This window comes from Sphaerisporangium sp. NPDC005289 (genome assembly GCF_040607455.1).
GTDB classification, from domain to species: Bacteria; Actinomycetota; Actinomycetes; order Streptosporangiales; family Streptosporangiaceae; genus Sphaerisporangium; species Sphaerisporangium rhizosphaerae.
On the sequence record NZ_JBEXGS010000001.1, the window covers coordinates 159,727 to 275,069 of the forward strand.

Here is a 115,343-nt window from a genome sequence, read left to right on the forward strand (position 1 = left end):
GCACCCTCACACCTGACCGGCACCCTCACACCTGACCGGCACCCTCACACCTGACCGGCACCCTCACACCTGACCGGCACCCTCACACCTGACCGGCACCCTCACACCTGACCGGCACGCCGCGGCCGCAGGCCCGCCCGGGGTCTCGTCCGCCCGTCGAGAGGCTCCCCATGCCCTTCACCCGTCCCCGTGGAGCCGCCTTGCGTGGCCTCCTGCTCGGATGCTGCGCGGCCACCGCCACCGCGGCCGTTCTCGCCGCCGGCCCGCTGCCCGCCTCAGGCGCCTCCCTCGGCGCGGGTCCGCGGGCCGCGTCGGGCGCCGTCCTCGGCTCCGGCCGACTCCCCGCCTCGGGGGCCGTCCTCGGCTCGGCGCGGACCGGCGTGGTCGCCGCCGACACGACTCCGCCCGGCGAGCCCGGCGCGCCCTCCCCCCGTAACGTGTACCTGAACGGGGTGGCGGGCCTGACCTGGGCGCCGTCGAGCGACGACGTCGGGGTCACCGGGTACCAGGTGTACGCCTGGGCCTACGGAACCCCGGCGAACGTCCCCTTCACCCTGGCCCGTGCGCGCATCACCACCGCCTCCTCGACCACTCCGGTCTACGCCGAGGTGTCCGACCTCATCCCGGGCCGGGACTACCTGTTCTACGTGGTCGCCGTGGACGCCGCCGGCAACAGGAGCGTGCCGAGCCTGCTGACCAAGGCCACGGCCATGGTCGAGCCGCCGACCCCGGGCCCGTCCCCCGCGCCGGCGATCCCGCACACGCCCACGAACCTGCGCATCGGGTCCGGGCTCGGCACGGGCAACGTCACGCTGACGTGGTCCACCGAGGACGCCGGCAACTCGGTGGCCTTCATCGCCTTCCGCCGCTCCTCCGCCGAGTGGAGCTACTCCATAGACAGCGTGATCCCGCGCACCCTGGCGAGCATCGGCGCCGAGCCCTCCTACACCTTCCAGGTGATCGCCCGCAACACGGCCGGCACCCTGCTCAGCCCTCCGTCCGACCCGGCCACCTACACCGCCCCCTCACCCACACCGTCCGCGACGCCCACCGCGACACCGACCGCGACACCGACGCCCTCCGTGGCGTGCGCGGTCACCTACGACGCCACAACGTGGGCGACCGGCTTCCTCGCCGTGGTCAACGTCAAGAACACCGGCAGCACGCCGATCGACGGATGGCGGCTGGCGTTCGACTTCCCCCTCACCACCCAGCGCCTGACCTCAGGCTGGTCCGCCGTCTGGGCCCAGTCCGGCACGACCGTCTCCGCGACCGACCAGTCCTGGAGCAAGATCATCCAACCCGGCCAGGTCCTGTGGCTCGGCTTCAACGGCGTCTACTCCGGCAGCAACCCCTCCCCCACCGCCTTCACCCTGAACGGCGCCACCTGCGCCTCAGGCTGACCGTCCTGGGGCGGCCGCGCGTCCGGGCGGCGGACTCGGGGACGGAGCCCCGGGTCAGGCGGCGAAGCCTCCGTCGACGCTGATGGCGGACCCGGTGATGTAGCGGCCTCCCTCGCCGGCCAGGTGCGCGACGGTGGAGGCGATGTCGTCGACGGCGCCGTAGCGGCCCAGCGCGGTCGCGCCGCTGAATCCGGCCGCCTGCGGCCCGCCGGCCGGATTCGCGTGGGTGTCGATCGGGCCGGGATGGACCAGGACGGCGGTGATGCCCCGCGGACCGAGATCACGGGCCAGCCCCTTGGTGAGGCCCGCGAGCGCGGACTTGCTCATCGCGAACAGGGTCATTCCCGGCCCCGGGACGCGTTCGGTCACACAGGTGCCGACGTTGATGAGGCGGCCGTCCGCGCCCATGTGCCGGGCCGCCGCCTGGCAGGCCAGGAAGACCGACCGCACGTTCACCGCCAGCACCCGGTCGACCTCCTGAGGCGTGATCTGTCCCAGCTCCGCGGCGACGAACGCCGCCGCGTTGTTGACCAGGACGTCGATCCGGCCCCACTCCCTCGCGGTCCGCTCGACCGCCGCGACGGCCGCGTCCGGGTCGGCGAAGTCCGCCTCGATCACCAGTGCCCGGCCGCCGCCGGTCTCGATGCGCCGGGCCACCGCCTCGGCCTCCTCGGCGGCGTGGGCGTAGGTGATGGCCACGTCCATCCCGTCCTGCGCCAGTCGCAGGGCGATCGCCGCGCCGATGCCGCGGCCGCCCCCCGTCACCAACGCCACCTTGCCGGTCAGTTCGGTCACGTCTCCCCATTTCTTTGTCGATCAGCAAAGAAATAGGTACCAGGATGCGCCCGAGCCGGTCAAGGGATATATTGGTCAATCGACAAAGAAAGGTGGCGGGCGTGGCGGAACGCGGCAGGCCGCGTGGCTTCGATCGAGACCTGGCGCTCCGCCAGGCGATGCTGACGTTCTGGGAGCACGGGTACGAGAGCACCTCGATGGCCGACCTCACCGCCGCCATGGGCATCGCCTCCGCCAGCATCTATGCCTGCTTCGGGTCGAAGGAGCACCTGTTCCGGGAGGCCGTCGAGCTGTACGGGGCGACACAGGGCGCCGAGCCGCTGCGGTGCCTGGAGGCGTCGGCGACCGCCCGGGAGGGCATCGCGCGCGCCCTTCGGGTCAACGCCGAAAGGTTCGCCGACCCGGCCACGCCGCCGGGTTGCATGGTGGTGCTGTCGGCTCTGACCGGCACGACCGCGAACGCCGGGCTGCGCGACTTCCTCGCCGAACGCCGCGCGCTCGTGCCGTGGTCCTTCCGGCGGCGGCTGGAACGGGGGATCGAGGAGGGCGACGTCACCCCCGGCACGGACATCGACGCCGTCGCCGCCTTCTACGCCACCGTCCTGCAAGGCATGGCCGTCCAATCCCGCGACGGAGCCGGCAGGGCACACCTGGAGACGATCATCGACTGCGCGCTGGCGGCGTGGACCACCCTCACCTCCCCCCGAACCGCCTCGCCGGCGACCGCGCCGCAGGAGTAGGTGACGGTGAAGTCCCTCCGGAGTGCGTCGAAGCCTCAGGTTGCGGACGGGGCGCCGGTCGGCCAGGAGGGACACACCACGCACATGTGATCACCAGGACATCGCCACCCGGTAGAACCCCGCGAGCGCGCCGTCGATGGGGTGGGGCCGCGGCTTCCCCGAGGAGTCGAGTTCGTTCCACCTCTGCAGGTTGACCGCGACCGACATCCGCCGCCCGCCGTCGGCACGGGTCATGGACATCGCTCCGCCGCCCCAGACCGTGCCGCCATGGCCCCAGAAGGTGCCGCCGCCGGGGACCTCCATCGGGTGCAGGCCGAGGCCGTAGTCGATCACCTTCCCCTCCTGGGAGACGACCGGGACGGTGCGGCGCATCTGCGCCAGTGACGACCGGTCCACGATCTCCCCGGCGAGCAGCATGCCGAAGAAGCGGTTGAGATCCGCGACGGTCGAGATCAGCGAGGCCGCCGGGCCGACCCACGACATGTCGTACACGCTGTAGTCGCGCGGCGGTTCGATCATGCCGAACCACGCCTCGTACATGCGCGGGTGCGGCCCGTCGACCTGCGGTCCGGCCGGGAAACCGGTGCCGGTGAGCCCGGCGCGCTCGATGACATCCTGGGTGACGCACCTCTCCGCCGTGGTGCCGCTCACCTGTTCCAGCAGCCTGCCGAGGAGCAGGTAGTTGGTGTTGGAGTACACCCCCGGAGTGCCGCCCGGCGCACCGACGGCGGGCGCCCCGACTCCCATCGCGATGAGATCGGCCGGGTCGAACCGCGTGAGCCGGTTGTCGTCCAGGCTGTCGGGCCGGGTGTCGGCCACGGAGGGGAACGCCTTGAGGGACGGGTAGGCGTGCGGGAGGTACTCGGCGAGGCCGCTGGTGTGGTTGAGCAGCATCCGGACGGTGATGGCGTCACCGCGGTCTCCAGGGACCAGGCGCGGCAGGTAGTGGCCGATCGACGTGTCGAGCCCGATCCGACCGCCCTCCACCTGCCGCATCACCGCGGCGGCGGTGAAGGTCTTGGTGATGCTGCCGACGCGGTGCCGCATCCCGGCCGTGACGGGACGGCCGGTGGCGACATCGGCGACCCCGGCGGCGCCACGCCAGACGTGGCCGCCGTCGCACACCTCGGCGAACACTCCGGGCACCCCTGCGCGGTGGACCTTCTCCATGGCGGCTTCGAGCGCCGCGACATCCAGTGGGTTCTCCATGCCTCCATTATGCACGCGGTGCGTGCAACAGTGAGTGCATAGATAGGGTTGGATCTGGCGAGAGGGGTGACATGGCGGGCCGCAGGCGTTGGTCGACCGAGGAGATACTGGACACGGCGGAGCGGCTGCTGCGCACGAGCGACGCCGACTCCTTCAGTGTGCGCCGGCTGGCCGCGGCGCTCGGCACCGATTCCTCCAGCCTCTACCGGCACTTCCGCAACAAGACCGAGCTGTTGCGCGCGGTCACCGACCGCATCCTCATCGCCGCCATGGACGGCTACCGTCCCGAGGGCGACTGGAAACAGTGCATCACCACCGTCGCCATGCGGGTGAAAGAGGCCTTCGGCCGGCATCCCCAGGTCGCCGCGATCTGGGGACGCTACGCGTCGGGCGGCGCCGGCTCCCGGCTGGTCATAGAGGAGGTGCTGCGGGCCCTACGGGCATCGGGACTGCCCGACGAGGAGATCCCGGCGCACTACCACCGGCTCGCGATCCTCTTCGCCGCGTTGATCTCCTCCGAGGGGGCGGTGGAGAGCGTCACTCCCGAAGAGCGCGAACAGGGCCTGGAGTCGTTCCGCGTCGCGGTGCTGGGCGCCGACCCCGAACGCTTCCCCGCACTGGCCCACTTCGGCCGCGACATCCGCCCTCTCCACGAAAACCGCCACGCCGTGTTCGAGGCGATCCTCGCCGCCCAGCTCACCCAGATCGAGGCCCGGATCCCCCGGCCCGCCCCTCCGGCCGGCGTCTGAAGTCGCCAAAGGGCGGACCGGTCCACCGGTACGACGCGGCGCGGCGCGGCGCGGCCAGCCGAGCACGCCGTCCGCCTTCCGCGCAGGGCATGGCCGGGCGCGGACCAGGCGGCCGGCGGCACAGGTCCGACCAGCGGCACAGGTTCAACCGGCGGAGTCGCCGGCGAGGAGGGCCGAGCCCAGCGGGGTCAGGGTGTGCAGGACGGCGCTGCCCATCCGGGTGGTCGAGACCAGCCCCGCGTCGCGCAGCACGGTGGTGTGCTCACTGGCGGACGCCCTCGAGATCGCGAGCCGGTCGGCGAGCGCGCTCGTCGTGGCCGGGTGCCGCAGCGTGGCCAGGACCGCGGCTCGCGTCCGGCCGAGCAGCGGGCCGAGCGCGTCCGCCGCGGCGGACGGGCGGCCCCCGGCGTACATCGGGTACACCAGCACGGTGGCACGACCAGGCCGGTACATCATCATCGGCCCGGCGGCGAAGTACGACGGGACCAGCAGCAGCCCGTTCCCGCACAACTGGACGTCGTACTCGCCCGCCACCTGGACCTGCAGGACCGGCGGCTCCCAGCGGCAGTGCAGGCTCAACGTCGCCAGCAGGGCGTCGGTGCCGCCGCGCAGCAGCGTCTCGGCGCGCAGCGCGCGGTCCGCGGCGGCCGTGTCGCGGATCCGCGGCCACAAGGGCGCCAGCGAGGAGGAGAAGTAGTCGTACAGGTCGCCGGTGAGCGTCCGCCACGCGACGGCGTCGCCTTCGGCCAGCTCACGCCGCCACGACCCGCCCGCGGCCGGCGGGGGAAGCAGACTCAGGTCGGCCATGACCTGCTCCACGGGAGTGCTCTTCGCCAGTTCCACCGCCGCGGCCAGGTCGTCGGCCTCCGGCTGGAGCAGCAGGTCCGGCATGAAGCTCTGTTTGGGCACCATGTCCGCCAGCACTCCCGCGCGGTCGATCGAACCGTCGCCCACCGAGCGGCGCCACTCCGTGACCTCGGGGCGCGACCAGGTGGCGCAGGATGGCGGGCGGACGCTCAGAGCGCTCTCCAGCAGCGCGTTCGGGGCCGGCGCGAAGGTGATGAGACGAAGGTCGGCGGCGGTGAAGTGCAGACGCATCATTCGCCCGATCTTCCCGCACCGACGATCTTCACTCGCCTCCGCCCCGGTGGCGGCACAGCGCAAACGGTGTTTCGGCGAGGACCGAAAGGCTTTGTGGATTCCCCTGGGCCTCGACAGGCTCGTGACCAAGGTCGACTTCGGTCGTCCGGAACCACGGTCCGGTCATCGCAACCACAGGAGGAATGCCATGCGCACCGCTACTCGCCGACGGCTCACGGGAGCGGCCGCCGCCGCGGCGGCTCTCACGGCCACCGCTCTGTTCGTCGCGCCCACGCCGGTGTCGGCCTCCACCGCGTCGGCGGCGCGGACGAGTTCGACGGCACGGATCCAGGCCAACTCGTGCAACCTGCCGACCTCTGCTCGGCCGAACAGCAGCTTCATCCAATCCTTCTGGGACTGCAACGAGTGCAAGAAGACCGCGGCGTACGACCACAACACGTTCGGCGGCACCTTCTACTGCACCTACAACCCCAGTAACCGCGCGACCGACGAGCACCGCCAGTACTGACCTTCCCTTCGCGCCGGGCCCGGCTCCCATCAGCGGAGGCCGGGCTCGGCCGCGTGTCCCCAGTCGGCCGCGTGTCCCCAGTCGGCCGCGTGTCCCCAGTCGGCCGCGTGTCCCCAGTCGGCCGCGTTTCTCAGTCGGCCGCGTTCTCCCGGGACGCCGCGACGGCCCGGCCGCGTGCAGATCGCCCGTCCGAGCACCTTGGGGTCATCGCCGAACGTGGTCGCGGCGCCCTTGCCCCGTACCGGTCAAGGGCCGCAGAGAACCGGACGGCTTCATGAGTAGGTGAGACCGAGTAGGAAACTTTCATCGTCCCGGCGGCGCGTACCGCCTCTGACCTGCCCCGGTGTGCCCAGCACCGACCGGACGATGGACCAAGCCCTCGGTGCGGGCGCAGGATCGTGACGGACGGCGTGATCCGCCGTCCCGCTCGGGGGAGTCGATGCGACGACCGGCCGTCAGGCGCACGCCTGCTCACGGAGCCGATCCGATGTCCCGACGGCCGACGGCCCACCGGCGTCGCCCGCGCGTCCGACGGCACCACTCGCTCCTGACCGGTATGTCGCGGTCAGGCTCGCTCGGTCCTGACCGGCACACCGCGGCCAGGTCCGCGCCGGTCCTGTCCGCCCGACGAGAGGCTCGCCATGCCCTTCTCCCGTCCTCGTGGGCCCGCTCTCCGCGGTCTTCTGATCGGATGCGTCGCGGCCGCCGCCACGGCGGCCGTGCTCGGCGCGGGCCCGATGCCCGCCTCCGGCGCCGTCCCCGGCACGCGGGCAGGCGCGGTCGCCGCCGACACCACCCCGCCCAGCACACCCGGCGGGCTCGCCTCACGGCCCGTCTACCTCAGCGGCGTGGTCGGCCTCACCTGGACGCCGTCGACCGATGACGTCGCGGTCACCGGGTACGAGGTCTACGCCTGGTCCTACAGCAATCCGACGGTCGGGACCTTCAGCCGCGCCTCGTCGCGTGTCACCTCCTCCTCGGCCACCGAGGTCGCCGCCCAGGTGTACGACCTCACCCCGGGGCGCGACTACCTGTTCTACGTCGTCGCCGTGGACGCCGCCGGCAACAAGAGCGTGCCGAGCCTGCTGGCCAAGGGCACGGCCATGACCGAACCGCCGCCGGGCCCGACCCCGAGCCCATGGCCGACGATCCCGCCCACGCCCTACGACCTGCGCGTGCTGCCCGGGCCCGATGCGGCCAACGTGATGCTGACATGGGCCACCTCGGGGGGCACGCCCCAGGAGCTCGTCAACGCGTTCCGCCGGTCGTCCACCGAATGGACGTACGCGGGATACAGCAGGCTTCCGCGCACCTTGGTGCGCCTCGGCAGCGAGCCCACCGTCACCTTCCAGGTCGTGGTCGTCGGCGAGGCCGGAAACCTGAGCGACCCGTCCAACGCCGCCACCTATCCCCCGTCCTCCTCACCGAGCCCCTCGGTGACACCTTCCGTCACGCCCTCCGTCACCCCCTCGTCGACGCCGACGGTGACGCCCGTGGGCTGCCAGATCACCTACACGCCGAGAAGCTGGCAGACCGGCTTCACCACCGACGTCGCCATCAAGAACACCGGCAGCACCCCGATCGACGGCTGGCGGCTGACGTTCGGCTTCACCCTCACCGCCCAGCATCTGACCTCGGGCTGGTCGGCCACCTGGGTCCAGTCCGGCATGGCCGTCTCGGCGACCAACCTCGCCTGGAACAAGACCATCCAGCCCGGCCAGACCCTGCGGATCGGCTTCAACGGCACCCACGCCGGCGACAACCCGCCTCCCCTGGAATTCAGACTGAACGGAAGCCTCTGCACAACAGGGTGACACCCGCAAGCCGCCCCGGCGTCTCCACGTTCCAGACGTACCGGCGCTCCGGCGTTCCCGTGTTCCGGACGTTACGGACGTTACGGCGTCCGGAACGTCCGGCGTTCTGGACGTGTCCCGGTGTTCCGGCGTCCCTACGTGCCGTTCCGACGTTCTGACCCGTTGGACCGATGGTCTGAGGTGCTGTTCCGCCGTTCCTGGCGGAGGACCGGCCACCCGGCCGCCTCCGCCAGGGGCGGTGAGGGCCTGGCGACGACGCGCCATAGCCCGCAGTGGCAGAACTGGTAGTACACCGAACCTTCGCTGGTGTGGTGATGAGAACGGGTCCGCCACGTGTGCTCGCCATGGTCGTTCATGAGACCAGCGTGATGTAATGGCATTGTGCATCTCAACCCTTACGGGCAGGACGCCGTGTGCCTCATGGCCGACCTGGCCAACCTCCCGCCCGGCTCCCTCGACGAACTGGTCGAACGATGCCTGGACGCCGGTCTCGTGGTGGACATGCCGACGGACGAGAAAGACCTCACCCGCACGCTGGACCTCATCGAGCAGTGGACGGAGATCGTCGACGCCGTCGACGACCGGCGGCGAGCGGAGCTGGTGAACCGCCTGCTCGCGACGGCGACCGCGCACCCCCGCCTGACCGACCACGGCGGGAGCGGCTGGCACCTGCACTACCGCGACAACGGCCTGCCGCTCGGAGAAGTGCTCCAGGCCCTGGTCGCCGTGGGGACCGCCCTCCACCTGACCGGCCGGGGAATGTCCAGGCTCGGCCGCTGCGCCCGGGAAGGCTGCGACCGGGTGTATGTGGACGTGTCCAGAGGCGGCGCTCAGCGTTACTGCTCCCCCCGCTGCTCCAACCGCGACGCCGTCCGCCGCCACCGAGCCCGCCGATCCTGAGATGGACGCCGCGAACGGTCTAAAGGCCGCAGCGCGGGCGGTCGCAGGTGAGGATGTGGTATTCGCCCGCCGCGCCCCAGACGATGCGCGGCAGCCGGTCGGGTCCGATCGCGAGTTCCAGCGGGCCGAGCTCGGCCGCCCGCAGGAGCGGAGCCTCGCGTACGTCGTCGCATCCGTCGTCCGCGCAGGCGAGAAGGGTGACCCGGTCGTCGTCGCGGGAGTAGCCGGCGATCAACGGCCGGTCGCGGTCGTCCAGCGCGAACCCGAACCCCCGCAGCGGCGCCAGGCGCCGCAGCTCCGTGACCTTCGGCGTCCCGGCACAGGTAGCCGTCGCGCAGGTCAGTATCCGCGCAGCGCCGGACTCCGCATCGTTGTACACGAGCACCGGCCGGCCGTCACGCCTGACCGCGAGGGCCAGCCGGACGTAGTCGTATGAGACAGCCCAGTCGTCGGGCAGTGGGCCCAACGTCTGGACCGTGTGGTCGGCGCAGGACACCGACCCGCAGACCGCCACGGTGATCAGCCCGCGTTCCCTGTCGAAGTGAGCGACCACGGCCCGGCCTGTGGTCCCCACGGCCACAGCCAACGGACGGTCGTGGTAGACGATGTCGGCGACCGCCCGGAACATGTCGACCGTTCGCGGCGAGGCGCATGCCGGGCTCTCGCACAAAGTGAGCTGGACCGTCGACGAGTCGTCCTTCTTCTGGACCCACGACAGAAAGACGTGATCGCGACCCGCCTCGCCCGAGGAGGCATGTTCGTCCCGAGTCGCGCCAGGAGACGGCCGAGCGCCGTCCCGTCGCCCGTCAGCCTGAGACAGGGCCAAGGAGGGAGACGGAGACGCGGACGCCGAGTCGCGGAGCGCCTTCAACGACTTCTCGGCATCGGGCGACGGGCCCCCTGTCCCCTTGAGCCGGACCACCGATGCGATCACCGGCGCGGGGGAACCGGCGGCCACGGCGCTGTAAGCGGAAATCCCTTCGTACGACGCCGAGGCGAGGCGCCGCCCCTGGAGCAGATCGCCGCAACGAGGGCGAGGGCAAGGAACCAGCCGGAGGGTCATGTCCGTCCCGTCGCCGACCCACGGGACGATGCGGACGATGCCGTCACTTCCGGGCACCACATTGGTGCCACGCAGGTCCACAAGCCGCCGCTTCTCGTCGATTCCGACCGTATGCCAAGCTCCGCATCGCACATCCTCACAGGCCAGCGGCTCGACCCCGGCGATGACCGGGGCCCCATCCGCGCCGAAGACCACGCGCGGCGGCGCCGGCTCCGCCCGCCCGGCCGGCGCGGCCACGAGTGTGGCCGCCGGGACGCCCAGCGGATCGCCGAGCAGCAGGACACCGTAGAGCGCCCCCGGCACCAGCGCCCCCACCACCGTCACGACGGCGGCCGCTTTGCCGTGGCGACGTGGCGTCACCCGCTCGGGCACCGGCATCTGCAACGCCTCCTGACCGGCACGCCGGCACAGATGGGTGTAGCAGCCCGCGAGCAACGCCGCCTGCACCGGTGCCAGCAGCGTCCCCAGGACGACGGCCGCCACGTTGCCCGCGACCACCGCCGGACCACCGGCGAACAGCGAGCGGACCGTCCAGGACGGCAGCCACGCCAGCGCCGAGACCACCGGCACCATCCCCAGATGCACGACGGTCGCGAGGTGATCCGCACGGGCGAGCCGCACCGCCCGCACCGTGGCCGCCACCGCCCCGACCGGGCGCGCCCCCAGGACGGGGATCGCGAGCAGCACCCGGCAGACCAGCAGGAACGGCCCCACCCCCACCAGCACACCTACGGCGGTACCGGCGTACACCCCTGTCACCGCGAAAGGGACCACGACGAGCGCCATCGCCACGAACAGGATCGCCGACAGAAGCAGCAGCGCGCCGGCCCGCCGGACCACCCCGCGCAGTGCCCACGCGACCGACACCGGCTGTCCTTCGATCCCCGCGACCACCAGGCGGCAACCCGCGATCATGGACGCCACCCCCGCGACCACCGTCCCGGCGACGGCCAGCCCGAGCAGTACCGGCGTCGCGGCCGAGCCACCGCCGGGAACGGGCACCCCGTTGACCACCGATCCGCCCGGCACGGTGACCCACGCCAGCACGGCCACGTCCACGAGCCCGGCCAGCCCCGCGGTGACCACCGAGACGAACAGCAGAGGCACGTACAACCGCCCCGCCATCCGGCACGCCCGCCACACGCCGCCCCCGACCTCCGGCGGCACTCCGGCGGGCTGACCTTCCCCACTCTCGGACGCGGACGGCACGCCCGTCTCACCTCTTCTCCGGTTCTGCGGGTTTCTCCGGTTCTCTGCGCGATCGCCTGCTGAATGGCATCGTGCGCCCGCCCACGCTCTGAGCGATCCGCTCCCGATTCTGACGGAAGCCACGCCCCTCGGCGCCCCGTACCGATGAGCCGGTGCACTCGCCTTACCGGGCAGCCGGCGCGTTCGTCGTACCGAAGAGCCCGCGCATTCGCCTTACCCAATAGCCGGCGCTCTCGCCCTACCGGTGGACTTGTACGCCCCCTACCGGCGGTCTTGTACCCGCCTTACCGGTGGGCGGTATATCCGCCTTACCGTGCGGCCCCGTGACCGGAGGTACACACTTCCGGCGAACGGCGTGAACAGGACCGTGGTGCCGCGCCGGGGCAAGTGACAGCACAGTGAGCCCCTCGCCGATGAGCCTGGTCAGTTCAGGGTGAAGGCGCGACCGTCTACACCGATCTCCGCCAGCAGTGCAGGAGTTTCGCCTGCCCGAGTGGTGACGGTCGCCCCCAGTGCGGCCAGCGCCGGCCGGATCGTCTCTGGCGCGGGATGGATGATCGCCAGCGACCGCAGCGGCACGACCGGCAGCCCGACGGAGGGATGGACGGTGGTCCCCCAATCGATGAGGAAGGGCAGCGGTCCGCTCCGCAGCGGGGTGAGCCGCCAGGCGAGCAGGGTGCCGTCCGGCCTGCGCCGCGACATGGCGGCAGGCTCGCCCGGGTCGTACCCCGCCCGCCTCGCCTTCGCCACCCGCTCGTCCAGTCCACCGGGCTCAACCCCGAGGGCCCACCCGACCAGCGCCGGTGCGGTCAGCTCATCGATCCCGAACGGACGAGGCCGCTCGGGAGCCGGCCGACCGGTATCGGGACCGATGATCTCCAGGTAGGCCCGGCCGCCGAGCCCGAGCAGGAAGTTGCGCGTGCCGAGTCCCGGATGCGGCCCACCTTCGACCGGCCGCACCCCCGTCACCTCCGCGACCCGCGCCACCGCCGCCGCGAGGTCCGGACCCGCATAAACAAGATGATCCAAAGCCGGATCAATCATCACGGCCTCCCCGCCCAACCCGAGCCACGAGCTACACGACACAACGGGTCGTCGACACGACTTCCATGGAGAGCGATCCCCTCCAGTCTCAGCGACCACCACGTCGGCGTCAGCGCCTTGGTCACCCACTGCCGCCGATCATCTATATCAGCCGACAGTCTGGGCCAAGCCATTCGCCGGTTCACCACTTACCCGCAGGGAAGCTTGCCACGACTCTTGCTTACATGATTACATCACTGTGCCCTCGCCGTGCGAGAGGTACGAGAGCGCCGGCCTCATGAGCGGTCACCCCGATGACTATCGGCAGGCGAATGGAGACGCAGCACCTACCCTCTCACCGACGTCGCCGGCCCCGGCAAGGCCGCGGGACAGGAGCAGCCGTGACCGAGCAGCACGTGAACGAGCCCGCGCCCGGCGTGCCCACCATCTACCAATGGATGGGCGGCGAGGAGGCCCTGAACCGCCTCACCGAGGTCTTCTATGGTCACGTCATGAAGGACCCGCTCCTCGCCCCCCTCTTCGCCGGCATGGACGAGCACCACCCGCGGCACGTCGCCATGTGGCTCGCCGAGGTCTTCGGCGGCCCCTCGACCTACTCCGCCGAGCGCGGCGGCCACCCGCACATGGCGCGCATGCACCTGGGCCGCGGCATCACCGAGGAACAGCGCCGCCGCTGGGTCGACCTTTTGCAGGACACCGCCGACGAGGTCGGCCTGCCAACCGACCCGGAGTTCCGCGCGGTGTTCACCTACTACATCGAGTGGGGCACGCGCATGGCCTTGATCTACTCGGGCGAGAATCCGCCTCCCGTGAACGCGGCCGACGTCCCCCACTGGCACTGGGGCCAGACCCCACCCTGGCAACCGAACAGCTGACCCCCGCGCGCCAAGGCCGCGGCCTCACTCGACCCGCGCCGGCCACCGATGACCTGCGACACACTCCCGACTCGCCCTACCACTCCCTCGACCTTGATCCACTGGACTCTGCGGCGCGTCACGGAAGCAGCTCAGATCGACACCGCCATCACCATCTGTCAATTCATCATGACCGTAAGCACCTAGGCTGGTTGAATCGAGACGGTTCCGTTTCGGCGGTAATCGGCTTGCCGATCGCTGTACCTCCCGGTCCTGCCCTCGCTCGCTGACGACGTGCTCGACCGTACCCAAGGGAGGACCGGCCGATGGGTGAGCTGATCGCCACCGGGGCAGGCGACGCCTATCATGTGACCGAGGACTGCTGGGGGCTACAGGCAGGCCGGTCCGGCGGCGAGGCGCAGGGCTACGCCCTGCACGACGTGCTCCGCTTTCCGACTCGGGGGCAGGCCGAGGCGGCCGGTTTCCGGCCATGCGGCATCTGCTTCCCGGCCTATGGCACCCCTCAGCAGCCGTGAGAGGCGGCGCCGCCCGTTCAGCAGGTCGATCCGGAGGATATCCGGAGAGCCGGCGAAGCCCGGACGGCCGATGTCCCTCGGCGGCCCGGGCCCCGCTCACGCGGTTCAGCTCGTTGCGATGACGCCGGGGAAGCCGTAGTAGGCCTCATAGATGTCAGTGAAGTAGTGCCTGCACGGGTCGAGTGCGCCGCCCCAGTTGTCGGAGCCGCCACCGCCGGAGCCGCTGTTGACCCCCTTGGCGACGACCTTGCCGGCCGAGTTCACCGTGTAGACCGGGCCGCCGGAGTCGCCCTTGATGATGCACTGGCCCTGCTTGGTGCCGCGGATCAGGTTCCTGGCGTAGGTGCCGCTGCTGTAGCGCACATTGATCTTGACGGCGTTGACCTTCCAGCCGCACAGTTCGCCCGCGGCCTTGCCACCTGTGCAGTACTGGTCCCCGTTACCGGCCCGTCGCGACCACATTCCCGCCACCGCACGGCTGGAGGAGGAACTCTTCGAGCCGACGTAGATACGTGCGGCGCTCGTCTTGCTGCCGCTCAGCTTGATCAGGGACACGTCGCCGTGGTAGGTGCTCTGCCCGTCGATGAATACGGTGCCGGAACTGTTGGCCCAGGTGTCCTTCACCACCGTGCCCATGTACTCGGCGGGTGTGTAGACCGATCCGTTCAGCGAGGTGCAGTGTCCCGCGGTGAGCATGGCCTGGTAGCCGCTGTAGCGCCAGGAGAAGGCGTTCGTGCAGTTCTCGATGCTGGCGCCGCCGTAGAATCCGCCCACGCTCGTGTCGTTCAGTCGGCCACTGGGCTCGTCGGGGCCCGGGTCGGCGACGAGCCGGACGGCGACGGCGTCGGTGCCGTAGCGGCTCGCCAGAGCAGTACGGAACTCCAGAGATGCCTGGGTGGCCTCCACCACGACCCGGTCCTGTTCCACTTGGACGTAGGTGTTGGTCACCTGGTCGACCCCGGGCAGGTCGGCGGAGGGCAGCGCGATGATCTCATCCTTGATCGCTTCGAGCCGGTTCGCGCTGTAGCCGACCATCTTCACCTTGGGGTAGACGAGCCACGGGTCGCCGACGACCGCCTGCGGGGCCGCCGCCTCCGCCTTCTTCTGCGCGACCGTCGCATCGGCTCCGCTCGCCGTGGTTCGCGCCGCGGGGGCCGCGGCCGGGACGCTCTCCTTGTCCTGCGGCGGGGGGACCGATCCCAGGTCCGCCGTGCCGTCGTCCGGCGGGGTGAGCTGAGGCGGCAGGACCAGCGGCCGGCCGGCCTCCTGCACCACGTCCGCCGTGGTCACGGGGGCGATGACCACGCCGGCGCTGACGTAAGGGGTGGCGTAGGCATCGGGGTTGGCCTGAGCTCGGGTCAGGGCCTGGTTCAGGGCGTAGCTCAACTTGTAGTCGGGAGGGGTGGCGTTCGCGTACGGGTCATCGGTGAAGACCGGGACGGGAGTCACCAGAGCGGCGTCTGCGGGGAAGAATGAACCGGCCAGGAACGACAGCGCGAGTACGGGACTCACAAGGGCGGCACGTCTGACGAGCGGGAGGCGCATGGGGGGGGCTCCACAGCAAGGAGGGCCTGAATGGCTAATTGCCGCCCAAGTGAATCACAGTGCCCATAGGTGGTTTTATTACGAAAGTCGTAATTATAGGGTTTTGCGGCGTATCGCATCTTTTTTCAAGATTGCCAAGATTCCAGAGGGGCTTTGTGTGATCTTGGTATGTATGCTGGTGCGGATGCGACGAAGGGCGGACGTGGGGTGGAACACCCGAATACACGTGGTCACGTGAATCGCCTCCCAAGGTCACCCACCTCTCACCGGGCCGCTCCCGCGCTCTTGGCGGGACTCATCGGCGTGGCTCTCGGGAGTCTCGCGGGACTGCTGCACCAGCGCTCCGGGGACCTCCCCCCGGTGTACCTTGGCGCGGAGTCCTTCTTCTTTCGTTTCGCCTACTTCGCAGCGGCCGTCGCCTGCGGGCGGGTCACCCCCGGGATCCGTCAGGCAATGGCGGCGGGACCGCTCCTGGCGCTAGGCGCCTCCGTCGCCATGACCGTGGTCGACCTGGTGAGGGACATCCCCCCTCCGTACCCGCCCCCCGGCGACGCCTCCGGGATCACCTTCTACCTGCTGTGGTCCCTGGTGCTCCCGTCGGCCGGGGTGGTGCTGGCCCACCTCACCCGCCGTGACGGACTCGGCGGAGACCTGGCCATGTCAGCGCTCGTCCAGGGGCAGATGGTCCCCGCCGTGCTGTCCCTGTGGTGGGACTCGGCAGACGGCGAGTGCTGTGTGGCGGTCGAGTGGGGTTATCCATGGCAGGACTGGGCCGGCCTCGCGCTTGCTCTCATCCTGGTGATCTTCCTGCGCCCGTCCCTCGGCGCACGCCTCCGCACCCTCGCCACGACCATCCTGCTCACCACGCTCGTGTGCGGCCTGTCGCTGAACCTGATGTGATCGCACCCGACCGCCGACCGGCGGGCTTTCACCGGTCATCCATCCGGCCACCACTTCACGCCAGGGCGTCCAGGTGGCTGAGGTGTTCGTGGAGGCCGTTCGTCGTCGCATAGACGCGAAGGTCGGCGACGGAAGGGGGCTTCACCTCCAGCCGGTCCGCCAGTACCCCGATGCGCTCGATGAGATCATTCTGGGTGCGCACCTCGCTCAGGCGTGCCATGCCGAGGGCTCGTTCGGCGACGGCCCGGCCGCGCAGATCCTGGTCGTCGCACCACAACTGCAGGAAGTGGTACTTGCGCAACTGGAAGGAGCCGACGCTGCTGAGCGAGAGCTTGCGGGCGCGCCGCGATTCTTCGTCGGGTGAACCCACACCTGGACGACGGCGCCCAGCGCTCAGAAGTCGATGTGCGCGGGTTCCCAGATCGAGCAGTCGTGGGCGAAGAGTACGCGGCGCGGGTCGAAGTCGGCGAGGCGTTCCAGCCAGGACCGATACGAAGGCAGCGGGTCCGCCGCACCGTGGAGTGCCGCCTGGCGGGCCAGGTGGTCGGACGCGAAATGGGACGCGAAGTCGTGGGCCTGGCCGGCGAGGACCACGCTCCCGTCAGGACGCTGGAGGACGAGTGACTGGTGACCCTCGGTGTGCCCCGGGGTGGGGATGATCCAGACGCCGGGCCAGACCTCGGTCTCCCCCGCGAGCTCCTCGTAGGTCGCGCCGGCGAAGTCGACTAGTGCGTCCACGGTGTAGTCGCCGCGGCGGGCCGTGGCCAGTTCGGAGTCCTGGACCAGGATGGGCGTGCCGCTCAGCATGGGGTTGCCGCCGCAGTGGTCGAAGTGCAGATGGCAGTTCGCGACCAGCGCGATGTCATCGGCGCTCACCCCGGCGTCCCCCAGCGCGTCCCGCAACGGGCGCCGCCGCGGGCGATAGTGCGCCTCGGTCCCGGCGTCCGCCGCGCCGATGCCGGTGTCGAACAGGATCACCCCGTTGTCGTGGCGCACCAGATAGGCGAGCACCGGCTCCACCCGCGGCCCCGCCCCGCCGGTCTCCGACTCAGGCCGGATGAAGTACCCCAGGTCGAGCCGCCGCACGCTGATCTCCCCGCTCATCCCGTCATCGTGCCAGGCCAGGACGCCGCCGACAGCCGGTCCGCCCATAGCGGAACAGCACGCCGTTCCCAGACCGCGTGGCCGGAAAAACCGGGGTCTCGCCCAGTGAACAAGGCCCACGCCCACCCATCGAGATGGCCGTGGCGACTGTAGATCGGTCCCCTGGGTACCTGTCAGCTCAATCTTCGCGATCTCGACGGGTGCCGGGCGTCGCGTCGGCCCGCCACGGCATGGGCGACGGACAACACCGAGCAGAACGTCCTGCTCGGGCAGGTCCTCCCCAGCAGGGACACCTGCCCTTGCCATCGGGAATCAGCGGAGTGTGTGCTTGTCGGCCCAGTCGGCGATGGCGGCGGCGATCAGGTGGGGGTGGTCTTCCGGGGTGTGGTGTCCGGCGACCACGTCGTGGTGCCGGATCTCCAGGCCGGCCATGTTGGCCGCGCACCAGTCGTACATCGCCGGGGTCATCATGTGGCCGGGGCCGGGGTTGAAGGTGAGCAGCAGCTTGGGCACGTCGGGGCTGGTCGCCAGCCACCGGTCGTAGGCCTCGACCCTGGCCACGACGTCGGCGGGTTCTCCGCCGAGCGGCATGGAGCGTGCCCATCGCAGCAGGGGCAGGCGGCTCTCCCGCGTGGGATAGGGCCTGCGGTAGGCGTCGAGGTCCTCCTGGCCGAGGGTGGTGGCGACGCTGCCCGGCAGCCCCTGCTCGAGGAAGAGGTTGTCGTCGAGCATCATCGCCTCGCCCACGCCGCTGGTCTTGATCGCCTGGAACAGCTCTCGGCCACCTTCGGGGAACTCCTCCCAGGACATCGGCTTGACGATCGCCTCGGTGAACGCGATGCCGCGGACGCGCCCTGGGTGGCGGGCGGCCCAGTCGAAGGCGAGGAAACTGCCCCAGTCATGGCCGATCAGCACCACGTCGTCGAGGCCGAGGGCGTCGAACCAGGCGTCCAGGTAGCGGACGTGGTCGGCGAAGGTGTAGTCGATGGGCGGTTTGCCGGACCTGCCCATGCCGATCAGGTCGGGAGCCAGGCGGCGGCCGGGCTCGCCGACGGCGGGCATGACGTGCCGCCACAGGTGCGAGGAAGTCGGGTTGCCGTGCAGGAAGACCATCGGGGCGCCGTCGCCGAGGTTCTCGTAGTACATGGTCGAGTCGAGTACGGGCTGGATGGGCATGGTGTCCCTTTCAGACGAGGTTGAGTTTCATCACTTGGTCGATCGCATCTCGATCACGACCTGGCCGGGCGGCGGGTCGCGTGGTGCGGACCGGTTGGCGTTCGGCGTCACGACGTGCCCCCTCGGCGACGCGCAGCGGTCCGCCAAGGTGATGAGGCGGCTTCGGGGGGATCGGAAATTCGTCGCCGGACGGTCGCCGGAAGGCGTCATCGGACGGTCGCCGTCGGCGTGGTCATCGGAAAGCCGCGATGTTGCGTGCCGCCCAGTCGGCGAAGGTGCGCGGCGCGCGGCCGAGGATCCGCTCGACGTCGGGGCTCACCTGCTGCTCGTCGCCCGACGGCTCGCCCAGGATGGCGAGGGTGCCGTCGACGACCGGTTCGGGCATGAACCGCAGCATCTGGGCGCGGGCTTCTTCGCGGGTCTGCTCGACGAACCGGACGGGAGTACCCAGCGCCACACCGATCGCCGCGACCCGTTCCCGCGGGGTGACCGGCTCCGGACCGGTGAGCTCGTACGCGCGGCCGGTGTGGCCGTCCTGGGTCAGGGTCGCGGCCGCGACCTCGGCGATGTCCGCCGGGTCGATGACCGGCAGCCCGACGTCGCCGAACGGCGCGGCGGCCGTCTGCTGCGACCGGATCTGATCGGCCCACGCGAAGGCGTTGGAGTCGAAACCGCCGGGCCGCAGGATCGTCCAGGCCAGACCGGAGCCTCGCACGGCTTCCTCGAACGCGGCGGGGTGACGGTAGAACTCGGGTCGCGTCCTGGCTCCCTGAGAGGAGAGCAGCACCACCCGCCGAATTCCGGCCGCCTTGGCCAGGTCCAGGATGCCCCGCGGGTCGTCACCGGCGACGAGCAGGAACAGCGTGTCGGCCCCCTCCAGCGCGGGCTTCAGGCTGACAGGCTCGGCGAGGTCGCCTCGCATGCGTCGTACGCCGGGCGGCAACTGCGAGGGCTGCACGGGCTGCCGGGAGACCGCCGTCACCTGCTCGCCGGCCGCGGCGAGGATCCGCACGACGTTCCGTCCGACGTTCCCGGTCGCACCTGTTACCACGATCATGGAAAACCATCCCCTAAGTAAGTTAGCTGACTAACTAGCTCAGGACCATAGTCGATCAGATCGCCACGCGTCTATAGTCAGTCAGGTGACTGACTCAGCGAAAGTGCGCCAGAAGCCGGGCAAGCGGGAGCGGCTGGCCACGGCCGCGGCCCGCGTCCTGCACGAACAGGGTGCCGAGAAGACGACGCTCGCCGACATCGCCCGAGCGGCCGACGTGCCCGTGGGCAACGTCTACTACTACTTCAAGACCAAGGACCAGCTCGTCGAGGCCGCCATCGACGCGCACGGGCAGAACCTGCGGACGATCATCGCCGCGCTCGACACGCTGCCCACTCCCCAGGACCGGCTGAAGGCGCTCGTGGGCGGGTGGATCGATCAGCGCGAGCTCGCGGCCCGGTACGGCTGCCCCACCGGAACGCTGGCCGCAGAGCTCGACAAACGCGAAGACGGCCTGGACCGCCAGATCGCCAAGATCATGCAAATCCTGCTCGACTGGACCGAGCAGCAGTTCCAGGCGATGGGCCGGCCGGACTCCCGCGAGCTCGCCGTAGCCCTAATCGCCGCCTACCAGGGAATCTCCCTGCTGACCAACACCTTCCGCGACCCCGAACTCATGGCCACCGAAGGCCGCCGCCTAGAACGCTGGATCGACTCCCTGACCTGACCAGAGATGGCAACGGTGCCACCGCCAATGTCAGTGGGAACGGTCGCAGCCTGCCTGGAGTCCGAGCCGGTCGTGCTCGACACGGCACCCGTACAGTGCGGTGCGTAACAAGACGATCACACTTGCGCCGTCCGTCCGTGTGCCTTCACTCCTGATGCCATCGTCCGAGTGAGTCGTGGGCGCTGAGGAGGGCAAGCAGATGGCGAGCGGTCCGGCCGGTTACGCGGTGATCGACGTGGAGACCACAGGGTTGCGGCCCTCGTGGCACGATCGGATCATCGAGATCGGTGTCGTGCACACCGACCTGGACGGACAGGTGACGGGTGAATGGAGCACGCTGGTCAATCCGGAACGCGACCTCGGGCTCCAGCGCATTCACGGCATCAGCGCGGCCGACGTCCGGCACGCGCCCACGTTCAAAGAGATCACGGGCACGATGACGACCCTGCTGCGAGGGCGAGTGCCGGTCGCCCACAATCTCCGGTTCGACACCGGTTTCCTGGAGGCCGAGTTCTCCCGTGTCGGGGTGGCGGCCCCTCCCCTGGCCGGCATCGGGGTGTGCACGATGGCGGAGGCCGGGCGGTTCCTGCCGCACGCGCCGCGCAATCTGGCCGGGTGCTGCGCCGTGGCCGACATACCCCTCGACGGGCACCATGACGCGCTCATCGACGCCCGCGCCGCCGCGAGCCTGCTACGGCACTATCTCGACCTGGCCCGGCCGGAGTCCCCCTGGCCTCAGGCGCTGCGCTCCTCGGCCGCCGCGGAATGGCCGGTGTTCCACGGCGGCGACGCACCCTGGGTACGTAGAGGGGTCTCGGCAGAACGGCAACGGCACTTCCTCGCGCGCATCCTCGATCGAGTGCCGCAGACGGCGCAGCCCGTGCAGGCCGGGCCGTATCTCGCCCTGCTGGACCAGGCGCTGCTGGACCATCACATCTCAGCGGCTGAGGCGGACGCCCTGGTCGAACTCGCGACCGGGCTGGGGCTGTGCCGGGCGGACCTGGACCGGCTGCACCGGGACTATCTCGTCGCGCTCGCACACGGAGCCTTGTCCGACGGAGTGGTCACGGACGCCGAGCGGCACGAGCTCGACCAGATCGCCGTCCTGTTGCACCTACCCGCCACGGCGACCGGGGACGCCCTTGACCAGGCCGCCACGCGAGCGTCCGTGCCGTTGGCTCGGTTCGCCCTGCAGCAGGGGGACCTCGTCGTCTTCACCGGCGAGATGGCCGAGGATCGCGAGACTTGGGAGCGGCGCGCCCGCCAGGCCGGGTACGTACCGCACCAGAACGTGACCAAGAAGGTCGGCCTCCTGGTCGCCGCCGACCCGGACTCCCTGTCCGGCAAGGCGCGAAAGGCCCGCGCGTACGGCATCCCCATCATCACGCCCGACGCCTTCGCGCGGATGCTCGCCTGATACGCGTGAACATTGCGCACATCGTTCACCTCGCCCCGCCTCGACCGAGGGCCGGCAGGCTTGGCGTTTCCGCCCGACCGGCGCCTCGTGCACAGACCGGAGCCGGAGGCTGCGGCTAACGCCGGCGGGCGGGGGTGCGCAAGACCTGGCGGTGGTGCCAGTCGATGTTGGCCGACTCCATGGAAGGAAGACCCGGCTGCGGCGACCGGACGGGACGCTCCGCGAGGTCGAGGACCATGGTCTCCGAGGTCGGTGACCTGCCGGCGAACTTGGCGGAGACGGTGATCCTCCGGTCGGAGGTGAGCCCGAGGACGCCCTTGTCGAACAGCTTGTGATGCATGGCGCACAGGCACAGCCCGTTTACCAACGGCCGAGGGCGGGGAGCAGCAGGAGCGGTTCGTGCGGGGCCGGCTTCCCATTCCGCGCCCACCGCCGAATGCCTGCGACCCGCTCAACCCAGTCTATGACGGACCATCCTAGACTCGGCGAATACTAAGGTGCAGTGCACCCGATGGCTATCTCTTCGAGGGAGAGACAGGGAGAGAAGCCGGTTTTTTTGTCGTATTCGCGTCGAGTTGCGTCTTGGCCCAGTCCAGGTGCCCCTTCAGCGACCGCCGGGCCTGGTCGGCACGTGGACCTTTGACCTTGCCAAGGACACTACATGCGGCGCCACACAGGCCGAGCACACGGTCCATCCTCTTTCGCTTTCTCGCCTCACCGATCTCTTCCAGCAATCGAGCCAGGCGGGCGTCCGGACTTTGGGGCGAGGCCGGCGAATCAGATCGAGTAGCGGGAACAGAATTCACGCGCGGAGAGGAATCGGCTGTACGAGAACGGGGGGTCGGCTGACGCTTCGTTGATAACCTCCCTGTGCGGCGACCACGTGTACGCGTCTCCTGCGACACTCCGCCATAGAGCTCTTCTTTGAGAGCTTGACGGAACTCACGGTGGTCGTCGCGAGCACGCGGATCACCGCCGAAACCGGAATGACCGAGAAGGGCCGCGTCCTGGAGAGCGGCCTCCTCAAGTCTCTGCTCGGTGGCGGCAGCAGCCATCATGATCTCCCGCCTGGACCTGTCCCAGTTCAACGCGGCCAAGGATTCCTCCCAGCATTGCACGTTCAACATGACGAATGCACGAGACACGGCGCGTTCATCGATTCCACCGCTCGCAGGTGGACGCTTCGCGCATCCACCTCTTATACGCACCGCAGCTGACCAGCGTAGCGGGCACGCACACACTTCACAACAGCCTCATGGGACGTCCGGACACTTTCAGTTTTCTAACAGAGTGATCCCTTCGACGTCCACAGACGTGTGATTCATCGCTCATTGCACTTCCGCAATGAAAATATTGGTTTACGAAACAGCAGCAGACTTCGCTCCACCGTGTACCGATCGGTAACGATCACACGCGACGAGTCCCCGATATAGATGACGGGGCGGCATTCATCACGGAGATGAGATGGGAGCTCGCCGCTCGTGTCGCACGCTTCCCAACAGCTGGTTCATTCGATATTTGATTGGGATCCGCTCGCCGCTCGTGAACCAGGTCTCCCAGGGCGCGTGTCTGTCAGTGGTAGCCGAATTGGGTGAGGCGATGGTGGGCGATCTCGATCTCCGCGGGGGTGAAGAGGTCGGCGTAGTGGGGCTGGATGACCAGGGCTTCGACGGTGAGGTCCAGGCGGCCTCGCTCCCACAGGGCCGCGAAACCGTCGCTCACCGCGGGGGCGTGCAGGAGTTTGCGGGCGGTGGCCAGGCTGCCGTGCTCGGCCAGCATGCTGAGGAAGTAGCCGGCGTGGTAGTTGGCCTCGCGCCGGGCCCGGTCGTAGATCGAGCGCATGGCCTTGTCGAAGTCCCCGTCGATGCCCGCGACCGGAGTGGCAACCTCGGGAGCCACCTCCGCCTGCGCTACAACGGCAGGGATTCCGGCCGCCGACTCGTTGCGCCGGGCCGCGTACCCGAGCAGCGCGTCGACCGAGGTGAAGACCTCGTATCCCAGCTCCTCCAGCCGCGGCAGGTCGGCGGCCTCCGGGTCGAGCTCCAGGATCACGGGCTTGCCCTGTCCCTGCTGCAGCCCGTCGGGCCAGAACGCTTCGGCCACCGCCAGGGCACGGCCGCTGGCGGGGTCGGCGATCTCACTGTCGAGGGCGGGTTCGGCGTACCCGAGCCGCACCAGTTCCTCGGCCATGGCCTTGACCTGGGCGACGCGTACGTCGTCGCGTTCGTCGGCGATGACGGTGATCGGGGCGAGTTCCTCGGCCTGGGGCGCCGCGCCGTTGCGCAGTTCGGCGAGGAAGGACTGCACGGCCTGGGCCAGCAGCTCGCGCCGCGCGGCGAGGAAGTCGAGGTACCGGTCGACCCTCCACAGGTCGCGGTCGGCCGGTATCCACTGTGAGGCAAGCGCACCGGGGTGCTTGTCCTCGACTTCGGTGAAGTACTCCTCCGGGGTGCGCTTGCCGATGACGAGGTTGGTGTCCTGGGTGAGGAAGCAGAAGTTGGCGATGGCGTTCACCTGCCCCCGGTCGTACCCGGCCTTGTGCAGCACGGCCTTGGGGAAGATGTGGTGGACCTGGAGCGAGGCGAGCTTGCCGAGCATCTCGGCACGCAGCGGCAGTCCGCTGCCGAAGTCGCGGGCTCCCTTGGCCCGGGTGAGCAGGTAGAGCAGAGGGTAGAAACGCGACCCCTTGGTGGAGCCTTCGAAGTCGTGAGCCTGGATCTCCAGGTTGCCGCCACGCCAGCGTTCGAGCGAGGAGATGAGCCCGTCGATGCCGGCGTCCTTGGCCACCTCGTAGTCCTTGGCCAGAACCGTCTCGGTCGATCCGGCGAAGCGTCCCCACAGCGCGGAGTGCACGTACCAGAACAGCACCTTGTCACGGTGAGTGGCGTCCGCGAAGCGACCGCCGGGGCTGAGGTGCAGCAGGCGCGAGATGACCGGGACGGCGTAGCGCCCCATGAGCACCTGGTCGTGGTCCAGCCCGAGGCGTCCGGACGCGGCCTCCAGGAAGTTCCCGACGTATCCGACCGACTTGGCCAGGGCGACCTCGAACTCGCCGGCGGAGACGGTGTCGAGCGCGGTGAACACCGCGCGTCCGGTCGCCACGGCCGCGGTGTTGCGCAGCAACCAGTCGAGTGAGAAGTCGAACCCTTTGACCTGCCACGTCTTGAGGTGATCACGCATGACCTGGCGGGCCGACGGCCAGTGGGCGCAGATCTTGGCCAGTGCCAGATCACCCTTCGACAGCGCGGTGCCCCCGGAGTTGACCCGGTTGAAGATATCGACGACGACCTCGACGTCCTTGTCCGGGCCGGTGATCTTCTCCTCGTGGAACTCTCGCTGGAGGAGCTGGTACAGCCGGTTCAGGCGTTCAAGATAGAGGGAGAAATTCTCCGGCATGGTGCTGAAGTCCTTGAAGAAGGGCTGCAGACCTTCGGTGTACAGGCGGGTGACGTCGACCCATCGCGGGTCGTCGCGCATCTTCGCCGGCGCGTGGAACTCGAAGCTCTCGTCCTCCACGTTGAAGCGCAGGCCGGTGAACGCCGCGGCGTCTCCCTCGAAGAAGGCGGGCGCGTGGCCGCGGATCACACCGTACAGCGAGGTGATGCGCTGCTGGCCGTCGAGCAGCAGCGAGCGCACCCCACCGTCCGTAGAGCCGCCGCGTACGGCCGTCTGCTCCGGCTCGGTCTCCCAGATCAGCAGTCCGCCGACCGGATAGCCGCGGTACAGCGAGCGCATCAGCCCGCGCACCTGGTCGCGGTTCCAGACGTACCCGCGCTGGAACTCCGGGAGCAGCACCGTGCCGTTGTCGATCTGGTGGAGAAGTACCGAGAGCTTGGCCATGACCCGCCTTCATGTGAACCGATAGATGCCGGAGATGGTCGTCGTACGCTCAGCGAGCGAGCGGACGATGACCGTTGGTCACTCGACGAAACCGTCCAGGAATGGACTCGGATTGCCGTGCCAGGAGACGTACAGCCGTTCGCGGGCTCTGGTGCAGGCGACGAACAACAGGCACCGTTCCCGTTGCAGGTCCTGTGCATGGGTCACCGCGTCCTCCTCGGCCGGGGTGACGGCGCTCGACGAGGGCACGGCGTGCTCCCCCACCCCGATGACCGCGACGCACCGGAACTCCAGCCCTTTCATGCGGTGCATGGTCCCGGCGCGTACCACGTCCTCCGGGCCCGCCTTGGCGAGCGACCGCGCCGGGACGCCGGCCGCGTTGAGGACGGTGACGGCGGAGTCGGCGAGGACGTTGGACCGCGCGGCTATGCCGATCTCCTCCGGCTGGACGCCCATCTCCCGCCATTCGACGACCTTGCGGGCGAGCGCGTCGAGTTCCTCTTTCTGCGTACGGAACCCGTGCGGCTCTGGCGGAGGGCCGTGTACCTGAGAGCGGTAACCGGCCACGGTGTCCAGACCGCCGTTCATGTCGTCGATGGCCTCACCGCGCAGCATGCCGAGGCTCCAGCCGAGAATCTCGGCCGTGGTCCGGTAGTTCACGGTGAGCCGGGAGGAGCGGCCCGCGACGTTGACACCGACCTCGCGGAGCGAGACGCGGCTGCTGTAGATCCGCTGGTGGGTGTCCCCGGCGATGAACATGTCGTCGAGGCCCTGCGCGACGGCCGCGCGCAGGAAGCGCCACTGGACCGGGTGGAGGTCCTGGGCCTCGTCGACGATGACGTGCCGGTACGGCTTGTCCGCGCGCTCGTCGAGCAGCCTGGTCGCCTCGGCGCAAATGGTCTCGTGCGTCCAGTACCGCCGCCGCTTCAGCTCTTCCTCGAACTCCCAGATCACCTGCCACAACTGGGCACGCTGGCGGGTGCCGAGCCCGCGTCCGCGTCCGTCGCGCTTGGCTGCCAGGTATCCGGCGGCGTCGGTCACCCGCTGGGCGAGCACCACGTGCCGCCACTCCTCGGCCAGGAAGGTCTCGGTGAACGGCGCGTCGAGCCGTTTGACGATGCGACGCCAGATCTCCTTCTCCTCCTTGTCCCGCAGGATCGCCGGGCGGCCGTGCCGCTCGGCGAAGATCTGGTGGGAGAGCTGGTCGACGTGGCGGACCTCGACCCGGTCGAGCACCGCCGATGAGTCGGCGAGCAGGCGCAACCCGGCCTCAAGGGAGGTGGAGAGGGTCGAGGTGAAGGTGGTCAGTAGTACCTGGCCCGCGCCGGATCGGGCCAGATGGTGGGCACGGTGCAGGGCGACGACGGTCTTGCCGGTGCCCGGCCCGCCGGTGATCCGCGCGGGCCCGCTGAACGTGGCGTTGGCCACCTGGTATTGGGTGGGATGCAGGTAGATCCGCCACAGCGCGAAGGGGTGCCGGAAGACCTCCATGAGTTCTCGGGGGCCGTCCACCAGCACCACCTGCTCGGGCGTGCGTTCCACGGCCGCGGACAGGTCCTCGGTGTCGTATGGCTCCCGCGCGGGCGCGGCGCCGAGCTCGGCCCACACCTGTTCGGGGGTGAGCCCGGCCGCCAGCCCGTACAGGACCTGCCACTGGTTATGCGGCAGGAACGCCTCCGCGGCCTCCAGCTGGCTGACGTGGGTGAGTGCCCGCGCGAAGGCCATCGTCTGTTCGTCCACACCCAGGCCGGACAGGTCGGCGTCGCGGACGTCCTCGAACAGCAGCGTGGTGGCGGTCTCGGTGTGGCGCACCAGCTCGGGCAGGGTGGCGTCGATCGCGGCCACGTCACGGATCTCGATGCGCCCGGTCGCGGCGTTGACCGAGGCGCGCCGCCGTTCGGCCCACGCGGTGGCCTCGTCGTGCGGGAGCACTTTCAGCAGGGTGAAGGTGTCACCGGTGTCGGGGGCGAGGACGACGCCGCGCCAGAACAGGTCGATGCGGATGGTGCGGAAGCGGTGGTCGTGCGCGTTGTGCAGTTTCTCCAGGTGCAGACCCGCGTGTGTGGCGTGCTCGAACTTGGTGAAGACCTCGGTGACCCGGTCCTGTACGGACCGTTCCAGTCTGCCGAAATCCTTCAGGAAGTCCTTGTCGATCCCGAGCTTCGCCACGCCACTCCTCATTGAGAACTTCACCGTGCACGCACATGCCCATCGCCTCTCGGGCGAGCGCCGTTAGCGTGTGTCCGGAAATCTTTGTCATCACTCCGCACCGAGGTTCCGCAACGTCTCCCGGACCTTGGCCACGTTGGGGTGATGTGGGCCGTATCGCGACTCCAGGTCGGGCAGCAGGCCGGTCAGCGTGCGCCGCGCCGCGGCTCTGTTCCCCGTCCCCAGTTCGAGCAGGCCGATCTGCCGCCGCAGTTCAAGGACGCGCTCCTCGTCGACCCCGAGCTCCCTCTCGTCGTCCAGCAGTCGCCGGAACTGGGCGAGCGCCAGGTCCGTCTCGCCGACCACGGCGTGGCAGTGCCCCTCCATCAGCCTGCAGCGGAGCACGAGGTCGTCCGACGGGCCCTTGGCCGCGGTGAGGTCGGCGGCGAGTTCGCGGAACAGCGGGACCGCGCGGCGGTAGTCGCCACCGAGGAACAGCACGTCGGCGAGCTCGATGCGGATCTCGATCATCACGAGGTGCCGCGGGCCGAGCGTGGCGGCGCCGGCCTGGAGCAGCTCCGACAGCACCTCGGCCGCCTCACCGAACCGGGACGCGGCCTTGAGCTTCTCGGCGCGCTTCCTGGCATCCGCGATCTCTTCGGGTGCCGGGGACCGCGCCGTGCCTCCACGCTCTGCCGCCGAGGCCGGGCCGGGCGGCTCGACCCTGCCGACGATCTTGGCGTACATGCGGGTGGGATAGGCCGTGGCCAGGTCCACATAACCCGGGAACGGCGGCGGCTCGGCGCAGAATTCGAGAAGCCCGGCGTACACCTCGTCGGCGGACGCGGGTCGCTCTTCGGGGTTCTTGGCGAGCATCCGCAGGACGAGGCGTTCCAGGCCCTCGGGTACTTCGGGTCGCCGGCCGCGCAGGGGCCGCGGCGCGCGGTCGGTGTGGTTGCGCATCGAGGCGAGCGCGGTGTCGCCCTTGAACTGGTTGTGCTTGGCGAGCATCTCGTCCAGGACGACGGCCAGCGAGTACAGGTCGGTGCGGGGTTCGACGGTCCCCGCGGCGGCCTGTTCTGGCGCCATGTACTCGGGGGTGCCGAGGGCCATGCCGGTGCGCGTGAGCCTGGTCTCGGTGGACGACAGTGCCGCGGCCACGCCGAAGTCGAGCACCTTGACGGTGCCGTCGCGGCAGAGCATGAGGTTTCCCGGTTTGAGGTCGCGGTGCACCAGCGACCGGGCGTGGGCGGCGGACAGCACCGAGCACACCTGCGCGGCGATGGCGGCGGCCCACGCGATGGGGATCTCGCCGTCCTCGCGGATCTCGTCGAGCAGGTCCGCCAGGGAGCAGCCGTCGATGAGCTGCATGACCATGTACAGGTCATCGCCGAAGGAACCGCAGTCGTAGACGGTGGGGACGCCGGGGTGCTCCAGCGCGGCGGTGATGCGGGACTCGCGGACGAACCGTTTGGTCAACTCTTCGTCGGGCCTGCCGTCCGGCATCCGATCGACCCGGATGAACTTGACCGCGACCGGCCGGTCGAGCCGTTTGTCGCGGCCGAACCAGATCTCCCCCATGCCGCCGGATCGGCGCGAGAGCGGGTCCAGTTCGTACCGTTCGGCGATAGTCGTCCGGCGGTTCGGAACGGCCCGCCTTTCCTCTATGGCCATAAAGGAAAAAAGTACACGATCAATGCGCGGGTCAGAGGCGACATCCGGCACTCGCGTCGCCCGGCGGCCGATCCGTATCATTTCCGCTGTGTCTGCCAGTCCCGGCCCCGCCGCTCGTCACCACGACGCGGACATGCGCATTCCGGACCGCCGGTCCTGGCGGGGTCTTCCGTTAAGCGTAATTTGGGCGCTTACGCCGCTTTTCACGTGCGGGTTCGGCACGTGTTTCATCATCACCCATGCCGCGATCCGGACAAAACGCCGTGACCTGATCTTCTCCGCGTCCGGCTACGGGGTGCTGTTCCTTTTGTTCCTCGCCACCTCGTCCTATCTCAACGCGCTTCCCGACCACGACTGGCGCAACACGGTGGCCGGGTTCGTGTGGGTGCCGGGGGTCTGGTTCGGCGGCACCGTGCACGCGTTCATCATCCGGCGCGCCGTGTTCCGCCCTCGCGTGGCGCCGTTCCGGCCGCCCGCGGGTCCCCCGGTCACCTACGCGCACCCGGCACCGGACGTGCCGCCGCACGCTCCCCAGTGGACGGCCCGGCCGTCGTGGCAGCAGGCCTCGCATCACCATCCGCCGCCCGTCAGGGACCCGTGGGGAACGGTGCCCGGCGCCGCTCGCCCTGCCACGAACGAGCTCGGTCCGCTCGGCCCCTACCGCCTGCTGTCCCGCCTCGGCGAGGGCGGCCAGGGAACGGTGTACCTGGCGCAGGCCCCGGATGGACGCGAGGTGGCGGTCAAGGTGCTGCACGCCCGCCTCCACGAGGCGCACGGCGAGCGCGACCGCTTCATGCGCGAGGTACTGACCGCGCGGCGAGTGCCGCCCTATGCGACCGCGCGCGTCATCGACGTGGGCGTCGCCGACGACCGGGCGTACGTGGTCAGCGAGTACGTGCCCGGCCCGTCGCTGGACGCGCTCGTGCGCCGCCAGGGCCGCCCGCTCGACAGTGACGGCCTCATCCGGCTGGCCATCGCCACCTCCGCCGCCCTGGCCGGCATCCACGCGGCCGGCGTCGTCCACCGCGACTTCAAACCGGCGAACGTCCTGCTCGGGCCGGACGGCCCGCGGGTCATCGACTTCGGAGTGGCGCGGGCGCTGGACCACGTCACCACCTCCGGCGGCATGAAGGGAACGCCCGCCTACATGTCGCCCGAGCAGGTCTCCGGACGGCCGGCCGGCCTGGAGTCCGATCTGTTCAGCTGGGGCGCGACGATGTTCTACGGCGCGACCGGCGCGGGCCCGTTCCGTGGTGACACGCCCTACCAGCTCTTCTCGGCGATCCTGTCCTACCACCCCAACATCTCGGTGCTGCCGCCGATGCTGGTGGGCCCGGTCGCCGCCTGCCTGGATAAGGAACCGCACAACCGGCCCACGGCCGCCGAACTGATGCTGGCGATCGTCCAATAGCGTCGGGAATCAGCGGAGTGCGTACTTGTCGGCCCAGACGGCGATGGCGGCGGCGATCAGGTGGGGTGGTCTTCCGAAGGTGTGGTGCCCGGCGATCACGTCGGCGACCATGGTCGGTAAGACGATCATCTCGATGGGCAGGCGCTGACACCTGTGCCCGCCAGGCACATCTTCCAGGTCGGAGTCCCGCACCGGGCGCCGCCGCCGGACTCGGGGGACCGATCAGCGCAGCCGTTCCAGGATTCCTTTGGCGCGCAGCTCGGTCACGTGCTCGGCGGCTCGCAGCGGGGCCGTCCCTCCCCGGACCAGGACACCCGATTCGATGTTCTTGGCCACACCCGACTGGGTGAGGTTGGCGCTGGACACCAGTAACACTCGCCGGTCGGCCACCGCCAGCTTGGCGTGCATCTTGGCCCCTGGCTCACCGCGCCTGTCCGCCGGCCAGTGCCACACCTCCACCCCTGCGACCGACGCGAAGGCCGAGGCCGGTTCCGAACCGGCCAGCGCGCTTCCCGCGCCCTGCAGCGTCTCGACCACCACCATGACCGGCACGCGGCGGGCCACCGCGCCGGCCAGGGCGTCCAGCAACGGCGGGTACGGCTTGGCCGAGTAGGTCATGAGAATCAGTTCATGCGCGGCGTGCGCGACGAGGTCGACCAGTACGGGCGCGGTGGCGCGCACCGGCACCTCGTGGGTCGCCGGCCCGCTCCACACCGACTCGACCCGCACGCCCGTCTCGTGTGCCGCCCATCCGGCGGCGGCGCCCCTCAGATAGGCGCCGGCCTCGGCGCCGCTCAGTCCCGCCGCCGCGACGGCGTCCAGCACTCGCCGGGCGATCTCCGGCCACTCCGGCAGCGGGACGGCGTGCACGATCGCCTCCGCGGGCAGGCCCTGCCCCACGGCCAGCCCCAGCGTGCCGGTGTACAGCGGCCCGAGCCGGGCCAGTGCCTGCTCCACCGCCGCGGCGAAGTCGTCGCTCATGTCGCCCGGCCCGGGCGCCGGGTTACGGCACCTCCGGGAAGAGGGCCGGCTCGGACGGGTCGATGGGCACGAGGAAGCGCCGGTCCAGGAAGCGGTTCCCGCGCTCGCAGGTGGTCTCCGACACGAACAGGCAGGCGTGGCAGGCGGCGCCGTGCAGGAAGTCCTCGGGGTCACGCGGCAGCCGCTCGGCGCACAGCGGGTCGGACGAGCAGTGCCGGGCCTCGGTGAGCGCGCGGCGGGTGAGGCGTACCAGCTCGTCGGGTTCGGCGAGGGAGACCAGGCCACCGAGGGTCCCTTCGGCGTCCGGGACGGCGGTGTAGATGAGGATGCCGCCGCGCGGGTCGTCCTCGTCGCCGGCGTAGACGCGTTCGGCGAGGCTGGCCGAGTTGTACCCGCACTCCAGCGCGATCGTCCTGATCATCAGGTGTGACAGGGTGTGCAGCGCGTAGTAGCGCGCCCCGGGCCAGCCCAGATAGCGGGTGTCCTCGTTGAACGGCTGCCCGGTGCGGGCCGAGTAACGGTACTCGCGGAACCGTCCGTACGCCTCGTAGTGCAGCTTGACGGCCGCCGAGTCTTCGACGGTCCTCTCCCAGTCGGCCAGGAGATCTTCGGGTACCCGCAGGAAGATGCCCTCACCGCGCACTTCGCTGGCCGGGACCCAGGTGGGTTTCGATCGGGACAGCGGCGCGCGGGTGACGAGGTTCGGGTCGTCGGGGTCGGGGGCGTCCAGCCGGGTGAAGCCGATCATCGCGCGCACCTCGCGCACCCGTTCCACCTGGATCACGTCCGAGTAGAAGTCCTTGAGCAGGTTCGGCACACCGTCGGGGTGGCGGTAGGCGGTGAACTCGTCGCTGGGTTCGGGCAGTGTGGTACCGGAGAAGACCTGCCATTCGGGGGTGCGCAGGTCGGGATAGCCCTCGGCTTCGCTATCCGCCTCACCAGATGCGAGACCGGTCCGGTGGCGTTCGATCGCGGCCAGGAGCTCGTCATCCTGCCATTTCTCGAACTCGTAGCTCAGCGGCGGCATCGACCGCAGGAAAGGAAGCGTGTTCGGCCCGGCGACGTGCTGGAGGTTCCCCCAGAACTGCTCGACCTTGGCGTCGAGCTCGCTCGCCCCGCTCTGCGGCACGGCCAGCGCGGACAGAGTCTGGGCGAACCACTGGTTGGACGCGCCGACGACCAGCACGTGCAACGATCTGGCACATCCGGCGAACGTGCCGAGGTGCGGATGGCGGCCACGGCACCCCGGCAGGTGTTCCTGCCCGCGTCTGCCCATCACCTCGCGGATGTTGCGGTCGGCCGGGCAGCGCTGGCAGGAGATGCGAACGTTGGCTCCGAGGTTTCCGCCGTAGTCCTCCATCAGCAGGTGCGGCTTCTCCACCGTCGGGCACTTGCCGCCGTGGTGCACGAACTCCAGGTACGGGAAGTCGTCCAGGTGCCCGGCGCCGCACGCCACCACGAACCGTGCTCCGACCACGAGGTTGTTCTTGTGTCCTTTGCCGCACTTATGGAAGAAACGCGCCTCGTGCGGCTTGTTCGGCTTGTCGTTCTCGAAGCCGAAGACCCCGGAGTCGATGCGGGCGAGCAGGTTGCACGCGGTGCACCGCATCCAGCTCGGGAACGGGGCGACCGGTGTGCCGGTGCGCGCCGCCTCGCCGTTCGGGTCCTGGTCCGCGCCGGGCAGCCAGGGGGCCGGCTTCAGTTCCTTCACCGTCTTGCTGAGCACGGTCTGCACGGCCGCGAGCAGCCGGGGCTCGGTGATCACGACGTGCTTGTCGCCGAGTTTGTCGTACCGCCAGTCGTCCAGCCCTTTGACCAGGACGGAGAAGTTCGGCAGGTCCACCAGCGCGCCCACTCCGCTGGTGAACATCAGGTGGCTGGGCCGGACCGAGCCGACCCTGCTGCGGTACTGCGAGTAGCTCGCCATCACTTGGCCCCTCCCCCGATCGTTGATACGCCCAGTTCGTCGCCGACGGGGATGTCGGTGTCGTCGTCCGTCGCGTCCGGGGTGGAGAACACCCAGGCGGTCGCGCCGACGGGCGAGTCGAAAATCGCGCCGCTCGCGGGCAGCAGCAGATTGATGTCGTTCTCGGTCTCCCGCATGGAGTTGCCGACCGTCATCAGTCCCCACGGCGCGTTGCCCGCCCGGTCGATCAGCGGCGCGATGGTCTCCTGTTTGGTGGCCTTGCGTTCGTAGCCGAGCCGTGCGGGCCCCTGCGTGCGCTGCTGCCACATGTCGGTGACCGCCTTGATGCGGGCGTCGAGGTACTCCCGGCTGCGGGGGCCGCCGACCGCTTCGGCCCGGCGCAGCATCCGGGTGACGACGTGCCGCACGGGCTCACCGTCCAGCGGCACGTCCTCGGCGTCCCGGTTGCCGGAGTAGGACTCTTCGGCGTGCCGGATCGCCGCCACGATGGTGGCAGTGGTGCCCCGGTCGAGCGCCCGCCGGGTGTACGGCGTGACGGACAGGGCCTCCACCTGGCGGTAGAAGGTCGCGTGGTAGTGCTCGAAGTCCTCGAAGTGCGCCAGGTCCCGGGGACGCGACCAGTTGTACAGCGTGATCACCAGGCCCGGGCGTTCGGCGGTCCGGCCGACCCGCGAGGACGCCTGGATGTACTCGGCGGTGTTCTTCGGCTGGCCGGTCATCACCATGAGCCCGAACCGGGAGACGTCCACGCCGACCTGCAGCATCGACGTCGCCAGCACCACGTCGACCGGCTGCCGGTCGGCCGTGCGATCACTACGCCGGTCACTGCGGCGGTCGCGGTACCGGTCGGCGAGCGGGTGCGCCTGCCTGCGCTTCTCCTTCTCCTCCTTCAGGACGTCGATCAGTTCGTCGCGGATCTCGATCCGCCGCCGGGTGGTGTCCAGTTCGGGGTCGAAGCCGATCTCCAGCCGGTTGAGCACGTCGCTGATGTCGGCCGAGGAGATGCGGGAGGTCAGCTCGACGATGTTGAGCAGGTCCGTCCGGGCGAGCAGCCGGTCGGACAGCCCTTTGCGCCTGCCGTGCGTCCGGACCCGGGTCGTCACGTCGTCGTCCAGGTAGCGGCGCATGCCGGCCAGCTCCCGGGTGGCGTTGAAGTAGCCGACCACGGTCATGTACGGGTCGGCGGCCTCGCCGTGCCGGTCGAACATCGTCTGCCCGGCGAGGAACAGGATCTCGGCGAGCCGGATCTCCGCCGACTTCAGCCGCACGCCGTGGGCGCACACCCCGAGGTAGCGCCGCCCGGGCGTCGCGGGGGTCACCGGCACCTGCCGGGAGAAGAAGGTGTCGGACACGTCGATGACCTGCGGCGGGAACACCGCGAGCCCGCGGGCAAAGACGCCGAGCACCTGGCGCTCGGCCCGCTTGGTGGTCGCGGTGGACGCCACGATCTTGGGCCCGATGTCCCGGCCGCCGGCCCGCCAGGTGCACAGCTCGTCCACCGCCGCCTCGAACAGCCCGACCGTGGTGCCGAGGGCCCCGGAGATCAGGTGCAGCTCGTCCTGGATGATCAGGTCCGGCGGTCGGAGCCGGACGACCGGCACGCTGGCCGTCTTCGGCAGCTTCCCCTTGGCGTGGTGCTTGTCACCGCAGCCGATGGCGTCGTCCAGGTCGGTGTGCCGGTAGCCGTGCCGGGGACAGCGCTTGCTGACCCGGCCGAACAGGTGCCCGGCGAAGCCGCGCCACGGGAGCTGGGCCAGCTTGTCCACGGTCGCGATGACCAGGCTCGGGGCCAACCGGTAGATCTCCTCGTCCACGGTCAGGATCGGCAGCCCTTCCCGGCGGCCGGCGATCTCCCCGGGGTCGTCCAGCCGCGCGGTCAGGATGCGGTCCTCGCCGAGCTTGGAGAAGGGGCAGAAGTCGCCGTCCCCCTCCCGGCCGCGCCCGCAGTAGAGCAGCACCCGGCGGCGCTCCACGTCGACCTCGATGTTCCGCCCGGCGACGAGCTTCTCGCCGCACCAGGGGCAGGTGAGCGTCTGCAGCACGTTGGCCCGGCGGCGGCTGTCGGGCGCCTCCCTGGCCTCCTGGATCTGCTTGTCGGCCCCGTCGAACCAGTTGGGCGAGACCGCGTTGCCCACCCACAGGCCGATGCGGAACGGCTCCTCGCCCCAAGTCGCCGGGTCCTCGCGGCGCAGCACCTCGGCCGCGCACACCAGCGCCGCCGCCCGCTGGAACTGCTGGGCGGTCAGCAGCCGCAGCGTGTAGCGCATGAGGACGGTGACGCCGGACATGCCGTCACGCGCTTCGGCGCCGACGCCGACGACGCGTTGCAGCCGCCGGATCGCGAAGGTGTAGGCGGTCAGGCCGAGGTACGCCTCGGTCTTGCCACCGCCGGTCGGGAAGAACAGCAGGTCGACGGTCGCGGTGTGGTCGGCGGCCCGCTCGGGGTGGCCCGGGTCGGTCAGCGAAGGCATGTTGAGCAGCACGAACGCGAGCTGGAACGGCCGCCAAGACGCCGCCTTCGCGCCCTCCTCCTCGACCTGTGCCATGCCCTGTTCGTAGGTCAGCCCGTGCTCCTCACGCCGCTTGGCCATCGCGGTACGGCGGCGCTGCGCGGCCATCGCCAGGTTGGCGAACCGGAACGCGGCGAGCGCCTGCTGGTGCCGCTCGGGGGTGAAGACGAACTCACCAGGATCGGCGGGGCCGGCCGGGGACGGCAACGGCCGCCCGCTGAGCAGGGCGATGCCGGTCTCGACGCGCCGGGCGGCCTGGCGGGCCTTGTACACCGCGAGCGTCGCGGCCTCGCGCAGCGGCTCCGGAAGCGTGGGGATGCGCTGTTCCTGCACGTCCAGCCAGGCGGTGTAGCTGGTGGCGAGCGGCATCAGTCCTGCGGCCAGCTCGTCGGGCGAGGCGTCGGCGAGGGCGTCCATGGACAGTTCGACCCCGGCGAGCGGAGTGCCCTCGCCCACCGGCGCGACCGTGGCGGGGACGTCGTACACCGGCAGCCAGGTGGTGTACAGCTCGGCGGCGCACCGCTGGCCGTCCGGGACGACGGCGTGCACCGCGACGTTGCGGCCGGACGCGTACCGGCGCTCGTCCCGGTACAGCAGGCGCAGGTGCCGGTCCTCCAGGTCCTCCGCCAGGCCCGCGTCACCGTCGAGCGGGTCGTCGATGGGCAGGAAGACGCAGGGAGCCGCCTCGCCGGCGGCGTTCGGGGCGGCGACCTTGAGCTCGGTCTGGAACAGCCAGGCGGTGTCGGGTGCCCGTACCGGTGCCGCCTGCTGGTTGATCAGCGTCAGCTCGACGACCCGCCGCCCGTCCTTCTGGGAGCGCACGCCAACGGCCAGCAGCACACCGCGCTCGTCGGGCCGCTCCATCGTCAGCGGGACGCGCTCCGACGGCTCGCCGTCCAGCCGGATCTGCTTGACGTAGCTCACCGGCTCGCGGCTCCACGCCTGAGCCGGCCGCGTCCCGCCCTTGCCGTCGTCCACCTGGACCTCGGACTTGGCGTACCGGCCCCAGGACGCGGTCACCGTCAGGACGTCCACGTCGCCGGGCACCGCGAACATCATGCCCTTGGACGACGCCCAGATGCGGCCGAGGTTCTGCGGGGTCAGCTTGTCGGGCAGCTCGCCGTCCTCGCCGCTGCCCTCGGCGCCGATCTCGGTATCCGGCACCTCATCGGCGGCCTCCTCGATCGACCGCGCGGAGGGCTTCGGGCCGAGCATGCCGACCAGGTAACGCTCGCGCGGGCCGGGAGACCGTGCCGGGAGCTGCTCGGTGTCCCCCTCCCAGGGGCCGAGCAGGTCGAGGTGGACGAGCTTCTGAAAGGCGTCCCTGACCTCGAACGACGTGGCCGGCGCGAAGACCTGCGGCGCGTCGAGACCGCGCGGGGCCGGTTGCCCGGAGCCGGGTAAGGCAGGCTCCCCGGCGGCGGAGCCCGGTGCGGCGGAGCCGGCTTCCTCCGCCGTCGCGCCGTCGCCGTGGTCACCGGCGTTGCCCGCGCCATCGACGTTCCCGCCACTGCCGCCGCTGCCGGCGTTCGCGGCGCTGCCGGCGTTGTCGGCGAACAGGTCGGCCTGCTCGGCTTGTGCCGCGAAGAGCGGTTCCTGCCGGTCGTACACGGAGGGCTTCCTCTCTGATCACCTGAATCGTCAAGAACAGCCGAGCCCCCCCGACCACGGCCGCGAACCACCTGCGTGCGTTGCCTACCTACCCGCTCACTCCAGCAACGCCTCCTGCACCGCCCCATCCGCCAACGCCTGCTTCCTGGCCGCCCGAGGCCCCTTCTTCTTGGCCCCCTTGTCGTGCAACCCCTTGGCGACCTCTTCTGCGTACCGGGCGTGGTTCAGCTCAAGCAGCCGATCGACCAGCTCGCGGCGGGCATAGGGGCCAACGGTGTACCGCGTCTCCCGCCCCAGATCGTGATGCCCATGATCAAGCTGCTCGATCAGGTCGTCCCACCCGTAGGCTCGGCACACGGCCTCATCGATGGCCCGGTGAATCCGCCGCAGCTCAACGATGTCATCGTCATCACACTTGGGATCGTTGACCAGGTTGTACGTCTTGGTAAGGCCAGCCTGACGCGCAAGCATGAGGTCGCGCCGGTCGATGTCCAGTTTGTTTCCCAGGTCTCGCACCTCCTCCGTCATTACCGGCAGCGGGAGAGTCTCAAACACATCCGATGGGGTGTAGCGAAGGTCCGTCTTCATGGAAGATGCCCTCGCAACCGCCCACCAATAATGCGGACTACTGGAAATAAGCCCCAGCATCGCCGTGTCATCAGTTGCGAAGACGGTGAGCGAATGTGAGAATACATGCCCCGACGACACCATCACGGGCATCACAACCTTGCTTACAATTGTGATAGCGATGACACGCTGCAACCGGGATATGGATTGATACAGATTAGGCGCACGCTCTCCATACTGCCACCAGCGCTCACGGCGAATTTTCCGGTTATTTCGATCCCGTTCAGGCTTCACGAGACGATGCACCCGAGCATATGCAACTGGATACTCCCGAGCTACATCTTCGCTCCAGTCTTGGAAATTGATCACCCAACGACTAGCCGTTCCGTCCGATCGAGAGTTCACGTCGTCACCGGTAAGATATGGAAATAATACATCGCGATTGCGGGGATCCGCTAGCAACCCTTCCACTTCTTCAGGTCCGACAGTGAAGCCGTTGCCATATATCTTCGATCCATTCCAAGCGATTCCACGATTCGCAGCAAGCGGCAATGGAATTCCAGTTACCCTTGAGACCGGGGCCAGAGCGGACGTGATGGCCGCAACAGGCGAACCATCAGCGACCACGTACACGCCATCCTGTAGTCTCACCCCGCTCGTCCACACAGCACAGTACTCAAGGACTGCACTCCTGGATGGCCAGGGCCGACTCTTGATGGAGGCACGGATAACCGTTCCTGAACTCAATAGTCGATCCAATCCAACGACCCTCGTGTCACCTTGGGCCAGCGTGTTTGTTGCAATCAGGCCCACCTGGCCGGCTTTCTTCAACAGAGAGTGCGCCCGCAGAGTGAAGTATGCAACAAGATCAGCATTTCCTTTCGCGCCAGCCGCGACCTCATTAACCAGATACTCTCGATAGGCGGCCCCCATAGCCCCACTTATCTTCGATCCTCCCAAGAACGGCGGATTTCCGATCACGGCATCAAACCCATCCCCCCCGTAGACTTCGGGAAAAACTAGTGGCCAGTGAAGCGGCTGGCGATCAAATGAACCTGCTACCGGGTCCGAAGTCAACCACTCCTTACGGGCTTCACGAGCCTCCAGTTCACCGCTTCCAGCATGTACATCGCTGGCGAATTTAGCCGCCTGTTCTGAACCAATCTTGCGACCCCGGTCACCTTTGCTCGCAAAGGCCAACGCCGCCCCGACAGTGAGATCCGCCATTAGACGGAGGCGTGAAGAGGTCACCTCTGCTTCAGCAAGGAGTGCTCTCTTCTTGCTGAGAGCAGCCAGGGGATCGAAGCCTAGCTCTACTTCGGATATTTGCCGTCGGTAATCGGTTAGCTCAGTGACCGTCGACCGTACGCTAGCAGTCCAGTTGAAGATGTCCTGATGGATTTCTCGACCCTTTGCCGGGTCCATATGCATGTATTCGATTTGCTCTAGCGATGTGATGCCCAGCAAGGCGTCGCCAGCTACTAGCCGGTCGTCCACAAAAGTGAAGGGCCGGGTGGTGTCCATGGAGACGAGCCAGAGGGAGAGTTTGGCCATTTCTACGGCCATGGGGTTGATGTCCACGCCATACAGGCAGTGTTCGATGATCTGACGGCGGGCCTCGATGATCAGGGGGTCGGCGTCGGCGTCGACGCGGCGCTCCTCCGCGCCGGCCAGATACGCCAGTGCCTCCGCCTTGCCCTCCTGGGACCAGGCTTCGACGAGCTTCTCTCCCAGATAGCGGGCGGCGGCGACCAGGAACGCCGCCGAGCCCATGGCGATGTCGGCGATCTTCAGCTTGAGGATGTCGTCCGCGCTGCGCAGCTTCCACTCGTTCTTGTCCGCCGTCTGCAGCGGACCGGGCGAGTAGACCAGCGACTCCAGGGCGCCCTCGACCACCTGCTCCGCGAGGAAGCGCGGCGTGTAGTGCGTGCCGGTGTTCTTGCGCAGCGCCGACTCAGTGACATACAGCGCTCCGGGCAGGATGACCACGGGCAGGCCGCGCAGGTCCTCCCGGATGATGCCGGAGAACGGCAGCAGCCGGCGGGCCAGGTCGGCGTCGCCGCCGGTCGCGGCGAGCAGTCGGCGGGTGGCCTCCATAGTGGCGGCGTCGTCCAGCGGAGCGAGCTTGCGGGTAAGAGCGCCTGCCGAGCCGATGCCGGAGTCCTTGTACTCCTCGGCCAGCTTCGCCGCCAGTCCGTCGCCGGCGGTGGCCCGCAGACGCTCCAGGTGGACGAGGTCGACCTCCTCCTCCTTGCCCGGCTTGCCGATCAACCCCACCACCGTGTCGGCCGCGCGGAAGCCCTCGTAGGAGAGCAGACCCTCGTACACGTAGCCGATCTGCTCGACGTCCAGCGAGCGGAAGGTCAGCTTGCGGCGTTCCCGGTTCTTGCCGGTGCCGACCTCGACGTACTGCACGGCGCGCAGCATGTGCATGACGGTCCGGTCGTCGATGGTCAGCGGCATCCAGGCGTCCGCGTCCGGGTCGAACATCGAGCCGTCGTGCGGGTGCATGGTCAGCCGGGGGTGGTCCACGCCGCCGTGGACGGCGCGGAACAGGGCGAGCAGGCGGTGCCAGGCGGCCTGGGTGTTCTCCAGCTCGTCCTCGGTGCCCTCGGCGACCCGCTGCTCAAGCTCGGCGCACAGCCGTCCGGCGGAGTACGCCGTGGCGTACACCTCGTTGTCGGAGGGGAGCAGCCCGCGTTCCTCGGCGAACAGGATGAAGACGATCCGCATCATCACCGTGACGGCGCCGCGGTAGACCTCGTGCGCGCTTACGTCGTTCGAGACTCCGGCCCGGCCGATGGCGGCGACGAGCAGTTCGACGGCCTGGCGCACCTGCACGCCGAGTGCCTCGGTGATGTCCTCCTGGCTGTCCAGGCTGGCGGTGAGCAGTGCGGGTAGCCGCTCGCGCTCCGGGACCTCGAAGAACCGGCTCAGGTTCAGCAGCGAGACGAAGGCGCGCAGCACGTCGCGTTCGGCCGACTCCGGCCACGGGATCGCGTCGAACACCGCCGTCGTGGTGACCCCGTCGCGCGGTGCCCAGACCAGCGCCCACCAACGGCCGTCGGTGACCAGCCCGAGCTCGACGCCGTGGTGCCGGCAGAGCTGGGCGACGCGGTCGACCGGGGTGGCGGCCCAGGTGGACGTCTTCATCCGCGCCGTCGGGTGACCCTTGCTGATCATGCCGAGCAGCCGCACGGTGTCCGGCTTCGCCTCCTCGCCGGGGACGGCGAGCGCGAAGGACGGGGTGACGGTGGTGTCGTGCTCGGGCACGTCCATCGCCAGGTGGCCGAGGCCCTGGTCCAGCCCGCCCAGGTGGACGGCGTCGCCCCAGCGGAGCAGATCGCGCAGCACGTACTCGATCCACTCTCTACTGCTCCCGCCCTTCTGCCAGGCGGTGTAAGCCAGACGGAGCCCTTCGAGCTCCTTCTTGCCGACCGCGTCGAGCGTCGGCCAGGTGCCGCGCAGCACGGGGAGGCTGAGGAACGGACCGGACACCTCGACCAGGCTGAGCCAGTCCTGGTGGCTGAACTCGCGGACGTGATACCTCATCGGGTCGCCTCCCGCCTCGGCACGACGAAGACCACGGCCACCGGGAACCGGTGCGGCTGGGGGTCTCGGTAGCGGGCCGCGATCACCTTGAGCTCGCGGTCGCGTTCCTCGGCGAGGTGGGACAAGCGTTCCTCCCAGGATCTGCGGTCCTTGCGGTACTGGTCCAGCTCTTCCTTGCTCTTGGCGGCCTCGACCCGGCTGAACAGGGCGTCCTCGTCGTCGCCCTCGGCGAGCTTGGCGCGCAGGGTGGCGGCGAACTGGTCGAGGTTGTCCACCAGGCGGCTCTGCTCGGCTTCCATGCGCTGGGCGAGCTTGCGGTCGAGCTGGCCTTGCAGTTGCTCCACCCGCCAGTCGATGGACTGCAGCAGAGAGCCGCTGACCCTCTTCTCCCATACGTCCGCCAGCCGGCTGCGTACCGGGGCTGACGCCGGGGTGCCCTCGGTGAGCGCGCGGTCGAGGATGCCGCCGAGTACGGTGAGGTTCTCCAGCCGGCGGAACCGTCCGGTCTCGGGCACCCAGCCGCCGGCGTGCAGCACCTCCTCGTGCAGCCGGACGCCGTCCCCGCCGACCAGCAGGAATCGGGAGTACGCGCCGACCAGCGTCGTCTCCAATGCCGGGTCGTCGCTGACGACGGCGGTGACCCGGTGCAGGCCGATCTCGCCGTTGGAGACGGCGGCGCGCAGCAGCCGGGTGGACATGGCGACCAGCGGGTGGCCGAGATGGGCGAGCACCACGTCGTCGCGGACCCGGCCCTCGGTGTCGATGGTGGCCTTGGCGTCGAAGGTGATCGGCCGCTGGTGTGGCGGCTCGTCCTTCCTAACGGCCTTCTGCAGCAGGCCCGCCGTGGCGCGAGCCCACGAACCGGTGAGGGGAGCGACGTCCAGCAGGCCCTCGGCGAGGTGCTTCTCGTCCAGGTGCGGCCTCAGCGGCTGCTGGCGGGCCAGGTCGAGCGCGGTGTCCACGACCCGTTTCACGTTGGCGGGGGTGATGCCGAGCATCTGGACGGTGGCGTCGAGGTTCTCGCGCAGCTTGCGCACCTGCTCGCGGACGTTGGTCTCGACCGGGATGGTGCCCTTCTTGCCGGCCCGCTCGACGTCGTAGTCGGTGATGTCGTGCAGCATGCGCTTCTGCACGGCCGCCGCGAGCACTGCGTTGACCGAACCGAGGTCCTCCTCCATCCGGGCGACCTTGTTGGCCACGCGGGACAGGAACTCAAGGTCCGCCTCGTAGGAGTCGACGGAGGTGTCCCAGCCGGTGCCGACGAAGTGCCGGATGTCCGGCGTCCGCTTCTGCCCCCACCGGTCGATACGGCCGATGCGCTGTTCGAGCTTGTTAGGGTTGAACGGGATGTCGTAGTTGACCAGTCTGTGGCAGTGGTTCTGCAGGTCGATGCCTTCGCTGGCCGCGTCGGTGGCGACCAGGATGCGCACCTTGTGCTCGCTCGGGTCCTTCTGGAAGGCCACGCGCAGCAGCTCGCGCTCCTCGGCGGACAGGCCGCCGTGCAGGATCTCCAGCCGGTCGTCCCCGGCGAGGCCCTCCTGGCGCAGCAGCTCGACCAGCCACCGCTGGGTGTCGCGGTACTCGGTGAAGACGACGACCCGCTCGTTCGTCCACTGGCCACCCGGACGGCACACCGCCTTGAGGTAGGTGATCAGCTCGCGGGCCTTGGCGTCCGGGGCGGCCTGGTAGTCCTGTGCCCAGCCGCGCATGCGGTTGAGCAGCGTGATCTCCGCCTGGGTGGCGGCGCCCTGCAGCGGGGCAGCGGTGCCGATGGCGTCGTCCTCGGCGACCGCCAGGGCCTCGTCGTCCAGGGTGGCCGTGGACTCGTAGAGCTCGTCGAGGAAGTCGTCGTAGTCGTCCTCGGCCTCGGCGTAGGGGACGGCCTTCGCGCCGCGCGCCGTCTCCAGGTACACACCGAGGGTGTGCTCGAACGCCGCGGGGCTGGAGAACAGCCGCTTCTTCAACAGCAGAGTGACCAGGTCGGCGGCCCGGCGCCCTCTGTGGCTGGTGTTGAGGCGGGCGCGGCGCAGCTTGGCGAACTCGGTCAGCAGGGCGTGCACCTGCCGCTCGTCCTGCGGGTACTCGACGGCGATGGCATGCGCCTCCCGTTCCAGGAACCGCTTGTTGCCGTGTTCGTCAACGATGTCCCGCTTGAGCCTGCGGACCACCGTCTCCCGCACGGCGCTCCTGTCCGGGTCGACGCCACGGGCGAACCGCTGGTTGTCGAGGATCTCCAGCAGAGCGGTGAACGACGCCTGGTAGCCGTTGTGCGGGGTGGCCGACAGGAACAGCCGGTGGGTGAAGTGCGGAGCGAGCCCGCGGATCAGCTTGGTCTGCTGGGAGTCCACCGCGTACACCTGCTTGGGGGCGGCCGGCGCGATGTGGTGGGCCTCGTCCAGGATGAGCAGGTCGAAGCGGCGTTCCAAGCCGTTCGGGTCGAGCACCTCGCCGAGCAGCCGCTGGGCCTTCTGGCCGCGCAGCCAGGGCAGGCTGACGATGGTCAGCGGGTAGACCGAGAAGGGGTTGGCGGCGCTGCCGTGGGTGCGGCGGACGATGGCGCAGCGCTCGGTGTCGACGATGGTGAAGTCCAGGCCGAACTTGTCGGCCATCTCGTCCTGCCACTTCAGCACCAGACCGGCCGGGCAGACGATCATTATGCGGCGTGCCCTGTTACGCAGGAGCAGTTCCTGGGCCACGAGCCCGGCCTCGATGGTCTTGCCGAGGCCCACGTCGTCGGCCAGGAGGAGGTTGACGCGGGGCGCGTCGAGCGCGCGGGCCACGGGTTCGAGCTGGTAGTCCTCGATAGCCACGCCCGACCGGAACGGGGCCTGGAGAGTCTTCACGTCGGCGCTGGCGACCGCCGGCCATCTGATGGCGTCGAGAAAAGCCGCCAGCCGCTCGGGCGAGTCGAACCCGTCGGAGGTGACGTCGGGTAACGAACCACTGGGCAGCACGCGCCGGCCCGGCTCTATCTCCCAGATGACGTCCAACGTCTCGCCGTAACGACCGTCCTCGACGCTCTGTAGCCTCACCAGGGTGCTGGCCTCACCCGGCTCGGAGTCGCCGACCACCCACCGCTGTCCGCGGACCGCTACCAGGGCACCCGTAATCGGCCGCTCGGACGGCGCAATCGTCACTATTTCTCCTCGTCAACGGCACAGCACCAGCCCTGAAGCCGGCGACCTTCCGCCACGAGCGAGACGTTCCCCCGAACCAGTCTCGACGGGGCATTTCAGACAAACAGCGCTTACGTCACCGAACACTCGATCTGTCGGTGTGTACAGCACTGTAGGGCAAGGGGTGAACAACTGTCCACAGCACGTTTAGTTGCGTGCATCGAATTCACATAAAACAGACAACCTGACATGCGGGTCCGTCCGCTCCGGACCCCTGGCCGACCGTCGACATGCAGTGCCTAAAGGGTGCTACGCCCATTACAGGACTCTCGGCTCCCGCCGATGGTTTACCTGCCAGGTGGCTCGCCACTTCAGCGCAGGTAGCGGTCGTACAGCACCCCTGCGCCCGGACCGAGGATCCCCTCAAGGATGTCTTCCGGCAGGCGTTCCAGACCGGACCTGCTCACCTCGGCGGCCCGTCGGAGGATCTCCGCCCGCTCCCGCAGGCGACTCGCGACCGTTCCGGTGGCCTGGCTCATCGTGCCGAGCTCGGCCCATACCCGATCACGGTGCGGGCCGTTCCAGCGCATTCGAGCGACCGTGTCCTGCACCGGCTTGAGGACGTCTTGGACGGCATCCGCGAGATCGTCCGCCTCGTGCGCCAAACGCATCAGTTCATTATATTGCGACACCACACCCCCGGCCCCGCGTCTTATATCAATGGCTGAGAATCCTTCCATATGGGGCGAAGCGCAGGTAGATTCCGGCCGGTGGAGCCCGAGCGACTGGTCGATCCCGATGAGCTTGAACAGCTCGCCAAACTCCTCACCGACCGGCGGCAACTCGCCGAGCAGTACTACGCCCGCGCCGGCCAGCTCATCGGCCAGGCATCGGCAGGTCCCATGGTCAACGTGCTGCGCTGGGCCACCAACACCCCTGCCGATCTGCTGAACCGGGCCTCGATCGCCCGGGCCGCCGAAAAGGGCGGCGATCCCCTCATCGCGCTCACGACATTCGGTCTCACCACCTCGATCGGATCGGTATCGGCCAAGGAAGGCACCCGATTACGTGCTGGCCTGAAAGCCGTTCTCGACAAAAACAAAACGGCCACCCCCGAGGAGCGGGCCGCCGCCGTCCGGACGTACTTCGCCAAACTCAAGGCGGACGAGCGCTCTTGGCTCGCGGCCAACCAGCCGGCCCTGGTGGGCGGCCTGGACGGGGCTCCGAGCAACGTCCGCTTCGCCGCCAACAAGCTCCTCATCGAACGCGACCTCGCCCACGAACAGCGCGAACTCGCCACCCTCAAGGCCACCGACCCCAAGAACCCCCAGATCCCCCTGCTGGAGAAGCGCCTGGCCCGCCTGACCGAGTTCCAGCAGCCACGCATCACCGGCGACGGCCAGTCCAAGCCCCGCCAGTTCCTCCTCTTCGACCCGGCCAACGACGGACGAGTGGCCGAGGTCTTCGGCGACCTCGGCAAGGCCACCCACGTAGCCGTCATGGTCCCCGGCATCACCAACCGCCTGGACAACTACGACGACATCGCCAAGGACGGCCAGTGGCTGATTCGAGACCCCAAGTCCGGTAAGGACTTCGCGAATACCGCCGTCGTCACGTGGCTGGGCTATGACACTCCCGAACTCGGCGACTCCGTGCTTCCGGACAAGGCACAGGCTGGTGCTGGTGACCTGCACTCATTCCGAGCAGGGCTACAAGCGGCCGACAATGCCAAGGTCTCTCTCTTCGCGCACAGCTACGGAACCTTGCTCTCCAGCAAGGCACTGCAACAGGGCACCGATTTCGACGCGGTGGTCTTCATGGGCAGTCCTGGACTCGGTCACAACGTCGAGAGCGTGGCAGACCTGAAGCTGCAGCCAGGCACACCGGTGTTCGCGATGCGCGCACCGGGCGACTGGGTCTCCTACACAGAGGCACACGGGAAGGACCCCGCCGAGCTGGCTGGTATCCAACGCCTGGCCACCGGCCGGTCATTCGGTCACTCTCAGTACTACATGGATCAGAATGTCGCCTTAAGGAACTTGCAGGTCGTTCTTACCGGAGACGGGACGAAACAGGCTTTCACCGGCTCTCCCGCGCTGGTTGATGAACGATTCGGTGCCGGCTTCGCACGAATGCTGGTGAAGGAGATGCAGAGCCGGGTTCCACAGTGGAAGTCAGGGGTCCTCGGTGCGGCCCTCGAACCGATCATCAAAAACGTGGACCCGAAGCTCGCACTGGGTGCCGTAGCGGGCGGAAACGAGGCCATGGTCGCCACGACCATCCTGGCGCTCAAGCAGTCCGGGCTCGATGGCTACTTCACAAAGGAGGACATCGCAGAGATCATCGGCAAGTCGATCGGCGAACTAAGCAAGGAGGCGCCGCGTATGTTGAAGGCGAGGACCGAGAGGGGATGGTTGCTGTGAACGGTCAGAGCCTTCAGCAGTCAGACCGAATCGTGCGCCGCATCCCCACAGTTCCTCGCAGACCGAAGCTTTCCCCGACGACGAGGCCCGTCCGGCGTGGTCGTACCTTCGCGATCCTGGCTCTGCTCGCCGCTCTGGCCAGCTGTACGAATGGAACAAACACGGTGATGACCCCAGAACAGGCCCGGAATACGCTCATCGACGAGGCGAAGGCCATCATCCAGGACGTCTTCCCAAATGCGCAGCCGTTGGTGGTCGTGCAGGTGACGGACGCGCCGTGTGGAGGACCGGTGGGCACCGAGCACTCGAAGGTTGAGAGTGGACTGAACCTCCACTTCGATTCCCCGGACCATACCCTGTCGCCCCAGCAGGTGTTTCAAAAGGCCGTCGACGTGCTCAAGCAGCGAGGATGGACGATCAATTACACCAAGGACAATGTTGCGGGCGCGGAGCGTGAAGGCTACGGAGGCATCAGTGCTGGGGTGGGCGACTCTCCGGTAGGAATCAACATCTCCGGCACCACGGAATGCGTGGACAGCCCGGCACCGTCCCGCTGAGCGCCCTCGGCCCCTCAAGCCACGAGTTCCTGCCGCAGGTGATCCCGGAACTCCCTGACCGCGACCATGTCGGCGTACGGGTCCAGGTTCTCGCTGAACCTCTTGAGAAAGTCGACCGTGCGGGGAGAGGTGAGGGCCCTGGTCGCGGGGATGGCCGGGCGCGCGACCTCCAGAGCCTGCTCCACTTCGCCCAACTGCAGGTAGGCATCAGCGGCGAGGGCTCGGTTGATCTGCGCCGAACGTGGAAAGCGGTCACCGAACGCGGCCACAGCCGTTTCGGCCTTCGCCAAGGCTCGATCGTGCTTGCCGAGGAAGCGCCAGCAGTTGCCGCACTCCCCGCCCATCTGCGCCTCTTCGTACCCAGCGACCCACGCCGGGTCGGCATCGGTGACGCCCTGACCGTAGACGCGCTCAGCCTCACCCAGTAGGTGCTCCACCTGACGGGCGGCGTGCCCGTCCCCGGACTCGGCGGGGTTGGCCTGGCAGGCGGTCGCCCACGCTTCCCTGACCAGTACCAGCGCCATGACCCGAGGAGAGGCCTCCGCCTGGCGTGCGGTGTCGGTGGCGGCGCGGGAGAGCCGCACCGCCCAGGCCGGCTGGTCAACGTGAATGGCCTGCTGGGTCAGTGCCGCCAGCACCCAGACACCCATGAGCGGGTCGTTGGCGGTCTTGGCCAGCCTGAGGGCCTGGCCGAAATGCTGCTGCGCCCTGCCGTGCTGGTTGAGGTCGAACGCCGTCCAGCCTGCCATCCGGGTCATGCCCGCCGCCGCGCTGAGCAGTTCGGCACCCACCTGGTCGTCGTAGCGGCCGTGCAGCAGTGGGGTGACGTTGCTGTTGAGGTAGCGCAGGACGACCGGGCGGACCAGGCCGGCGCCGAACTGGTGGTCCAGTTGGCCGAACGCCTGGCGGGCCTCGTTGATACGTTGCACGTCGGCCATGCCGACCGCCCGGCTCGTCCCGGTATGCGCGGTGGAGGCGGCCGGGGTGTCATAGGTCCAGGACGTCAGCCACTCCCCCAGCGCGGCGGGGACGAACGGCAGCGTGGCCAGCAGGTGACGGCGGGACGGATCCATCTCGTACCTCCACAGCAGGTCGGCCGACTTCACCGTAGCCTCCAGCGAGCCGCCGCCACAGTCCACCAGCGGCCAGGAAGGTGTCTCCACGAAGGCCCACCCCTCCACCCACCGTTCCACCTCGCCGGCCTCGACCCCGAACACCACGGCGATCCGCGCCCGGTGCCGAGCCCGTACCCCCTGCTCACCCCGCTCCCACCGCGCCCACGTGGTCGGCGCGACCCCGACCGCCTCGGCCGCCGCCTCCTGGCTCAGCCCGCGCCGCCGCCGCGCCCGCACCAGCTCAGGACGACCGGTCTGCTCTCCCCGTACCGCCACGACGGACCCCCTCGGTAATCGCGTGACCACTGAATGTGATGACGATGACACCGACCGCACCCCCGCGCCAAGCCCTTCGGATCAAACGACCAGAGATCGACCACTTCCGGCGTACGCCATGCCACGTCCCTGATCAACGCGCATGCGACGCCGCTCCGCGTGCTCCCCCGGCGGTCTTTCCTGCTGTGCACCGTCACCGCAACGAACGGAGCACCGCCATGCCCCCCGCCGACCCCGGCCCGCACCCATCTTCCCAGCGGCCGGACGAGCCGCCGGCCGCCGCCGCGCGCCATCGGGACATCCGGGTGCTGGTGAAGGTCCTGCAGCCCGGCTCGGCCGCGCGCCGGGCGCGCACCGTGGTCAGGGAGGTGTTGCGGGAGGCGGGGGTCGGCGACGACGCGATCACCGACGCCGAGATCGTGGTCGCCGAGCTGGCCGCGAACGCCGAACGGCACGGGCAGCGCCCGTACGAGCTGCGCGTCTTCCGGATCGACGGCGTCCCTACCTGGTGCGAAATCGTCGACGGCGACCCGGGGCCCGAGAAGATCAGTGATGCCTTCCAGCGACTGGCGACGCTGCCCGAGCCGGACCTGTTGCTGCTCGCCGAAAACGGACGCGGCCTGCTGCTGACCTACGAGCTGTCCCAGGGCCACTGCCAGGCGTACCGGACGACCACGACCACCACCGACTCCCCCGGCAAGGCCGTCGGCTTCGCCCTCCCCACCGCCTCAGGCCCGCGAACGCCCTACTCCGCCCTCCCCGACCTCCGCTCCGGCCTCGCCCACCTCCGCCAGTGGCGGCGCAGCCGCTCGACCCCGGGCACCGAGGCGTAGCGCGACGCCGGACGAATCGGTTTCCCGCGCAATACGCGTGTCCACTCCGCGATCCGCGAGGCAGCGTGAAACGCGCCGGACATGATGCTCTTGGCAGCTCGCCGCTGTCCAGAAGGGGACACCGAACAGAGAGCGCCCTTTGCGTAGATTTCGGACACCGGAAATCCGTGCCCCAGGTCGCCGCGCACCGGCCCGTGACCGCGGGCCGTAACTGTGAAGCCGAATCCTGGCAGACGACTACTCAACAAATCGCTTTATCAGCCACAAAATCTCGCGTCAAGCCGTTGCTTCCCTAACCAATGCCTGCAATACCGAATTTGGTCCCATAGCCACATCTCGGAGCAGAATTGATGGAAACCTCCTCAAGCACCGCAAGAGCCCCACGAGCCATCCGCCGTCTGACGGTGGCACTGGGGGTCGCCGCCGCCGTAACCGGACTGGGCACCGTCCACGCCACGGCCGCACCCGCACCCGCACCCGCACCCGCACCCGTCAAGGACACCACAGCCCGGCCGATCGAGCCGACCGGCGAGGTGCCCGGCGGTTTCGCGTCCTGGACCGACCTGCTGGCCACCCAGCAGAAGCTCGTCAAGGCGGCCGACCGCATCACCGCCGCCACCAAGACCAAGCAGGACACCGGATACGCCGGCATCATCGCCGCGCCGGAGAACCACGAACTGCGCGTCTACTGGAAAGGCGACACCCCGAGGCGCATCGACGACCTGATCGGCCGACTGCGCGAGGACGTCCCGGTCAGTATCCTGCCCGCGGCGTACTCGGCCCGAGAGCTTGAGCGCGAGATGAACCGTCTCGCCCGCGTCTCCGCCGGTGCGATCACCTCGATCGCGCCGAAGGTCGACGGCTCGGGCCTGACGGTCTCGAGCGCGGACCTCGGCCTGACCCGCGCCAAGGTCGCCGACTCCACCGTGCCGATCACCATCCAGGCGGGCGTCACGCCGGCCCTGGCCAGCCGCTGGGACGACTCCCCACCATGGTGGGGCGGGGCGGCCTGGCGCAAGGCCGGCATCAGCGGGGTCGGCTGCTCCACCGGCTTCGCCGTCACCTACGGCGGCACGACCAGGATGCTGACCGCGGCCCACTGCGGTGACCTCGGGCAGACGGCCACCGACCCGACCGGCCAGGCGATCGGCCCGATCTCCTCCTACGACGACATGTACCGAGACGTCATGTTGGTCAGCGCGAGCACCGCGGGCCGCGTCTACAACAACAACCCCGGCACCATCTCGCCGGAGTTCAGCAACCCGGTCATCGGCACCACCGGTTCCTACGTGGGCATGTGGCTCTGCACCTCCGGCGCCTACTCGGGCACCCTGTGTTCCATCCAGGCCAAGCAGGTCAACGTCACCCTCAGCGTGGGCTACCCGATCTATGGCCTGGTCATCGCCGAGCAAGCGGCGCACACCAACGCGGCCGGCTCGGGTGACAGCGGCGGCCCGGTGGAGATCCCCAACCCGTCCAGCACCACCCAGCAGTACGCGGTAGGGGTCATCTCCGCCATCGACCCCAGCACGCCGGTGCCCTGCACCGGCTACGTGACCAGCGGGCGTACCTGTTCCTGGCGGTTCTACTACGCGCCGTGGAGCAACGCGACCACCGCCTTCCCGGGCATCACCCTCGTGACCGGCTGACCCTTCGACCGGCGGGCTGTACGCGGCTCCCGACGCCGCACAGTCCGCCGGTCTCGCTCCACTACCGGGCGACTGACCTGGCGGGAACTCAGCGGGCGCGGCGACGCTCAGTGTCCGTCGCTCCGTTCGTATCAGGCTCGCAGAGCCGTCCGTACGGTCGCTCGCATGAACAAGCCATGTGCGGCATCGCCATTCACTCCATCGTCTGGAGGGGACCTACTCCCGCGATCCGCGTACCAGGACGGGCCCTCAGGGGGTGGTCGCCGCCGCTATGAAGATCGGTACGGCCGCGAACAGCCGGTCGGCGCGGGCGCGTTCCCACTGGTCGGCGATCCACTCGTCCGCCTGTGCGCGTGTGATCGCGCTGCGCTCGCTGCAGACCTCGGCGAGCCGGGTGAGCACCGGCAAGAACGAGCCGTCGGTGAACACCTCCGTGTGCACCTCCACCGTCACGTCGCCGAAGCCGGCGTCCAGCAGCAGATTGCGGTGCTGACGAGCGGCCCGTGGCGAGGCCACCTGGTCGGCGCGCTTGCGCACGATGGTGCGGGTCAGCTCCGGGTCGTTGGAGTCGATCACCAAGGTGTCCCAGTCCTGCCCGCACAGGACGATGCGCCCGCCCGGAGCGAGAACGCGTCGTGCCTCGGCGAGCGCCCGTCCCGGGTCGCCCAGCGTGTGGATGACCTTGTCGGCCCGGTAGCCCGTTACCTCGCCGTCCTCGAACGGCAGGGCATTCGCGTCACCGACGCGGAACTCGACATACGGCCAGCGCTGTCGCGCCAACGCGATCATTTGCTCGTCGAGGTCGATCCCCATCGCCCGTGCGCCCTGATCCGCCAGTTCGGCGACGGCCCGCCCGGCACCGGAGCCGACGTCGACCACGAGCGCGCCCGGGGCGGCACGCAGCAGTTCGTACGATCGGGCGCGCAGCGCGGCGGCGTGGGGACTGCGCTCGACGGCGTCGAGCTGAGGGACGAGGGCCTCGATCGCTTCGTTGGACATGCGCGCCATGATGCGACTTAATGTCGGCATGAAGTCAAGCGCGACCATGAGCATCGGCGAGGTGGCCGGGCACTTCGGCCTGGCCACGCACGTACTGCGCCACTGGGATTCCATGGGCCTGCTCTCGCCCGTGCGCGTGACCGGAGGTCGCCGCCGATACGACTCCTCCGACCTTCATCGGGTCGCGGCCATCCTGGTCGGCAAGGAGGCGGGGCTGGCCCTGAACGACATCCGCGACATGCTGACGACCACCGACATCGAGAAGCGCCGAGAGACCCAACGCCGCCAACGCGATGTCCTGGTCCGGCGAATGGCGAAGACGCAGGCTGCCCTCACCCTCATCGAAGGCGGTCTGACCTGCGACTACGAGGACATCACCGAGTGCCCCACCTTCCAGTCCCTGGTCTCCGACCGCATGGGCCCGCACGTACCGTGAGGCAGCAAACCGACCAGTGACGCTCTATCTGGTACGGCTCGCCGACGTCCTCGGCATCGACCTCGTGACGGCCGGCCACGCGAAACTCGACGAAAGCGACAAGCGCTACACCGTGGAGGAGTACCGAGGCTCGGCCAGAAAGGCACCCCCGCTCATCTGAGCCTCTCACCTGCAGAGAAGCGGATCGACGTCGCCGGTGACGCTTGACGCGGACCCGGGGGGCTCAGGGTGCGCGGCGGGTCAGCAGGTGGGCGCGGATGCGGTTCAGGCGGGGCATCAGGCCGTAGATGACGATCGGTACGGCGACGGTCGCGAGGACGAAGGTCCGCAGGACGGGGCCGGTGCCGGACAGCCACGGCCCGATCGTCAGGTTGAGGACGGTGAGGGTCGGAAACACCGCGATCCAGATCATGAGGGCGAGCTGATGCCTTCCGGGTGGGCTGATCGGCTGCCGTGCGGCCGTCGCGCCTGCGGGAGGGGTTCGGTGTGACATGACGGATTCCTCTCTGGTGGATGCTTCACTGTGCGATCGAGTCGCGGTGCGCGATCGAGTCGCGGTGCGCGCGGACGGCGTCGCGGACGTCCTCCTCGACCAGGTCGGCGTTGATGGCGACCGCTGCGGCCGAGCCCTGGCCGGCGGCGGTGATGACCTGGGCGCGCGGGTCGCGGACGTTGCCCGCCGCCCAGACGCCGGGAACGGTCGTACGGCCGGTGGCGTCGGTGACCACCCACCCGGTGTCGTCGATGTCGCAGCCAAGTTCGAGCAACAGGTCGTTGTCGGGCACGAATCGCGGGGGCACGAAGACGACGTCCCTGCGGACGAACCGGCCGTCGGCGAGCGCGACACCGCGCAACGTGTCGTCCTCGACCACCACCGATGCGACGTGTCCTTCGACGACGCCGACGGCGCGCGCGGCCAGTTGTTCACGTTCGTCCTCGGTCAGGCTCGCGGGAGGGGCGAACAGGACGACGTCGTCCGACCACTGGCGCACGATCTGCGCGTAGCGGACCGCCTCCTGGGTCCAGCCGAGCACACCGAACGCCTGGCCCCGGACCTCGTAGCCGTGGCAGTACGGGCAGTGCAGGACGTCACGCGCCCAGCGTTCCCGCAGCCCGTGGACATCCGGCAGTTCGTCGCGCAGTCCGGTCGCGACCACGACACGTCGCGCGCGGACGGTGACACCACCGCCCGGCTCGACCTCGAACACCGCGCCGGCGCGCCGCGCGCTCACCGCCTGTCCGTCGACGACGTCACCGCCGTACCCTTTGACCTCCCGCCGGCCCGCGGCCAGCAGCTCGCCGGGCGCCGTCCCGTCGCGTGACACGAATCCGTGCATGTGGGTCGCCGGCGCGTTCCGAGGCGCGCCGGCGTCGACCACGAGCACCTCGCGCCGGGCCCGTGAGAGCACCAGCGCCGCGGACAGTCCGGCGGCCCCGCCGCCGATCACCACTACGTCGTACTGATTCATGTCCACCAGGGTGCGTCCGCGTCCGCGCCCCGGACAACGAACGTTGCCGTTTCCGGGAAAAACGGCGGACCATGGTGGCCATGAGCGTCCAGGAACAGCCGATCGCCGATGCACTGAACCGTGTGGGGCCGCGACTGCAGAGCCTGCGCAAGCAGCGCGGCATCACCCTCACCGCTCTCGCCGCGGCGACCGGCATCTCCAAGAGCACCCTGTCGAGGCTGGAGACCGGCCTGCGACGGCCCAGTCTCGAACTGCTCCTGCCGCTGGCGCAGGTCTATCAGGTCCCGCTGGACGACCTGGTCGGCGCGCCCGCGGTCGGCGACCCGCGCATCCGGCTCAAGCCGCGGCAGGTCAACGGCCGCACGGTCCTCCCGCTGACCCCGCCCGGAGGCGTCCAGGCATGGAAGATCGTCATTCCGCGATCGCAGTCCACCGCGCGACCGCGTGCGCACGACGGCTTCGAGTGGCTGTACGTGCTGTCCGGGCGGATGCGGCTCGTCCTCGGCGAGCAGGACCTGGTCCTCGGCGTCGGCGAGGCGGCGGAGTTCGACACGCGGGTGCCGCACTGGTTCGGGAGCACCGGCGAGGGCCCCGCGGAGGTGCTCAGCATCTTCGACCGCCCAGGCGAGCGCATGCTGGTGCGAGCCAGGAGCGGTCACCGGACCACACTACCGGAGAGCCTGGCCCCGCATGGTTCCGCGACGGACGCGTTCACAAGCGACGCAAGGCCCTGTACAGGAACATGAGCGGGCGGGAGGCACGGCCGGGCCAGTGGGCCGACCCGGGTCCGCCCTCTTCCGGCTTCGACGCCGTTGACGGCCGGTCGGAGCGGGCAAGGACCACCAGGGAGCGTCAGGTCACGCGGTGCCCGTTCCTTCTAGGGTGTGGGGATGGGCCGGGTATTGGTGATTTCCTTCGTCGTGGTCGCCGTTCTGTCCGGTTGCGGCTCGCAGGGAGTGCTCAGTCAGACGCTCATCGACCAGGCTCGGGCGCAGGGTGCGGCTCCGGACCTGATCTACGTCGTGGACCTGCCCGGTTACGAGCTCGCCGAGCAGTCGGTCGGTGTGATCGGTGAGGAGGGCTTCGGCTCCTTCTATGTCTCGCCCGAGGGCAGGCGAGTGGAGCTCCGCGTCGACCGCGGCTCGTTCAGCGACGGCCAGTGCACAGGCACCCCCATCACCAACGCCGAGCCGCCCACCGCTCCCGTACGGTGCGACCACGACGAGGTCGGGTGGTACCGGCAAGGCGGAGGCCGCCACGAGTACACCGCGATCCGCGGCGACCACTACATCCGCCTCGCAGGAGGGCTCGCGGACGTGGACCGGGCCGCCCTGAAGGCGGCCGTCGCCGGAGCCCGTCCGGCGACCGGGACCGGCACGCCCTCCCCACCACCCAGCCCCGTGGAGCGCGGCGACCTGCCCACCAGCGGCGACGGCGCCCCCAACAACGAGGTCGGCCCCGGCGGCTGACCGAAAGGGCCACTTATCAACCACGGTTGCGTAGCGTGACCCGTAAAAGTCGCTCACTCACCTCGCACGACGTGGTGGCCGCCGGGCGAGCCTCTGGAGGAGTGCACTCCGGAGAAGACGAAACGGGCTATGCGCCCGAGGCGGCGACGCGGCGGAGAAGGCGCCGTCCACCTCAGCGGTGAAGAAGTCTTCGGCATCGTCGCCCCCTGTGATCGCGAGCCGCGCTGACCGAGCCTTCGCCCAGAAGGAGTACATGTCGCTACTAGCCATCAGGTAGCGCAGCGCACCACGCAGTTCCCCCAGCTCGATGGTGTGTGTCTCGTAGGCGACCTTCTGGAGGTTCAGGATCAGATTGCAGTAGTGATCCTTTTTGGAGACGACGAGTCCAGGCGCCATTTCCGGCCACACCTGGCGCAGCTCTGGGTCGTCGATAGCCATTCTGATGAGGCCGGTGTGCAGTTCCCGTAGAGCGATCTCACTACTACGCATCTGCTCTTCCCGGGCGATGGCCAGCTCGTCCCGCTGGTTCCGCAGTTCCCGGTTCTGCAGCAAGAGCGTGAGCGCAATGGCGATGAATGCCACACCCGAAAAGAGAACGCCCACGGGAGTGACCGCTTGGCCGATCTCCGACCAGCGATGGAGCTCCGCGTCTTGCGTGCGTAGCAGAAGGAGGACCGGGAGGATGACACCGGCCGCGACAACCGTGACGCCGAGCACCAGGCCGGCGCTGATGGCAAGTATGTTCAGTCGCCGACCGCGCACCTCAGAGACCATATCGGGAGATCAGATCACCGTCGACCGCGCCCGACACGACGAACCGCACGCACTTCGCATATCCCGCCGTTACTGCGCGGCCAGGTACTGTTCGAGCGGCACAGCCGCCTGCCTTACCTCGGCGACTCTGCTCTCCAGAGACGCCAGGACCTGAGGGGCGTGGGTGAGCCAGCCTCCGGCCTGCGATCCGACAGCACCGTAGTCATGAATCAATGCGGCATGCCGATCGAAAAGGAGGAAGTCGAAGAAGTCCTCGTTCGGCAGGCTGCGCGCGGTGTCGTAGCGCACGACTTCGATGACCTCGCCAAGGTTCGCTCGAATCTGATAGGCCAGCAGCTCATAGCGCAGGTACGCGCTGAGCGGCTCTTGGACCAGGCGGATCCGCGAGTACTCGATCCCCCGGCTCCTGATGTCGTCGTAGAGAGGTCTGTCGGTTTCGGCTTCCTCGCGCAGGAGCTCCATGGCCTGGCCCACGTCGCCCTGGCGATACGCCTCTTGGGACCTGTTGGTGTCGAGTTCCTGGTACGCCTGCCAGCATTCGAGTTTGAGAAAGCGCCGGCCGATCCGCGACCACTCTTTCGAGAACTGCTGCCCGAACTCGTCAAGGGTCAGCCACTTGCCGGTGCGTGTCGCCCATTCGGGTGGAATCATCTACCTGTCCGGAATATCGTTTTTCGCCGCTATAAGGGTGGCGCGGGAGATCCGGACAATCCGCTCATCGGCAGCGCATCTCGCGTTCTCGAGAGGCTGGATGCCGATTTGACCGGTGATATCGGTGCCGATGACGGCGAAGCTCCCGTCGTCCAGCTCAAGGATATCGGGCGAGCCGCTGACCGCAGTGGTGTCGCCACGCTCTTGCGGAGTGCTACCAAGCCGCCTGATCGCCCTCATGACGTCCCCACCTATGACATATCGGTTGTACGCACCTATATCACGCAGTAACCAACCCGCCAATACGGGGCCGCTTAAGTGACAATCTGTCGGTCGATTACCAACCAGCCGATAAGGAGGTTGAGCGCACTTCGGCCACAGGATGCCCAGGAAGCCGACGTCACGCCGGCCAGGCCCTGTACAGCAGTGGATCCAAGCGGTACGCGTCGTCCGCGGCACGGTCGAAGGCCCCGAGAGCATCCAGGCAACGTACGGCCGCCGCCGGGTCCGGGCAGGCGCCGGGTATCGCCGCGGCCTCCACCAGATCCCCGAATGACAACTCATCGGTCTCCATGAAACCGTGCAGCGCCGTGAAGACGGCCGCGAGTGAGTCATCGGCGGTGAGTCCGACGAGCTCGACGAGTTCGGCGAATCCTCGGGGGGTGTCAAGTTCCGCCTCGACCTGGCGCAGGGCCTCGTCCTCGCTGCCGGTCACCGTACACAGGGTCAGAGCCCGCTCGACCAGATATGGCCAGCCGGAGGTCACGGCCAGCAGGCGGTCCCGGTCATCCTCGTTCCCGAACCTGCTGGTCTCGACGGACCACGGCTGGAGGGTCTGGCGGTCATGGCGGCGCAGAGTGACCACGCCAAGTTCGGGGATGTCGTCCGCGAAAACTCTCATCCAGAACGGCATGGTCACCGGATCGGCGATCATGACCACGGCACGGGTGACGCCACCTCGCTTTGGACGCTGCTCGATCGCGGTCCGCAACCCCTCCCAGCAACCGTCGGGCTTGGTGCCCATGTACGCGAGGTCGGAGACCACGACGCGTCGCTGTCCGGGTACACCGCCGGTCAGCGCTTCTGTGAACTGCTTGCGACCACCGGCCGGGATGAGGGTGAAACGGTCCCCCAACTCGCCGACGACCTCCGAAAGGGTGGGCCGGACGTCATCTATCCCCGTGGCAGCCGAACCCAGGACGAGGCGCACCTGGTTGACGTGATCACCCAAGAGGTCGTTGACCTGAGCGATCGTGATCGGCCATCTGGTTCCGTCCCGGAGCGTACGGCGGGTCTGCCGGGCGATGAACTCTGGGGGGACCGACTCCGATTCCGCGCGGACGAGTTCAGCGGTCACCTCTTCCCGGGTACCGATCATGCGCAAGGCGTTGGACGAGCGCAACCGCCAACCCACTCCATCGTTGTTCGGCCGCAATACCCCAAGGCCCGCCAGTTCATGAAGGTAGGAACGGAACCCTTCAGCGTCGAGCTTGGCGAAACCATCGCGCCACCAGTAGCGGCACTCGTCGGCCAATTCGGTGTCCGTGAGGCGCGTATCCAGCGTCTTCTCGTACGCGTGGTGGGCCAGAACGTTCGCGATGACATTGTAGCGGGGGTCGAGGTTCAAGGTGTCCTGGAAAGCGCTGGTCATCTCTCGTCGCAGGTGCGGGTCGGATTCGACCGCCTCCACGTCCGCCGCCGTGATGGCGTACCCCGGACCGTCCTGGACCTGGGCCCGTTTGGCGTGCATCGTCTCCACCAACCGGTGGCCGAACATCTGAAGAAGGAACGGCTGGTAGGAGCAATGATGGAGAATGCGGTACGCCAGATCCTGATCGGCGAAGACGAATCCGAGGGCGCCTAGCGGCTTCGTGATCAGATCGAAGGCGTGCTGTGGGCTCAGCGGCCCGATGACCGTGGACTGGCCGAGATGACGGAACGGGCCGTTGCCATTGAGCTTGGTGAACCGCTGGACCGAGTGCAGTCCCGCGAACACCACCTTGGCGCGGCCCTTCGTTTCCAGGCAAAGCCCTTTCAGCCGGTTCGTCTCGTGGAAGCCCGGCGCGTCTGATTCGAAGAACCCATCCGCCTCGTCGAGGAGAATGAGCAGCCTGCGCCTGGCGTCGTGACGCAACCAGTCCAGGATGCCCTCCCTGACCGCGCCGTGTGGGTCTCGGGGCCCCCTCGCCCTGGCCGGAGGAAGCACGCCCGCCGTCCTGAGCGTCTGACGCAGCCGGTCCCATACCGCGCTTGCTCCAAGGCCACCCTTCTCCGGGGAGGTGATGTTCAACTCGAGGTGAACGGCGACTCGCGCGGGCTCCCGCTCGAATCTGTCCTTACTCTCCCGCAGCAGGGCGGACTTGCCCAGACCGCGCCCTCCGAAGATCACCTGGGTGCCATCGGGGTCGAGTATGCTGCGGCGCTCCCTGTCGCGGCCATAGAACATCTCCGGGGCGACCAGCATGCGCTTGTGCCTGACGTACGGGTTGACCGAGGAGAACGGGAGCGTGAGAGCCATCGTGACGTCCAGGCGGCCTGAGCCCTCCGCTACCGCGTAGGCGAGCACAGCGTCGTCAACGACCACGACCGGCGCGCCGGTCTCGACGGCCCTGGCCGCGAGCCTGCGGCGGACCGACGGCGGCATCGTCCCGAAGTGCGCTACCAGGACGCCGTCCCCTGAAGTGTCCTGATCGACCCACCCCATCAACAGGTCGGCGGTAGGCCGGTCCCAGACCAGCAGAACCCGCAATCGGCCGCCGCCCGGGTCGTCGATCCCCAGCTTGGTGCCGAACGCAGGGACCAGTGCGCTGCCGATCACCGACACACCGGTCAACTCGACGAACCGCCGGGCCCGGTCCCGCCGGAGATCGTCGCGTCGCTCGGCCTTCTGCGATTCGATGCCGAGTAGCCGCATCACCGGGCGCAGATCACGCTGACTGATATTCGCCCGTTCCTCCGGCCTCGTCTCGCCGAGTTTCACCCAGAGTTCCAGCGCCGCCGCCGCGTTGACGCGGGCGTCCGGGGACAATCCCGAGTAGTCCAAGGCATCAAGCTCCGCGTGCCGGCCGCCTTCGCGCACGGTCGCCAGGAATCTACGGGTGATTCCATTCGAGAGCGCGTCCGGGATGGCGGGAAAGAACCGCTCCAGGTCCCTTTGCTCGCTGGGCACCGGCATCTGCTGGCCCGTGCTGAGGAGATAGACCTGTTCCTCCGCAGTGGCCAGTTCGCCCTCATCGATCAATCTGCTGACCCGCTCCAGGTCGGCCGCGGCCACATCCGGGCGTCCGGTCAGGTCGTGCAACTGTTCACCCAGTCGCCGAGCCGCCTCATCCCGGAAGGAGGCCAGGCTTCCGGCGACCTCTTCGAGCGTCCGCCGTACCCGGTGAAGATCCTTTCTCCTTGCGGGATCGGCGAGCCGCAAAGCCTCGGCGAGGTCGCTTTCCTGCTCGTCCGATATCTCGTTGCGCGGGCGGGCCTGACGAAGCTCGCCGAGGAGCCGCGCGTGCTCAGCGGTGAGTTCTGATCTGCTTGCCGCTTCGGCTGAGCTGAGCGCGTCCAAAGCCTGCTGACGCGTGAGCAGGGTGGCGTCACCACCACTGTGAGGAAGCCGGTCCGTCTTGGCCAGGTCGATCATCTGACCGGCCAGCCGATAGTCCTCAGCCTCCAACCGCGCGTCGAACGCTTCAATCCACTCCATGGCGGCGGCGTCGAGCAGCGTCTCCGGGGTGGATTCGGATGGGATCTCGACGAGGAAGATCCTCGGGTCGAGAGTGGCTCCCGGAACCTTGAGAAGTTCCACAGTGAGAACCAGGTCGGCGGGCGACTCACCAAGCGGAAGCTTCGTTTCCCCGTCAAGCAGGCCGAAGATCTCCTTCATCGAACTGATCGCCGCTGTTGCGGCCGCCGACACCAGCGGATCCGCACCAGACGCTTGTGCGGCCAAGTCGGCGAGCACTTCCTCCCGCTCGACCCGGACCGTCTCTCGCAGCGCCGCGATCTCCTCGGTCACCCATGTGCGCCCGCCGGCTTGGTGCCGATCGAGCGCCGTGACGGCTTCGACCCACTCGGAGACGATCACGAGCGATTCTGTGATGAGCCCCAGCAGGTTTCGCCGGCTCGGCCCTTCCACCGGCTTGCTGGATGTCGGCCGGAAACGACCGTCGAGTTCGTCGAGTTCCCTGCCGGCCTCGTCAGGCCGCGAGAGCCTGCGCACCTCCGCGGCGACGTCAGCGAGCTTGGCCTGCTCGTCACGCTCGCAGGTGGACAGCAGCCTACCGAGCACACCCGTGTCCGGGTCCAGCCAATGCTCGGCGATCTTCGTCGCCCGCTGAAGGGGTAGCTTCCTGGAGGATCGCATGCAGGTCCCGGCGCGCTCACCGACTGCGGCGACCCGTCGCTCCAGCTCCGTGACGTCGGCGAGTGCTCCGATCAGTGGAGCGTCCAGCAATGTCCCCCTCAGTGCCCGGCCACCGACTTCCGCGGCCACCCGCCCAAGATGATGGTCCATGCGGGTCGAGGCCTCGACGAGCAGCGCACCGGCGGCGTGCTCGCCGGTGATCAGTGCCGTCCTGAGCAGTGCGGGCACGGTGAGGAGCAGCGTCAAGGGCTCTGGTTGCAGATCGCCGTCCGAGAGCTCGACGCGCAGCCTGGCCGCACAGGGGCCGGCACTCGAACGAACGGCCTGCGCGAGGGCCGCCACGCGTAGCGCCCACAGCCGTGCCGCCGGCCAACCGGCCGCCCGTGCCACGCTGTGCGCCATACCGAAGCGGCCTTGCGCCACCAGTGACGCGACCCCGGCATCCAGCGGCGATGGTGGGCCGGCTGGACTTCGCTCCTCGCTCTGGTCCTGATGGATGTTCGAGATCGAGGTGAGCCCCGCTGGTAGGGGCTCACCTGCATCCGCACTGTCAGGTGTCGCGGGGCCGGGCACTTCCGCCGGTTCTTCATGCTCGGTAGGCGCTTCTGCCTCGCCACCGACCTCCGGCGAACCGGTCGCCCGCGCCGGTGAGATGACCGACGCCTGATCAGCGTCAGCGGCCGGGGAGTCCGTGTCGGTGTTCGGCGCTCCCGCCCTCTGATCAGTGGTCATGGCTTGACGTCTGACAAGCTGGCCCGCGGTCGCCAGTCCGGTCAGCACCGTCAGTTCCCGCGGGAGCGCTTCGGCGCGCGTGTGGCATTGTGCGATTAGTGCCGCATCGGCCGAAGCGGCGCCGCCGTCCGCGGCGGCCAGTTCCACGAGCCGCCCCAGCGCCAGCAGTGCGTCCGCAAGTTCCCGCTGTCCGTCATCCCAGACGGGGGCGGCGAGCAGCTTCTCCACCGAGAAGGCGAGTCCGTCCAGTGCGGGACGCAGGACATCCGGCGCTGCCGGGTAGGTCAGGTCCGTGAGCTTGGCGAGGAGGAGCCGGTCGGTGGTGTTCGCCGCCCAGGCGTCCTCTACGACGGACATCGCCTCAAGGATCCGTGGCACGCTGACCTCAGACGGACTCACACCCTGGTCGGCGAGCCATGTCGCGGCCTCATCCAGCACCCCTGTCAGCCCCCCGAGCAGCGCCAGGTCAGTGGATGCCGGTGCGAAACCGGCCTCCAGCGTCGTGCCCACACGGTCAGCCGCCTGGCGCGCCTCCGTCAGCGCCTTCTCCAAGGCGCTCCGAAGGCGGGGAACCTCCTCAGAAATCCGGCTGCGCTCCGGCATGGTGCCGGTCCCTTCGTCCATGGGCGTTCGCTCACCCGCGTCGGACTCGATCGGCTCTGGCGCGTCCAACTCGGAGGGGCCGGAGGTGGGCACCACGAACGGCCCGTCCAAGGAAAAGTCAGGAGTGGCGGTGATCACCGCATCGGCAGCGACCAGTAGTAGGTCGCCTTGGCCGGCTGGAATGCCGGGCGGAAGCCACCACTCGTACTGGGCGAAGTGCGTCAAGGTCCGGGCATGCGACGCACTGGAAGCCATCACCGACCACAGAGCCCAGCACCTCTGGGCATCGGACCAACTGGACGCGGCTGAAACGGCGCCTGGATCACCGGGCGAGTAGGACGCCCTTGTCAGCTCGTCCTGCACGGGTCGAGTGATGTGCCAGGAGGCCGCGAGGGAGTCCTGAGGCCGCGCCCGGCGCAGGCCGAGCAATACCTGCGTTCCGAGCGATGACCCGATGCGTGCCAAATCCTTCATGCCGAGATGGCGAAGGGCCATCACACGTGCGTTTCTCTCCATCTTCGCCAGCAGGTCTCGCACGTCATCGGCGATAATCCCCGCGAGCACCCGAGCCCACAAGCCGGGTGCGGCGTTCAACGCCTGGAGGAACCGATCGAGTGCCGCGTCCGCCGGCCGCGGATCCTGCGGCTCATAGTACGGTTCTCTCCACAGGTGGTAGAAGGGCTGGTCGTGCTCGGCCTTTCCCATGATTCTCCGGAATTCTTCCATGGCGCTATCTGCTCGATATGCCGGTCCGCTGGCCTTGTGGTGACATGTAGCGTCACCCGCCCCGGCGATGACCGCGAACGAGTGTGTACCCTGCGGGCAATTCGCCGCCGTATCCATAGGACTGGCGAATTCGCCTGTACTCGGATTTGGCATCCTCTGTCGCTTGATGGCCAGCCCGCAGCTTACGCAGGAAGGGCTGAACGTCATAAGGGCGCATGAATCGGGCTAAAAGCTGCCGATCGTCGGCGTTCTCATGTTGGCCTGATTTTTCCATGGCGTTGAGCTCGTTGTCCCGGGAATGCGCCTCATCCTTCCCTTCCAGGAAGAGCCGCGTCACAGGCCGCCATACCAGCATGTCCACCAGCGTGTCGCCCGTCCGTGCGGGGAGACGGACCTTGCCCGTGCCATCCCGGCCGGCCTGTTCCACCGTGAGAACGCGGGTGTCGATCAATTCTGCGACGACCGGCTCCAACAGCAGGCGTCCGGCGTCCGGCACATCGAGGCCATAGACGACATCGGCGAGACGTTCACGCGAGAGGATCGCCACACCATCGGGGTCGAGCAGACCGGCGCGGCGGACCGCGCAGAGTACGCGGGCACGTAATGTCGCGGCGGCGTTTCCTGTTACCTGCCCAGGTTCTGGGGCCCTGTCCCGGGTCAGGACCCAAGGAGCGTAACGATATTCGATCCTTTCTTCGTCAAAGAGGACGGGCACGTCCAGAAGGGTAGAGGTCACGCTCAGTGTCGGTGCACCGCGCGGCCAGGAGAAGGTCAGAACGATGCCCGGGAAGTAGTCGAGAGGCCAGTCCACTCCGGCCAGACGCAGACCGGCACCTGCCCGTTCGATCCTCGCCTGCTGTACGGCTTCCGCCTGGGTGAGCTCGTGGCCCTGATGCCGCAGGCGCAGCCGTACAGTCGTGCCCACCAGGCCGGAATACGTCATCTCCTCTACCACTCTTTCCGGCAGAGGGGCGATCCCTTGCAGCGTGTGCTTGAGCCGCAGCGGAAGCGTCCAGGAAAGCTGCGAGTCAGTGACAGAGCACATCGCGCCGTCGTCGGGCTCATCCGGCTCTTCCTCGGCATCCTCCAGCAGCGGGTCCGGCAAGTGACCGAACCAGCCTAGGCTGAGCGGCGTCATCGGGTCGACTTCCGCGTACGGCCCCGGCGGGTAGGACGCCCGCCAGACTCCGCCGCCCTGCCTGGGGTCGTCAAGGCGCAGGTGTACGCCCGAGGGCAGCACATTCTTCTCGTCGACATTTCCGAGAATGTCATCGGAGATGACGGTGTTGGCGTGACATATCGCAGTGGCGTAGTCGATGCCGTGCAGCCTGGAGGACGCGCCGTTGAGCGTCCTGAGCCGAGGCCCGATGGCGGTGTAGGTGATCATGTTCCCCGGGCCGAAACGCCGGCGGCTGGACTCAGGTGCCCTGCCCAGCGCGGACGCCACGGTCCGCAGGTCGCCTCCACCGAGCGGACCGTCGTCGCAAAGCCTCTCGGCGAGAGCAGAACGCGGAAACGCATAGTGCCGCCATCGGCGGAGCACATGGGATGCGTCGAGGGCCTGGCCTATGGTGCGCATCGCGCCGCGGAGCGCCGCAGCCAGCTCGTCTTCTTGGACGTCGTCCACCAAGACCAACGGGAGAGGACCTTCGAGAAGCTGGCCGCGAGCGGGTCCGAGCAGGTAACGGATGTAGGACTCCAGCTCGTCGGCCACCGCGTCCGCGGCCGACAGGTAACGGGATCGGATCAGCAGATGCCCATCGGCGTCGAGTGCTCGACCCTTGCGGCTCAGGCGTTCGAGTCGCGCACACGTCACCGTCACGCCCTGCCCAAAGGCGTCGAAGTCGGCGATAAGGCGCTCGGTCGCCACCACGGCGCCGTTCCCCGCCGGTTCGTCGGCCGATCGGGTGGCACCCGCCGGTGCGCCGGAGACCCAGTCCGGGAGCGAGCCGCCCCCCTCCAGCAGCGGATGGGCTCCCTCCTTGTACATCACTTCGGCATAGAGCGGATCCGGTCCTGCGGATATGTTCAGCATCGCTCCGACGGGCGGTGCGTCCACGACCACGTCCCCCCTCTCGATCACGGGAAAACGATCGAAGTCCACAGGACCGCCGGAATAGCCGCCGTAGTTGACGTCATAACCGAAGTAGACGGCGTTGAACGCGACCGCCGTGTGCAGGACTCCACGACGGGTGGCCACCGCTTCCAGGTAACCGATGAGACGTTCGGCCTCGACAGCCGGCAGGCTCGCGAAGCCGAAGGGAAGCGCGGGGGTGAACAGCGGATCGTCCACGTAGGGCTGCCACACGGTCACGACGGTCCCCCCGCGGCACGTTGGGCTCTCGCCTGCTCCCGGCGGACGTTTCCTCTGTCGCGCCAGAGTCGCCCGTCCTGCTCCACCTTGCCTTCCACGGCGAGACGTGTCAGCGATTCCTCGATCCTCGCCGACGCGACCGCTGGATTCGCCCCGAAATAGCGACTGGTCAGCAATGAGCTCGGCAGCTTGATCCGATGGCGTTTCACGGGGTGGAACCAGGACTCCTCACCGCGTAGCGCACGGCAAAGGTCCGGCACCGAAAGTCCCCGGGTCATGTGCCAGAGGAGCGCGGCGACCTGCTGGTCCAGGCGTCGCGCCAGGTGTGCCGCATCGGTGTGGCCCCCGGCGGGGCGAGGTCGCGGCGTCGCCAGCGCGTCGGCAACCGGAGGGCGGGTCTCTTCCGGTGACCATCCCGTCTGGTGGTCCCAGCAGGCGGAGCAGCGGTTGGAGGCGGTGGTGCAGCACGTCGTGGGTAGTCGATCAATGCCGAAATAGGCGGCGAACTTACGGTTGGCACAGGTCGAACTGTCCTCGAAGAAGTCCACGAGCTGGGCTCTTTCAGTCGCAGCGCGAGCGGCCTTGCCGGATAGTGCGGCTCGGAACCCCTCGGGCAAACCGGCCCGGTGTGCGATCAACCCTGAAACGAAGTGCCGGGAGGGTGCGGCCGAGACGTCGATCCTGCCGCGGTCGTGCAGGTCGGCGAGCAACTCCCACGTGGCCGACGGAGACGGAGCGACATCCCGGTAGCCGGGTATCTCCTTGCCGAGGTAGGCGTCCAGCGCTGCGATATCGAGCCGTGAAAGGTTGAGGGGGCCTCTCCGCGCCGGAAGCGCGAATAGCGCCTCGACCGTCCTCTCCCCGACATCCGTGGTGTCCACCGCGCCATAGTCGACCGGCTTCACTGTGACCATCGGCGGGAAGTCCCCCAGGTCCTCCACGGCCCCAAGGTCGGCGAGAGCCGCGAAGACCCGGCGCACCCCGTCGCGGTACTCCTCAACGACACGCTCTTCACCGGCGTCGCCCAGGTTCAGTATCCCCGCCTGAAGGTCTTCACCGATGAGCGCATCGGCGATCGATACCGCGTCGAGAGTGTCCTGGCACGCCAGGATGGCATGCCCCATTCGCGCCAAGAGAGCCGGCGGAAGATCTCGGCCGGTCATGAATTTGACGGTGCGCAGCCCTTTGCCGGTCATGAGCGCGAGCCCCGAGTTCACTCCGTGCCCGTCTCGGCCGGCTCGGCCGAGTTGCTGGTAGAGAGCGGCCAGGTCGGTGGGCGGAGACACGCAGAACACCGTCCTGATGTCGGGACGATTGATGCCGAGCCCGAACGCCGATGTGGCCACCACTACTAGCGGAACGAAATTCTCCTCCCCTCTGCGGGGCGCCTCACGGAACTCCGTCATGACGGCGGCCTTCTCGGCCTCCGTCAACCGTCCGTGAAACCGACGGACTTTGACACCGGAGTCCCCCACATATTCGCGCAGGTGCGCATGCAGGGCGACGACCTCCTTAACGGTGAGGCAGTAGAAGATGGCGTGATCGGTGATCCTGTCGAGAATCTCCTCGGCCAGGCCGGCGACGGTCTGCGTTCCAGCGGCTGCGATGGATCGGCGGAAGATCGCGAGCTCGGGGCGAATCGGATTCTCCCGTACGGTGACCAGCTTCTCGGTACCCTCGCGTGGCGGAACCGCCGGTAGCCCGAACACACGCTCACGCAAGCCTTCGTGAACGGTCCTGTTCGCCGTCGCGGTCAGCGTCGTCACCGGCAGAGTGAATTCCTCGCGCAACTCGGCGAGGAAGCCTTCGACTCGACGGAAGGCCGGACGGAAATCGTCCCCCCATTGCACTGCGGTGTGCGCTTCGTCCAGCACGATGCGGCTGACCACCCCGGTCCGCACCGCTTGCCGCACCACGTTGCGCATCCGCGTCTGACAGAGGCGTTCAGGGGAGAGATAGATCAGCTTGATACCGTGGTCCGCGCGCCCCTGCAATTGATCGGCGACTTCTGTCTTGCCCGCCCTGGAGCTCGACTCTCGCAGCGGAGCGACCAAAGCGCGTACCGCGCCGCCGATGGATCTGTTCAACTCCAGTGCCTGGTCGTGCATGAGCGCCACCAATGGCGAGACCACGATCGTCACACCGGGCAGGACCAGGGCGGGAAGCTGGAAGCAGAAGCTTTTGCCGAAGCCGGTCGGCAGCAGGCCGAGGACGTCACGGCCGTCCGCCACGGCGCGGATGACATCGATCTGGGCCTCCTTGAGTGTCGCAGGGCTCTCTAACAGTTGAAGGAGCCCGCCGACCTGGGTGGATCGCCGTACCACCTCGTCGGCGAGTGATCCACTCACTCTCAGTGTCTCGACCTCGTGCGCCTTGAGGACGAGGTCTCGGATGGCGCGAGTCTGAGGGAGCAAGGTGTGAGCGGCGAGAGCCTCGTCGGTGGAGAGCACAGCCGCTCGGTCTCTGTCGATCAGGTGATTACGCGCGAAAAAATCCCATATGCGACGCCAGCCTTCGGCCATCGTTACAACGTTCCCACCAGCTGGTTCGCCGGTCTCCGGATCGGAGCGCAGGAGCTCCGGCTCCAGCGATCCCAGAAACATCTGCCGATAGGCGCGGCGGAGCGCGGTGGCCCCGGCGAGCTTCCGGTCGGAGATGACGACGACGCCCCGATGACGTTCGGACCTGATAAGGCGACCGACAGCTTGCCGCAACTGCAATGCGGCAAGGGGGAGGTAATACCTCATGGTGGCGGCCATCTCGGGATCGGGCACGTCGGCCGCCTCGGCGCGCGCGGCCACGGCGGCTCGCCGCGCCTCGACCACCGGGGCGGCGAAGGGCGCGAACGGCAGTTTGTTCACCCATACCAATCTGAGCTTGCCGGGATCGGCGACGTCCACCCCTTGCCAGAGCCCCTTCGTGCCGACGAGCACGCCTCCTCCGTAGTCGGCATCTGTGAACTCCAGGAAGGCGCGGTTGTTACCACGTTCCAAGGCTGAGATCACAGGTGCGTCGTCTCCACGTCGCCGTAACTCCTGGATGAGGTGTTCCGTGATACCGCCGGCCGTGGACCTCGCAGTGGTGAGAACGAGTGCGCCACCGTCATGGCCTCCGTGCTCCCCCGGCCGGATCATCTCCGCCGCGTACCCGGCGAGTTGGTGAGCGACCGTCCGCATGGCGCCATCCGTCTGCTCGGCCCATGAGGGAAAGTCCGCGAAGCACACCAGCTCGGCCTGCTCGGCGAGGTTGAAGGGACTAGGGAGATGTAGCTCTCGCGTGTTCTCGGGAAGTCCGAGGCGCTCACGGATGAAACTCCACGATCCACCTACACGCAGGGTTGCCGAGACGAAATACGTCCGCGCGTACATGGTGATGAAGCGGCGCCAGGCCGGATCGGCGGGTAGTTCGATCGGCGAGCTCGCGATGTGAAAACGGTAGGTACGCAGACTCGACTTCAGCGCCTCGATCTCCTCGGCGAAGACGACCTGGTTCGGCATCCCGGACAACGGTCCGGGATGCCCGTCCAGAGGCAGCATCGTGGGAGAGGGACCGAGGACGGAGTCGATGTCAGCGGAAAGCCGGCTCGCTGAGCTCTGTATCGAGGCGACCTTGCCGATGAGGGCCCTGACGCGTTCAGAGTCGAAGAAGTCGAGATTTGTACCCCGGACCGCCAGAAACCCCCTCAGCGCGCCCATCATGGATTCGGCGACTCCAGCCAGCCTGACCAGCGAACCGGCCAGAACACGTACCCGGCCGACACCGGCCGTGCCTCCGTACGGGCTGGCCAGCGTCACAGCCCGACTGCCGATCAACGCACCTACGCCTGCCGATCTGGCGTCGAACGCCTGACTCGCCACTTTGGGGAGCTGCTCATGGTCGAGAAGGTTCCCCAAGTTCGTCACCGTGGCTGCGACGGCGTCCCGCTCCGGGCAGTGAGCCACTTCATCGACCCAGGTCGCGACTTGCGCGTGCACATCCTCGACTGAGCGGTAGTCGAGGCTTACCGTCAGCGCCGAAGTGGCCGCGTCTTCAAGCTGGTGCGCCTCGTCGACGATCAGCAACGTCTCCGGACCCAGCGCGGTGAGCTCGTCCACGTGGGCCATGAGCAATGCGTGATTCGCCAGGATGAGCCTGTGTCCCTCGATCGCCTCGTCTACCAGGTCGGTATGACGGGCGATCATTTGCGGAGCGGTGGCCTCATAATCGCCGCCGTTGGCCTGGGAAAGCGAATCAAGCCATACGGCCACCACCGACCCCAGATAGTCCGAGAAGAAAGGAGGAAGATCGACCGGGTCCACTGAGCGCGCCGACCAGAGGCTCGTCGTCTCGCGCGCGGCCGTCAATCTCAGCAGCAGGTAGACCAGCAGCTCACGAAACTTCCGTACGGCGAGGAATCGGTTCTGTGTTCCGGGCCGTGCTCGCCGGCTGCGATCCAGCATGGTGGCGTCGGCGAGCGAGATCATCAATGCCCGTAGCGAGAGGCGGTTCGCTTGACCTTTGACCACGTCGCATATCTGGAGCAAGCCCGGAACCACGGTGTCGAGGCGGGCGACGTCCGCGGCGAGTTGCGCCTGCAGTTGCTTGGTGTAGGTGGCGACGACCACATTTCGGCCCGCGTCGCCGCTGAGCCAGTCAAGCGCGACCGCGAGGATCGCGAGACTCTTCCCCGTGCCGGTGGGTGCCTCCACCAACCCCGACGCGCTCTCCTCAGCCCATCGGCGCAACGCCGTGGCCATCTCCTCCTGTGCCTGGCGACGGCGAGCTCGTGTGCCGTGGGCGACCGATGCCAGCCGAACCGGATCAACCACGTCGCCCGGCCCGCGGACCTCCACGGGCACGCTCATGGAGGCTCGGCCGGACCTACCGTTCCGGGCAGGCGGCGCGGTCATCAACGTCTGGGTAAGGATTACCACTTCAGCATGCCCATGATGACGTCTCTCACCGATGGTGGATCCCGCGGCGGCGACCTCCCGCAGCACGCGCCAGGCGGTCGAGTCCGGGCACACCGAGACCACCAGATCGGAGAGCTCCGCAGGCCACGTCGCGAGACGATCCGCGCCCGTCCTGAGCACCCTCGTCAGGAGCTCCGCGTCATCCCGGGCGTCGTGCCACGACAGGTCGGATGCATCGAGTTGCAGATGACAAGCGAGCGCGCCGAGTCGATGCGCGGGCGCTCCCGGCCACAGGGAAAGCGTGAGGTAGAAGGCGTCTACAAGTTCCGCCGCCAACGGAGGTAATTGCTCGCGCTGAAAGGTCTCGGCCAGCACCGGGAAGTCGGCGCCGGTTCCGTTGTACGCCACGATGCAATCAGCTTCGGCGGCGAATTCATGCAGAGCCTCCAGCGCCTCTCTCGCCGGAACCGCTTCCGTCTCACGCTCGCCATTCTGACGGTGCGGAGGCATCTCCCAACCGTCGCCCGGAAGCTCCACCCACCGGTCGAAACGGGCATCAGCGTGGACCCAGTCCAGGTCGGCGCCAAACCTCACCGCCCCGATTTGAAAGATCCTCCGGTCGACGAACGGCTCCACACCGATCGTGCGTACGACCGACTCCAAGTCGAGCACGACCACGCGGAGCGGCTTGACCACGACCGGCGCAATGTCGTTCGCCTCTTCGGCCAGGCTCTTGTTCACCGGCGTGCGCAGCCTGCCGTTCGTTCGCACCATGGCGCCGGCCGTCAGCGCTTCCGAGATCAGATTGGCCACACGAGCCGCGTCGAGGCGGGGAAACCGGGCCTGGGCCGTCGCAGTGAGCTCGTCCGGGGTCATCCCATCGGGGACGCCTTCCAGCATTGCGACAATCCGCTGCGCCGACGCACTGAGCTTGGGGTGGGTCACCGGAACCTCCACGCTATCCATCGGCTGTGTTCACGGATTGTTACTCGGATGTATCTCTGTGACGCCTGATGTCCACGATCGGATCACAAGCTCAAGGCAATCGTGATGCGGCGCCCCTTGCGGGAGCCGTCCGGTTCGCAAGATGCGGATCTGACAGTAGGTCCGTCGCCAACATACACGACCTCTACCTGTGCGTCGAGTTCACAGGCGGCATTGCGCTACATGGCGCATCGGATCGACGTGTGTATGGGTGTGGGACGAGGCGACAATCAGGTCGGCCGGCAGCACGCGGATAGCGGCAGACGGTCCGCGCCTTGGAGGTCGTCGCCGAGGCGAGCGAGCTACTGGACAGCGAAGGAAGAGCCGGGCCGCCCCTGCGGCCTGCCTGGAAGCTGATCAAGCAGTATGGAACGCCACCTTCTCCACGACACCGGTGTGGCACCTTGTCGCTCGTGGGAGCGACGGTTCTTCGATGCGCGGCCTGCCGGTTCCGATATTTTGATGCGCTACCGACGAGCTGTGGGGGGCGTAGTAGATCTGATGGGGCCGGCCGGCGATCTCAAGGGCGAGCTGGTGAGTTTCGCGTTGTCCCGGCGGTTCCACCGGCCGCTGGAGAAGGCCGTGCTCGCGGCCTTCCAGGCGGGGTGGTGGACGACGAGGACGAGTTCACCACCGTGCTGGAATCGTTCATGTTCACCAAGCGCCTGAAGTCCGGCCGGACCGTCGTGGAGAGCTTCGCCGAGCGGTTCTCGGGCGAGAAACGGGCACTGCTGCTGTCCTGGACGGACTACGTGGTCGGAGTGTTCGAGAGCAAGGAATGGCACGGAGACGACGGCTTCGTCGCCGTGAACCACGTGGACGAACTGACATACCTGATCCGCTCGAACATGGGGCCGAAGGGAATCAAGCCCTTCATCCCCGGTTCGGTGATGGTCGGCGGCATCCTTCCGATCGGTGACGAATGGATGCTCAGCGGCACCTCGACGCTCTTCTCCCCCGTGGACGCCCCGGCGGCGCTGGAGGCCGTGCGGGACTTCCAGATGGCGAACCCCAAGATGGTCTTCCGCAACCCCGGCAAGCTCGCCCGAGCACGCGAGATGCAGGCGCGGCAGCGCGACTCGTTCATCGACCTGTTCGGCGGCGATCTCATCGTCGTGCCGAGCGACAAGGTGGAGGAGAGAATGCTCGCTCTCTACCGGCACGACTACGAGCGGGCGGGAAGCCAGGGCGGGCCGTGGACCGACCCGGGTCTGCCCTCTTTCGGCTTCGACGCCGATGACGTCCTCGGCGTGATCTACGACGAGGAGGACGGCCTGGGCATGTACCGGGACTTCGACGTGGCGCAGGAGGTCTTCGCCGATCCGGCGCTGATCATCCGGCGCCGGTACCGGGAGGTGATCAAGGCTTACCTCCGAGGCGATGACGTCACCCCTGTCCCGCTGCGGCGACTGGCCGCACAGGACCCCGCCAAGACCGACCAGCTGTTCCGCAAGCTACTGAAGAAGCCGGACTTTCTCTGCGAGCGTGACGGCGAGGCCCTGCTGCGCGAGCACAAGCCCGGGTGGTTCGCCTCTCCCCCGCTCCCCACGATCATCCCGGTCTGAGTGCGTAGTCGAGAGGGTCGTTCGCGGTCAGTCCAGCGTCGGCGTGGTCGGCCGCGGGCAGGCGCTCCGTACAGCGAGCCATGCCCGCGGCGATGTTCTCGGTAATGTGTTGCCATGGGATGGGAGACGCTCGGCCGGTGGGGGGATGACGCCGCTCGGGTCGAGCCGCTCACCGGTGGAGTCGCCAACGATGTGTGGAGTGTACGCGTCAACGGGCGCCTCGCGGTCGGTCGTCTGGGTGCCAGGGGTGACGCTGATCTCGCGTGGGAGACCGACCTCCTCCACTTCCTCGACCGTGAAGGCCTGACCGTTCCGGTGCCGATTCCGACGACGGACGGCCGGATGTTCGCCGACGGTCTGGTGGTGATGACCTACGTGGAGGGCGGGCCACCCGAAACGGAGGCCGACTGGCGTCGGGTGGCCGACACGCTCCGCCGGCTGCATCGGTTGACGCAGGGCTGGCCGCAGCGCCCGGGCTGGCGGTCGTCGGCCGACCTCCTGCACGCCGAGACCGGGACGAAGATCGACCTCGGCGCGATGCCCCCCGAAGGTGTCGCCCGATGCCGAGCGGCGTGGGCGCGGCTCGCCGGACGTCCGACCTGCGTGGTTCATGGCGACTCCAACAACCTGGGCAACGTCCGTGTGACGCCGGAGCGGGTCGCGCTGATCGATTGGGACGAGTCGCACGTCGACGTGCCCGAACTCGACCTGGTGTTGCCCGGCAACGCCGCCGGCCTCGACCACAACGCGTACGACGTCGCCGCGCAGGCGTCGGCCGCCTGGGAGGCCGCCGTCTGCTGGGACGACGACTACGCGGTCAAGCAGCTCGCCGAAGTCCGGGCGGTCTGAGGACGTGCGGGCCGGCGGCCAGGTCAACTTCTCGGACACTTTCTGAGCCGCCCCGCTCCACCAAGGCGCGTCACGCCCCCCGTGGCGCGTACCGGGCAGAGCACCTTGACGTTATCCCAGCCGCATGGCCGGCAGGCTCGCCGCTGAGGGCCGGGGAAGGCCGGTCTCATCAGGCTGGCGAGCGTTCATGCCGTCGTCCGGGGCCACGGCGCTTCTGGAGGCCACCGGAAAAGCCTAGTTGATCCGGAGGCGGTGAGAATGGGTTAACGGCCCCTACACCTCGTGCGCATGCCGGTGTAATCGCCGGGGCTGAGCCTTGTGGTCGTGGGGATGCCGAGTGGGACGACCCATTGCCCGTACTGCTCGTTGCAGTGTGGGATCTCGTTGCAGGTCAGGGGCAGTGAGGTTTCGCTGTCGCCTGCCGACTTCCCGACCAATCGCGGTGGGCTGTGCGTGAAGGGGTGGACCGCGGCCGAGTTGCTGGATCACCCGGATCGGCTGCTCACGCCGCTGGTCAGGGCGATCCCCGGTGACCGCCGTAGCCCGTTTCGCGCGGCGGGCTGGGATGAGGCCCTCGATCGCACCGTGGAGGCGATCACCGCGAGCCAGGAGCAGTACGGCAGGGACAGTGTCGGGTGCTTCGGGGGCGGCGGGCTCACCAACGAGAAGGCCTATCTGCTGGGGAAGTTCGCGCGGGTCGCGCTGCGGACGGCCTCGATCGACTACAACGGCCGGTTCTGCATGTCGTCGGCGGCGACCGCGGCCAACCGGGCGTTCGGCGTGGACCGGGGGCTGCCGTTTCCGCTGGCCGATGTGGCGAGGACCCAGGTGCTGCTCCTGGCCGGCAGCAATCTCGCCGACACGATGCCACCGGCGATGCAGTACCTGAACGAACGCGGCGGCGGCCTGGTGGTGATCGATCCGCGGACGTCGGCGACGGCGAGGGCGGCGACGGTCCACCTGCGTCCGGTGCCCGGGACCGACCTCGTGCTGGCCAACGGCCTGCTGCACCTGGTGCTGCGTGCCGGTCACGCCGACCTCGCGTACGTCGCCGCGCGCACCACGGGGTTCGAGGAGGTGCGGGCGGGCCTGACGGCGTACTGGCCGGACCGGGTCGAGCGCGTCACCGGGGTCCCGGTGGAGGACCTTGAACGGGTGGCCGACATGCTCGGCACCGCCGCCTCCGCGATGATCCTGACGGCCCGGGGGGCCGAACAGCACAGCCAGGGCAGCGACACGGCGCAGGCCTTCATCAACCTGGCGCTGGCGCTCGGGCTTCCCGGCCGGCCCGACAGCGGGTACGGCTCCATCACGGGACAGGGCAACGGCCAGGGGGGACGGGAGCACGGCCAGAAGGCCGACCAGCTCCCCGGATACCGGCGGATCGACGACCCGGCCGCCCGGGCCCACGTGGCCGCGGTCTGGGGGGTCGCCCCGGAGGAGCTGCCCGGTCCAGGGCCGTCGGCCTACGAGATGCTCAGCGGCATGGGGCGGGACGGCGGGGTGCGCGCCCTGCTGGTGTTCGCCTCCAACGTGGTGGTGTCCGCCCCTGATCGCGACCGCGTGCTCGACCGCCTCCGCGCGCTGGACTTCCTCGCGGTCTCGGACATGTTCCTGTCGGAGACCGCGATGGAGGCCGACGTGGTGTTCCCCACCGCCCAGTGGGCGGAGGAGGAGGGCACCATGACCAACCTGGAGGGCCGGGTCGTCCGGCGCAGGCCGGTACGGGTGCCGCCCGGCCAGGCGCGCGACGATCTGCAGATCATCACCGCTCTGGCCCGGCGGCTCGGGCGCGGCGCGTACTTCAGCGCCGACGCGCGCGAGGTGTTCCAGGAGCTGCGGCGCGCCAGTTCCGGCGGCGTCGCCGACTACAGCGGGATCACCTACGAGCGGATCGAGGCGGAGCAGGGGGTGTTCTGGCCGTGCCCCGAGGGCGAGACGGGGGCGGCGAGGATGTTCACCGACCGGTTCCCCACCCCGGACGGCCGGGCGCGGTTCGTCCGGGTGGAGCACCGGGACGCCGCCGAACGGCTCGACGCGGAGTTCCCCTACGTCCTCACCACGGGGCGTCTCATGCGCCAGTACCAGAGCGGCACCCAGACGCGCAGGATCGCGGCGCTGACGCAGGGCGATGCGGTCCCGAGCGCGGAGATGCACCCTGACCTGGCGAGGCGGCATGGAATCGGCGCGGGGGACGCCGTCGAGCTGCGCACCCGCCGGGGCAGGGCCCTCTTCGCGGCGGAGCTGGCCGACGGCATCCGTCCCGACACCGTCTTCGTCCCGTTCCACTGGGGCGGCGAATCCGGCGCGAACGCCCTCACCGATCCGTCGCTGGACCCTCTCTCGCGCATGCCCGCCTTCAAGGCCTGCGCGGTCGCCGTCAGGAAGGTCGAAGACCCACGGCCACGGCTCGACGGAAGGACTCATATGGACTCGACACCCCGGTTCCTGCAGGGAATCTTCTCCTTCACCGGCAAGGGCATGGACGCCCCCTTCCCGCTGGCGTCGGAGCTCCGCTACGTCGTCCCCGACGGCTACGTCACCCAGCCCGTCTACCTGCGGGGCGGGAACTCCTGCGACGAGCTCGTCTGCCTGGTCCTGATGCGCGACGGAACTCCCATGCGGTACCTGCCGATCGGCGCCAAGGCCGGCGTCCACGTCTCCCTTCGCGTCGTCGAGGACCTGATGGCCGGGACCACGATCGAGGTGTACCTGGCCGCCCCGGACGGCGTCTCCGGGTCGGCCGTCGTCGATCTCGGCCTGGTCGAGGTGTGAGGAGGAACGCCATGCGGCAGCGTCTGGTCGTGATCGGCAACGGTATGGCGGGGGCGCGCACGGTGGAGGAGATCCTCGCCAGGGGCGGAGGCGAGAAGTTCTCCATCACGATGTTCGGCGACGAGCCGTACGGCAACTACAACCGGATCATGCTGTCGAACGTCCTGGCCGGGACCGACGACGAGACCGAGATCTTCCTGAACGGCCTCGCCTGGTACGAGGCCAACGGCATCACGCTGCACGCGGGAACCCGCGTCAGACGCATCGACCGCTTCGCCCGGAAGGTGTACGCGGACGACGGCACGTCCACGCCGTACGACAGGCTGATCATCGCCACCGGCAGCCGGCCGTTCGTTCCGGACATCCCCGGGGTGCGCGGCGCCAAGCGGGGCTTCCACCAGGGCGTGTTCACCTTCCGGACGATCGACGACACCCGCAACATGCTCCGGTACGCCCGCGGCCACCACGGCGCGGTGGTGATCGGCGGCGGCCTGCTCGGCCTGGAGGCGGCGCGGGGGCTGCAGAGCCACGGCCTTTCCGCCACCGTGGTGCACGCGGGCGGGCACCTGATGAACCAGCAGTTGGACCCCCAGGCGGGCGCGGTGCTGAAACGCAGCGTGGAGAGGCTGGGCATCACCGTCGAGCTGAACGCCCGGACCACCGAGGTCCGGGGCGCCGAGCGGGTGACCGGCATCGCATTGTCCGATGGACGGGTCATCCCCTGCGACATGGTGGTGATCGCGGCGGGAATCCGCCCGAACACCGAGGTGGCGCAGGCGGGCGGCCTGGTCGTGGAGCGCGGCGTCGTCGTCGACGACCAGATGCGGGCGATCGGCGAGCGCGGCGTCTACGCCGTCGGCGAGTGCGCTCAGCACCGCGGCCAGGTGTACGGCGTGGTGGCGCCGCTGTGGGAGCAGGCCAGGGTCCTGGCCGACCACATCACCGGAGCCGATCCCACCGCCGCCTACCACGGGTCGCGCATCGCGACCAAGCTCAAGGTGGCCGGAGTGAACGTGGCGTCCATGGGCCTGAAGGGTCCAGAGCGCGAGGACGACGAGTTCGTGGTGGTGGCCGAGCCCACGCGGGGGATGTACAAGAGCGTCGTGGTCCGCGACGGCCGGCTGGTCGGGGCGACCCTGGTGGACGACCTGAGCAAGGTCGCCTTCCTCATGCAGGCCTTCGACCGCGGGCTCCCGCTGCCCGAGGAGCGGGTCCGGCTGCTGTTCGACCTGGGCGCGCCGTCCGCCGAGACCAGCGTCGAGGAGCTCTCCGAGGACGCGCAGGTGTGCAACTGCAACGGCGTCAGCAAGGCGGACCTGGTGTCGGCGGTCAAGGACGGTGCCAGGTCCGTCACCGGGGTGATGGACGCGACCCGGGCCGGCAAGGGATGCGGCTCCTGCCGGTCGCTGGTCACGCAGATCGTCGAGTGGGCGGCCGGCGGGGAGACCGAGGAGGACCCCTCGGCCGGCTGGTACGTGCCGGGCGTCCCGCTCGCCAAGCAGGAGCTCATGGCCGAGATCCGGGCGCGCGGCCTGCGATCGGTCTCCGCGGTCTTCGCGGAGCTCGCCCCCGCGGGCAAGGAGGACGCCAAAAGCAAGATGGGCCTGGCGTCGCTGCTCCGCACGATGTGGGCCGGCGAGTACGTCGACGAACGCGACGCCCGCTTCATCAACGACCGGGTGCACGCCAACATCCAGAAGGACGGCACGTTCTCCGTCGTGCCCCAGATGAAGGGCGGCTGCACCACCCCCGACCAGCTCCGCCGCATCGCCGACGTCGCCGACAAGTACCAGGTCCCTCTGGTCAAGGTCACCGGCGGCCAGCGCATCGACCTGCTCGGGATCCGCAAGGAGGACCTGCCCGCCGTGTGGGCGGATCTCGGCATGCCGTCCGGCCACGCGTACGGCAAAAGCTTCCGGACGGTCAAGACCTGCGTGGGCCTGGACTTCTGCAGGTACGGCCTGGGTGACTCCACCGCGCTGGGCATCGCCCTGGAGACCAGGTTCCAAGGACTCGAAGCGCCCGCGAAGATGAAGCTGGCCGTCACCGGCTGCCCGCGCAACTGCGCCGAGGCCTACGTGAAAGATCTCGGCGTGGTGGCCGTGGAGGGGGGCCGCTGGGAGATCTACGTGGGCGGAGCGGCGGGGGCGCACATCCGCAAGGGCGACCTTCTGGCCACCGTCGGCACCGCCGAGGAGGTCATCACCCTGACCGGGCGCTTCCTGCAGTACTACCGCGAGAACGCCAACTGGCTCGAACGCACCTACGCGTTCGTGCCGCGCGTCGGCATCGAGCGGATCCGGGAGGTCGTGGTCGACGACGCCGACGGCATCGCCGCCGGCCTGGACCAGGCGGTGCAGGCCTCCGTGGACGCCTACCGCGATCCCTGGCAGGAGGGCGGGGAGCCCGTCACCCCCGGCCAGTTCCGCCCCGCCCTGCCGCTGCTCCCGGTGCCGAAGCGTTGACCGCCGGACCGGCCGCCGGAGCGCACCTGCTCGGGCGGCTCGACGAGATCCCGGTCGGCGAGGGCCGGGCGTACACGGTGGACGGCGAGCAGATCGCCGTGTTCCGGCTGCGGGACGGGAACGCGCGCGCCGTCTCCGCCGTGTGCACGCATGCCGGGGGCCCGCTGGCCGACGGGCAGATCGACGGCGACGTCGTCATCTGCCCGTTGCACCAGCACATGTTCGAGCTCGCCACCGGCTGCTCGACCACCGGGCGGCCCCCGCTCCGGACCTACGCCCTGCACATCGACCCCGACGGCCACCTGTTCGTCCTCCTCTGAGGAGGAGTTCACCGCCCGGCCACCAGGGTGTCGCGAGTCCGGCGTCGCTCCGCGGGGCCGGGCACCTGACCGGGCACGTCCGGCGATCTCATCGCCGCCCCCGTCCGCGTCAGGATGCCGATCGACGACCCGGCTCGTGCAGCGGGCCGAAGCGTGCTAGGCTAACGTCAGTTGCAGTTGTGGTAACCGTGAACTTTTTACGCGCCTGACGGGACATTGTGACGTCGGGCGCTTTTGTTTTACCGGTCATCTCCGGACGGGCTTATCACGGCGGCGCGGAACCGGCACAGAGCCGTCTCCGGCTCAGCCCCTCATCAAAGGAGATCGACATGGCGACTGGAACCGTGAAGTGGTTCAACTCGGAAAAGGGCTTCGGCTTCATCGAGCAGGACGGCGGCGGCGCTGACGTCTTCGCCCACTACTCCAACATCGCCGCCCAGGGCTACCGTGAGCTGCAGGAAGGCCAGAAGGTCTCCTTCGACGTCACCCAGGGCCAGAAGGGCCCGCAGGCCGAGAACATCGTTCCCGTCTGACGGTCACGCGACACGGCCGGGGCCCGCACCTTCAAGGTGCGGGCCCCGGCTCGCGTTTTGGGCGCCGTCCGCGGCGTCACTCCACCGGCGGGCGAGCGGTCTCCAGGGTTCTAAGCGCGCGCGAATAGGGGTTGCCGAAGCTTTTTCTTCGGCGGGTTCGGCGGTGGCCGTACCGCCTGCGCGAAGGATCGGCCTGCCTGGTTCAGTCCTTGACGGCGCCGGCGGTCACTCCGGCGGCGACGTAGCGCTGGGCGATGACAAGGAGCGCGGTGGCCGGGATGGAGGCGACGACGGCGGTGGCCATGATGGCGTTCCACTGCTGGTTGTTGTTGCCGATGTAGTGGTAGATGCCGAGGGTGATCGGCTGGTGGTCGCCGCCCTGGTCCAGGGTGCTGGCGAAGATGAAGTCCGACCACGCCCACAGGAACGCGAACAGCGACACCGTGATGATCGAGTTACGGCTGACCGGCAGCACGACCGACCAGAACGTGCGCATCGCCCCCGCGCCGTCCACCCTGGCCGCCTGCATCAGCTCCTCGGGGATTCCGGACATGAACGTGGTGAGGACCAGCACCGCGAACGGCACCGCCAGCGTCGAGTCGGCCACGATCAGCCCGGGGACCGTGTTGAGCACGCCGGTGCTGAGGAAGATGGCGTAGAACCCCATCGCCATGATGATCCCGGGGATCATCTGGGCGATGAGCAGCACGAAGCTCAACGCCCCGCCACCCCTCGGACGCAGCTTGGCCAGCGAGTACGCCGCCGGCGCCGCGATGACCAGCGTGAGCGCGACGGTGCCGAGCCCGATCACCAGGCTGGTGACCAGGTAGGGCCCCTGCTGCTCCAGCACCGCCCGGTAGCCCTCCAGCGTCCCGTTGCTCGGCCACAGGTACGGCGGGCTCTTGCGCATGTCCTGGTCGCGGGTGAGGGAGACGTTGATCATCCAGTAGACCGGGAACAGCATCAGGCCGGTCAGCACCAGCCCGAGCGCGCTTTTCGCCCAGCGGCGCGAGGCGATCATGCGAAGGCCTGCCTTCTTTGCACGTAGATGTAGAGCAGCCCGAAGAACAGGGCCATGACGATCAGCAGGTTGCCCACCGCCGCGCCGGGGCCGAAGGCCGGCAGCAGGTTGCCGAAGCCCAGCCGGTAGGACCAGGTGGCCAGCGTCGTGGAGGAGTCGCTCGGCCCGCCCTTGGTCATGATCCAGATGATGTCGAACACCTTGAGCGTGTAGACCAGCCCCAGCAGCAGCGTGATCGCCGACACCGGGCGCAGCAGCGGAAAGGTGACCTTCCAGAACCGCTGCCAGCCCGTGGCGCCGTCGAGTTCGGCCGCCTCGTGGATGTGCGCCGGAATCGCCTGCAGGCCGCTGTACAGCACGACCAGGTTGAACGGGATCCCGATCCAGATGTTGGCGATGGTCACCGACCACAGTGACCAGTCGGGCGAGGTCAGCCAGTTGACCGGAGACACCCCGAACGCGGTCAGCATCGCGTTGACCAGGCCGGAGTCGCTGTTGAACATCCACGACCAGGTCGAGGACGACACGATCAGCGGCAGCAGCCAGGGCACCAGGAACAGCGCCCGCAGGGTCGCCGCCAGCCGGAAGTGCCGGGTGAAGAACACCGCGAGGCCGAGGCCGATGGTGAACTGGAACACCAGCGACACCACGGTGAACACCACGGTGTGCCACAGCGCCGGGCCGAACGTCGGATTGGCGAAGATCTTGCCGTAGTTGGCGAACCCGGTGAACGGCGCACCCCCTTGCACGAAGGACCGCACCGTGTAGTCGCGCAGGCTCAGGTCCAGGTTGCGGTAAAGGGGGTAGGCGTAGAAGACCAGCAGATAGACGACGACGGGCGCCAGGAACGCCCACGCCGTCCACTGCCCGGACCGCCGCCGCGCGGCCGCGCGCCGTCCGCCGCGGGGCGGCGGAGCCGGCGGCCGCCTCGGCCGGCCGCCCGCGATGGACGCGGCCGGCGTCTGTGTTGCGTGTTTCATGCTGTCCTTTTCGACAGAGATCGGCAGAGATCGGCTAGTGCGCTCTCCACGAACGTTCACCGGCTCGGACGCCGTAACAGGCGCCGGCATCGTCGTACCACGACCCGCCGACCCGGCGCCGATCACATCCAGCACATGGCCGGGTTGAGGAGCCGCGCCCGTGAACATATGTGGTCACCGCCCTGGAGAAGGGACGACGTCCATGACCCCGGGGCACCGACCGCGCCCCGGGGTCCTCCCCCGGACCGTGCTCGTCGCTCCTACTGGGTCGCGCTCGCCGCGGCGGCCTGGGCGGCGGCCATCGCCTCCTGCGGTTGCTGCGCTCCGCTGAGAGCGGCCTGCATCGCCTTCCACATGGGCTCGGAGATCTTCGGATACTTCGTACCGAGATCATCGCTGGTGCGGCCCTTGGCCGCCTTGACCGCCTCCACCCACACCTTGAGCTCGGGGTTGTCCGCCACCTGCTTGGCCTGCACCTTCTCGGTCGGCGCGATGTACGACAGCGTGGTGTCGGTGGTGTAGGAGTTCTCGGTGCTGGTCAGGCAGGTGACCAGCTTCTGCGACACGGCGTAACGCGCGGCGTCCTTCTGTACCGGGACGCCGACGAACTCGCCCCCCGTCGGGGCGGGCGCGGCTCCGCCGTCCTTGCCGGGGATCGGGATGATGCCGTACTCGAAGCCGGTCTTCTTGGCGTTGGCCAGTTGCCAGGTGCCGTTCTCGCTGAAGGCGAAGTCGCCGGTCGCGAACTCCTGCCAGCTCGTGGTCTGGGTGTTGTTGATCACCGAGTTGGGGGCGTACCCCTTCTTCAGCCAGTCGGTCCACAGCGACAGCGACGCGACCCCCTGCGGCGAGTCCAGCTTGGTGAGCTGCGCGCCGGCGCCCCAGAACCAGGGCAGGAACTGGAAGCTGCCCTCCTCGGTGCCGATCGCCGAGAACGTGATGCCCTTCTTGCCCGCCGCCTTCACCTTCTCCAGCGCGGCCGTCAGCGACGCCCAGTCCTTGACCGACGTCACGGCCACACCGGCCTTCTTCAGCACGGCCTTGTTGTAGTAGAGCGCCAGCGTGTTGGCACCGATCGGGACGCCGTAGGTCTTGCCGCCCATCTGTCCCGCCGCCAGCAGGTTCGGCGAGATGGTGGAGGTGTCGATCTTCGTCTCGTCGGTCGAGGTCAGCACCCCCGCCTCGGCCAGCGTCGAGACCACCGGGTTGTCCACGATCAGCACGTCCGGCGAGTTGCCCTGCTGCGCCGCCAGCAGCGCCTTGTTGGTCAGGTCGGTGGTGTCGTACCCGGTGCGCTTGACCGTCACCCCGGCCTGGGTCCCGCAGGACTGCAGGAGCTTCACCCAGTCGGAGGTGTCGTCGAACTGGGGGTAGGGGTCCCAGATCGTGTAGGCGCCGCCCCCGGCCGGAGCCTTCCCGGCGTCTGTGCCGGAGGAGGGGGACGGCGCGGACGAGCACGCCGCGGCGCCGCTCGCCACTGTGACGGCGACGAGGGCCGCGCCAAGGCCCCGTCGTCCTGAACGGCGACTTTCCATAGGTCTTCCTTTCGAAGCCGGATCACCGGCTGAGTCTGTCGGCCGGCCGCGCGGGTTCGCACGGTCAGGATGCGAACCCGCGCGGGCACGCTCAGGTGAGCTGGATGTAGTCCAGCTCGGCATAACCGGTGCCACCGTTGAAGCCGGGAGAGCCCTTGGCCAGGCGGATCACGTTGTAGCCGGCCTGCAGGTTGACGGTCGTGGCGACCGTCGCGCCGAACTGGCCCCAGCCGGAGGTGGGCGGGTAGCTGATGGTGCCCCACGCGCCGCCGTTGTAGGCGACCCCCTGTGTGGCGGTGGCACCGGTGCCGTTGGCGTAGCCGACGGTCATGGTGTACGAGCGCGCGGACGGCACGTTCACCACGAAATCGACGTAGCTGTCGTCGCGGTGGGTGCCGGTGTTGTTGTCGATGCGTCCGACGTAGCCGCCCTCGGACGCGCTGGAGCTCGTCAGCCGCTGGGCGCGGAAGACCGACCCGTTCTCCGCCTCGTAGCGCTGCTGGTAGGAGGGCACCCCGCTCGTCGGCTGGATGACCAGGTTGTAGGCGCTCGTGGCGGACATGTTGGGCACCGAGACGCTGATCTCTCCGTTGCTCACCGTGGAGGTGGTCGTCGAGATCGTGGTCGGCGCCGTCACGGCGGTGAAGCGGCCGTTGGCCGGTGTCGACTGGAGGGTCACCCTGACGCTGGAGCCCAGGGCGCCGATGCCGGTGACGCGGATGGTGTTGGTACCGGACTCGTTGCCGAACACCACGTTGACGATCTTGCGGGTGCCGTCGTAGGCGGCGAAGCCGTCCAGCGCCGTCTGGTTGGCCGGGGTGGTGGTCACCATCCTGCCCGCCATGTCGCCGTACCACTTGTACAGCCACCACGTGCCGGTCGGCTGGTTGCCGTTGACGACCAGCCCGTTCATCGTGCCGTACTCGTACCAGAAGGCCCGGTGCGCGGTCTCGACGCCGCCGCGCTCCAGCTTGGCCACGTAGCTGGCGACCCGGCCGGGGACGTCGACCTCGCTCGTCGCGGCGTACTCGTTGATGGAGATGCGGCGAGGGCTGATGCCGAGGGAGGACTCCAGCGCACGGTAGTTCGCGATGTCGGCGGCGATGTTGTTGGGGCTGCCGAGCTCGTGCCAGCAGATGATGTCGGGCAGCGTCCCGCTGGCCTTGGCGCTGGTCAGGAAGGACGACAGCCAGGAGCGGTTGTAGTAGGAGATGCTCGGCCCGACGATCGGCGTGGTGGCGTCCAGCGCACGCACGGCCCGGAAGGTGCGCGCCCATCCGTCGTTGAAGGCGCCGGCGGCCCCGGTGTTCCACGTCCAGTCCGGCTCGTTCCACAGCTCCCAGCCGACGACGTTGGTCACCGAGGTCGCGTTGAGGCGGGCACGGACCATCGTGTCCACCTTGGCCAGCCAGTCGTTCCAGCTCACCCACTGGTAGGGGAAGTTGGGATAGATGTCCGGCATCCGGATGTACTCCCCGGCGCCGACCCGGGTGGCCTGCGGGGAGACCTTCAGGGAGTCCCCGCCCGGCGGCTGGCCGTTGGGCCGCTGTCCCACGCCGGGAGCGGGCTGCGTCAAGGAGTTCACCTTGAGCGGCAGCAGGGTGGAGTCGGCGGGCCTGCTGTTCTCGGCCAGGCCGTACAGTCCGCCGGTGGCGACGTGGGTGACCGGCCGGAAGGGCTGGGCGACGTTCACCGTGAGGGTGGTACCGGCCGCCTCGGCGGGCGCCAGGGGGACGAGCCCGCCGAATCCCGCGGCAAGCAGTGCCGCGGTCAGGCCGATCGCGCGTCCCGGCGTGAGTCGGGGTCTGCTCATCAGCTACCTCGCTCTTTCTGTGCTCAGTTGGGGGGCGAGCAGGAGGTGGAACGGGACCGTCCCTCCCCGAGCCGGCGGCGCACCGCGGGCGGTCCCACGCGGAGGGTCGTGCCGGCGGCCACCGGCACGACCCTCCACGGTCATCCGGTGGTGGCGAGCGGAATCCAGACCCGCATCGGGCCCTCGGTCCGGTTGCCCCACAGGAAGTACGGCACCGCCGTGAGCGTGAGCGGGGTGTTGGTCCGCTCCCGCGAGGCACCGGAGGTGTAGAGCGGGTCGTGCGCGTCGGCGAGCACGCCGCGTGCGCTGAGCACGACCGGGGCGCCGGGAAGGTCGTCCCGGCGGGCCGCCGTGATCGGCGCGGCGGGGTCCAGCCGCACGTCCTCCAGGACGACGCCGGGTGGCAGGTCCGCCTGCTCCAGGCAGTACACCAGGGGCCCGCGCGCCAGGGTGACGCACCCGCGCACCGCGTCGACCCTCGGATGCGCGCTCACCTGCCGCACGGGCATGTCGAGGTCGAGGACGACCTTGGTTCCCGGCGTCCACACGCGGGTGAGCCGCACGTAGCCGTCGGCCGCCGGCGCCCGTACCGTCTCGTCGCCGACGATCACCGAGTACGCCTCGCACCAGGACGGCACGCGCAGCGCGAGCGTCCAGGGCCCGCTCTGCCCTGCCTCGCCTCCCACCGTCAGCTCGACCCGGCCCTGCCATGGATAGTCGGTGCGCATCTCCAGCCGGACCGGTCGCCCCGCCACGGCGGCGGTGAGGGTGGCCTCGCCGTACAGGTGGACCTGCAGTCCCCCTTCGTCGGCGGTCGCCAGGTATCCGGGCAGCGAGGCCATGAGCCGCGCGATGTTCGGCGGGCAGCAGGCGCACGAGTACCAGGGCAGGCGGCGGGCGGCCTCCTCCTCGCCGGAGCCGACATGCCCCGTGCGCAGGTGCAGGGGGTTGGAGTAGAAGAAGCGCCTGCCGTCGGCCGACACCGCGGCGGCGACCGCGTTGTACACCGCCCGCTCCATCTCGTCGGCGTAGCGCGCGCGGCCGGTCGCGAGCAGCAGCCGCCAGTTCCACTGGAAACTCGCGATGGCCGCGCAGGTCTCGGCGTACGCCCGGTCGGGCGGCAGCTCGTACGGGTCGCCGTACGCCTCGTCCCGGTGGCGCGAACCGTGCGCGCCGGTGACGTAGGTCCGCGTGTGGAAGGCGTCGGCCCACAGCCGCTCTGCCGCGTCCAGCAGCGGCAGGTCGCCGGTCTCCACCGCCACGTCGACCATGCCGGCCAGCAGGTACAGCTGGCGCACGGCGTGCCCGGCGACCTCGCGGACCTCGCGTACCGGCTGGTGGTCCTGGTGGTAGCGGGGGCCGAACCGGCCACGGCCGAGCAGGCCGTGCCCGCGCAGGTCGAGGAACCGGCGCGCCAGATCCAGGTAGGGCCGGTGGCCGGTCAGCCGGTAGAGCTCGGCGAGGGCGGTCTCGATCTCGGGATGACCGCACACCTCCTCCACCCCGTCCGGCCCGAACCGCTCGACCAGCAGGTCGGCGAAGCGGCGGGCGACGGACAGGAGGACGGGCTGGGCGCCGGCACGGCCGCCGGCGACGGCCGCCTGGATGAGGTGGCCCGCGCAGTACAGTTCGTGGGCCCAGTCGGGCCTGCGCCACCGCTCCTCGGGAGCGGCCACCGTGAAGTAGGAGTTCAGGTACCCGTCGGGCTGCTGGGCCCGGGCCAGCAGTGCCACGGTGTCCTCGACGAACGCCTCCAGAGAGGCGTCACCGGGGGAGGTCCCCAGTTCCCACAGGGCGGCCTCCAGCGTCTTGTGGACGTCGGAATCGGCGAACCACATGCCCGTGAAGGGCTGCTCGCCCTCTCCCGCGGCGGCCTGGAGGTTGCCGATGTTGCCGCTGCCGCGCAGGTTGTCCACACAGTGCGGCAGCGTGTCCTCGGCGTTGCGCCGCCGCCAACCGCCCAGCAGCCCCTCGGGGTGCAGCCGGACCTGGTCCACGCCGAGCGGCGAAAGAGCGGCGATGGCCTCCGGCCCGGGGACGGCCGGCCCCGCGGGACCGCCAAGGCCGGACGGGGCCGGTTCCGCGGTCCTGTCCATGCCGGAGCCGGTCTGCGTGTCTGACAGCTTCTGCTCGGTCATTCCGGTCTTTCGTGTGGGGATGCGGAGGTCTCTCGCGCGGCCGCGGGGGCTTCGTCCCCCGGCGAGCGGGCCGTTCGGACCGCCTGGGCCGGTCGCCGGGAACAACCGCAGGTAAGGAGGACAGAACGGGGGGCACAGCCGATGAGGAAACCTAGGAAAACGATTGCCGTCACGTTACCAACGCCGTCGGGGAGGGTCAACAGTACGTTTCACCGCGGTTACATGGGCGTGCGGGGACGCGACAAGTCGCGCTATACAGTGGACAGGGCAACGACCACCGAAAGCGGAGGGAAACGTGGGGAGACTGGAGCGTCACGCCACCATCACCGACGTCGCGGCGCTGGCCGGCGTGTCGGTGGGCACGGCCTCCAAGGCCCTCAACGGACGCGGATCGCTACGGGAAGAGACCCGCAGGCGCGTCCGGGAAGCGGCCCGGCAGCTCAATTTCGAGGCGAACGCCGGCGCGCGCAACCTGCACTCGGGCCGCACCTACACGGTGGGCATGATCACGACCGACACGATCGGCCGGTTCAGCATCCCCGTCCTGATGGGCGCGGAGGACGCGCTGGGCGCCGGAGAGATGTCGATCTTCCTCTGCGACGGCCGGGGCGACCCGATCCGCGAGCAGTACTACGTCAAGACCCTGCTCAGCCGGCGGGTCGACGGCATCATCGTGACCGGCCGGCGCACCGAGGCACGGGCCCCCATCGGCGTCGGCCTCCCGGTGCCCGTCGTCTACGCCTTCATCAGCTCGGCCGACCCCGACGACTGCTCGGTGGTCCCCGACGAGGCGGGCGGCGCCCGCAAGGCGATCGACCATCTGCTGGCCATAGGGCGTGGCCGCATCGCGCACATCACCGGCCCCGACCACCACAACTCCGCCCGGGTACGCGCCGCGGCGACGACGCGGCGACTGGCCGAAGAAGGGCGTTCCCTGGTCGCGCCGCCGCTGTTCGGCGGATGGAGCGAGGCGTGGGGAGGCCAGGCCGCCGGCATCCTTCTGGGGAGCGGGACGGAGTTCGACGCCGTCTTCTGCGGCAGCGACCAGATCGCGCGCGGGGTCGGCGACGCCCTGAGGGCCGCGGGGCGCCGCATCCCCGACGACGTCGCGCTCGTCGGGTTCGACAACTGGGACGTCATGATCGAAGGCGCCAAACCCCCGCTGACCAGCGTCGACATGAACCTCCAAGGGCTCGGCCGATCGGCCGCCGAACGGCTCCTCGCCGCCATCAACGGCTCCCCCTCCCCCGGCGTCCACGCCCTTCCCTGCCACCTGGTGGTGCGCGAATCGACCACGGTGCCCCTGCGAACCCCTCAGGCGTCACCGCCCGGCCCGGCGGGGTGAGCGACCGGCCGGCCTGCCCGCGACGAACGCGGTCAACGCGGTGCCGGGGCCGAGGGTCGAGTGGGCTGGGGGTGGGGACCGAAGGCGGTGAGGAAGCGGTCGCGGAAGGCGTCCATCCGCCAGACCGGGGCCGTGGGGCCGGGCCTCAGGCCGTCCTGCCAGCCCCAGCCGGAGACCCGGTCCAGGACGGCCCGGTCGCGGGCGACGATGGTGATCGGCACGTCGCGGCTCGCGTTCTCGCCGGTGACGATCGGGGCGGGCTGGTGGTCGCCGAGGAAGACGAGCACGAGATCGTCGTCGCCATAGGTCTCCACGTAGGAGATGAGGGCGCTCAGCGTGTACTCGATGGAGCGCCGGTACTCGGTGCGCACGCGGGTGGCGTCGCGCCACACGGCGTCCGGCGACTCCCCGGCGGCGGCCATGGGGCCGAAGACCGAGCCGTCACCGACGGCGTTCCAGTCGGTGAGGCTGGGGATGGGCGCCCAGGGGGCGTGGCTGGAGACCAGGGGCATCTCCACCATCATCGGGGCGTGGCCCGGCTTCGCGCGTTCGAGCCGCTGGAAGGCCGACAGGGTGTACTGGTCGGGCATGGTGCCCCAGTTGAAGCCCGGTCCGCGATACCCGAGGTTGTGGGAGTCGTACACGCGGTCGTAGCCGTAGAACGCCCCTTCCGGCCAGGCCTTGGTGTTGCCCGGCATGACGGCGACCGTCCGCCAGCCCGCGCGCCGGAACAGGCTTGGCATGGTCAGGCGGTCGCCGGCGACGAGGTTGCCGTGGCGCTGCTGGTTGTTCACCCACAGCCCCGAGAGCAGCGTGGCGTGGGCGAGCCAGCTGCCGCCGCCGTACGTCGGTGAGGTGAGGAAGGCGCTGCGGGAGGCGAACCCGTCCGCGCGCAGCCGGCGGCTCCCCGCGTCGAGGACCGCGTCGACCTGCGGCGCGAACTCCGGGTCCTCGACGGCGTCGCGGCCGTAGCTCTCGATGAAGGAGAAGACGACGTCCTTGCCGCGCAGCGCGGTCAGCAGTTCCTGGCCGGGGGTGTCGCGGAAGGCGTCGACGGCGGCCTGTGCGGCGAACACCCGCTGGTCGCGCAGGCCGGCGCCGATCTGCTGTACATGGTCATGGACGAGGGCGGCGGCGGGCACCTCCGGGGTGATCTGCACCCCGAACAGGGCGCAGACGAGCCAGGCGGCCCCCAGCGTCCCGGCGGCGCCGGTCGCCGGGGTGCGGTGCCGGGCCACGACCCGGGCCAGGCGCATGACCGACAGCGTGACGAGGACGAGCACGCCCGCGATGAGGACGGCGACCGCGACGACGGAGGCGACCGCGCCGGCCCCGCCGAACGACGCCGTGAGGAAGTCCACGGCGTTCCCGAGGAAGGCCCAGTCGAGCAGCAGGTCGAAGGGCCGTTGGAGGGTCGCGTAGAAGCCCAGGTCGGCGAACTTCACGATCGTCACCAGGGCGAGGGCCACTCCGGCGAGCGCCGCCGCCACCCGTCTGGGCTTCGGCGGCAGGACGAGCACGAGGGCGACGCCGAGGAGTCCCTCCAGCGGGATGCGGGCGAAGGCCCACGGGGTGAGGTGACCGATCTGGTCGGGCGCGTTGAGGGCGAACAGCACGAGCAGGAAGGCCAAGGCGGTGGTCACCGGCCCGGCGACCGGGTGCCTCCGGGGACGGCCGTCGGGTCCGGCCGCGCCGGCATCGCCTGAGTCGTCCTCCGAAGCGTCCTTCGAGTCGTTCTCCGCAGCATCCTTCGAGGCGTTCTCCGGAGCATCCTTCGGGACGTCTTTCGAAGCATCCTCCGAGGCGTTCTCCAAGACGTTCTCCAAGGCGTCCTTCGAGATGTCCTTCGAGGCGTCCTCCGGGGCATCCTTCGCGGGCGTCCCTCTCTGGGACGACCGGCGAAAGCGGATGATGGACGACAATCCGCAGGTCCTTCCATGCCGAGCCCGGTGACGCCGGTCACCGTCGCGGTGCCGGGCGATGCCGCCGGCCCGGGCCGGCGGCATCGTGTACGTATACGGCCCGCGGCCGCCGATGGTTCAGGCGGAACCGACCAGGCTCGGCTCGTCCACCACCGCCTCTCGGGCGATCTCGCCCGACGTGCGCTTGGCCTCGCGGCGTGCCCGCCATCGGCCGAGGTGCCGGTCGTGGTGGGCGGCGGGCCTCGGCTCCCACCGCGATCCCGACCGGCCGGTGTCCCGGCTTCGCCACAGCCACCGGACGTCCCGGCCGAACGACCACACCAGCGACGCCAGTGCCAGCCCGGCCAGGCCGGTGGCGACGGGAGGCGGGGCCACCCCGGCGCTCACGATGACCAGGATGATCCCCTGCAGCGCGGCCACGGTCTTGCGGGCGAAGCTCGGTCGCAGAGGCGCCCGCAGCCAGGGCGCCACCCAGGCCGCCGCGACGAAGACGTACCGCATGGCGCCGATCGCGAGCACCCACGCGCCGGTGGACCAGGCCACGTGGACGCTGAGCACCAGGATGAGGAAGGCGTCGGTCTCCATGTCGAAACGCGCCCCGAGTTCGGACACCGTCCCGGTGCGCCGCGCCACGTACCCGTCCACCCCGTCGAGGATCAGTGCGACGGCGGCGAGCGCGACCAGCGAGGCGACCGGCACGTGTCCGCCGGTGAGGCCGGTCGTCACCATCGCCGTGACGCCTCCGGCCAGCTCGGCGCGGGCCAGGGTGACCAGGCCTGCCGGTCCCAGCGAGTGGATCCCGGATCGGCGCATGGAGCGGGTGAGGACGGCCGACAGGATCACGGCACAGGCGACGCCGGCCAGGCAGCCCGCCGGGCTCAGGCCCGCGTCGGCCCAGAGCACGGCCAGCAGGACGACCTGCGTCACCACCCCGGCGGCCGGCCCGCGGACCGGCACCTCCGTCACGCGCCAATCCAGTGTGGTCAATTACGCCTCCCGCTCCATGACCCCGGATACGGGGCGTCCAATAGCATTCGCTGACCCGCTCCGAGTAGGAGCGACTCCCCTGCGATGTAGTACGGCGAGGAGGCCGATGCGGCTCAATTCAGATGCTTTCTGGCTCAGATCTCCCGGTGAAGGGGAGATCCGCCCGGTATCGGTGCCGCGCCCCGGCGCCGGTGAGGTGCTGGTTCGCACGCTCTATTCCGGCGTGAGCCGGGGCACGGAGAGCCTCGTCTTCCGCGGCGGTGTGCCCGAGAGCCAGCACCGGCTGATGCGGGCGCCGTTCCAGGAGGGCGATTTCCCCGGGCCGGTCAAGTACGGCTACCTCAACGTGGGAGTGGTCGAGGAGGGGCCACCGGCCTTGCGGGGCCGTACCGTTTTCTGCCTGTATCCGCACCAGACCCGCTATGTCGTCCCGGCCGACGCGGTGACCGTGGTGCCGGAGGAGGTGCCGCCGGCGCGGGCGGTGCTGGCCGGCACCGTTGAGACCGCGGTGAACGCGCTGTGGGACGCGGCGCCGCTCATCGGCGACCGGGTCGCCGTCGTCGGGGCGGGCATGGTCGGCTGCTCCGTGGCCAGACTGCTCGCCGGGTTCCCCGGCGTGCAGGTGCAACTGGTCGATGTGGACCCGGCGCGGGCGGCCGTCGCCGAGGCGCTCGGCTTCCGCTTCGTGACCCCCGAGCAGGCCGCCGGGGAGTGCGACATCGTCGTGCACGCCAGCGCCACCGAGGCGGGTCTCGCGCGGTCGTTGCAGCTTGTGGCGGCCGAGGGCACGGTGATCGAGCTGAGCTGGTACGGCGACCGGCGGGTGAGCGTGCCGCTCGGCGAGGCCTTCCACTCCGGGCGCCTGACCATCCGCGGCAGCCAGGTGGGGTCCATCTCCCCCGCCCGGCGTTCCCGGCGGACCTACGCCGACCGGCTGTCGCTGGCTCTGCGTTTCCTCGCCGACCCCGCGTACGACGCGTTGGTCACCGGCGAATGCGCCTTCACGGACCTGCCCGAGGTGATGGCCCGCATCGCTAGTGGCAATCTGCCCGGATTGTGCCATCGAGTCGTGTATGGTCCGGCCGAGGACTGACGGGTAGCCGACCTCCTGGAGGATGAACTCATTGTTCAGTGTCACCGTTCGCGACCACATGATGGTCGCGCACAGCTTCCACGGCGAGGTCTTCGGCCCGGCTCGGCGGTTGCACGGCGCGACGTTCGTCGTGGACGCGACGTTCCGCCGGGCCGAGCTCGACGGCGACAACATCGTGGTCGACATCGCCCTGGCCACCGAGGAGCTCAAGGCCGTGCTCGGCGAGCTGACCTTCCGCAACCTGGACGACGAGCCGGCCTTCGCCGGGACCAACACCACGACCGAATTCCTCGCCAAGGTCATCGCCGACCGGCTCGCCGGCCGCGTGCGCGAGGGCCGCCTGGGCGAGGGGGCACACGGGCTGGCCGGGATCACCGTCACCCTGCACGAGTCGCACGTCGCCTGGGCGAGCTACGAGCGCGCGCTTTGAGCTCGCCCGTCGCCGCGTCCACCAGCACGGCAGCGCGCTCGGTGCACGTCTTCCTCCCCGGTGACGTGGACGACGCGACCGTGCCCAGCGGCGGCAACACCTATGACCGGCGCGTGTGCCACGGCCTGACCGCCGAGGGCTGGCGGGTCCACGAGGTCGCCGTCGGCGGCGACTGGCCCTCACCCGGCGCGGACGCCCGGACGGAGCTGGGACGCGCGCTCGCCGCGCTCGCCGACGGCGCCGTGGTGCTGATGGACGGGCTGGTGGCGTGCGGCGTCCCCGAGGTCGTCCTCCCGCAGGTGCGCCGGTTGCGCCTGGCGGTGCTGGTCCACCTGCCGCTGGCCGCCGAGACCGGCATCGCGCCCGCGGCGGCCGGGGAGCTCGACGCGAGCGAGCGGACGACGCTGCGCGCGGCCACCGCGGTGGTGGCGACCAGCCCGTGGGCCGGGCGCACACTGATCCGCCACCACGGCCTCGACCCGCATCGGGTCCACGTCGCCCCGCCCGGCGCCGACCCCGCGCCGCTCGCGCCCGGCACCGACGGCGCGTCCCGGCTCCTCTGTGTGGCCGCGCTCACCCCGCGCAAGGGACAGGACCTGCTCCTGCGGGCTCTCGGGACGCTGACCGGCCTGCCGTGGAGCTGCGACCTCGTCGGGACCCTGAACCGCCGGCCCGAGTACGTCACACACCTCCGGGAGCTGATCGCTTCGCTCGGCCTCGAGGATCGGGTACGGCTCGTCGGCCCGCGCACCGGCGAGGCGCTCGACGCGAGCTACGCCGCCGCGGACCTGGTGGTGCTGGCCTCGCGCGGTGAGACGTACGGCATGGTGGTGACCGAGGCGCTGGCCCGCGGGATCCCCGTGCTGGCGACGGCCGTGGACGCGGTGCCGGAAACCCTGGGCCACGCCCCCGACGGCGGCGTCCCGGGAGTGCTGACGCCCCCGGAGGACCCGGCGGCGCTCGCGGACGCGCTGCGCCGCTGGCTCGGCGCGCCCGCGCTGAGACAACGGATCAAGAGGGCGGCTCGTGACAGACGTGACGTGCTCGACAGGTGGGACGTGACCTCACGACGCCTGGCGGAGGTGCTGGAACGGCTCCGGCGACAGCCCCTGACGGCCGCATGAACGCGCCCCGGTACAGCCCGCGATGGCTGGCACTGCGCGAAGAGGCCGATGCCTCGGCCCGCGCGACCGGCCTGCTCGACCCGCTGCGCGCCTGGCTGGCGGACTCGGGCACGAACGCGGGCTCCGCTACGAGCGCGGGCTCGGGTACGAGCGCGGACTCGAGCACGAACGCGGACTCGAGCACGAACGCGGACTCGGGCTCCGGCGCGGGCGCGGGTTCGTCGGTCGGCCCGCTGGTCGTCCGTGATCTGGGCTGCGGGACCGGCGCCATGGGGCGCTGGCTGGCCCCCCGGCTGCCCGGCCCGCAGCACTGGATCCTGCACGACCGCGACCCCGCCCTGCTCGCGCTCGCCGCCGGTGGCGTCAGCGGCCCGGCCTGCGACGGCGGCCCGGTCACGGTGGAGGCCGAGCGGGGTGACCTCACCCGGCTCCGTGCCGGCGAGCTCGCCGGCACCTCCCTGGTGACCGCCTCCGCGTTGCTTGACCTGCTCACCGCCGACGAGGTGGACGGCCTCGCCGAAGCCTGCACCGAAGCTCGGCGCCCCGCGTTGCTGACCCTTTCCGTGGTGGGCCGGGTCGAGCTGGACCCGGCCGACCCGCTCGACGCCGACGTCGCCGCCGCCTTCGACGCCCACCAGCGCCGGGTCACCGACGGCCGCCGCCTGCTCGGCCCCGACGCCTCCGCCGTCGCCACGGCGGCCTTCACGCGACGGGGCGCCACGGTGCTCAGCCTGCCCAGTCCATGGCGGCTCGGCCCCGACCAGCGGGCGCTGACCGCGGAATGGTTGCGCGGCTGGGTCGGCGCCGCCTGCGAGCAGCGGCCGGACCTCGCGCCAGAGGGCCGCGCCTATCTCGCGCGCAGGCTCGATGAGTGCGCGGCCGGCACGTTGCGCGTCGTGGTCGGGCACGCCGACCTGCTCGCGCTCCCGGCACCCGCGAACGGTGAACTCCCTTGATGAGACGGATGTGGCCCTGGCTGCGCATGATCATCGCGGTGGTCATCCTGCTCGTGCTGGTGTGGCGGCTCGGCACCGGCGCGTTCGCCGACGGGCTCCGGCTCATCGACGGCCCGGCGGTGCTGGCCGCGCTGACGATCGGACTGCTCACCACCGTGTTCAGCGTCTGGCGGTGGCGCCTGCTGGCGCATCGGCTCGGCCTGCCGTTGCCGGTGCTCACGGCCGTCGCGGACTACTACCGGGCCCTGTTCCTCAACGCGGTGCTCCCGGCCGGTGTGCTCGGCGACGCGCACCGCGCGCTCCGTCATGGCCGGTACGCCGGCGACGTCGGCCGCGGCGTCCGCGCCGTGGTGCTGGAGCGGACCGCCGGCCAGGTGGTCCTCATCGGCGCCGGCGTGACCGCGCTGCTGGTGGAGCCCTCGCTGGCCGCGACCATGGCCCACGCCATCCTGCCCGGTCTCGGGGTCACGGCCGCCCTGCTCGGCGCGCTCGCCGTCGTAGGGGGGCTCGCGGCATGGGCCTGGCGCGGGAGGGACATTCCGCGATGGCGCCGCGCGGTCACGACCGCGCTGACGGACGCGCGCCGCGGCCTGCTGGCCCGGGACGCCTGGCCAGGAGTGCTGGGACTGTCCGCCCTGATACTGCTCGGGTACGTCGCGATGTTCGTCGTCGCGGCGCGCACCGCGGGCTCGGCCGCGCCGATCGGACGACTCCTCCCCTTGGCCCTGCTGGCGCTGCTCGTGATGGCTCTGCCGGTCAACGTCGGCGGCTTCGGGCCACGCGAGGCGTTCTCCGCTCTGGCGTTCGGCGCCGTCGGGCTCGGCGCCCAGCAGGGGCTCACCACCGCGGTGGTGTACGGGGTGCTCGCCTTCGTCGCGAGCCTGCCGGGCGCCGTGGTGCTGCTGCTGCGTCGCGGCACCGGATCGGCCGGCCGCCCGCCGGCCGGGCAGACGCCGAAGCTAGGCGCCGAGGACGGCGAGGTAGCCGCCGAACGACTCGACCAGGCTCGCGAGAACGGCCTTTCCCTTGCCCGCCGAAGCCAATGACGGCCTGCCGATGACCCCCGACTCCGTGTACGCCGCCATGCCGAGGGTGAGCAGATGCTGACGATCGTCCGCCAGCCGGTCGCCGGTTTCATAACCGGGCCTGACCAGCCGCGGATGAGCGTGCAGCAGGATGGAGGTCTCCAGCTCCCCCGCGTGCATGTCGCTCCAGGCGGAGGTCTCCAGACCCGCCGCGGCCCACGCCGCCTCCCAGTCGGCGGCGCCCGGGAACACCGCCATCCGCTGCCCGGACCCGGCGGCCTCCTGGACGACGTTGCCCAGCACGTAGTTTCCGCCATGGCCGTTGACCAGCACGAGCCTGGTGATGCCCGACCGCTGGAGCGAGCCCGCCATGTCGCGGACCACGGCGTACAGCGTCGCGGCGGAGATGCTGACCGTTCCCGGCCAGGCGGCGTTCTCGTGCTCGTGGGAACAGGAGACGGTGACCGGCGGCAGGAGCAGCACCGGATGGGCGGCCGCGAGCTCACCGGCGATCGTGCACGCGACGATCGTGTCGGTGGCCAGCGGGAGATAGGGCCCATGCTGCTCGAAGCTGCCGATGGGCAGCAGCGCCACCTCGGCGCCCCGATCCCGTATCTCGGTGGTGGTGGCCAGCGGCAGAAGGTACGCGGAGTCGTCCATAGGCCGCCAGCCTGCGCCACCGATCGCGATCTCACAACAGCCGGAGCCGCCGAATGTCGGCCGTCGAGAAACGAGGAGAGAGAAATGCCTGACCTCAGCATCTCGGGCGAGGACGTCGCCGAGGCCGATCTGGTGACCCGCCGGGGCACCTTCCGCTCGGTCGCGTTCCGGGACCCGATCGACGGGCACGAACATCTCGCCCTCGTTTACGGTGAGACGAGGATGCGGGAGAACGTCCTGGTCCGGGTGCATTCGGAATGCGTGACGGGCGACATCTTCGACGCGATGCGGTGCGAGTGCGGTGACCAGCTCAACGCCGCACTCGACGCGATCGTCCAGGCCGGAAGCGGGGTCCTTGTGTACCTGCGCGGGCACGAGGGCCGCGGCATCGGCCTGGTCGCCAAGGTGCGCACCCACGTCTTGCAGGACGACGACGGCCTGGACACCGTCGACTCGGCCACCGCGCTCGACCTGCCGGTCGACACCCGGGACTTCGGCCCCGCGGCCCGGGTGCTGAAGTACCTGGAGGTCCGGTCGATCCGGTTGATGTCCAACAACTCCGACAAGATCCACGCCCTCGAGTCGCACGGGATCGTGGTGGCGGCCCGGGTTCCGCTGCTCGTGCAGGCCAACGACCACAACCTTCGCTACCTGATAGCCAAACGCGACCGGCTCGGACACCACCTGCCGCACCTCGACGCGTTCCCGCACGGCCGGCTCGGCACCGCCGGTGCCTGACATGACCGACCACCTCGAACTGCTGCCCATCGCCAGGGAAGCCGTGGCGACGGCGCACCGGATCATCCGGTCCCGGATGCCGCTTTCGGTCATGGCGAAGGGCGAGCGCGACATGGTGACCGACGTCGACCTCGCCGTCGAGGACGCGGTGCGCGGCTTCCTGGCCCGCGAGACCCCGGAGATCGGGATCGTCGGCGAAGAACGCGGACGTACCGGCTCTGACGGCGACGCGTTGTGGTGGGCCCTGGACCCGGTGGACGGCACGGCGAACTTCGCCCGCGGCATCCCGCTGTGCGCGGTCTCCCTGGCGCTGGTCAAGGGCGTGAACAGCGTGCTGGCCGCGATCGACCTGCCGTTCCTCGGCGTCCGCTACACCGCCGCCGCCGGCCACGGGGCGTACCTGGGAGACCAGCGCATCCGCGCCTCGGAGACGCGGGACCTGTCCGAGGCGATGATCTCGATCGGCGACTTCGCCGTCGGCCCGGACGCGGAGACGAAGAACCGCGTCCGGATGACCCTGCTCGCCCGGCTCGGCGGGCAGGCGCAGCGCATCCGGATGATCGGCACCGCGGCGATCGACCTGGCCTGGGTGGCGGAGGGCAGACTCGACGCGTCCATCATCCTGGCCAACCAGCCCTGGGACACGATGGCGGGCGTCCTCCTCGTCCGCGAGGCCGGCGGCCTGGTCCTCGACCAGGACGACACCCCCCACACCGCCACCTCAGCCGCCACCATCGCCCTCTCCCCCGCCCTCCGCACCCCCATCATGACCGCCCTCCGCCACGCCCAGCAGTAGCGGAGCCCGCCCCGCCCCGAAAACGCGAAGGCCGGGCACCCGATATCCCTCGGTGGTCCCGGCCTCACTTCCGCACTCCCAAAGGCGCGGCACTGTCTGCGACACTACAGTCCGCGATCGGCGATCCGCAGGCATTTCCGAATAGCCACCGGCGCTCCGAGATGCCCCGCTCATTCGTATTCGATATGCCTTTCCTCCTGCGCCCATCGCCTGAAGCCACCAGGACCGAAGGGGAGGAAATACTCACCCGAAATCAGATCATCGGCAAGCGCCTCCACGATCCGCACAGTCAGCTGACCTTCTCTGATCGCACTGCATTGAACGCCCAACCACCCATTCAATGCGAAATGCCGTAGCGGACCGGTATCGAAGAACAACGCGTCCGACATTGGTGTCGGTGTCACGATACGAACTTCCAGATCTCGTCTTCCCTGCGCACCCGGCGCGCGGGCAGATCGGATTCGGTGGAGGTGCCGTGGAGTAGCTCAAGCGCACGTTCCTGACTGATCCGTTCGTCGCGAGTCGCGCACAGGACCGCCTTCTGATAGAAGACGGGCAGACTTGTACCTTCAAGGTCGGCTGCGACGATCAGCCCGAGTTCCACGATATCGGCACGAGTCGTGGCGACACCTCGGACCAGTGCGGCGCCTTCCCCGTCAAGAAGACCCGGCTCCTCCAGCCTTCTGGCGAGTGTCGCCATGTCGACCCGGAACCTGCCGGCAAGTAGCACGGCGGCTTCACGAAGCTCACGCGTCTCGCACTCAGCCCACGCGGCGCGCACTCCGCACTCGGGCGACAGCCGCGACCGCGCGAACCTGTCCAGGCGCGTCTCAAGGTCACCGCTCTGTCGGTCGGCGACTCTCCAGTCGACGGTGTACTCGTCAGCGATCAGGTAGTGACCCAACTCGTGAGCTGCTGCGAGACGACGGCGTCCCACCTCGTTATGGCTGTTCACCAGCGCGACCCCGCCACGACTGAGCAAGATCGTGCCTGCGTCGGCCGTATCGACTCCCAGGTCGGCGGAGAAGACCAGGAGACCGATCGTGGCGGCCTTCCCCACCAGGTCATGGATGGGTTCTGCGTCAGCGAGGCCGAGCATCGTCCGCGCGGCGATCGCGAGAGCGTCGGCGTCCGATGGCGTTCTGGGGTGGGGCGACGGCGCCAAGCCATCGTCAGGCAGCGCTAGTTCGTCAGGAGCCAGTCCATCCACGAACTCGACATCGGCGGCGATATTCGCCAAGAGTCTGTCGATCTTCGAGTCGGCCGTATCCAGCCCCTGGCCAGAGCGATGAGAGACGAGCGCTGGAATGGGCTCCATGAAGAAGGAGGCCATGCTCACGCCAAGGGACGCCGCGATGTCCGACAGCTCAAGCGCGCTGACCTTACGGACTCCACATTCGATCTTGTTCACCGCCGTTCGCTCAAGGCCCACGAGTTGAGCGAGTTCGCCCTGTTTCAAGTCGGCCCGCTCGCGCGCCTCCCGGACTCTGGCACCAAGCGTCTTCTCGTCGACCTCAGCCATGTGTGCGATTTCGCACACATGGAGGCCAGAGGCATGCATGCGGTCACAACAGTTGCCTCCGATCAAGCTACTCGGCCGGACGCGAGTGCCCACGTGTCCATGCTCCCCCGCATCCAGTTCAGCCCTGGGCGACCTATGCGCCGTCCCTGCGCCCTCACGACAACTCCTTTCGCAATCGAACGACCACAGAAGGTAATGACGATTACACCCGTCGCGCTGAGGCGGCAAGCCGTTCCGGCCGAACGACCAGAGATCGACCCGCTGACCGGTTCGGCCGACCTGCGACAGGTGTGACCGGGAACCGGCCCGGTCGAGCGGCGTGGAACTGGACCTTACGGCTGAACCGGATCCCGCCCTACGGTCAGGGACGAGCGAAAGGCGGGCCTCATGACGAACGTCGTGCTGAACATGAGTGTGTCGGTGGACGGCTTCAGCGCCGGACCCGATGTGACCGCCGAGCACCCCATGGGCAAAGGCGGCGAGCGGCTCCACGAGTGGCTGTTCACCAGCGGTTCGGATCGGGCCACGGCCGCCGGCGGCACATCACCGAATGGAGTGGACGCCCAGGTCGAACAGGAGATTCTCGCGTCGACCGGAGCCGTTGTGCTGGGCAGGCGCACGTTCGACGTGGGAGTGGAACTGTGGGGGGACACCCCGTTCCCCGTGCCCTGCTTCGTGCTCAGCCATCAGGCCCGCGAACAGTTGATCATGAGAAGCGCGGCGTTCACCTTCGTCACCGACGGCATCGAAAGCGCGCTCCGGCAGGCCCGGGCGGCGGCGCGCGACAGATGCGTACTCATCATGGGTGGGGCGAGCACCGCGCAGCAGTTCGTGCGGGCCGGACTCGTGGACGAGATCCAGATCCAGTTGGTACCCGTGCTGCTCGGTTCGGGCACCCGGCTCTTCGACCACCTGGGCACCGATCACATCGAGCTGGAACGGGAGAGGTCGCTGGAGTCACCGAACGTGACGCATCTGCGATTCCACGTCGCAAAGTAGGCGGCCGGCCCAAGCCCGCTCGGAGCCTCCCAGTCGCAGGCGATCGTCCTGGCCCTATAATATCCCGCGCCACGATCGGGCGGTTTTGTTACGGTTTCCGGATGCCTCCTCAGCGTGTCCTGCTGCCGCGATCGACGCCGGCCGCGTCGGGGGTGTCGTCCCGCGGGGTCGCCGCGCTGCTGGACCGGCTCGAAGAGCGATCCGTCGAGTGTCACTCCATCATGGTCCTGCGCCGCGGCCACGTCGTCGCCGAAGGCTGGTGGGCGCCGTACTCGGCCGGACGCCCGCACCTGCTCTACTCGCTGACCAAGTCGTTCACCGCGATCGCCGTGGGCCTGGCGATCGACGACGGGCTGCTCTCGCTGGACGATCGGGTGGTGGAGGTGTTGCCCGACCACGTGCCGGCCGGCATCTCGGAGCAGGGACGCCGCCTCACCGTTCACCACCTGCTGTCCATGACGACCGGACACCCTGCGGACAGCCTTGCCGAGGCCTGGCGACTCGAACCGGGCGACCTGGTGAAGGGATTCCTGCGCGTGGCGTTTCCCGAGCCCGGTGGAACGCGGCACGCTTACGACAATGCGACCACCTTCGTCCTGGCCCGGATGGTGGAACGGGTCACCGGCCGCGACCTGCCGGAACTGCTCGACGAGCGCCTCTTCACCCCGATGGGCATCGACCACGCCGAATGGGACCGGGTGGCGAGCGGTGCCGCCTTCGGCTTCCACGGACTGCACCTCACCACCGAGGCCGTCGCCGCCTTCGGGGAACTGCTGCTGCGCGGAGGCCTCTGGGGCGACCGGCGGCTCGTCTCCCGCGAATGGGTGGAACTCGCGACCAGACGGCACATCGACACCCTTCCCGCTGAGGACGGATCGGGGGACGCCGACTACCTGCGCGGCTACGGCTACCAGTTCTGGATGTCGCGTCACGGCTACCACGGTGACGGCTCCTTCGGCCAGTTGTGCGTGGTCGTCCCGTCGCACGGTCTCGTGGTCGCCGTGACCGGCGCCCACAGGCAGGCGCAGGTGATCCTCGACGCGATATGGGAATGCCTGCTGCCCGGCCTGGACCGGGCGAGAAACACCCGGGACGACGAGTTCCTCGCCGACCGGCTGCGGCGGCTGTCCCTCGCGCCGGTGCCCGGTTCGGCCGCCCCAGAGCGTTCCGTCAAGGCGGGCATCGACGCCTCCGCCGAGGGCTCGGCGCTGTCCGGCGGAACCACGGTGACCGTCGAACCCACGGACGGTGGGTGGCTCGTGCGGTTCGGCTCGTCGCTCGACATCGAGGCCGGTCACGGTGAATGGCGGGAGAGTTCACCGCTCGGCCGCCCCGTCGTCGCGGCCAGCGCCTGGCAGGGCACCACATTCGTCGCCGACCTCTACGTCATCACCACTCCGCACCGGGTTCGGCTGGTGGTCGACGCCGACGCGGGAACAGCGATCGCCACATGGAACATCGTGCCCCTGACCGGCCCCGACCTGGCGCTGCACCTGCGGTCACCCCTCATGACCCGGCCCGATGTCGCATAGGGAGGTCAGCTGAAGTGGTCTCGATCTCCTGCGCCGACGTCTCCCACGACGCTACAGCCCCGACCTCATCGATGATCGACGTTGGCGCTGACGAACGAGCCGGCCGACCCGGGCTTTCAGGTCGGGGTCAACGGTAAGGGCTTCAGGCGGCCAGTTCGGTGCGTAGGTGGTCGCGGAACTCGCGGACGGCGATGGTGTCGGCGTAGGGGGCGAGGTTCTGGTCGAAGCTCTTGAGGAAGTCGACAGTGCGGGGAGAGGTGAGGGCCCTGGTCGTGATGGCCGGGCGCGCAAGGCGGTCCAACCGGCCATCCAGCTCATGCCCGCCGCTGCGCTCATCAGTTCGGCGCCGACCTTGTCGTCGTAGCGGCCGTGGAGCAGCGGGGTGACGTTGCCGTTGAGGTAGCGCAGGACCACGGGGCGGACCAGGCCGGCGCCGAACTGGTGGTCCAGCTGGCCGAACGCCTGCCGGGCCTCGTTGATGCGCTGCACGTCGGCCATGCCGACCGCCCGGGCGGAACCGGCGTGCGCGGTCGAGGCGGCCGGGGTGTCGTAGGTCCAGGAGGTCAGCACTCATCGAGCTCAACCCGCGTTCCCCCGCCGAGGTCGGCACCAGCGGGCCGGGAGGCGTCGCATCAACGGTGGGCCGTCGCGATGATGCGTCGCAAGGCGGCGTGGGCGGGCGGGCCCCAGGTGGGCTTGCCGCCGGGGCGGCCGTGGACGCCGGCGTCTCCGATGAGGACGCAAGCCACCGCGCGTCCCACCGCCCACCCGCGGGCGCGGCGCACGGTCGCGGCGTCCGGGGCCGGCCGGTAGGCGCCGAAGAAGCGGTCGGCCGTGCCGTCCGGCAGCAGGTTCCACGCGGCGGCGAGGTCGCAGGCCGGGTCACCGGCGAACAGGTCGCCGAAGTCCACCACGCCGCAGATGGCGCCGTCCGAGGTGAGGACGTTGGCCGGATGCAGGTCGCCGTGGACCCACAGGGCCGGGCCGTCCCAGTCGGGCGCGGCGGCGGCGTCGTCCCAGACCGCGCGGACGGCGTCCGGGTCGGGGATCAGCCCCCGCTCGGTGGCCTCGGCGAGTTGCCTGGCGAAACCCCCGGTGTGTCCGGCCAGCGGCCCTCCGCGGGCCAGGCTGCCGGGCGCCTGCTCGGGGGCGGGCTGGTGGAGAGCCGTCAGGAAGGCGGCCAGGACGTCGGCCGCTTCCGCCGCTCGCGTGACGGGGGCACGGTCGGCGGGCTCCCCCGGGACCCAGGTGGTGACGATCCAGGGGCGCGGAAACCGCGCGGAGGGCTCACCGAGGCGCTGCGGGACGGGCACCGGCAGAGGGAGGCGCGGGGCGAGACCGGGCACCCAGGTGTGCTCCTTGCGCAGCAGCGCGTCCGCCGACTCCGTCGCCCAGGGCAGCCGGACGGCGAGGTGGTCGCCGAGCCGCCACATCTGGTTGTCCCAGCCCCGGGCGCCGAGCCGCAGCGGGTGGCCGGCCAGGTCAGGGTGCTGGTCTCTCAGCAGATCCCGCACCAACTCCGCGGTGACCTCGATCTCGGTGTGAGTCATGCCGAGCAACAGTAACCAGATCGTGGTCACCGGCCGCCGCGGCCTCCCCCCGCTCGTCGCCGCGGACGCCCGCGGCCCCGGGTTCCGGTCGTGTCCGCGAGCGTTTCGGGACCGCGCGAGTTGCTGAGCACGACCTGGTGCCCGGCCGCGATGGCGAGCCGCGCGATGGTAGTGCCGATGTATCCGCTTCCGATGAATCCCACAGTCGTCATATTCTCAGCGTCCCTCCCAAGAGCCGTATCCTTGCGATTCGCCGGACTCGTTGCGATGGGGGTCCTTGCCGTCAGCCGGCGGGGAAGTAATGGCCGTTGTCCAAATCGGTGAGCAGGCTGGGCTGAGCGGGTTCCCAGCCGAGGGTCCGGCGGGTGATGAGGTTGGACGCCGGGTAGCTCTGCGTGACGATGTTCGCGAGGAACCCGAAGTATCCCGGCAGCATCAGTTCGTCCACGGGAACGCTCACGGCGGGCAGGCCCAGGCGGCTGCCAATGGCCTCGGCGATCTCCCGGAACGGGATGCCCCCGTCGTCGACCGCGTGCCAGTATTTGCCGGCCGGGCCCTTCTCCAGCGCCAAGCGGAACAAGGAGGCGACATCGCGGATGTGCACGGCGTTCCACAGGTTCGCGCCGTCTCCGGGATAGCCGATGAAGCCCTTTTCCTTCGCGAGCGCGATCAGCTGCACGAGGAAGCCGGCACGATCGGTCGTGCTGTGCGCGATGTTGGCAATCCGCACGACCGAAGACCGCACTCCCCGCTCGGCGAGGCCGACTACGGCGGTTTCCACGACGTTGCGAGCCCGCAGGGTGCCCTTGTACTCATCGCCGCCGGGAAGGGCTGGGTCCTCCTCGGTGGCCGTCCGGCCCAGGAGTCCCTGCCCGGGCGAGCCGATGCTCCCCGCCGCGACCAGCGGCTTTCCGGTTCCCGCGAGTGCCTTGCCGTAGGCGAGCATGATCGGGACCTCGGCGGCGGCCACGGCGTGGATCCCGCCGGACGGAAGCAGGTCTTGCCTGTGCGCGACGTGGATGACGCCGTCGGAGTCCGCAGCCGCTTCCTTGAGCCCGTCGAGATCATGGAGGTCGCCGCGGCGCACCTTCGCGCCGAGCGCGGACAGCGCCGCCGCGGCCGTGTCCGACCGGGCTAGGCCGGTGACCTCGTGCCCGGCGGCGATGAGTTCGGGGATGATGTACGAACCGGAATGGCCGGTCCCGCCAGTGACGAAAACGCGCACGCTACTGCTCCTTGTGATTGATGGGGCGCGAGAAGTGGTGGTGCGGGCGCGCTCAGGCAGAAGTGCTGACGCCGAGGGTGAAGTTGAGGCTTCCCGCGCCGTAGCGGCCCAGGCCCATCATCACCAGGCCCGTTCCCTCCAGCCGGCGCGCCATTCCCAGGGGGCCGGTGCCCATCGGCCGCAGCCCCAGGCTCTTGATGAATGCCGACACAGTCGCCTTGGCCTCGGCGTCGTCGCCGGCGATGAGCACGTCCAGGGGGTTGCCCTGCGCCGGCATGTGACCGAAGACGGTGTTGACGGCCTTCATGACGTGCGCGCCGGCGGGGGTTCGATCACCTGGCGAGCCTGGCGGCCACGTCCGCGCGGGCCGAGCGACGGACGGGGACCACGTGACCACGCCGGTGTGCCAGCCACATGAACACGACGGTGGCCACCACGCCGAACACCACGGCGTACACACTGCCCTCCGGTCCGAAGTCGCCGCCCGTGACCAGCGCGGGACCCGACATCGTCGCGTCCAGCAGGCCCTGCGGGGTGTTGCTGCCGGACACCTTGGTGCTGAAGATGGCGCTCGCGGCAATGTTCCAGCCGAAGTGCAGACCGATCGGCACCCACAGCTTGCGGGTGGCGATGTACGCGGCGGTCAGCATCCCGCCTGCCTCGATGGCGATGGCGATGGCGCCCCACAGGGCGGCGTTCGCGTTGAGCAGGTGGATCAGGCCGAACAGCGAGCCGGTCAGCACGAGCGCGATCCAGGTTCCGGTCCAGTGCTCGACGTTGCGGAACAGGACACCGCGGAAGACCAGCTCCTCGGTCACGGCGGCACCCGCCATGATGCCGAGCAGGCTGACGGCACTCGCCGGCGTGCCCAGGCCGTTGATCGTGTAGTCGCCTAAGAAGGTGATGTTCGCGATGACCGCCCCGAACAGCGCGATGCCGAGCAGCGTGCCCCAGCTGATCCCCGCGCCTGCTCCCTTCAGCGACACCTCGGCGGGGGCCCGGTGCTCGGTGCGCCGCACCACCCAGCCGTAGACCAGGACCGCGACGACGGCCGTCAGCAGTCCGGCGACGAGCGCCAGCCAGGGGTTGTCCTTCACCGCCGCCGTGCCCAGACTCCCGAGGATCCAGACCGCCACAACAGCCAAGAGCTGCCATGTCAGACGCACGATGACTCCTTCGTGAGAATCCGCGGCGGGAGCGCCGCGGGCTACTTGCGGGGGTGCGCTCAGCCGGGGAGGTCGACGCCGAGGGCGATGTCGAAGGTCCCCGCGCCGTTGCGGGCCAGGCCCATCAGCAGCGGCCCGACCCCTTCCAGCCAGCGGGCCATCTCCAGGCCGCCGACATCGAGCGGGCGCAGTCCGAGGCTCTCGATGAACGCCGACACGTCGGCCTTGGCCCGCGCGTCATCTCCGGCGAAGAAGACGTCCAACGGACGTCCCTGGGCCAGTACGTGGCCGAAGACCGTGTTGAACGCCTTCACGACGTGCGCGCTCGCCGGGACTGCCTTGGCGATCTCCTGCGCACCGGACGTGCCTTCAGGGATGACGAGCCCGGTGGCGTCGGCGTTGAACGTGTTGGAGATGTCGATGATGAACTTGCCGGCCAGTGCATCTCCGTACTGGGCGACGACCGGCAGGGCGCTGGCGTATGGCACGGCCAGGACGACGATGTCGCCAACCGGGACGGCGCCGAATGTCCCGACCGTGGCCCCGCCGCCGAGCGCGGCGGCCAGGTCCTTGGCCTTGGCCGCGTCGCGGCCGATGAGCTCGACGGCGTGGCCGCCCTCGACCGCGCGGGCGCCAATGGCGCGGCCCATACCCCCCAGGCCGATAATGCTGATGCCGCTCATGGAGTGCCTGCTTTCTGGAGCTGGATAAGACGCCATGCCCACCCGTCGTTGTCAACGGCTGTGGCATCGACTCCCCCATTGGTTAACGTGTGAACCAAAATGTACGTGGCAGTTGGTTACCATGTCAACCAGACGGTAAAGTGACGTGCGTGACCGAGCCGCGGTGGTTGGACGAGCGAGAACAGCAGGCCTGGCGCAGCTTGATGAAGATGCAGGACGGGCTGTCGGAGTTCATCGAGCGGCAGTTGCGCAACCGGTGCGGGCTGTCCGGCGCTGACTACCAGGTCCTGGCCCATCTCTCTGAGGCGCCCGAAGGCCGGCTGAGGTCGTTCGAGCTCGGCCAGTTGTTGCGTTGGGAGAAGAGCCGCCTGTCGCAGCACCTGGGCCGGATGCAAAATCGTGGCCTGGTGTCCCGCGAGCGGTGCCTCGCCGACCAACGGGGGGCGGTGGTCGCCATCACTCCCCAGGGCAGCGACCTGATCAAGATCGCGGCTCCTCAGCACGTGGCCGACGTCCGCGACGTGCTCATTGATCATCTCACTGCGACCGAGATGGCGATGCTCGTCACCATCGGCGACAAAGTCGCCGAACGGCTGGCGGCGCTGGAACACAAGCACTGACACCCGATCCCGGACCTCATCGCTCACGAACTGCGTGCGTGTCAGACCGCCGCCTACAGAATCCGCGGGCGCCGGCACAGCTGTTCGCGATGTACGACCCACGGCTACGACCCGCTCAACGCCTGACCAGATCAGCGACATGCCCTTGGAAGGCGCGGCTCACGGGTGCGGGGCTGAGCTGGACGACGCCCACCCGCGCGGATCTCACCAACGCGACACACCCGTGACGCCGCTGAGGTCGAGCGTCACCCGTGCCCGCGATGCACCGTCACTGGACGCCGCCGCCCGCAGGGGTGACCACGGCGGACGACCCGCCGTCATCACCGACGACATGCTGCACACCGTGCCGCGCCGCAGCGCCGCCGGCGAGTCCGTCGAGACCATCCGAGGCGTGGCGGCTCACGGTATCCGGCGTGGTCGCGCCGCCGTCTCGGGGATGTCGGTGCGAGGGGGGCTTCGGGGGCTCTGGTCAGGTGTTCGCGGACAGGTCGGGGAGGAAGGGCCGGCCTGCACGTCACCGTCGTCTCCCGCGCCGGCTCCCTGAGCCGCCGCCGTCCCCGACGTCAACGGCAGCGTTCTGTACAACGGTTACGGCAGCAAGGGCATCGCCGGGCTGCAGAGCAAGGCGGACGGCGCCTGGACGGCCACCTTTCAAGCCGCTCTCCGGCTCCCGATGCTGGTGCGCGGCCACCTCTCGCGGCACCGGTGACCAGGTGCTCAAGCTCACCCCCACCCATGGGCTGCGCACCATGCGCGCCACGCACGATGGAGAATCCAATTTCATCGTGTACGGGTACTCGCGTATCGGCTCCTACCCTGAGCTTCTTGTCAACGAGATCGGCGGCTACAAGGGCAAGGTGCTGCCGCCCGCCGGTACCCGGCTGGTCACCGTCAAGGCCGACGGCGCCTGGACCCTGGTCCGCCGCTGACTTCCCGCCCAGAGCCGCGGGTCTCGGCCGTCCGCCCCGGGCCCGCGGCGACCTGCTTCTCGAGGGTGGGGAGTCCCGTCCGCCGCGGAAGCCGCAGTCCGGCGCGCCGGTTCAGAAGAGGCGGGTGAGGGTGACGTCCTCTCCGACGATCTTCTGGGCGAGGAGGAGTTCCACCTCGGAGGCGTCCGCGGGGCTGGGGCCGACGATCACGTCGGCCGCCGCGAACAGGGAGTGCAGCCCGTCCGCGCCCTCCCTGCTGATGCAGGGCACGCCCGCCGGCTCGGCGTCGGTGTAGACCACCTTGGCGATCGACCGGCCGCCGGAGTCCTCGAACCCGTGAGCCACCGCCCACCCGTGGTCGGCGGACGTGCCCATGTCCAGCGCCGAGTTGCCGAGGAAGGTCACCCTGAGCTGCGGCGCCACCCAGCGCCCGGCGTCGCGCAGGTAGCCGGACGGCGACAGATAGGCCCAAGGATCGCCGAGAAAGGCGTCCACCATGAGGCGCCGGGCGTGGACGAACTCCTGGTAGCCGTCGAGGAATCCGGTCACCCAGTCGACGAGGCCGGGCTGCACGCGGTCGGTGGACGCGCGGAACGACGCGAGGGAACGCTCGTCGCGGTCCAGGGATTCGCGGAGCGCGTCGAGGGCCGGCGGCTGCCCGGTCCACTCGTCCCACCGGGCGAACGCGCGCGCCGTGTCCCCGTCCCCGAAGAACGCGCGGGGACCGGCCGCGCGCATCGCCTTGGTGAGCAGCGCGAACCGGATCAGAGGATCGGCCTGGTCCTGCGCCGCGACCGGGTCGCCCAGCAGCACCCAGCCGGTGAACATCGCCATGAGATCGGACATCGGGGACGCACCGGCGAAGGCGAAGGCGTTGCCCAGGTATCGCAGGGCCACGCCGTACCGGTTGCCGGCCGCCGTCATGAGGGCCAGGAAGCGCTGCGCGACGTCCTGTCCGAGGGAGTCGGACGCGTCCTGCGCCTGGACGAGGAACGCCGAGGCCTCCTTCAGGTGCGCCGCCGTGAAGCCGCTCCCCGCCAGAGGAGTCTCGACGAGCCTGGCGCGGTACCCCTCGCACACGGTGATGAGATGCGCCAGGCTGGTCGCATCCGTCGGCATGACGTTCGTCTTCGTGTAGATGGAGTAGTCGGGCTTGTCGGGCAGATACGGCAGATCCATCGGTAACCGGAGCGGCACTCCCATGTCGGCGAGCATGGCCGCCCAGTCCTCGCGCTCACCCGGCGCCATGCGGCACCACGTGGTGATCGGCACGGGCAAGGCGTCCGCGCGGTCCCAGATGCCGTTCTCGCGCAGGTTGACGAGTAGCTGGATCACGTTCAGGCCCAGTACCACGCGCGTGCGCATGTGCCGTGCCCCTGCCGGAGAGAGCAGGAAGTCATGGAAGTGCCGCATCTCGTGGGAGAGCACGGACGTGCTCGCGACGGCGTCCAGGAAGGCCCGATCGTCCAGCTCGGACAGCCGCTCCGGCACGTCGGGCCCGAGCGCGTAACGCCGCAACCGGTCCCACCTTTCGGCCGAACCCGCCGTGAGCGCGATGCCGGGGAATCTCGGGTCGAAGTCGCCAAAGGCCGTGCTCACGGCTCGACCATTCCCGTCACCAGCCGGAACGCCGCCTTGATCTCGTCCTCGGTCAGGTCGCTCTTCGCCTCGATCGTCACCTTGCGCAGGGGTCCCTCGAAGACCAGTTTCTGGGTCTTGCCCGACCGCATGCGCTCCCAGAGCCGGGTGATGATCGGCCCCTCGATGAACAGCGCCGAGACTAGAGCGACGACCGACTCCACCGTGCCGAGGTCCAGAGCCAGCCGTCCCGGGTCGGCCACGGGCGCCCGGTCGACCACGGTCTCCCCCGCACCGGTCAGCTCTTCGGCCAGAAACGACGCGGTCTCCTCATCGGCCAGAATCCGAACCCTGCGCTTCGACCCGCTCATGCCCACCATCCATTGTCGTGTCGCTGGATTATCGCGCCCACATCCTGCCGTGGCGCGGGTAGCCGCCGGAAGCTCAGTGACGCAGGGGCAAGTCACCGGGCATAGGCAGGTCGATTTCGGATGGAATGACCTGTGGGTGTTCATTGACAGTGGCGGCTCGTCCCAACTTCCCGAAGCCTCGCCCTCCTTCCGAGGGACGTCGAGAGCACCGCATCACCACCCAGTAAGGCGGGCGGGTGTGCGCCACGTCCGCTCCGGCCTCGCAGCAAGGCGAAGTCATCTAACGCCGAGTGACAGTATCTTTACTCTGTGCTTACCGCCTACATTGACGAGAGCCTTCGTCGCCGCCCCAATGACTGGAATGTCTATGCGATGGCAGCGGTGCTCGTGGAGTGCGCCCACCATGAGCAGGTCCGGGCGGCCCTGGAGTCCCTCCGTCTGGGCAAAAGCCAACGTCTGCACTGGCGGGACGAATCCGCCAAGCGGCAACTCACCATCGCCGAACGGCTGGCGGAGTTGCCCATCAGCGGCATCGTCACGGTGTGCCTCTACAGCAGGGGGGTCAGGACGGAGCGCGCCCGCCGGCGATGCCTGGAAAGGCTGCTCCCAGAAGTCGAGCGAGCGGGGGCCGCGACGGCGTCCATTGAAAGCCGCTCCCCCGAACAAGATCACCTTGACCGAGGACTCTTGACCGGACTTCGCGCGACCGGCGTTGTTGCCAAGAGTCTGACGGTCACATGGCAGCCCTCCGTCAGCGAGCCGCTTCTCTGGGCGGCGGATGCCATCGTCAGCGCTACGACCTGGTGGCTGGACGGTCGGACCCGTTGCTATGACGTGCTTTCCGAACGCATCCACATGATCTGCCTGGAATGACCCCTGACAGCGCGAAGGCCGGACGCCCGATTCCATCGGGAGGCCCGGCCTCACTTCCACACCCCAGAGGGTGTGGCACTTCCCAGTGTGCCTCACTCGAGGTGATCAGGCAAGCGCACAGTGTCCCCATCGGGCAGCCGTGCCGCGCATGGCCTGAGAGCGTGCCTGCGGGCGGCGGCCACTCTCACCCGTGCGGCGTGCGGCGAGTGCGGCGGAAGCCGTCGCGACGAAGTGGTGTGGTGGGGTTTTCACCGAGGTCAATGAAACCGCTGTGGCCGAGAGCCCGGCACTTCTGGTCCTGTCCTTAGGACTCGCGGTCAATGGGCAAGCCCGTGAGGCGTGAATGGGTTACACGTGTTCTCGACCCGTAACCCTGTAGTGCGAGGGTCTTGGGCTACGTTGGCTTCCACACAGGGAGACCGGCGTGCCGATGCGCCGGGTGCGGAAGACCGGGAGGACGGCGATCAGCGGGGACGAGGCGACGATCACCTCGGCCGACATCGCGCGGATGGCGGGTGTCGGCCGGGCGGCCGTGAGCAACTGGCGGCGGCGGTACGAGGACTTCCCCGAGCCGGTCGGCGGGACGGCGACCAGCCCGACCTTCTCCCTCAAGGCCGTCGAGACGTGGCTGCTCGGCCAGGGCAAGGTCGAGGAACTGCCACTGCGCGAGCGGGTCTGGCAGCACATCAGGATGGCGGCCGACGACCTGCGCCTTGGAGAGGTGGTCGCCGAGGCGACCGAGCTGCTGCATGGCCGAGGAAAGGCGCGGCTGGTTCCGCGGCCCGCCTGGAAGCTGATCAAGCAGTACGCCGAGGAGCAGGGCGCCGCGGAGGTGATCCGGTTTCTGGTCGACCGCTTCGCCGACGTCCAGTCACGGCGGCTGGCCGAGACGCCCGCCGAGGTGGCCGCCTTCATGGCGGACCTGGCCGGCCCCGACGTCAGAACCGTCCTCGACCCGGCCTGCGGCCTCGGGACGCTCCTGGCCGTGGTGACCCAGGCCCATCGGGCACACGGGCAGGAGTACGAAGAGCCGCTCGCCCGGCTGGCGCAGGCGCGCCTGGCCCTGTCCGAGGTGGACGGCAGCGTGAAGACCGGTGACTCTCTTCGCCAGGACGCCTGGCCGGGCCTCGTCGTGGACGCGGTGGTGTGCCATCCGCCGTTCAACGAGCGCAACTGGGGCTACGAGGAGTTGGCGAGCGACCCGCGCTGGGAGTACGGCCTGCCGCCCAAGTCGGAGTCCGAACTGGCCTGGGCGCAGCACGCGCTCGCCCATCTGCGCCCCGGAGGTGTCGCGGTGCTGCTCATGCCGGAGATCGCCGCGAACCGGCGATCCGGCCGCCGCATTCGCAGCAACCTGCTCCGCCGCGGCGCCGTCCAGGCGGTGATCGCCCTCCCACCCAAGATCGCCCCCGGCACCGGCCTGCCCGTGCACGTCTGGGTGCTGCGCAAGCCCGCCGGCGATGACCGAACACCTTCACGCGTGCTGATGGCGATGGCCGAGCCTTCCACGTTCGACGTGATCGCGGACCGGTGGCGGGAGTTCTGCCGCGACCCGGAACAGGCGATCGACGTGCCCGGCGAGAGCCGCACCGTCCCGATCATCGACCTGGTCGACGAGGACGTCGACATCAGCCCGGCGCGGCATGTCGGCCTCGCCGACGGGCAACCGGGCGACTACCTCGCGATCCGGGCCGACTTTCTGGACCGGCTGGAACGCCTCGCGGCGCTGGTGCCCCAGGCGGTTCCCGGCCACGCGCGCGAGATGCCGATGGTCGCGCTGTCCGAGCTCGAACGCACCGGCGCTCTGTCCATCCTCCAGTCCGGCCGCTACGACGCCGAGGGCTCCGGTCATCTGGTGCTCGAAGGCGGCCAGGTCTTCACCGGCGGGCAGCCGATGACGCGCGCACACCCGGACGACCGGGTCATGATCCAGCCGGGTGACGTGGTGGTCGCGAGCCGCGACCGGGAGATCGCGACCAGGGTGGCAGAGGTGCCGGGGCTCCTCCTCGGCCCGCGTCTCACGCTGCTGAGACCCCACCCTGATCGCCTGGACTCCTACTTCCTCGCCGGGTTCATCCGCACGTTGTCGACCGGCGGCGGTGCCACGCAGTCAGGCGTCAGCCGCTTCGACCCCCGTCGCGCCCACGTCCCCCGGCTTCCCCTAGATGACCAGCACCGGTACGGCCACCTCTGGCGCGACCTGTTCCTCTTCGAGGCCGAGCTGCGTGCGACCGGCGAACACGGTTTCATGACGGCGTCATCTCTCGCCATGGGCCTCATCACTGGAACGCTGAATCCTCCGTGAGCTCAGCATCGTCATGTGGTCACGTACGGAGAACTCCGGTTCAGAGATGGCCGGATGTGGTCGGTCTCAATCGGCACGACTCTGACCGCAGTGGATCCCGGCCGCCAGATGGCGGCCGGGATCATGTTGCGAACCGATCACTATGCCTTGTTGCGCGAGCCGCTCAGCAGCTGATGTCTACCGCGTCGACGATGTTGTTGTAGGCGGAGGGGAGATTGCCCGCCGTCCAGGGAAATATGCTGCCCATGTAGGTCCAGGTACCGGTCCAGTTGTACAGGTCAAGGTAGCTCGCACTGTTGTTGTCGACAGACGTGAGACGATCGTTGATCACAGGGTTGAACTGGCTCGTGCTGCCGAAGTTCCACCAGCCACAACCGGGCGCCCGCCACAAGAACGCGGCGCCGTTCGAGCCGTCGTAGTAGCTGGAGCGATACTTGGGGCTGCCATAGGCGCCACCGGCGAGGGATGCGATTCCTGCCTTGGGGGCGCCCCCCTGCTCGCTCGTCGCTCCTCCCGAGTTGGTGAGCTCGATGCGC

Annotated in this window: 89 protein-coding genes and 1 pseudogene (1 of these 90 running past the window's edge); 40 read left to right on the forward strand and 50 right to left on the reverse strand. The window is 69.2% G+C overall.

What is annotated here, in order from left to right; genetic code table 11:
- The first annotated feature begins 200 nt into the window (after positions 1–200).
- Complete coding sequence (locus tag ABZT47_RS00555) at positions 201–1,403, forward strand: cellulose binding domain-containing protein (protein ID WP_354834360.1); 1,203 nt, start codon at positions 201–203, stop codon at positions 1,401–1,403.
- Positions 1,404–1,457: 54 nt separating this feature from the next.
- Here the strand turns inward: ABZT47_RS00555 and ABZT47_RS00560 are convergent, their stop codons facing one another.
- Positions 1,458–2,198 (reverse strand): SDR family oxidoreductase, encoded by a 741-nt coding sequence (locus ABZT47_RS00560; protein ID WP_354834363.1) that lies wholly within the window; start codon positions 2,196–2,198, stop codon positions 1,458–1,460.
- Positions 2,199–2,299: 101 nt separating this feature from the next.
- Between ABZT47_RS00560 and ABZT47_RS00565 the strand changes: the two genes are divergently transcribed.
- Complete coding sequence (locus ABZT47_RS00565) at positions 2,300–2,938, forward strand: TetR/AcrR family transcriptional regulator (RefSeq protein ID WP_354834366.1); 639 nt, start codon at positions 2,300–2,302, stop codon at positions 2,936–2,938.
- Between the two features lie 90 nt (positions 2,939–3,028).
- Here the strand turns inward: ABZT47_RS00565 and ABZT47_RS00570 are convergent, their stop codons facing one another.
- A complete protein-coding gene (locus ABZT47_RS00570; protein ID WP_354834369.1) occupies positions 3,029–4,147 on the reverse strand; it encodes a serine hydrolase domain-containing protein in 1,119 nt (372 codons plus the stop codon).
- A 71-nt stretch (positions 4,148–4,218) separates the two neighbouring features.
- Here ABZT47_RS00570 and ABZT47_RS00575 point away from each other — a divergent pair, with 71 nt between their 5' ends.
- Entirely contained in the window at positions 4,219–4,896 is a 678-nt protein-coding gene (locus tag ABZT47_RS00575; protein ID WP_354834372.1) for a helix-turn-helix domain-containing protein, read from the forward strand.
- A gap of 144 nt (positions 4,897–5,040) precedes the next feature.
- Here ABZT47_RS00575 and ABZT47_RS00580 read toward each other — a convergent pair whose 3' ends face one another.
- Entirely contained in the window at positions 5,041–5,997 is a 957-nt protein-coding gene (locus tag ABZT47_RS00580) for a winged helix-turn-helix domain-containing protein (RefSeq protein WP_354834375.1), read from the reverse strand.
- 187 nt (positions 5,998–6,184) lie between these two features.
- Between ABZT47_RS00580 and ABZT47_RS00585 the strand changes: the two genes are divergently transcribed.
- The 3 genes from ABZT47_RS00585 (at position 6,185) to ABZT47_RS00595 (ending at position 9,219) form a co-directional block, all read left to right on the forward strand.
- A complete protein-coding gene (locus tag ABZT47_RS00585) occupies positions 6,185–6,505 on the forward strand; it encodes a hypothetical protein (protein ID WP_354834377.1) in 321 nt (106 codons plus the stop codon).
- 641 nt (positions 6,506–7,146) lie between these two features.
- On the forward strand, positions 7,147–8,319 hold the full coding sequence (locus tag ABZT47_RS00590; protein WP_354834380.1) for a cellulose binding domain-containing protein: 1,173 nt from the start codon (positions 7,147–7,149) through the stop codon (positions 8,317–8,319).
- 381 nt (positions 8,320–8,700) lie between these two features.
- On the forward strand, positions 8,701–9,219 hold the full coding sequence (locus ABZT47_RS00595) for a CGNR zinc finger domain-containing protein (protein WP_354834383.1): 519 nt from the start codon (positions 8,701–8,703) through the stop codon (positions 9,217–9,219).
- Positions 9,220–9,238: 19 nt separating this feature from the next.
- On the opposite strand, the gene ABZT47_RS00600 is transcribed toward ABZT47_RS00595, so the two are convergent.
- Both ABZT47_RS00600 and ABZT47_RS00605 read right to left on the reverse strand, forming a co-directional pair.
- Complete coding sequence (locus ABZT47_RS00600; RefSeq protein ID WP_354834386.1) at positions 9,239–11,491, reverse strand: hypothetical protein; 2,253 nt, start codon at positions 11,489–11,491, stop codon at positions 9,239–9,241.
- A 423-nt stretch (positions 11,492–11,914) separates the two neighbouring features.
- Positions 11,915–12,553: a VOC family protein gene (locus tag ABZT47_RS00605; protein WP_354834389.1), complete on the reverse strand. Its 639-nt coding sequence runs from the start codon at positions 12,551–12,553 to the stop codon at positions 11,915–11,917.
- A gap of 362 nt (positions 12,554–12,915) precedes the next feature.
- Here ABZT47_RS00605 and ABZT47_RS00610 point away from each other — a divergent pair, with 362 nt between their 5' ends.
- Together ABZT47_RS00610 and ABZT47_RS00615 are read left to right on the forward strand one after the other, a co-directional pair.
- On the forward strand, positions 12,916–13,410 hold the full coding sequence (locus ABZT47_RS00610; protein ID WP_354834392.1) for a group II truncated hemoglobin: 495 nt from the start codon (positions 12,916–12,918) through the stop codon (positions 13,408–13,410).
- Positions 13,411–13,715: 305 nt separating this feature from the next.
- Positions 13,716–13,925 carry a hypothetical protein gene (locus tag ABZT47_RS00615; RefSeq protein ID WP_354834395.1) on the forward strand — a complete coding sequence of 70 codons (210 nt, stop codon included), beginning with the start codon at positions 13,716–13,718 and terminating at the stop codon, positions 13,923–13,925.
- A gap of 105 nt (positions 13,926–14,030) precedes the next feature.
- Here the strand turns inward: ABZT47_RS00615 and ABZT47_RS00620 are convergent, their stop codons facing one another.
- Positions 14,031–15,437: a trypsin-like serine protease gene (locus ABZT47_RS00620; protein ID WP_354834398.1), complete on the reverse strand. Its 1,407-nt coding sequence runs from the start codon at positions 15,435–15,437 to the stop codon at positions 14,031–14,033.
- Positions 15,438–15,773: 336 nt separating this feature from the next.
- Here ABZT47_RS00620 and ABZT47_RS00625 point away from each other — a divergent pair, with 336 nt between their 5' ends.
- Positions 15,774–16,370 carry a hypothetical protein gene (locus ABZT47_RS00625; RefSeq protein WP_354834401.1) on the forward strand — a complete coding sequence of 199 codons (597 nt, stop codon included), beginning with the start codon at positions 15,774–15,776 and terminating at the stop codon, positions 16,368–16,370.
- A gap of 55 nt (positions 16,371–16,425) precedes the next feature.
- Here ABZT47_RS00625 and ABZT47_RS00630 read toward each other — a convergent pair whose 3' ends face one another.
- From ABZT47_RS00630 to ABZT47_RS00645, 4 genes are all read right to left on the reverse strand, one after another.
- The gene (locus tag ABZT47_RS00630; protein WP_354834404.1) at positions 16,426–16,740 is read right to left on the reverse strand and encodes a hypothetical protein; all 315 of its coding nucleotides are present in this window, start codon (positions 16,738–16,740) and stop codon (positions 16,426–16,428) included.
- 23 nt (positions 16,741–16,763) lie between these two features.
- The gene (locus ABZT47_RS00635; protein WP_354834407.1) at positions 16,764–17,522 is read right to left on the reverse strand and encodes an N-acyl homoserine lactonase family protein; all 759 of its coding nucleotides are present in this window, start codon (positions 17,520–17,522) and stop codon (positions 16,764–16,766) included.
- A 264-nt stretch (positions 17,523–17,786) separates the two neighbouring features.
- A complete protein-coding gene (locus tag ABZT47_RS00640; RefSeq protein ID WP_354834410.1) occupies positions 17,787–18,650 on the reverse strand; it encodes a haloalkane dehalogenase in 864 nt (287 codons plus the stop codon).
- Positions 18,651–18,882: 232 nt separating this feature from the next.
- Positions 18,883–19,707 (reverse strand): NAD(P)H-binding protein, encoded by an 825-nt coding sequence (locus tag ABZT47_RS00645; RefSeq protein WP_354834413.1) that lies wholly within the window; start codon positions 19,705–19,707, stop codon positions 18,883–18,885.
- Positions 19,708–19,792: 85 nt separating this feature from the next.
- On the opposite strand from ABZT47_RS00645, the gene ABZT47_RS00650 reads away from it, so the two are divergent.
- Positions 19,793–20,371, forward strand: coding sequence for a TetR/AcrR family transcriptional regulator (locus ABZT47_RS00650; protein ID WP_354834416.1), 579 nt, complete (start codon positions 19,793–19,795; stop codon positions 20,369–20,371).
- A 175-nt stretch (positions 20,372–20,546) separates the two neighbouring features.
- A complete protein-coding gene (locus ABZT47_RS00655; RefSeq protein WP_354834419.1) occupies positions 20,547–21,788 on the forward strand; it encodes an exonuclease domain-containing protein in 1,242 nt (413 codons plus the stop codon).
- Between the two features lie 115 nt (positions 21,789–21,903).
- On the opposite strand, the pseudogene ABZT47_RS00660 reads toward ABZT47_RS00655, so the two are convergent.
- The 4 genes and pseudogenes from ABZT47_RS00660 to ABZT47_RS00675 all read right to left on the reverse strand — a co-directional run.
- Positions 21,904–22,155: pseudogene (locus tag ABZT47_RS00660) on the reverse strand (HNH endonuclease); the annotation flags it as partial.
- Between the two features lie 1,205 nt (positions 22,156–23,360).
- Entirely contained in the window at positions 23,361–25,628 is a 2,268-nt protein-coding gene (locus ABZT47_RS00665; RefSeq protein ID WP_354834422.1) for a DUF262 domain-containing protein, read from the reverse strand.
- A gap of 78 nt (positions 25,629–25,706) precedes the next feature.
- A complete protein-coding gene (locus tag ABZT47_RS00670; protein WP_354834424.1) occupies positions 25,707–27,797 on the reverse strand; it encodes a UvrD-helicase domain-containing protein in 2,091 nt (696 codons plus the stop codon).
- Between the two features lie 90 nt (positions 27,798–27,887).
- Complete coding sequence (locus tag ABZT47_RS00675; protein ID WP_354834427.1) at positions 27,888–29,450, reverse strand: serine/threonine-protein kinase; 1,563 nt, start codon at positions 29,448–29,450, stop codon at positions 27,888–27,890.
- A gap of 295 nt (positions 29,451–29,745) precedes the next feature.
- Here ABZT47_RS00675 and ABZT47_RS00680 point away from each other — a divergent pair, with 295 nt between their 5' ends.
- Positions 29,746–30,861, forward strand: coding sequence for a protein kinase (locus ABZT47_RS00680; protein ID WP_354834429.1), 1,116 nt, complete (start codon positions 29,746–29,748; stop codon positions 30,859–30,861).
- Between the two features lie 222 nt (positions 30,862–31,083).
- On the opposite strand, the gene drmC is transcribed toward ABZT47_RS00680, so the two are convergent.
- From drmC to ABZT47_RS00710, 6 genes are all read right to left on the reverse strand, one after another.
- Complete coding sequence (drmC, locus tag ABZT47_RS00685) at positions 31,084–31,842, reverse strand: DISARM system phospholipase D-like protein DrmC (RefSeq protein ID WP_354834431.1); 759 nt, start codon at positions 31,840–31,842, stop codon at positions 31,084–31,086.
- A gap of 22 nt (positions 31,843–31,864) precedes the next feature.
- The gene (locus tag ABZT47_RS00690) at positions 31,865–33,769 is read right to left on the reverse strand and encodes a DUF1998 domain-containing protein (protein WP_354834434.1); all 1,905 of its coding nucleotides are present in this window, start codon (positions 33,767–33,769) and stop codon (positions 31,865–31,867) included.
- Positions 33,769–37,890 (reverse strand): DISARM system helicase DrmA, encoded by a 4,122-nt coding sequence (drmA, locus tag ABZT47_RS00695; RefSeq protein ID WP_354834437.1) that lies wholly within the window; start codon positions 37,888–37,890, stop codon positions 33,769–33,771. Before drmA ends, ABZT47_RS00690 begins: the two co-directional genes overlap by 1 nt.
- Positions 37,891–37,986: 96 nt before the next feature.
- A complete protein-coding gene (locus tag ABZT47_RS00700) occupies positions 37,987–42,009 on the reverse strand; it encodes a type IIL restriction-modification enzyme MmeI (RefSeq protein ID WP_354834440.1) in 4,023 nt (1,340 codons plus the stop codon).
- Positions 42,006–45,146 carry a DISARM system SNF2-like helicase DrmD gene (gene drmD, locus ABZT47_RS00705; RefSeq protein WP_354834443.1) on the reverse strand — a complete coding sequence of 1,047 codons (3,141 nt, stop codon included), beginning with the start codon at positions 45,144–45,146 and terminating at the stop codon, positions 42,006–42,008. Before drmD ends, ABZT47_RS00700 begins: the two co-directional genes overlap by 4 nt.
- A gap of 350 nt (positions 45,147–45,496) precedes the next feature.
- Positions 45,497–45,796 carry a hypothetical protein gene (locus tag ABZT47_RS00710; protein WP_354834446.1) on the reverse strand — a complete coding sequence of 100 codons (300 nt, stop codon included), beginning with the start codon at positions 45,794–45,796 and terminating at the stop codon, positions 45,497–45,499.
- 99 nt (positions 45,797–45,895) lie between these two features.
- Between ABZT47_RS00710 and ABZT47_RS00715 the strand changes: the two genes are divergently transcribed.
- Positions 45,896–47,548 carry an alpha/beta hydrolase gene (locus tag ABZT47_RS00715; RefSeq protein ID WP_354834449.1) on the forward strand — a complete coding sequence of 551 codons (1,653 nt, stop codon included), beginning with the start codon at positions 45,896–45,898 and terminating at the stop codon, positions 47,546–47,548.
- A 167-nt stretch (positions 47,549–47,715) separates the two neighbouring features.
- Positions 47,716–48,105, forward strand: coding sequence for a hypothetical protein (locus tag ABZT47_RS00720; RefSeq protein ID WP_354834452.1), 390 nt, complete (start codon positions 47,716–47,718; stop codon positions 48,103–48,105).
- A 14-nt stretch (positions 48,106–48,119) separates the two neighbouring features.
- On the opposite strand, the gene ABZT47_RS00725 is transcribed toward ABZT47_RS00720, so the two are convergent.
- Positions 48,120–49,496, reverse strand: coding sequence for a helix-turn-helix transcriptional regulator (locus ABZT47_RS00725; protein WP_354834455.1), 1,377 nt, complete (start codon positions 49,494–49,496; stop codon positions 48,120–48,122).
- A 218-nt stretch (positions 49,497–49,714) separates the two neighbouring features.
- Here ABZT47_RS00725 and ABZT47_RS00730 point away from each other — a divergent pair, with 218 nt between their 5' ends.
- Together ABZT47_RS00730 and ABZT47_RS00735 are read left to right on the forward strand one after the other, a co-directional pair.
- Entirely contained in the window at positions 49,715–50,329 is a 615-nt protein-coding gene (locus tag ABZT47_RS00730) for an ATP-binding protein (RefSeq protein ID WP_354834458.1), read from the forward strand.
- A gap of 404 nt (positions 50,330–50,733) precedes the next feature.
- Entirely contained in the window at positions 50,734–51,978 is a 1,245-nt protein-coding gene (locus ABZT47_RS00735; RefSeq protein WP_354834461.1) for a hypothetical protein, read from the forward strand.
- A 249-nt stretch (positions 51,979–52,227) separates the two neighbouring features.
- On the opposite strand, the gene ABZT47_RS00740 is transcribed toward ABZT47_RS00735, so the two are convergent.
- The gene (locus ABZT47_RS00740) at positions 52,228–52,977 is read right to left on the reverse strand and encodes a methyltransferase domain-containing protein (RefSeq protein ID WP_354834464.1); all 750 of its coding nucleotides are present in this window, start codon (positions 52,975–52,977) and stop codon (positions 52,228–52,230) included.
- A 28-nt stretch (positions 52,978–53,005) separates the two neighbouring features.
- On the opposite strand from ABZT47_RS00740, the gene ABZT47_RS00745 reads away from it, so the two are divergent.
- Together ABZT47_RS00745 and ABZT47_RS00750 are read left to right on the forward strand one after the other, a co-directional pair.
- The gene (locus ABZT47_RS00745) at positions 53,006–53,413 is read left to right on the forward strand and encodes a MerR family transcriptional regulator (RefSeq protein ID WP_354834467.1); all 408 of its coding nucleotides are present in this window, start codon (positions 53,006–53,008) and stop codon (positions 53,411–53,413) included.
- Between the two features lie 16 nt (positions 53,414–53,429).
- On the forward strand, positions 53,430–53,573 hold the full coding sequence (locus tag ABZT47_RS00750) for a hypothetical protein (protein ID WP_354834470.1): 144 nt from the start codon (positions 53,430–53,432) through the stop codon (positions 53,571–53,573).
- 63 nt (positions 53,574–53,636) lie between these two features.
- Here the strand turns inward: ABZT47_RS00750 and ABZT47_RS00755 are convergent, their stop codons facing one another.
- A complete protein-coding gene (locus tag ABZT47_RS00755) occupies positions 53,637–53,825 on the reverse strand; it encodes a hypothetical protein (protein WP_354834472.1) in 189 nt (62 codons plus the stop codon).
- Between the two features lie 106 nt (positions 53,826–53,931).
- Complete coding sequence (locus tag ABZT47_RS00760) at positions 53,932–54,882, reverse strand: NAD(P)/FAD-dependent oxidoreductase (RefSeq protein ID WP_354834475.1); 951 nt, start codon at positions 54,880–54,882, stop codon at positions 53,932–53,934.
- Positions 54,883–54,962: 80 nt separating this feature from the next.
- Between ABZT47_RS00760 and ABZT47_RS00765 the strand changes: the two genes are divergently transcribed.
- On the forward strand, positions 54,963–55,628 hold the full coding sequence (locus ABZT47_RS00765; protein ID WP_354834478.1) for an XRE family transcriptional regulator: 666 nt from the start codon (positions 54,963–54,965) through the stop codon (positions 55,626–55,628).
- A gap of 144 nt (positions 55,629–55,772) precedes the next feature.
- The gene (locus tag ABZT47_RS00770; protein ID WP_354834481.1) at positions 55,773–56,351 is read left to right on the forward strand and encodes a hypothetical protein; all 579 of its coding nucleotides are present in this window, start codon (positions 55,773–55,775) and stop codon (positions 56,349–56,351) included.
- A 57-nt stretch (positions 56,352–56,408) separates the two neighbouring features.
- Here the strand turns inward: ABZT47_RS00770 and ABZT47_RS00775 are convergent, their stop codons facing one another.
- From ABZT47_RS00775 to ABZT47_RS00800, 6 genes are all read right to left on the reverse strand, one after another.
- A complete protein-coding gene (locus ABZT47_RS00775; RefSeq protein WP_354834484.1) occupies positions 56,409–57,125 on the reverse strand; it encodes a DUF6082 family protein in 717 nt (238 codons plus the stop codon).
- Positions 57,126–57,194: 69 nt separating this feature from the next.
- Complete coding sequence (locus tag ABZT47_RS00780; RefSeq protein ID WP_354834487.1) at positions 57,195–57,776, reverse strand: DUF6879 family protein; 582 nt, start codon at positions 57,774–57,776, stop codon at positions 57,195–57,197.
- The gene (locus tag ABZT47_RS00785) at positions 57,777–58,016 is read right to left on the reverse strand and encodes a hypothetical protein (protein ID WP_354834490.1); all 240 of its coding nucleotides are present in this window, start codon (positions 58,014–58,016) and stop codon (positions 57,777–57,779) included.
- Positions 58,017–58,176: 160 nt separating this feature from the next.
- On the reverse strand, positions 58,177–64,173 hold the full coding sequence (locus ABZT47_RS00790) for a hypothetical protein (RefSeq protein ID WP_354834493.1): 5,997 nt from the start codon (positions 64,171–64,173) through the stop codon (positions 58,177–58,179).
- A 73-nt stretch (positions 64,174–64,246) separates the two neighbouring features.
- Positions 64,247–66,508 (reverse strand): hypothetical protein, encoded by a 2,262-nt coding sequence (locus tag ABZT47_RS00795; RefSeq protein WP_354834496.1) that lies wholly within the window; start codon positions 66,506–66,508, stop codon positions 64,247–64,249.
- Entirely contained in the window at positions 66,505–72,345 is a 5,841-nt protein-coding gene (locus tag ABZT47_RS00800) for a DEAD/DEAH box helicase (protein ID WP_354834499.1), read from the reverse strand. Before ABZT47_RS00800 ends, ABZT47_RS00795 begins: the two co-directional genes overlap by 4 nt.
- 647 nt (positions 72,346–72,992) lie before the next feature.
- Between ABZT47_RS00800 and ABZT47_RS00805 the strand changes: the two genes are divergently transcribed.
- The 6 genes from ABZT47_RS00805 (at position 72,993) to ABZT47_RS00830 (ending at position 80,891) form a co-directional block, all read left to right on the forward strand.
- Complete coding sequence (locus tag ABZT47_RS00805) at positions 72,993–73,949, forward strand: hypothetical protein (protein WP_354834501.1); 957 nt, start codon at positions 72,993–72,995, stop codon at positions 73,947–73,949.
- A gap of 114 nt (positions 73,950–74,063) precedes the next feature.
- Positions 74,064–74,798, forward strand: coding sequence for a phosphotransferase (locus ABZT47_RS00810; protein ID WP_354834504.1), 735 nt, complete (start codon positions 74,064–74,066; stop codon positions 74,796–74,798).
- Between the two features lie 330 nt (positions 74,799–75,128).
- The gene (locus ABZT47_RS00815; protein WP_354834507.1) at positions 75,129–77,573 is read left to right on the forward strand and encodes a molybdopterin oxidoreductase family protein; all 2,445 of its coding nucleotides are present in this window, start codon (positions 75,129–75,131) and stop codon (positions 77,571–77,573) included.
- An 11-nt stretch (positions 77,574–77,584) separates the two neighbouring features.
- Positions 77,585–80,038 (forward strand): nitrite reductase large subunit NirB, encoded by a 2,454-nt coding sequence (gene nirB, locus ABZT47_RS00820; RefSeq protein ID WP_354834510.1) that lies wholly within the window; start codon positions 77,585–77,587, stop codon positions 80,036–80,038.
- On the forward strand, positions 80,035–80,358 hold the full coding sequence (locus ABZT47_RS00825) for a Rieske (2Fe-2S) protein (RefSeq protein WP_354834513.1): 324 nt from the start codon (positions 80,035–80,037) through the stop codon (positions 80,356–80,358). The genes nirB and ABZT47_RS00825 overlap by 4 nt, the downstream gene beginning before the upstream one ends.
- A gap of 329 nt (positions 80,359–80,687) precedes the next feature.
- Positions 80,688–80,891, forward strand: a complete 204-nt coding sequence (locus ABZT47_RS00830; protein ID WP_350929493.1) for a cold-shock protein — start codon at positions 80,688–80,690, stop codon at positions 80,889–80,891.
- Positions 80,892–81,093: 202 nt separating this feature from the next.
- On the opposite strand, the gene ABZT47_RS00835 is transcribed toward ABZT47_RS00830, so the two are convergent.
- From ABZT47_RS00835 to ABZT47_RS00855, 5 genes are all read right to left on the reverse strand, one after another.
- Positions 81,094–81,912 carry a carbohydrate ABC transporter permease gene (locus tag ABZT47_RS00835; RefSeq protein ID WP_354834516.1) on the reverse strand — a complete coding sequence of 273 codons (819 nt, stop codon included), beginning with the start codon at positions 81,910–81,912 and terminating at the stop codon, positions 81,094–81,096.
- Positions 81,909–82,892, reverse strand: coding sequence for a sugar ABC transporter permease (locus tag ABZT47_RS00840; RefSeq protein ID WP_354834519.1), 984 nt, complete (start codon positions 82,890–82,892; stop codon positions 81,909–81,911). Before ABZT47_RS00840 ends, ABZT47_RS00835 begins: the two co-directional genes overlap by 4 nt.
- Positions 82,893–83,152: 260 nt before the next feature.
- Positions 83,153–84,427, reverse strand: a complete 1,275-nt coding sequence (locus ABZT47_RS00845; protein ID WP_354834522.1) for a sugar ABC transporter substrate-binding protein — start codon at positions 84,425–84,427, stop codon at positions 83,153–83,155.
- 91 nt (positions 84,428–84,518) lie between these two features.
- Positions 84,519–86,240, reverse strand: a complete 1,722-nt coding sequence (locus ABZT47_RS00850) for a hypothetical protein (RefSeq protein ID WP_354834525.1) — start codon at positions 86,238–86,240, stop codon at positions 84,519–84,521.
- A 140-nt stretch (positions 86,241–86,380) separates the two neighbouring features.
- Positions 86,381–88,378, reverse strand: coding sequence for a beta-L-arabinofuranosidase domain-containing protein (locus tag ABZT47_RS00855; RefSeq protein ID WP_354834528.1), 1,998 nt, complete (start codon positions 88,376–88,378; stop codon positions 86,381–86,383).
- A gap of 295 nt (positions 88,379–88,673) precedes the next feature.
- Here ABZT47_RS00855 and ABZT47_RS00860 point away from each other — a divergent pair, with 295 nt between their 5' ends.
- Positions 88,674–89,723: a LacI family DNA-binding transcriptional regulator gene (locus tag ABZT47_RS00860; RefSeq protein ID WP_354834531.1), complete on the forward strand. Its 1,050-nt coding sequence runs from the start codon at positions 88,674–88,676 to the stop codon at positions 89,721–89,723.
- A 32-nt stretch (positions 89,724–89,755) separates the two neighbouring features.
- Here ABZT47_RS00860 and ABZT47_RS00865 read toward each other — a convergent pair whose 3' ends face one another.
- Positions 89,756–91,366: a sulfatase-like hydrolase/transferase gene (locus tag ABZT47_RS00865; protein WP_354834534.1), complete on the reverse strand. Its 1,611-nt coding sequence runs from the start codon at positions 91,364–91,366 to the stop codon at positions 89,756–89,758.
- Between the two features lie 396 nt (positions 91,367–91,762).
- Complete coding sequence (locus ABZT47_RS00870; RefSeq protein WP_354834537.1) at positions 91,763–92,632, reverse strand: CDP-alcohol phosphatidyltransferase family protein; 870 nt, start codon at positions 92,630–92,632, stop codon at positions 91,763–91,765.
- A gap of 106 nt (positions 92,633–92,738) precedes the next feature.
- On the opposite strand from ABZT47_RS00870, the gene ABZT47_RS00875 reads away from it, so the two are divergent.
- Genes ABZT47_RS00875 through ABZT47_RS00895 form a run of 5 tightly spaced genes read left to right on the forward strand, consistent with a single transcriptional unit; the run spans position 92,739 to position 97,281 of the window.
- Positions 92,739–93,725, forward strand: coding sequence for a zinc-binding alcohol dehydrogenase (locus ABZT47_RS00875; protein WP_354834541.1), 987 nt, complete (start codon positions 92,739–92,741; stop codon positions 93,723–93,725).
- A gap of 31 nt (positions 93,726–93,756) precedes the next feature.
- Entirely contained in the window at positions 93,757–94,155 is a 399-nt protein-coding gene (locus ABZT47_RS00880) for a 6-carboxytetrahydropterin synthase (protein ID WP_354834543.1), read from the forward strand.
- Entirely contained in the window at positions 94,152–95,279 is a 1,128-nt protein-coding gene (locus ABZT47_RS00885; RefSeq protein WP_354834545.1) for a glycosyltransferase family 4 protein, read from the forward strand. The genes ABZT47_RS00880 and ABZT47_RS00885 overlap by 4 nt, the downstream gene beginning before the upstream one ends.
- Entirely contained in the window at positions 95,276–96,235 is a 960-nt protein-coding gene (locus ABZT47_RS00890) for a class I SAM-dependent methyltransferase (protein WP_354834548.1), read from the forward strand. Before ABZT47_RS00885 ends, ABZT47_RS00890 begins: the two co-directional genes overlap by 4 nt.
- Complete coding sequence (locus ABZT47_RS00895) at positions 96,235–97,281, forward strand: lysylphosphatidylglycerol synthase transmembrane domain-containing protein (protein ID WP_354834551.1); 1,047 nt, start codon at positions 96,235–96,237, stop codon at positions 97,279–97,281. The genes ABZT47_RS00890 and ABZT47_RS00895 overlap by 1 nt, the downstream gene beginning before the upstream one ends.
- On the opposite strand, the gene ABZT47_RS00900 is transcribed toward ABZT47_RS00895, so the two are convergent.
- Positions 97,195–97,920, reverse strand: coding sequence for a creatininase family protein (locus ABZT47_RS00900; RefSeq protein ID WP_354834553.1), 726 nt, complete (start codon positions 97,918–97,920; stop codon positions 97,195–97,197). The genes ABZT47_RS00895 and ABZT47_RS00900 overlap by 87 nt on opposite strands.
- A gap of 84 nt (positions 97,921–98,004) precedes the next feature.
- Here ABZT47_RS00900 and ABZT47_RS00905 point away from each other — a divergent pair, with 84 nt between their 5' ends.
- Both ABZT47_RS00905 and ABZT47_RS00910 read left to right on the forward strand, forming a co-directional pair.
- Positions 98,005–98,658, forward strand: coding sequence for a GTP cyclohydrolase II (locus ABZT47_RS00905; protein ID WP_354834556.1), 654 nt, complete (start codon positions 98,005–98,007; stop codon positions 98,656–98,658).
- Position 98,659: 1 nt separating this feature from the next.
- On the forward strand, positions 98,660–99,454 hold the full coding sequence (locus tag ABZT47_RS00910) for an inositol monophosphatase family protein (protein ID WP_354834559.1): 795 nt from the start codon (positions 98,660–98,662) through the stop codon (positions 99,452–99,454).
- A gap of 170 nt (positions 99,455–99,624) precedes the next feature.
- Here the strand turns inward: ABZT47_RS00910 and ABZT47_RS00915 are convergent, their stop codons facing one another.
- Both ABZT47_RS00915 and ABZT47_RS00920 read right to left on the reverse strand, forming a co-directional pair.
- The gene (locus ABZT47_RS00915; protein ID WP_354834562.1) at positions 99,625–99,858 is read right to left on the reverse strand and encodes a hypothetical protein; all 234 of its coding nucleotides are present in this window, start codon (positions 99,856–99,858) and stop codon (positions 99,625–99,627) included.
- Positions 99,855–100,976, reverse strand: coding sequence for an XRE family transcriptional regulator (locus ABZT47_RS00920; RefSeq protein ID WP_354834564.1), 1,122 nt, complete (start codon positions 100,974–100,976; stop codon positions 99,855–99,857). The genes ABZT47_RS00915 and ABZT47_RS00920 overlap by 4 nt, the downstream gene beginning before the upstream one ends.
- 387 nt (positions 100,977–101,363) lie before the next feature.
- Here ABZT47_RS00920 and ABZT47_RS00925 point away from each other — a divergent pair, with 387 nt between their 5' ends.
- Together ABZT47_RS00925 and ABZT47_RS00930 are read left to right on the forward strand one after the other, a co-directional pair.
- The gene (locus ABZT47_RS00925) at positions 101,364–101,975 is read left to right on the forward strand and encodes a dihydrofolate reductase family protein (RefSeq protein WP_354834566.1); all 612 of its coding nucleotides are present in this window, start codon (positions 101,364–101,366) and stop codon (positions 101,973–101,975) included.
- A 101-nt stretch (positions 101,976–102,076) separates the two neighbouring features.
- The gene (locus tag ABZT47_RS00930) at positions 102,077–103,507 is read left to right on the forward strand and encodes a serine hydrolase domain-containing protein (RefSeq protein WP_354834569.1); all 1,431 of its coding nucleotides are present in this window, start codon (positions 102,077–102,079) and stop codon (positions 103,505–103,507) included.
- 142 nt (positions 103,508–103,649) lie between these two features.
- Here ABZT47_RS00930 and ABZT47_RS00935 read toward each other — a convergent pair whose 3' ends face one another.
- The 7 genes from ABZT47_RS00935 to ABZT47_RS00965 all read right to left on the reverse strand — a co-directional run bounded on the left by ABZT47_RS00935 (position 103,650) and on the right by ABZT47_RS00965 (position 108,131).
- Positions 103,650–103,808 (reverse strand): hypothetical protein, encoded by a 159-nt coding sequence (locus tag ABZT47_RS00935; RefSeq protein ID WP_354834572.1) that lies wholly within the window; start codon positions 103,806–103,808, stop codon positions 103,650–103,652.
- Positions 103,809–104,139: 331 nt separating this feature from the next.
- On the reverse strand, positions 104,140–105,057 hold the full coding sequence (locus ABZT47_RS00940) for an aminoglycoside phosphotransferase family protein (RefSeq protein WP_354834575.1): 918 nt from the start codon (positions 105,055–105,057) through the stop codon (positions 104,140–104,142).
- A 26-nt stretch (positions 105,058–105,083) separates the two neighbouring features.
- Positions 105,084–105,269, reverse strand: coding sequence for an NAD(P)-binding domain-containing protein (locus tag ABZT47_RS00945; protein WP_354834578.1), 186 nt, complete (start codon positions 105,267–105,269; stop codon positions 105,084–105,086).
- Positions 105,270–105,340: 71 nt separating this feature from the next.
- Positions 105,341–106,282 carry an SDR family oxidoreductase gene (locus ABZT47_RS00950; RefSeq protein WP_354834581.1) on the reverse strand — a complete coding sequence of 314 codons (942 nt, stop codon included), beginning with the start codon at positions 106,280–106,282 and terminating at the stop codon, positions 105,341–105,343.
- A gap of 52 nt (positions 106,283–106,334) precedes the next feature.
- Positions 106,335–106,589 carry a hypothetical protein gene (locus ABZT47_RS00955; RefSeq protein WP_354834584.1) on the reverse strand — a complete coding sequence of 85 codons (255 nt, stop codon included), beginning with the start codon at positions 106,587–106,589 and terminating at the stop codon, positions 106,335–106,337.
- Positions 106,590–106,614: 25 nt separating this feature from the next.
- Positions 106,615–107,448 (reverse strand): CPBP family intramembrane glutamic endopeptidase, encoded by an 834-nt coding sequence (locus ABZT47_RS00960; RefSeq protein WP_354834586.1) that lies wholly within the window; start codon positions 107,446–107,448, stop codon positions 106,615–106,617.
- 59 nt (positions 107,449–107,507) lie between these two features.
- Entirely contained in the window at positions 107,508–108,131 is a 624-nt protein-coding gene (locus ABZT47_RS00965) for an NAD(P)-binding domain-containing protein (RefSeq protein ID WP_354834589.1), read from the reverse strand.
- A gap of 149 nt (positions 108,132–108,280) precedes the next feature.
- Here ABZT47_RS00965 and ABZT47_RS00970 point away from each other — a divergent pair, with 149 nt between their 5' ends.
- Complete coding sequence (locus ABZT47_RS00970) at positions 108,281–108,751, forward strand: MarR family winged helix-turn-helix transcriptional regulator (protein ID WP_354834592.1); 471 nt, start codon at positions 108,281–108,283, stop codon at positions 108,749–108,751.
- A gap of 713 nt (positions 108,752–109,464) precedes the next feature.
- Positions 109,465–109,680 carry a hypothetical protein gene (locus ABZT47_RS00975; protein WP_354834595.1) on the forward strand — a complete coding sequence of 72 codons (216 nt, stop codon included), beginning with the start codon at positions 109,465–109,467 and terminating at the stop codon, positions 109,678–109,680.
- 111 nt (positions 109,681–109,791) lie between these two features.
- Here the strand turns inward: ABZT47_RS00975 and ABZT47_RS00980 are convergent, their stop codons facing one another.
- Entirely contained in the window at positions 109,792–111,279 is a 1,488-nt protein-coding gene (locus tag ABZT47_RS00980; RefSeq protein ID WP_354834597.1) for a hypothetical protein, read from the reverse strand.
- Positions 111,276–111,629 (reverse strand): hypothetical protein, encoded by a 354-nt coding sequence (locus tag ABZT47_RS00985; RefSeq protein ID WP_354834600.1) that lies wholly within the window; start codon positions 111,627–111,629, stop codon positions 111,276–111,278. Before ABZT47_RS00985 ends, ABZT47_RS00980 begins: the two co-directional genes overlap by 4 nt.
- 309 nt (positions 111,630–111,938) lie before the next feature.
- Here ABZT47_RS00985 and ABZT47_RS00990 point away from each other — a divergent pair, with 309 nt between their 5' ends.
- Both ABZT47_RS00990 and ABZT47_RS00995 read left to right on the forward strand, forming a co-directional pair.
- Complete coding sequence (locus tag ABZT47_RS00990; protein WP_354834603.1) at positions 111,939–112,502, forward strand: hypothetical protein; 564 nt, start codon at positions 111,939–111,941, stop codon at positions 112,500–112,502.
- Positions 112,503–112,932: 430 nt separating this feature from the next.
- Positions 112,933–114,807: an N-6 DNA methylase gene (locus tag ABZT47_RS00995; RefSeq protein WP_354835434.1), complete on the forward strand. Its 1,875-nt coding sequence runs from the start codon at positions 112,933–112,935 to the stop codon at positions 114,805–114,807.
- A 163-nt stretch (positions 114,808–114,970) separates the two neighbouring features.
- Here the strand turns inward: ABZT47_RS00995 and ABZT47_RS01000 are convergent, their stop codons facing one another.
- Positions 114,971–115,343: the 3' portion of a hypothetical protein gene (locus tag ABZT47_RS01000; protein ID WP_354834605.1), read on the reverse strand. Its footprint extends 215 nt past the window's final position; only the last 373 of its 588 coding nucleotides appear in the window; the start codon falls outside the window, past its right edge; it ends in the stop codon at positions 114,971–114,973.

Coding starts and splice junctions, on each gene's coding strand:
- ABZT47_RS00965 (WP_354834589.1), bottom strand. CDS start 108,131: ATGAGCGGCATCAGCATTATCGGCCTGGGGGGTATGGGCCGCGCCATT.
- ABZT47_RS00835 (WP_354834516.1), bottom strand. CDS start 81,912: ATGATCGCCTCGCGCCGCTGGGCGAAAAGCGCGCTCGGGCTGGTGCTG.
- ABZT47_RS00785 (WP_354834490.1), bottom strand. CDS start 58,016: ATGAGGGCGATCAGGCGGCTTGGTAGCACTCCGCAAGAGCGTGGCGAC.
- ABZT47_RS00955 (WP_354834584.1), bottom strand. CDS start 106,589: ATGAAGGCCGTCAACACCGTCTTCGGTCACATGCCGGCGCAGGGCAAC.
- ABZT47_RS00755 (WP_354834472.1), bottom strand. CDS start 53,825: ATGATCTGGATCGCGGTGTTTCCGACCCTCACCGTCCTCAACCTGACG.
- ABZT47_RS00580 (WP_354834375.1), bottom strand. CDS start 5,997: ATGATGCGTCTGCACTTCACCGCCGCCGACCTTCGTCTCATCACCTTC.
- drmC (WP_354834431.1), bottom strand. CDS start 31,842: ATGAGCGACGACTTCGCCGCGGCGGTGGAGCAGGCACTGGCCCGGCTC.
- ABZT47_RS00775 (WP_354834484.1), bottom strand. CDS start 57,125: ATGGTCTCTGAGGTGCGCGGTCGGCGACTGAACATACTTGCCATCAGC.
- ABZT47_RS00745 (WP_354834467.1), top strand. CDS start 53,006: ATGAAGTCAAGCGCGACCATGAGCATCGGCGAGGTGGCCGGGCACTTC.
- ABZT47_RS00995 (WP_354835434.1), top strand. CDS start 112,933: ATGCGCCGGGTGCGGAAGACCGGGAGGACGGCGATCAGCGGGGACGAG.
- ABZT47_RS00890 (WP_354834548.1), top strand. CDS start 95,276: ATGAACGCGCCCCGGTACAGCCCGCGATGGCTGGCACTGCGCGAAGAG.
- ABZT47_RS00840 (WP_354834519.1), bottom strand. CDS start 82,892: ATGAAACACGCAACACAGACGCCGGCCGCGTCCATCGCGGGCGGCCGG.
- ABZT47_RS00905 (WP_354834556.1), top strand. CDS start 98,005: ATGCCTGACCTCAGCATCTCGGGCGAGGACGTCGCCGAGGCCGATCTG.
- ABZT47_RS00635 (WP_354834407.1), bottom strand. CDS start 17,522: ATGGGCGGACCGGCTGTCGGCGGCGTCCTGGCCTGGCACGATGACGGG.
- ABZT47_RS00985 (WP_354834600.1), bottom strand. CDS start 111,629: ATGAGCGGGTCGAAGCGCAGGGTTCGGATTCTGGCCGATGAGGAGACC.
- ABZT47_RS00790 (WP_354834493.1), bottom strand. CDS start 64,173: ATGGGAAAGGCCGAGCACGACCAGCCCTTCTACCACCTGTGGAGAGAA.
- ABZT47_RS00895 (WP_354834551.1), top strand. CDS start 96,235: ATGAGACGGATGTGGCCCTGGCTGCGCATGATCATCGCGGTGGTCATC.
- ABZT47_RS00855 (WP_354834528.1), bottom strand. CDS start 88,378: ATGACCGAGCAGAAGCTGTCAGACACGCAGACCGGCTCCGGCATGGAC.
- ABZT47_RS00645 (WP_354834413.1), bottom strand. CDS start 19,707: ATGATCGTGGTAACAGGTGCGACCGGGAACGTCGGACGGAACGTCGTG.
- ABZT47_RS00815 (WP_354834507.1), top strand. CDS start 75,129: ATGCCGAGTGGGACGACCCATTGCCCGTACTGCTCGTTGCAGTGTGGG.
- ABZT47_RS00930 (WP_354834569.1), top strand. CDS start 102,077: ATGCCTCCTCAGCGTGTCCTGCTGCCGCGATCGACGCCGGCCGCGTCG.
- ABZT47_RS00740 (WP_354834464.1), bottom strand. CDS start 52,977: ATGTCCAACGAAGCGATCGAGGCCCTCGTCCCTCAGCTCGACGCCGTC.
- ABZT47_RS00850 (WP_354834525.1), bottom strand. CDS start 86,240: ATGAGCAGACCCCGACTCACGCCGGGACGCGCGATCGGCCTGACCGCG.
- ABZT47_RS00615 (WP_354834395.1), top strand. CDS start 13,716: ATGGGTGAGCTGATCGCCACCGGGGCAGGCGACGCCTATCATGTGACC.
- nirB (WP_354834510.1), top strand. CDS start 77,585: ATGCGGCAGCGTCTGGTCGTGATCGGCAACGGTATGGCGGGGGCGCGC.
- ABZT47_RS00700 (WP_354834440.1), bottom strand. CDS start 42,009: ATGAGGTATCACGTCCGCGAGTTCAGCCACCAGGACTGGCTCAGCCTG.
- ABZT47_RS00640 (WP_354834410.1), bottom strand. CDS start 18,650: ATGCCCATCCAGCCCGTACTCGACTCGACCATGTACTACGAGAACCTC.
- ABZT47_RS00765 (WP_354834478.1), top strand. CDS start 54,963: ATGAGCGTCCAGGAACAGCCGATCGCCGATGCACTGAACCGTGTGGGG.
- ABZT47_RS00570 (WP_354834369.1), bottom strand. CDS start 4,147: ATGGAGAACCCACTGGATGTCGCGGCGCTCGAAGCCGCCATGGAGAAG.
- ABZT47_RS00710 (WP_354834446.1), bottom strand. CDS start 45,796: ATGCGTTTGGCGCACGAGGCGGACGATCTCGCGGATGCCGTCCAAGAC.
- ABZT47_RS00585 (WP_354834377.1), top strand. CDS start 6,185: ATGCGCACCGCTACTCGCCGACGGCTCACGGGAGCGGCCGCCGCCGCG.
- ABZT47_RS00830 (WP_350929493.1), top strand. CDS start 80,688: ATGGCGACTGGAACCGTGAAGTGGTTCAACTCGGAAAAGGGCTTCGGC.
- ABZT47_RS00900 (WP_354834553.1), bottom strand. CDS start 97,920: ATGGACGACTCCGCGTACCTTCTGCCGCTGGCCACCACCACCGAGATA.
- ABZT47_RS00690 (WP_354834434.1), bottom strand. CDS start 33,769: ATGGCGAGCTACTCGCAGTACCGCAGCAGGGTCGGCTCGGTCCGGCCC.
- ABZT47_RS00780 (WP_354834487.1), bottom strand. CDS start 57,776: ATGATTCCACCCGAATGGGCGACACGCACCGGCAAGTGGCTGACCCTT.
- ABZT47_RS00940 (WP_354834575.1), bottom strand. CDS start 105,057: ATGACTCACACCGAGATCGAGGTCACCGCGGAGTTGGTGCGGGATCTG.
- ABZT47_RS00770 (WP_354834481.1), top strand. CDS start 55,773: ATGGGCCGGGTATTGGTGATTTCCTTCGTCGTGGTCGCCGTTCTGTCC.
- ABZT47_RS00945 (WP_354834578.1), bottom strand. CDS start 105,269: ATGACGACTGTGGGATTCATCGGAAGCGGATACATCGGCACTACCATC.
- ABZT47_RS00665 (WP_354834422.1), bottom strand. CDS start 25,628: ATGGCCAAGCTCTCGGTACTTCTCCACCAGATCGACAACGGCACGGTG.
- ABZT47_RS00590 (WP_354834380.1), top strand. CDS start 7,147: ATGCCCTTCTCCCGTCCTCGTGGGCCCGCTCTCCGCGGTCTTCTGATC.
- ABZT47_RS00675 (WP_354834427.1), bottom strand. CDS start 29,450: ATGGCCATAGAGGAAAGGCGGGCCGTTCCGAACCGCCGGACGACTATC.
- ABZT47_RS00760 (WP_354834475.1), bottom strand. CDS start 54,882: ATGAATCAGTACGACGTAGTGGTGATCGGCGGCGGGGCCGCCGGACTG.
- ABZT47_RS00720 (WP_354834452.1), top strand. CDS start 47,716: ATGACCCCAGAACAGGCCCGGAATACGCTCATCGACGAGGCGAAGGCC.
- ABZT47_RS00925 (WP_354834566.1), top strand. CDS start 101,364: ATGACGAACGTCGTGCTGAACATGAGTGTGTCGGTGGACGGCTTCAGC.
- ABZT47_RS00920 (WP_354834564.1), bottom strand. CDS start 100,976: ATGGCTGAGGTCGACGAGAAGACGCTTGGTGCCAGAGTCCGGGAGGCG.
- ABZT47_RS00845 (WP_354834522.1), bottom strand. CDS start 84,427: ATGGAAAGTCGCCGTTCAGGACGACGGGGCCTTGGCGCGGCCCTCGTC.
- ABZT47_RS00810 (WP_354834504.1), top strand. CDS start 74,064: ATGGGATGGGAGACGCTCGGCCGGTGGGGGGATGACGCCGCTCGGGTC.
- ABZT47_RS00875 (WP_354834541.1), top strand. CDS start 92,739: ATGCGGCTCAATTCAGATGCTTTCTGGCTCAGATCTCCCGGTGAAGGG.
- ABZT47_RS00730 (WP_354834458.1), top strand. CDS start 49,715: ATGCCCCCCGCCGACCCCGGCCCGCACCCATCTTCCCAGCGGCCGGAC.
- ABZT47_RS00575 (WP_354834372.1), top strand. CDS start 4,219: ATGGCGGGCCGCAGGCGTTGGTCGACCGAGGAGATACTGGACACGGCG.
- ABZT47_RS00910 (WP_354834559.1), top strand. CDS start 98,660: ATGACCGACCACCTCGAACTGCTGCCCATCGCCAGGGAAGCCGTGGCG.